Genomic DNA, 115,343 nt, shown 5'->3' with positions numbered 1-115,343 from the left:
GTTCCGGTTGTGGTGGAAGACGTGGAGGCAGAAGCCCGTCGCCGCCTGAAAGCACTTAAGGTCAATGAATGGCGCACCCGCGAGTTCATCTCGGGCCAGCCCATGCCAGAAGAAATTCGGCACCTCGCGCTGCAGATCGAGTTTGCGGCTGCCGCATTGGTCCGCTTGTCGCCGATCCCGGACGACTACGACGACGATCTCTACTGGCCACGCGTCTGGGATCGTTGATTGGGCCTGATTGGGGTTCGCAATCGCCTGCAACTGGCATAACCTTGCGGCATGTCACGTTGCAGGAAAGTCTAGATGTCCAAGCCAGTTACCGCGTTTGATGGTCACAATGATGCGTTGCTGCGCATGTATCTTGATACTTCTGGCGACCCCATAGCGTCCTTCATCAATGGCGGCGGGCGCGGGCATCTGGATTTGCCCAAGGCGCGGGCAGGGCATCTCGCTGGCGGCTTCTTTGCGGTGTTCGTACCGCCTGCCGAAAAGTTCGACTTCAGCCCGATGGGCAATGCGACATATGACATGCCGCTGCCACCCGAGCTTGAGTTGGATTATGCGCGTACCGTAACGCTCGGGCAGGTCTCCGTGCTGTTGCGGCTGGAAGCGGCTTCCAATGGCCAGATCGTCGTCTGCAGGACAGCCGGGGAAATCCGTGCGGCCACAGCGCGTGGCGCATTGGCGGCGCTCCTGCATATCGAGGGCGTCGAGGCCATCGACAAAGACCTCCACATGCTCGACGTGCTTTATGCGGCAGGTCTGCGCTCGCTTGGCCCTGTGTGGAGCCGCAACAATATCTTCGCCCACGGTGTGCCATTCCGCTTCCCTGGATCGCCTGATGTCGGGCCGGGGCTGACGGATGCAGGTCGTCGCCTTGTGGCGGCGTGCAATCGCCTGGGTGTGGTGGTCGATCTCTCTCATATGAACGAGCAGGGGTTCTGGGATGTGGCAAAACTGTCGACTGCGCCGCTGGTTGCGACGCACTCCAATGTCCACGCCCTGACCGAAACGCCTCGCAACCTGACCGCTCGCCAGCTTGACGCGATCCGCGATAGCGACGGTGTGGTTGGGCTAAACTTTTCGGTGAGTTTCCTCCGACCCGACGGGCGTAACAATCCGGATACTGGTTTCGACATCATGCTCGCCCATCTCGATGCCATGATCGAGCGGGTTGGTGAAACGCGCGTCGCCCTTGGTTCCGACTTCGATGGCGCCATGATTCCGCGCGAAATCGGCGATGCCTCCGGTCTGCCCAAGCTGTTCGATGCCATGCGGGCACACGGCTATGGCGACGAGTTGGTCGAGCGGATTGCCTATGGCAACTGGCTGTCTCTCCTGGAGCGCACCATCGGCTAGGCGATCCAGACAGCTGATTGGCGTGTAGCGGAGATGTGATAGGCTCGGTCGCCTGAAAGACGACTGTCCACGAGGCGACCATGAGCCCATTTCACCAAATTCTCGGCAACAACCTCGTCGCGAATGTCACCAACTACACAGTTTGGTTCGCTCTCACGTTCTGGATTTATATTGAGACGCAGTCGGTGTTTGCGACCGGAATGGTCGCAGGCATCTATCTTGTGTTCACCGCTGCCCTTGGCTTCTGGTTTGGCAGCATCGTCGATCACAATCCCAAAAAGCTGACCATGCAGGGGTCAAGCGTGGTGTCGCTGGCGTTCTTCAGTCTGTCCTTGGGAATGGTGTTTTTGGAGCCAGAAGGCGCATTCAAAGACCCCTATGGCCCCTATCTCTGGGGCTTTGTGTTCCTGGTTATGCTGGGTGTGATCGCGGGCAATATTCGCTCCATCGCGCTGCCAACGCTGGTGACCATCCTTATTCCCGAGCCAGAACGCGACAAGGCCAATGGCCTGGTTGGCATGGTCAGTGGCATCGGGTTTTTGACCACATCTGTCATCAGCGGTTTTCTCGTTGCCTGGGGCGGGATGGTCGCCGTGCTGGTGTTGGCGGTCGTTGTGTCGTTCCTTGTCTTCGTCCATTTGCACTGGGTGCATATCGATGAGCGGCGCGCTGTGGCCGAACCCGGCGTGCCCACGGAACCCAAGCGCGTGGATATAAGGGGCACAATCCGTACCATCGCCTCCGTGCCCGGACTGTTTGCTCTGATTTTCTTCGCCACGTTCAACAACTTCCTCGGCGGCGTGTTCATGGCGCTGTTGGATGCCTATGGGCTGTCACTCGTGTCGGTGCAGATGTGGGGCTTGCTGTTCGGCGTGTTGTCGACTGCCTTCATCGTGAGTGGCCTGATCATCTCCAAAACTGGGTTGGGTAAAAATCCCCTTCGCACACTGCTGATGGTCAATCTGGTGACCTGGGGCGTGTGCTGTGTGTTCACCATACAGCCCTCTATCTGGCTGCTGGCCGGCGGGTGCTTTATCTGGATGTTCCTTGGCCCTTATGCTGAAGCGGCAGAGCAGACGACGCTGCAAAAGGTTGTTCCGATGGAACGTCAGGGGCGCGTCTTCGGCTTTGCTCAGTCTATCGAACAGGCGGCGTCGCCGCTGACGGCATTTCTGATCGGACCGCTGACGCAGTTCATCGTCATTCCATTCATGACAGATGGAGCGGGCGCCCAGACGATAGGCGGCTGGTTCGGCACGGGACCAGCTCGAGGCATTGCGCTGGTCTTTACCGTGGCGGGCCTGCTGGGCGTGGTGCTGACCCTGGTGGCGATGAACTCGCGCTACTATCGGATGCTGTCTGCGGCCTATGCCAAGGAGCCGGACGACGATGACGGGCCAATGCCCGCGCCTAGCATGGCTTGAAGCAGAAAGGCCGCCTCGAAAGGGCGGCCTTGTTGCTTAGAAATATGCCATTGCGGCGCTGCTCTGGATTGGCGGGCAGGCGCCGTTCGGATCGAGTGGCTGTGTCGTCGGGTCGTTGCGGTTGAACACGTAGCGCTGTTCGCAGACGTCCCAGGCGGGTGGCACGCGCGTGTTTTCGAAGATGTCCGCGCCCTGCTTGAGGTTGGTCCAGAAGGCAATGTGGGGGCTCGATGCGTGCTTGGCCATGTTCGCGTCCGTCATGCGGAACGGGAACATCTGCACCTGAAAGTTGCGATTGCCACCGCTGAACGTCTCGCGAGCCAGCGCGTAGATCTCTTTGATCTGGCCATCGGTCATGGCGTAGCAGCCGACCGATTTGCAATCGCCATGCACCATCAGGTTCGATCCCGTGCGCCCAAGCGAGCGATCAAACTTGTTGGGAAAGCCCGTGTTGAACGACAGGTAATAGGCCGACTTCGGGTTCATCAGGCCGGGAGAGACATCATAAAAGCCCTCGGGCGACTGCATGTCACCTTCGCGGATTTTGGGTCCGAGCGCGCCCGACCAGGTGCAAATGGCATAGGTCTTGAACAGCGCATACTTGCCGGTGGTGGTCTGCTTCCAGACCTCAAGCTCCGAGCTTTCCTTGTAGATCCGGACCAGCATCGGCGCCTTGGGCGACGAGCCGATGGCTGCCAGCCGTTCCACTGCAGCCTTTGGCAGCGGCACCATATGCCTGTTGTCGCCGGTGAACTGGCTGCATCCTGCCAGCCACACAGCCATGATGGCCAAGCCGGCAAAACGGAGCCAACGGGTAGAAACGGGCGACATGCAAACACCTTGGTAAAGACACGGTTACCCTATTGGATCGGCGTTACCGATCTCTTGCTTGCGTGGATATTCCCCATCACGTCGACGCGAGGTCATCGCACTTGACCGTGGGGTCGGGGAGTGTTCGTTGAACGGATCGAACCGAAAGGAGTCGTCATGAAAATCAGTGCGCGCAACCGTCTCAAGGGCACGATCACTGAAGTCGTGAAAGGCGCGACGACAGCGCATGTTCGCATCGATGTGGGTGGGTCGATTGTGACCGCCTCGATTACCAATGATGCCGTGGACGAGCTGGGACTGGCTGTTGGGCAACAGGCTTATGCGATCGTGAAGGCCTCTGACGTCATGGTTGCTGTCGATTGACTGCGACTTTGGTGGTGCCAGACATCGCGGCCCTTCTGGTCGGCGAGTGGCGGCTGGATCGGACCGTTTCCGATGGCGGCGATATGGTGGGGCGCGCCAGTTTTACGCCAAGCCTTGAGGGTTTGCGGTACCGCGAAAGCGGACGGCTTCGGCTTGAGGACGGCAAGGGCTACGACTTCGAGCGGCGCTATCTCTATCGGATCAGCGGGCTGCGAATGGACGTCTTCTTCGACGAGACGCTACCGCGCCTGTTCCAGAGCGTCCGACTGGCGCAGATCAACGGCATATCGGTTGGCGAGGGGTTCCACGCGTGTCCGCCAGACATCTATCGGTCGCGCTACTGGCTCGAAGAGGGCGTGGTTCGGATCGAGCATGTCGTGTCCGGCCCACGCAAGGACTACACGATCAGTAGCACGCTGACGCGCATCGACGACTAGCCCGCGTCACCCACCTGAAAATCGCCAGCCTGCGCGGCGGCAAGGGGGCTGAACAGAGTGCGGTCGGGCTTGATGTCGAGCAGGGGTGTTCCATCGAGGCAATCGAGGCCGCGCACGAAAAGCGTGGCGCCTTCGACCCGCTCCAGTTTGACGATGGATGTGCCGATGGGATTGGGGCGCACGGGGGAACGGATGGAGAAGGTGCCGCGGGTGGTGCCATCCTTTGCCGGGCTTTGCAGCACCAAGTCGCGGCGCGATCGATCCAGCCAATAGAGCAATTCCAGCCGTTCATAGAGGTCGACGCCCGACAGGGCCGCCGCCCAGGGTTCGAAAATGTCGATGCGGCAGAGTGGGCCATCGTGACGACCCTGGCGGGGGCATTCGAACCGCGAGGTCCAGGGGGTGGAAATCCGGCCGATATAGATCAGTCCGGCATCCGTTACCTCGGGGACAGATACGGCGATTTCGCCGTCGCGAATTTCGTTCTCACGGACCATTGTGGATTTCCTTGTCGAAGGGTACGGGCGCGATGGTTGCCGCGGCACTGCCGGGCAGGCGGCCGATGACCACGTCCACTCCATAGAGCTGTTTGATGGCCGCAGCCGTCAGCACGTCGCCGGGGGCGCCAATGGCGATGATGCGACGCTCGTGGAACAGCGCAACGCGGTCGGCGCAGAGCAGAGCGTGCTCCGGATTGTGGGTGGACAGAACCACGCTAATGCCCTGGCTGGCCAGCGTGCGGACATGGGAGAGCACACGGAGCTGGTTGCCGTAATCGAGGCTGGCCGTTGGCTCGTCCATGATGAGGATGGATGGCTCCTGCGCAAGGGCGCGGGCAATCAGCGCGATCTGGCGCTCGCCCCCACTGATCTCGGTATAAGGCCGGTCGGCGAGGTGGCTGAGGCCGAGGCGGTCGAGGCAGGCGTCGGCGATGGCAATGTCGCTGCGGCTTGGCGCGGCGAAGGCGGGGACACGCGCCGCCCGTCCCATCAGCACGACGTCACGCACGGTGAAGGGGAACAGCACCGCGTGGGCCTGCGGGACATAGGCAACGGCACGGGCAAGGTCTTCACGCCGCCAATTGGTAAGCGGTTTTTCGTCGAGGGTGACGGTGCCATGGCTAGGCGTCAGCAGGCCCAGCATGGTCTTGAACAGCGTGGTTTTGCCGGCGCCGTTTGGGCCCAGCAGGCAAGTGACGCCGCCATTTATGGTGATGTCCACGGCTTCGCCGATGAGGCCGTGACCGTAGCCGAAACTTAGATTTGTGGCGGTGAGCTTCATTGCCAGCCTCGGCGACCGCTCGCGAGCAGCCAGATGAAGAAGGGGGCACCAAGCGCTGCTGTCAGGATGCCGAGCGGCACTTCGATCTGCGCGATGCTGCGCGCGAGAATGTCGACGATCAGCAGAAACGCCGCGCCGAGCACCATGGAGGTAGGGAGTAGGCGGCGGAAGTCGGGGCCGACCAGCATACGGGCGATGTGGGGGATGACGAGGCCAACCCAGCCGATGACGCCGGAGATGGAAACCGAGGCGGCGGTGATCAGCGTGGCCGATGCAATGAGGATCAGGCGGAGGCGGCGGGTGTCGATGCCCAGGGTTTTGGCTTCCTCATCGCCCAGGGTCATCAGGTTGATGCGCCAGCGGAACAGGAACAGCGGCACGAGGCCGATGGCAAGCGCGGGGAGGATCGAGAAGATGTCGCCCCGCGTGACTGAGGTGAGGCTGCCGAGCAGCCAATAGGTGATGGCGGGGAGCTGGTCATAGGGATCGGCTAGAATCTTGATGAGCGAAATACCTGCTCCGACGACGGCGCCGACCGCAACGCCCGCGAGAACCAGCGTCAGGACGGGGTCGCGATGGCGGATTGCGCTGCCGATGGCGTAGACGGCGCCAACCGCGAGCAGGCCGCCGACAAAGCTGGCTGCCTGAATGACGATGACGGGCAATGACAGGAAAATGCCGAGCACCGCACCTAAACTAGCGCCAGAAGAAACGCCCAGAATATCTGGTGAGACCAGTGGATTTCTAAACAGGCCCTGGAAGGTTGCACCGGCGGCGGCAAGGGAGGCGCCGATGCCGAGAGCCGCCAGAATGCGTGGGAAGCGAACGCTCCAGATCACCGTATTGACGGTTGCGTCGGTCGGCGATGCTCCCCAAATCCAGCCGAGGGTGGCGTGCAGCAGGTCCGTGGGCGCGACCGGGTATTTCCCGATCAACATGGACATGAGGGCCAGAGCCGCGAGCCCGATGGCATAAGGCCAAAGGGCACGCGGGCGTTTGGTGTCTGACGTCACTATTTTGCAGGCAGAGCGCCGGTCAGAAGCGTGGTGACCTGCTCATCGCTGAGGTCGACGCCGTAGAACAGCTTGTAAAATTCCTTGGTTTCTGCCGACAGGTCGTTCTTGATGGTGCCGGGGTAGAACAGGTTTTCCAGCCAACGCACACCGATCAGGCGGTTGACGCTTGGTGGGCTATCGAACCAGCCGAATGGCAGCGACGGTGCAACAAAGACCATGTGGGCTTTGACGGCGCTAAGGCTTGCCCAATCCGGGTTCGATGTGGCGGCGGCGGCGAAGGCAGGGTCGGCGGCGATGATGAAGTCTGGATCCCAGGCAAGGATTTGCTCGAGGGATACCTCTGTGAGCCCTCCCTTGCCAGCGACGGCGGCGGCATTGGTCGCGCCGACTTCGCCGAGCAATTCGACATTGATCGAGCCGGAGAGGCCGGTTTCGAGCCCCTCGGGACCGCGACCGTAATAAACGCTGGGACGGTCGCCTTCCGGGATCGTCGCGAGCTGGCCGGTCAGGTCGGTGAGCGTCGCATCGGCATAGTCTGCCAGAAGCTTTGCGCGGCCTTCCTCACCCAACAGGTCGCCCAACATGCGATAGGTGTCGCCGGTCTTGGCGAAGCTGCCGTCGATCAGGATGTAGGGGATGCCAGTCTGTTCCTGCACCTTGTCGGCGAGGGAGATGTAGGTGTCATTGACCGTGCCGACATCGATGATGATATCGGGCTTGGCCGCAAGGACCACCTCCATGTTGGCGTCACCGCTCTTGCCGGTGAGGCGGCCATAGGTCGGCAGGCCTTTGGCTTCTGGCGACAGGTAATTGAGTGCTGCGCCCTTTGGCTCGGTGACCCAGCCGGCCAGCTTTGCCGGAGAGAGGGTGTAGAGCAGCACGGCGGCTGGCGGGCCAGCGGGCAGGGCTTTTTCGATAACCTCGGGGATTTCCACCACGCGACCACCGGCATCGGTGAAGGGCCGTGCCTCGGCAATCGAGAGCGTCAGCAGAAGGCAGGTGCTTGCGAGTAAGGCGCGTCTCAGCATCAGAAAATCTCGGTCTCATCAAGGTTCTGAGTCGCACTATTGCATGCCGATATATCCATTGAAACATATCGCGACATCGTCCCGCGCGGACGCGGCGGCTATTGGGTAGGCGCGCGCGGGTATTTGCGCCGATTGCCCGAATAGGGGTATTCCGACAGGCTGCGGCAGAGGTCCGCGTCAGACGGAGATATGCAGTGAGCGTCGCTTTTACCAAGGAAGACAGTGCCGAAACCGCTTCGGAAACCCTGCTTCCCGACCGCCCGATTTCGGCTGAACCCAATCTCGTTACCGCCGAAGGCCTTAAGGCGCTGGAGGTTCAGGTGGCCGAAGCGCGCGTCGCCTATGATGCGGCCATGCTGATCGAAGACATCAACGAACGCCGCCGGCAGGCCGCCAATCCGCTGCGTGATCTGCGTTATTTTTCGGAGCGGCTGCGCACGGCGCAGCTTATCCCGGCACCGACCACGCGCGACATCGTAAGCTTCGGCAGCACCGTTACCTTTAACCGCGACGATGGCCGCAAGCAGACATATCGCATTGTCGGAGAAGACGAGGCCGACCCCAAAGGCGGCTCCATTTCCTATGTGTCTCCCATTGCGCGGGCGCTGATGGGCAAGGTTGAAGGCGATGTGGTGACCGTTGGCGAGCACGAGCTGGATATCATCGCGATCGCGTAGCGCCCCATAAAAACATACGCCCCGGCACGATGGCCGGGGCGTTGGTTGTTCTCGGCGGCGCAGAGCTTACGAGACGTAGAGCGAGACCGCGCCGTTGCCATTGTCGACGATGTCGACCACGGTGTTGATCTCAATCTTGTTTTCCTGGAGGATCTTGGCGGCAGCGGGATCAGCCTTGAGGGCTTCGCGCAGCTGGTTGATCGACTGGGCGTCGTCCGACAGTAGGCCGACGGCTTTATTGAGATCTTCGCCATCTGTCCATGCGCTGTCATAGTGGAGGACGGACACGGTCTTGGCGTTGACGAGTGCGGTCACGTCGTCCTTGTTGAACACGGCCAGCTGGCTCTTGAAGTCGGAGATCGACAGACCGTTGCCGGGTTCTGCGACGGAGAAGACTGGGGCGGCGAACGCTGCGCCGGTGCTTACAATGATGCTGGCAGCTGCAAAGGCTGTAACGGCGAACTTTGAAAATTTGCTCATGACTAAACCCATATTCCGGCGATTAAACCTCGATCCTGGAGCGCCGGGTAGGATCGAGAGACGCTGCGTCTGCAACAACACCGGTGTTCTAGCGTGCCCCCTTTGCGCTGACCCTTCGCGAACTTTACAATTTTGCAAAGTTCGGCGGCTCATTTGCCGCGCGGCAAGGTCACTGTAACGACAAGCCCCGGGGCATTGTCCGCGAGCGTTATCGTGCCGCGATGCCGGGTGACGATGGCCTGCACTAGCGCCAGTCCAAGTCCGGTCCCTTCGCTGCGCCGTTCGGCCTCGAGGCGGACAAAGGGGCGGAACACCGCCTCGCGCTGAGCGGCGGGGATGCCCGGTCCTGTGTCGCGAACAACGATCACTGCTCCGGCGGGCGTTTCTGCACAGGCCAATGCGATCTGTGCGCCTGCGCCAGCATAGCGATTGCTGTTCTCGATCAGGTTGACCACCAATTGCACGATCATGCGACGATCGCCGAACGCGGTGACTTCAGGCCCATCCACCAGCGTCAGGGACTGCTGCGCGTCTTCTGCCACGGGCTGATAAGTCTCGTAAAGTTCGGTCAGCAGTTCTCTTAGAGGAAAGGCGATGAAGGACGAGCGTTCACCGGAGGACTCGATCCGCGAGATCCGCAGGATGGTGTCCATCGTGTTTTGCAGCGCCAGTAGTTCCGCATCGGCCTGAAGAACCAGGTCAGAGCGATTGTCAGGCTCATCAACGGCCTGTTGCAGGAGCAGTGAGGCGCGATTGAGTGGCGTCTTGAGATCGTGCGCGATGGCAATGGCGGTTGAGCGCATCGTGTCCATCAATCGCGACAACCGCTCAAGGTGGACGTTGATCTGTTCGGCTAGGTGGTCGATCTGATCGTGTCCAGCGCCGACCGGTATGCGAGCACTAGCGTCGCCGCGGGAGACAGCTTCCAAGCCGTCCGCCAGAAGCTCAAGCTTTTGCGACACGCGTCGGCTAAGCGCATAGCCAATGGCAAGTCCCGCTGCCCCTACAACCAGGCCAGCCATCAAAAGGGCTCGCACGATCTCGGTAACGGTGAGCTCCACTGCTTCCGTACTACGTCCGAGAACGAGGGTATGATCTTGAAGTTGCTCGACAAACTCGAGGAATTCACGATCGTTGTGGACCCTTGTTGCCCAGCCAGTAAAGTCCGGTGCCTCGGTCAGATTGCCGATCAACGGCGTGCCATTGGTGGTGAACATGCCAACGACGTAGCGCGTGCTGGCTTGGGTAGCCCCCGCCGCCCGCACGAACTGGGCCAATCCGGCTTCGCCATTTGCGGCCTGCGCCTGCCGCACCAGTTCGAAGTCTTCAAGGATGCGCGCTTTGAGCTGGTCGACCAGTGCGGCACGGCTGGTGGTGAGGATAAGCCAGCCAGCGCCCGCCAGTACCGCCGCGGTCATGATCAGCACGAAGAGTGATGACCGAAAGGCCGACCCGGTGAGCGGGTTAGCGCGGGACATGGATGGAATAGCCGGAGTTACGCGTGGTGTGGATCAACTGGACGTCGAAGGGCTTGTCCACCTTGGCGCGCAGCCGGCTCATGTGGGTTTCGACCACCGTGGTTTTGGGGTCGAAATTGAAGTCCCAAACCTGTTCGAGCAGCATGGTCTTGGTGAGAATGCGGCCCGCATTGCGCATGAGGGCTTCCAGCAGGGCATATTCCTTGGATTGCAACTCGATCGTGACGCCCGCGCGCGTTGCGGTATGACTCAATAGATCAAGTGTCAGATCCTGCACCTGAAGTTGCGTCGCTATCGGCGCGTCTGTCGAACGTCTGGTCAGTGCAGTGATGCGGGCCAACAGCTCCGAAAAGTGGAACGGCTTGACCAGATAGTCGTCCCCACCCGCCAGCAATCCCTCGACCCGGTCTTCCACATCGCTCATTGCGGTCAGGAAGAGCACAGGCAATTGCTGGCCGGCGGAGCGCAGGCTTTTGACCACGCTCAGGCCGTCCATGCCGGGCAACATCCGATCGAGGATCAGCAGGTCGCAGGGATTGTAGAGGCAGAACGCCAATGCATCGCGTCCGTCAGCAACGCTCTCGACGCCATGGCCCTCCTGCAGAAGGCCCTTTCGCAAAAACTCAGAGGACTGACGATCGTCTTCAGCAATGAGTATCTTCATTCCAGCGCTCACAAGGACACGTGGGTGTATGTATGCACGATCATGTCATAGGCCGCAGACCAAATTGTCCAGCTAGTCCTCGCAGGGCGCGCTCGGGACCTGTGGGTCGAGGTCGCGCGCAATGTGCCGCCGGAATGGGGCCAAGACCATCAGCCGGCGCCGGTATGGAACGGCGAGAAGCGCCGCGAGTTCCAGGCCAAGTCCCAATAGTTGCGCACTGGCAAGTCGTCTGCGCTCCGCCTCCAACGATGAAGGCTGCTGGCGTGCAAATTTCTGCTCAAGCATGTGGACGGGATGCGCAGCCGCAATTGTTGGGGCACGCGTCTCACAAAGGGATGCCAACGGTAGACCTTTTCTACCTTACCGCTTCCTGCGCGTTTTCGATGGTTTTACGGAAGATCCGCGCAGGTGGCTTATGTCGGGCACTGCCGCAAGCAAGGCCTGCGTGTATTCGGCCTGTGGTTGCTCGAATACGGATTGAACCGGACCGCTTTCTACCAGAGTGCCATTCTGCATCACGCCGACCCAATCGGCCATCTGGCGGACGACGGCCAGATTATGGCTGATCAGCAGGTAGGTCAGGCCAAACTCGGCCTGCAACTCGGCCATCAGATCCAGCACCTGTGCCTGCACCGAAACGTCGAGCGACGATGTGGGTTCATCGCAGATGATGAATTCTGGCTGGCTGGAGAGGGCGCGGGCAATGGCGATGCGCTGACGCTGGCCGCCAGAAAACTGGTGGGGGTATTTGGCAAGCGACGCCGGGTCGAGCCGCACGCGCCGCAACAGCTCGGCGACCCGGTCTTCGATCTCGCTGGCATTGGTGGCGAGCCCGAGTGTGCGGATAGGCTCGGCAATGATGTCGCGCACACGCCAGCGTGGATTGAGGCTGGCATAGGGATCCTGAAAGATCATCTGAGTCTGGCCGCGCTGGCGACCGGACCTGCCGCGGGTGACCACAGTGCCGTTGATGCGGACCGTGCCGCCGGTGGATGGGAGCAGGCCGGCCAGCAGGCGGGCTGTGGTCGATTTGCCTGATCCGGACTCACCGACCAGACCGAATGACTGACCTCGGCCAATCGTGAACGACACGCCATCGACGGCCTTGATTGTCGGCGCGGCGCCGGTGCGCAGGCGATCAACAAGCGTGGAGGGCAGGGCAAAGCTGCAGGACAGGTTCTCCACCTCAACCAAGGGGGCTGATGGCAGCGCCTTAGGACGTTTTGTGGTGTCGCTGATGGAGGGAATGGCCTCAATCAAGCGCTGCGTATAGGCGCGCTGCGGGGTGCCTATAATGGCGCGGGCGGTTCCCGTTTCGACGATTTTACCAGTGTGCATCACCACGACGCGGTCAGCGATTTCGGCGATGACGCCCATGTCGTGGGTGATCAACAGAATGGCGACGCCGCGGCTGTCGGCGAGCTTGCGTAGCAGTTTGATGATCTGGGCCTGTACTGACACGTCGAGCGCCGAGGTGGGTTCGTCGGCGATGATCAATTCCGGATCGGCTGCGATGGCCAGGGCTATGACGATGCGCTGGCGCTGACCGCCGGAGAACTGGTGCGGATAGGCATCGAGGCGCCGCTCAGGATCGGGAATGCCGACTTCGTTCAACAGATCAATCGCGCGCTGCCGTGCCGCGATGGCGTCGAGGGAAAGGTGGGTGCGGATGGTCTCCGTCAGCTGGTGACCAATGGTGTAGAGCGGGTTGAGGCTGGTGAGCGGGTCCTGAAACACCGTACCAATACGCCGCCCGCGCAGGTTGGCGAGGTCCTTGGTCGAGAGGGTGTCGATGCGCGCGCCAGAAAGCCTGATTTCTCCGCTGGCGATGCGGCCAGGTGGATCGATCAGGCCGATCACAGCCGCGCCGGTCATGGACTTGCCCGCGCCGGACTCCCCGATTACGCCGAGCACTTCGCCGGGAGCGACCGAGAGCGAAATGCCATCGACGGCGACGAATTCGCCTTTGCGGAGGGCAAAGCTCACCGTCAGGTCACGAATGTCGAGAACGGGCTTGGCAGACGTTTCGATAGCCGGGTGGTCGAGTAGTTCGGGGACGAGCGACATCAGCGCAACCTTGGATTGAGGGCGTCACGCAGCCAGTCGCCCAGCAGGTTGACCGAGAGCGCGAGCGCAACGAGAGCGATTGCGGGGAAAGCCAGGATCCACCATTCGCCGGAGAACAGATATTGCTGGCCGATGCGGATGAGGGTGCCGAGCGAGGGTTGCGTGGGGGGCACACCGACGCCGAGATAGCTCAGCGTTGCCTCCTCGATGATGGTGAGCGCGAGGCCAATGGTGGCGATGACCAGAACCGGTCCGAGCACGTTGGGCAGAATGTGGCGCAAGAGGATCAGCAGGGGATGCACGCCGATCAACTGGGCGGCCGCCACGTAGTCCTTGCTCTTTTCGACCAGTACGGCACCGCGCACCGTGCGGGCGAAGGAGGGCCAATTGGAGAGGCCCAGTGCGAAGATCAGCACCCAGACCGCGCTGCCCTCCTGCTGGGATGGTGGGACAATGCCGCGGGCTATGCCGAAGATCAGTAGGGCGATGAGGATGGCGGGGAAGGTCAGCTGCACGTCGGTGACGCGCATGATGGCAGCGTCGACGATGCCGCCCACATAACCCGCAATGAGCCCGGAACCGACGCCGAGCAGCAGCGAAAAGCCGGTGGCTGCGAAGGCGACGAACAGCGATACGCGGCTGCCGTAGAGAATGGCCGAGAGCATGTCGCGGCCCTGATTGTCGGAGCCCAGTGCGAACCAATGTGGCGTGAACTGGCTGGTGGACCAGGGCGGCGTGAAGCCGTCCATCAGGTCGAGCGAGCCAGGGTCGAACGGGTCATAGGGCGCGATCCATGGGGCAAGCAACGCGGCCAGCACTAGAATGAGCGCGACCGTGGCGCCGATGATGGCGGCGGGGGAGCGCTTGAACGAGTGCAGCACATCGCTGGCGAAAAAGCGCGTTGCGGCATTTGGGGCGTCAATGTCGGTCATGTCAGGCTCCCGCAGGCCGCTGAGCGATGCGCAGGCGCGGATCCACGATGAAATAGAGGATGTCGACGACCAGATTGATGGCGACGAAAATGAAGGCGATGAACACGAGGTACGCGGCCATCACCGGCACATCGACCACCTGCACCGAGTTGATGAACAGCGAGCCGACGCCGGGCCACTGGAACACCGTCTCGGTAACAATGGCGAAAGCGATGATCGAGCCAAGCTGGAGGCCAGCAATAGTGATGACGGGCACCAGCGTGTTCTTCAGCGCGTGGCCGAAATTGATGGCGCGGGCCGAAAGGCCGCGAGCGCGGGCGAAGCGGATATAGTCTTGTCGCAGCACTTCGAGCATTTCAGCGCGCACCAGCCGCATAATCAGCGTCAGCTGGAACAATGACAATGTCAGCGCGGGCAGGATGAGTGAGCGCAGGCCGGAGGGCGTCAACAGCCCGGTGCGCCAGCCGCCGATCAGGACGGTCTCGCCGCGGCCAAAGGACGGCAGCCAGCCCAGTTCGACCGCAAAAAGCGAGATGAGGCCGATGCCGATGAGGAAGGTCGGCAGGGATACCCCGATCAGTGACAGGGCCATGATGACCGAGGTCCACCACGATTTACGGTAGAGCGCTGCGAGGACGCCCAGCACTACGCCGAGGCTGAGCGCGATGATGACAGAGGTGAGGGCCAGCTCCAGCGTTGCGGGCAGACGCTCGAGGATCAGGCGGGTGACTGGCTCCTGCAGGCGGAAAGACGTGCCGAAGTCGCCTTGCAGCGCACGACCGACAAATTGCGCGAACTGAACGGGGACGGGGGCATTGAGCCCGAGTTGCTCAGTCAGCACGTCGCGATCGGACAGGCGCGTGTCCTGATTGGTCAGGGCGGTCAGCGGATCGCCGACATAGCGGAAGACGATGAAGGACAGGAAGCCCACGATCAACATGACCACGAGCGATTGCAGCAGACGACGCAGGATGAAGGCCAGCATGGCGATGGCGGTCTCTTTGGTCGAGAAACAGGATGCCGCGCCCGGTTAAGGGCGCGGCAAGTGCGATGTGCCCCGGATCAGTCGAAGGTGACCGTGCCGAACTTAGGAGAATTGTCCGGCTGGATTTCGATGTTGATCCCATCGCGTACCGCCCAGGCCACAACCTGATTGTGGACGGGGAGGTAAAGGTGTTGGTCTTTCACCAGCTTCCAGAGGTCAGCAATGGTGGCGTCCCGCTTTGCAGGATCGACTTCCGAGCCCAAAGACTCGATCTTGGCGTCGACCTCGGCGTTGGAATAGCCGGTGGCGTTGTAATTGCCGTAGCTGCCGTCGCGGGTGTGGATGAGGTCGTTGAAGTTGTAGGCGCTGTCGAAGGTTGGCACGCCCCAGCCGAACAGGAAGAAATCGGTGGCCTGTTCGACGAGCAGGGGGGTGTGCTGCGTGAAGGGGCGGGCGACCAGTGTCACCTTGACGCCAATCTGGCCCAGGAAGCCGACAACGGCCTGTGCAATGCCTTCGTCATTAACGTAGCGATTGTTGGGCGTGTCGAGCGTGATGGTGAAGCCATCGGGGTAGCCAGCCTCTGCGAGCAGTGCCTTGGCCTTGGCGACGTCCTGCTTGGAATAGGTATCCAGCTCCGGGGTCCAGCCATGCACAAACGGTGGCACGATGATGCCGGTCGGGATGGCGTTGCCGCGCAGCACGATCTGTTTGATGGCATCGCGGTTGATTGCCAGATCAAAGGCTTCGCGAACGCGGAGATCGCTGAGCGGGTTCTTGTCCGTGATGTTGGAAGACTTCAGTGGCGCTTCGTCGAGGCGGTAACCGAAGAAGATGGAGCGGTTTTCCGGGCCGGTTTCGATCTTGATGCCATCGCTCGCCGCAAGACGCTCGATATCCTGCACCGGGACGTCCTGAACAAAGTCGACTTCCTTGGACAACAGGGCCGCAACGCGGGTGGCGGCATCAGCGATCGGGGTAAAGACGATCTCGGTGACCTGCGGTTTGACGCCGGACCAATGGTTTGCTGTCGGCTCCAGGACGGTGCGAACGCCCTCTTCGCGGGATTTGATGACGTATGGGCCCGTGCCGTTGGTGTGGCGCACGGCATAGCTGTCGCCATTGACTGTGGGGTCTGCGACCTCGGCTGTGTGGTTGGTTTCCGCCCAGCCCTTGTCGATGATGTAGGTGCCCGTGACGTTGTTTGGATAGATCAGGCTTGGGCCCTTGAGGGTCACTTCAACCGTATGGTCATCCACCGCTGCGACGCTCACGACATCGGCATGCAGCTGGCGCAGGGGGGAGGTTTCCGAGCGGGCGCGATCAATCGAGAAAGCAACATCTTCCGCCGTCAGATCGGCGCCATCGCTGAACTTGACCCCTTCGCGGATCTTGAACACCCAGACGTTTGGATTGCCCTCCTTGACGGCCCATTCTGTCGCCAGGCGCGGCTGGAGTGCGCCAGCGGCATCGCGCCAGATCAGCGTTTCATAGACCTGGTTGAGCAGGGTGCTGGTTACGCCATCGTTCTGGGCGTGCGGATCAAGGGTGAGCGCGTCGGAGCTGCGGGCCCAACGCAGGGTCTCGGCCTGGGCGGCACCAATCAACAGTGTCGTCGCGAGGAGGGCGGCAGTCAGTTTCGTTAGAGTCCCGGTCATAAATCCACTCATCTTGCTTGAGGTGTTCACGGCTTCGGCCGACGTGAACTCAGTATTGGATTATTAGTCGACTAAATCCATAGAGTTACGGGGAATGATTGCGCGGTTGGCGTCGCTGAGAGGGAAAAGGCTTTCGCTCAAAGGCTTGCGTGTTGGTACGTCGGGGGAAAGAGCGGGCTCCGGCAGGTTGCCGCGATGGCTTTGCGCGCCGGTGAACAATTGGAACCAAGCTTTGTCCGTTCGGGGGCAAGCACGCATCGGCATTCCTCGCTAGCGGCGAGGGGGCTTGATATTGTCGCGCCGCGAGCGGCTGCTTCGGTCCCGCTCGGATTTCGTCCGGAGACTCTGCATGTCCAAACTCACCCTGATCAGCTTCCCCACTTGCCCCTTCGTGCAGCGCGCCGTTATCGCGCTCAAGGAAAAGGGCGTGCCGTTTGACGTCGTCTATATTGACCTGGCCAATAAGCCGGACTGGTTCCTGGCGCTGTCGCCGCTGGGCAAGGTGCCGGTGTTGAAGGTTGAGCGGGATGGCAAAGAGCCGGCTATCGTTTTTGAAAGCGCCGTGATCCTCGAATATCTTGAAGAGACAACTCCGGGCGCCCGTCTGCATCCCGAGGACGCGCTGGACCGTGCTCAGCATCGCTCCTGGATCGAGTTCGGCTCGCAGTTGCTGGGCGATATCTGGCGTTACAGCGCCGCAAAGGATCAGGCCGAACTGGATGGCGCGCGAGAGGGTCTCCTCGCCAAGCTGACGCGGCTTGAAGCCACCATTGTCGGACCGTTTTTTGCTGGTGACACCTTCAGCCTCGTCGACGCCGTCTATGCTCCGGCTTTCCGCCAGCTCGACGCCATCGAAAGCGCCGTGCAAACGGGACTGACCGACAACCTACCCAAAATCTCCGCATGGCGTCGGGCTCTGGCGAGCCGTCCAAGCGTCAAGGATGCGGCGCCTGCTGACTTTGTCGATCTCTACCTGAACCGCCTCAGGGGCAATGACGCGCTGGTTCTCAAGGCAGCCGCATAGTCATGGCTGACGAAGACATTCTCGGCAATGTCACCAGTCCATTGAGCGCTTCGGCGCTCAATGGCGTGAATGACTTCGTCAGTGGCTTTCTGTCCTATGAACGCAAGGCCGCCAATGTGCTGGTGGCGGCGGACGTAGACCCCGAGGCTTTGCTGGCCAACATCTATGCCGGGTTCAGCTGGATGTTTCTCGAAGCGGCTGGCGCTGAGGCGCAGGCGCGCATCTATCTTGATCGCGCCCGCAAGGTTCAGTCGCGGGCCAATGCGCGTGAGGGGCTGCTGATCGAGCAGTTGTCCCACTGGGTCGCGGGCGACATTGGGCGCGTTCAGGCGATTGGCGAAACCATTGTCGACGCGTTTCCGCGCGATCTGGCCTCAGTAAAGCTGCATCAGTATTTCAGCTTCAATCGTGGCGACGCACCGGCAATGCTGTCCATTGCCGAAAAGGCCCGCGCGGCATCCCCGGACAATCCGCACCTGCTGGGCATGTTGGCCTTCGCCCATGAGCAGCTGCATGCTCTGGACACTGCCGAGGTCGAAGCGCGTAAGGCTCTAGCCATCAAAAGCAAGGAGCCGTGGGCCCAGCACGCGCTGGCTCATGTCATGCTGGCGACGGGGCGCGTGCAGGAAGGCGTGCAGTTTCTCGATGAGGCCCAGCGCGGCTGGGGCGACCTCAACTCCTTCATGTACACCCACAACTGGTGGCACAAGGCGCTTTTTCATATCAGCCTTGGTGACGAGGCCGCTGTTCTGGACGCCTATGACAACCACGTCTGGGGCATCGAGCCGGACTATTCGCAGGATCAGGTGGGCGCGGTCTCGCTGCTCGCGCGGATGGAAGTGGCCGGGATTGATGTGGGTGACCGCTGGGTGTCGGTGGTTGACAAGCTAGTGTCGCGGGCGAGCGATACGCTGCAGCCGTTCCTGACCATCCAGTATCTCTATGGCCTTGCGCGAGCAGAGCGCGCCGAGGCTAATCAATTGATGCTGGCGGTCGAAGACAAGGCGCTCACCGCCGAAGGTCTTGATCGCACAGTCTGGCAACAGGTGGCGCTACCGGCGTGCCGTGGTGTGCTCGCCCATGCGCGGCGGGACTATGCCAATGCTGTGCGCTGGCTAAGTGTCGCCAATCCGCGCATGCAGGAAATCGGTGGCAGCCACGCTCAGCGGGATCTCTTTGGCCAGTTGTTGCTCGATGCGCATTTCAAGCTCGGCAACTGGACCATCGCCCGGCAGATGCTGGAGATGCGTCGGACCTGGGATCCCGATGGGATGCCGGTGAACCGTATGCTGCGGCAGGTCAACCTGGAGCTGGAGAAACAGCCTCTAAAAGCTGCGGGGCGGAGCGCCTAACGCTCCACCCCGCTCCGCGCCCCCCGGCGGAACTCGGTGTTTCAGATATTGTGGCAGCGGACCATGTGGCTGGGTGCGACGGGCACAGGGCCAGGCATGACGTCCTTGCAGATGTTGATCGCCTTCGGGCAGCGGGACAGGAACGGGCACCCCCGGCTGGCAGGCGTCCAAAGCGGAATGTCTGCTGCCCGCCGCGTTCTGGTCTTGGAAATCTTGCGGTTGGGGTTGGGGACGGACTCGATCAACAGCTGCGTATAGGGGTGTCGTGGCTGATCGGTGATGGCTTCGCTGGGGCCTTGCTCCACAACGTGCCCGGCATACATCACTGCCGTATCCTCGGCGAAGTAGCGGGCCGTGGCGATGTCGTGAGTGATGTAGAGCGCCGCGAGCTGGCGTTGCTGCTTGAGGTCTTCGAGCAGGTTGAGAATGCCCAGCCGTACCGAGACGTCGAGCATAGATGTGGGCTCATCGGCCAAAAGCACTTCTGGCTGCACCGAGAGTGCCCGGGCGATGGCGACGCGCTGGCGCTGACCACCGGACAATTCATGGGGGCGGCGCTTGAGATAGTCGGCGGAGGGTCGCAGGCCGACGCTTTCGAGCAAGTTGAGCATTTCCTCCCGCACTTGCTTGCCGGTGATATCGGGGCGATGCAGGCGGATTGGGCGTTCGAGGTGATAGCCAATGCTCTGGGTGGGGTTGAGGGAGCCGAACGGGTCCTGAAACACCATCTGCACCTGTGAGCGATATTGCTGCAGGCGCGTGCCTCGAAACTTGGCAATGTCCTCGCCACGGTAGGTGATGCTGCCGCTGGTCGGGTCATAGGCCTTCGCGATCATGCGGGCGCAGGTGGATTTGCCCGAGCCGGACTCGCCGACGAGGGCAAGAGCGCGCCCACGCCGCAATTGTAGTGTGATACCCGAAAGTGCTCGCAGCACGGTCTGGTGCAGAAACGCCCCACCAAGGGAGAAGTCCTTGGTGACCTCGTTCATCTCGACAATGACGGGTGCGGCTTCGGTGGTGACCGAGCGATCGGCCTCTAGTTCAGCAAGTGACATGCGGCCTCGCTCTGGCTGGTGGGGTAAAAACGCAGTTCAGGGGCTTCCAGACGGCAGCGTTCCATGGCGTGCGGGCAGCGCGGGGCAAACCGGCAGCCTTCGGGCAGGCTCCGCAGATCGGGCGGCGTGCCGCTGATGCCTTCAAGGCGAACGCGGGCGCCGGTCAGGGGCGGAAAGCTGTTGCCCAAAGCACGCGTATAGGGGTGCTGCGGATCCGTCAGGATCGCCTCTGCTGGTGCGACTTCGACCAGCTCGCCCGAATACATGATGCCGATGCGATCACAGAATTCGATCATCAGGCCCAGATCATGGGTGATGAACAGCACCGAGAAGCCCAGTTCGGTCTTCAGTTCGACGATCTGCTCGATGATGTCGCGCTGCACCACAACGTCGAGCGCTGTCGTCGGCTCGTCCATGATGATGAGCTTGGGTTTCAATGCCAGTGCGATAGCAATGCAGATGCGCTGGCGCATGCCGCCGGAGAACTGATGCGGGTAGTCATCGAGGCGGGCCGGCGGAATGCCGACCAGCTCGAATAGCTCCACCGCGCGCGCGCGGGCGCCGTCGCTGCCCAGGCTTGGCTCGTGGGTCTCGATCACGTCCATGATCTGCTCGGCCACGCTGATGACCGGGTTCAGTGCATTCATGGCAGACTGGAAGACGAAGCTGACCTCGTTCCAGCGATAGGCCTTGAGGCGTGCCTTGTTGAACTTCAGCACGTCCTCGCCGTTGAGCCGTACCTGTCCGCCTGAAACGAGGCCCGGCAGGCGGGTCAGGCGGGCAAGTGCGAACGCGACGGTGGATTTGCCGCAACCGCTTTCGCCCGCAAGGCCAAAGGCCTCACCCTCCATGATATCGAAGTCGATGCCATGCACAGCGCGGACGACGGAATGCTCGCCGACATAATCGACGGTGAGGTTGCGGACCTCGATCAATGCGCGATCAGAACACATCGGCGCTTCTCCCCCGGCGTGACAGGAATTTGCGGATCCGGCCGATATTGCGCGAGGCCTTGAGCTGCGGATTGGTGATTTCGTCGACCGCGAAGTTGACCAGCACCAGCGCGGCGCCCGTCAGCATGATCGCCAGACATGGAGGGAAGACCTCCCACCATGCGCCGCTTTGCAGCGCCATGTTGCGCTGGGCCCAGAACAGCATCGTGCCCCAGGTGACGGCGTTTGGATCGCCCAGACCGATGAACTCCAGGGCGGCCTCGGCAAGGATTGCCGCAATCGTGCCGAGCACGAGACCGCCCATGACGAAGCTGAGCATGTTGGGGAAGATTTCGACGAGGATGATGCGCCACTTCTTTTCGCCCATCAGCTCGGCCGACAGGACAAATTCCCGGGTGCGCAGGGCAAGGGTCTGGGTGCGGATGGTGCGGGCCGCCCAGCCCCATCCGGTGAGGGCGAGCACGAGCCCGATCACCATGGGGCTGGCTTGCTCCACCATGGTGGCGATGACGATGATGAGCGGTAGACCCGGTAAGACGAGCACAACATTGACGAAGAAGGTGAGGATGTCGTCGACCTTGCCGCCGAAATAGCCCGACGAGATGCCGATGGCGAGGCCGATCATGGCGGCGAAAATACCGGCGCCGAACCCAACGGCGAGGCTGACGCGCGCTCCGTGGACGAGTTGGGTGAAGACGTCCTTGCCCATGCGCGTCGTGCCCAGCACGTGTTCATAGCTGGGCTGCACATGGGGTTTGCCAGCGCGGCGGCCGGGGTCATAGCTGCTCAGCAGCGGTGCAAAAACAGCGGTGAGGACCAGTGCCAGGAGGATGACGACGCCAGCCATGCCTTTGCCATTGGTGACAAAGGCCGCGACGCTGGGCGGGAGGCGGCTGGTCCAGCCGGGCTTGGGTTTGACCCCCAGTTCGCGCATAAGCTCCTGCTGAGTGGGCGCGCGCATGGTGTCGGTGGCTTTGTCGCCTCTGGAGGTGAGGGCAATGGACGGCGTGTGGGTGAGCTCGCTCATGGTTCTGGCCTCTCCTCAGGTGCGCAGGCGGGGGTCGAGAATGACATTGGCGATATCGGACAGCATGTTGGCCACCAGCACCGAGGCGGTCAGCAGCAGCAATTGTCCCTGAATGAAGGAATAGTCGCGGCTACCGATGGCGGTGAAGGTGAACTTGCCGAGGCCCGGATAGTTGAACACCTGCTCGGTCACGAGGGCACCGCCCAACAGGAACCCGATCGAGAGCGCCAATGCGGTGATCTGCGGCAGGATGGCGTTGCGCGCGACGTATCTGTAGCGCACGCGGCGGTCGCTCAGGCCCTTGGCCCGGGCGAGGATGACGAAGTCCTCGTTGAGGAGGTTGATCATCACGTTGCGCATGCCCAGATGCCAGCCGCCAAAACTGACGAGGAAAATCGACAGCACGGGTAGCGTGGCGTGATAGAGCACGTTGCCGATGAACAGGAAGGTGAAGCCCGGCATGATCTCGGTGCTGTGCGCGCGCCCCAGCGGGAACCACTGCAATTGCAGCGAGAACGCATAGAACAGCAGCAGCGCCACAATGGCGGGCGTGAAGGCGTTCATCATGACGTTGATGGGCGTGAAGAAGCTGTCGAAAAAGCCGCCACGGTTCCAGGCGGCATGAATGCCCATCATGCTGCCGATGATGAAGGCGAAGAACACGGCCAGCCCGACGAGAACTAGTGTCCAGGTGGCGCCGTAGAACAGCAGCGATGCGGTTGGCTCGGGGAACTGAACGGTCGAAATGCCGAAGTCGAGGCGGAAGACGCTGCCCATATAGGTCAGGTATTGCTCCCACAGGGACCCGGTGAGGCCATAGGACTGCCGGATGGCGTCGATCTGGGCCTCGTTGAGCCGGCCCTGAAAGGACGCGATGATGCGTGCCGAGGGGTCGCCGGGCATAAGCCGCGGAATGAAAAAGTTGAACGTGAGCGCGACAAAAAACGCCGCGACGTAAAAGGCAAACCGCCTAAGCAGATAGATCATCCCGCCACTTCCTCCCCGAAGTGTCGGGCGGGACCCCGCAAGGGAGCCCCGCCGCGATGCGGTGGAGTTACTCCACGGGTTTCAGGGACAGAGCGTGCAGCACGCGCTCGCGGGTGCCGTCATGCACCTGTGGGCGGTAACGCTGGTCATCCTTGGTCACCCAGCCGGTGAAGCGGCGAGTGGAGTATTCGTACCAGGTGGGGTTGGCGAACAGCGACACAACTGGAACGTTCTCAGCAACCAGCTTGTGCACATCGAGCAGCGCAGCGAGCTGCTTGTCGTGGTCGGCCGTGGCGCGGAACGCGTTGAGCGCGGTTTCTGCCGCTGGCAGCGGGAGCTGATGCAGGGCCTGGAAGTCGATGCGGCCCGGCACCATCTGGCGTGGGTTAAACATCGGCTGGTACTGCTGGTAAGGCGTTGGGCCACCGTTCGTCCACATCACGTAGACGTCGAAATTGCCCTGTGGCACCGCGTCAAACCACGCACCTTCGTCCATGGTCTTGAGGCTGGCGTTGATGCCCACGTCCTGCAGGTTTTCGGCTACGGTCTGGCCGGTGTTGACCCAGTCAGTCCAGCCCGACGGCATGGAGATGCCGAAGGCGATTGGCGTGCCATCTGGATTGTCGCGCCAGCCGTCACCGTCCTTGTCGACAAAGCCCGCTGCGTCGAGCAGTTCCTTGGCCTTCTCGGGATCATACTCCATCAGCCAACGATAGGGCTCGAGCGCCTCTGCGTTGTACCAGGTGTTGTACATTTCACCGGTGCCGATGGGGAACTTGGTGTGGGTGGTCAGGCCGAACGTCGAGATGTCCACCAAGGTGTCGCGGTCGACGGCGACCGAGATCGCCTTGCGGAACTCAAGGTTGTTGAACGGTGCCTTGGTGGTGTTGAGCTGCAGGTTCACGTCCGAACCGGCTGGAAGCCAGTAGTTGTTGTATTCGGACTGCGGCAGGAACGTTACGTCTGGATCGGTCAGGCCATCGCCCAGCCAATCGAGTTCGCCTGCCGACAGGGCTGCCACGGTCTGCTCGTTGCCGTTCATCTGTGGGAAGCGCAGGCAGTCGATGGCGTTTTCGCCGTTGAAGCGGCTCAGCTCATTGCGGCAGAGGTCAAAGCCGCTGCGTGAGAAGTTCTTCGCCACGGTCCATGGGCCGGTTGCCACAGGCTCGGTGTTGGCGAAGTTCTTGGGATCGTCGATGCCTTCCCAGATGTGCTTGGGCAGGGTGTAAACACCGGCCAGACCATAACGGGCGAGGGCATCTGGCTCGTTCAGGACGAACGTGACGGTGTGATCGTCGACCTTTTCGGCACTGACGACGTTACCGGTGCCGGCTTCAGCATTGTAGACGTCGATGCCCATTGGATAGTCGGGATGCGCCTTTGCGTAGTCAAAGGTGAAGACGACGTCGTCGGCAGTAAAGTCCTTGCCGTCGCTCCACTTTACGCCTTCGCGCAGGTGATAGGTGATGCTCTTGAGGTCTGGCGCGATGTCGAACGAGGTTGCCAGGGCTGGCACGTCCTGATCGGGATGCCAGATGTTGTCGATCCACAGCGGCTCGTAAGCGAAGTCGCGCATGCGCTGCTGCGGGCCGGTTGGGTTGTTCGGGTTGTAGTTCTCCACCATCGCATCGGTGTGATAGGGCAGCAGCCGCAGGATGACGTCATCCTTGGCCAGTACCGGGGCAGTCGCTGCCAGGGCTGCAAAGCCCACCGTGCAGAGCGCGAGTGTCCTCACCGTTTTCAAAGTCTTTCCCTCCACTTTTTTCCTCCTCGTGGATATTTGTGAGATCGATCCCATATTCCTCGATCTTTGCCGACAAAGCGTCTGCGCTGGCCGGCGCAGCCTAGAGCTGTAAGGCATCCTCCCTGTGAAGCGCTGGCGCGGCGACGCTGGACCGCACCACCAGTTCCGTATTGATCGTGGTTTGCAGCGGGCCTGATCCGGGCTCCGCCAGCAATTTGAGCAACAGGGTCGCCGCTTCCTCTCCCAGAGCGTCGACTGGCTGATGCATCGTGGTCAGCGGGGGCCACATGTGTTTGGCATGGAAGGCATCGTCGAACCCCATGACCGAAACATCTTCAGGCACCCGCAATCCGGCATGGCGCAGCGCGAGCAGAATGCCCGCCGCCATATCGTCATCGCCGCCAAAGATGGCGGTGAAGTCCTGGCCCTCGTTGATGAGCGCGGTGGTCGCGTCATAGCCGAAGTCCTGATGGAAAATGCCGTTGACGACGCGGATGTCGTCAAGGCTCATGCCGTAGTCGGCCAAGGCAGCCTCTATGCCCGCGATACGGGCCTTGGTGTCGCCGAAGTCGAGCTGTCCCGACAGATGCACGATCTTGCGGTGGCCCTGTTCGAGCAGGTGCTTCATGGCAGTGCGTGCGCCGTCGAAATTGTTGAGGATCACCTGGCCGCGCGCCAGCGGGCAGTGATTGTGGCCGATGGACACGATCGGAATGCGCGCATTGCGCAGAATCTCGACCACGTCGTCACGCATCGCTCGCTCCAGATAGAGGACGATGCCGTCGCAGGAGCGATCCACCAGCTCCATCACGGCGCGCGCTTCCTCGTCCTGATCGGCATAGCCCGACGACACCATCAGAGCTTTACCAGCGGCGCGGGTGGCGCGCTGTACGCCATAAATGAGGTTGGCGAAGTAGGGAGTGCCAACGTCGACGACGACGGCGCCGATCATGTTGGAGCGATTGGAGCGCAGCGCCTGCGCCAGCGTATTGGGCCGATAGCCCAACTCAGCGATGGCGGTGACGATGGCCTTCCGCTTGGCCTCGGATACATAGCCGTTTCCCGCGACCACCCGTGAAACGGTAGATCGCGACACACCCGCACGTTTTGAAACGTCCGTAATGGTGGCCATGCTGCCCCGAAACTCCTCCCCCAGTCGGTCTTTATGGGACCGATCCCACATACATGAAATCGATTGCAAGTTGAAGTCAAGGCGCTTTGGAAGTCGAGTATTCACGCTGTGGAGAGTTGGGCGAATAGTGTCGGTGGCAGAGGGGGATAGCTAGGCTTTTGCTATTGCGCGGGTTTTAGCTCTGGCTCGACCAGTTCGGCTGGAGCGTTGTTGCCAAATCGCTGCGCAAGGATGGCGCAGACGAAAAGCTGGAGCTGGTGGAACAACATCAGCGGCAAGACGATCAGTGCGACAGTGGGGCCCGCGAACAGAATTCCGGCCATGGGAATACCGGTCGCGAGGCTTTTCTTGGAGCCGCAGAACAGAATCGCAATGCGGTCGGCGCGGTCGAATTTGAGGAGGCGACCGAGAGCGGCCGTAATGCCCATGATCAGCGCCAGAAGCACCGCGCAGAACACCAGCATCCAGGCCAGTTCATCCAGGCTAACGGCTGACCAGATGCCTTCCACAGTGCCTTCGCTGAACGCGCCATAGACCACCAGAATGATGGTGCCGCGATCGACCAGCGATGTGAGTTTCTTGCGCGTTGCCAGCCAGTTGCCGATGAAGGGACGGGCAATTTGACCGAGGATGAACGGCAGCAGGATTTGCAGGCCAATGCTGACGATAGAGCTGGTATCAATGCCCACATTACCCTGGGAAATCAGCAGGCCAACCAGTACCGGCGTAATGAACACGCCGCTGAGATTGGACAAGGATGCACTGGTCAGTGCCGCCGCCACATTGCCTTTGGCAATCGAGGTGAAGGCAATCGAGGACTGCACGGTCGATGGCAGTACGCTGAGGAATACCAGGCCGGTAACGAGTTCGGGCGCGAGGACATTCCGCGCCGCGAATGCCACGCCCAGCCCGAGCAGTGGGAAAATCAGATAGGTCGACGCAAAGACCAGTCCCTGTAACCGCCAATGGGAAATGCCTTCCCAGACCACACGCGGCGAAAGTTTGGCACCGTAGAGGAAAAACAGCAGGGCGATTGCCAAATTGACCACAACCCCGAACACCTTGGCGCCCTCGCCAGACACCGGCAGCACAGCAGCCAGTGCCATGGTCGCCATCAGGATCAGCAAATAGGGGTCGATACGGAGTTTTTGCAGCAGTTTCATCACGTCACCAGTCAGTTGCCCCGTTGTGGCACATCACCAGTGATTTTGGGAGGTCGGTTTGTCCAGAAGTGCGGGTGACTAGACGCGCTTGACGGAGAGAACGTCAAAGGTCTTGTCGATGGTGGCGACGGCGCGGTCATAGTCAGAGAGGGCGAGGGCGGCGATCAGAGTGTCGATAACGGCAAGCTGGGCGATGCGGCTGGTCATGGCTTCGGTGCGAAACTGTGTCTCGCGCGCCAGGGTGTGCAGCACGATGTCTGTATGCGCCAAAAGGGGAGAGCGGCCAAAATTGGTCACGGCAATCGTCGTCGCGCCTGCTTCCTTGGCCAGTTTGGTGGCCGTCAGCGTTTCGATGGTCGAGCCGGAATGCGAGATCGTCAGCACGGCAACGTCCGGATCACAGAGCGACCCGGTGATCGCCATGATATGGCTATCGACGCTAACCCGCGCATTGATGCCGATCCGCAGCAGCCGATACATCGCATCCTCGGCGATTGGCGCGGCCGAGCCGACACCAAACACCTCAACCCGCTTCGCCTTGCGGATCGCCTCGACAGCGCGTCCCAGCTGCACCAGATCAAGCGCGTTTTGGGTGTCCTGCAGCGCTTGCAGCCCGCCGCCAAAGATCTTGGCCACGACTTCCGACAATCCGTCGGCAGGGTTCAAATCCTCATGAATGAACTGGACGGGCTGCACGAGGTCACGGGCCAGCGCGATCTTGATCTGCTGGAACCCGCGTGCGCCCAATTGCTGGCACAGCCCTACGACGCTGCCTTCGCTGGCCTTGGCGCGCTCGGCCACTTCCGTGACTGACATATGCACCACATCGGCGGCATATTCAGTGATGAAGTCGGCAATGCGACCGGCTGTCGGGGGCAGGTCCGCGCGGATGGCGGAGATGCGGTCGAGCACGTTCATGAGGCGCTCTTGGGCTTTAGGTTCGGACATTGAGCGTTCTGCTTCATCGTAAAATCGTTGAGTTACTAGAGCACGGGCGTGACGGTATCGCGAAGTAATTCAGGTAGTTGCCCCGGCACCACCTGCCAGAACGGCACGCCAAGCCCACCAGCGCCAGCGCCATCCGTGCGCGGATTATCGCCGATGACCACACACTGCTCGGGCGCCACGCCGATGCGGGTACACGCATGGCGAAACAGCTCCGGTTGTGGCTTGCCGATAACACGATGCGGCACCGGCCCAGTCACCGCAAATAGTGCAGCGGCCAGCGCCCCGGCCTCGGGCACGGGGTAGCCATCGGCACCGGGGTGGCTGAGATCGGGGCAGGCGACCAGCACTTCCGCTCCATCGCGCACCGCCCGCGCCGCCATAGCGAGCTTGGCATAGCTGAACTGGCGGTCGCGCGCGACGATCACGGTGTCCGCCCCGCGCTCGACCAGCTCAAATCCCATGTTCCGCGCCAGGCGTCTGAGGGCAGGGGAGCCCAACAACAGCAGTCTGCCGCTCGGATGGGTTTCCGCCGCAGCCTCTAGCGCTGCGACACCTGCGAGCACAATCCGCTCGGCGGGGATCGGCAGGCGCCATTCGCGAAATCGGCGCGCCAATTGCTCTGGTGTGTGCTCGCTATCATTGGAGACAATCGCGAACCGATCAGCTGTCGCTGCCAACAGGTCCCGCGCGCCCGGCAACAGGTGATGTCCCGAGGCCAATGTGCCGTCGAGATCAATGAGAAACCCCTGATGGGCGGCGAAGTTGAACGACACGAAACACTCTCCTTGAATGGTGAGAAAGTGAATTGAGATAGTCTCAATGTCAACAATACAAAAAATGAGATATGTTCATGTGGCTGTCACAGAGCGTGCTTATGGATGGGGTCAACACCAGCCAAAACGCTCGCTCCGAGGGACTGCGCCATGAAGATTGCCATCATCACCGATATCCATCACGGCCCCAAGTCGCACACCAAGGAGACCGGCTGGGACGGGCTTCCAGCCATGGAGGCGTTTGTCGATCACGCCAATGCCATCGGCGCTGACCTCGTGCTCGATCTGGGCGACCATATCTCTGACAGCGACCACGCCACCGACGTTCGTGCCGCCACCGAAGTGGCCAATGCGCTCGCCCGCTTCAATGGCCCGCGCTACCACGTCGTCGGCAACCACGATGTGGTCAACCTCTCGCTTGCCGATAACGAAGACATCTTCGGTCAGTCTATGGCCAGCCAGGTGTTCGATCTCGGCTCCGCCCGCCTGATCCTCTGGCAGCCAGACGTGGACATTGGCCGCCCCGGCGGATTTGCCCCCACCACTGATGCGCTGCCCTGGCTCGTCGAAACGCTGAAGGCCGATACCAAGCCCGCCATTATCGCCACCCACGTGCCGCTGTCCGGACACAGCCAGATTGGCAATTTCTACTTCCAGAATAACGCCCAGTTTTCGACGTATCCCGACCACGCCGAAGTGCGTCGCGCGGTCGAAGCCACCGGCAATGCTGCGATGTGGCTCTCCGGGCACGTGCACTGGAACACCGTGACGCCGATTGCCGGCATCCAGCACATCACCATCCAGTCGATGTCCGAGCGCTTCACCACCGCGCCCGCCGCCGCCAATGCCTTCGCTGTCCTTGAGATCGCCGATGGCCTTGCCGACCTGACCGTGCACGGTAACGACCCCTTCCACGCCAAGCTGACCTTCGGCCGCTCGGGCGATCGTCCATGGCTTTCGCCAATGGGCGTCTTCGGTTCGGACGAAGTCGCTGCCGAGCGCGAAAATGCTTGATCAACTAGCCCGCCGCACCCTGGGGGCGATTGCGACGCTCGGCGTCGTCATCGCCGCCGTGTTCTTCGCCACGCGCCTCTCGGGCAATGCGGCGGACTATCTGTTGCCGCCCGGCATCGACATGCAGACCAAGCAGTTGATGATCTCCCAGATGGGCCTCGATCAGCCGCTGCTCAATCAGTTCCTGCACTATCTGCAGGGGCTGTTCACCGGCGATATGGGCAACGGGCTATATGAACGCCGCCCCGTCATCGCTATCTATGCCGAGCGCCTGCCCAATACGCTGACCCTGTTTGCCTATGCGCTGACATTGGCGGTGGCATTGGGGCTGCCGCTGGGGCTGGCGGCGGCGCTCAATCGGGGCAATGCCTTCGGCGCTGCGATCATGAGCCTGGCCTTCGTCGGCTACGCCACGCCCAATTTCGTCCTGGCGATCATCATGATCCTGATCTTTTCGTTCAACCTGCACTGGCTGCCCAGTTCCGGCTCGATGACGCCCATTCACTTCCTGATGCCGGCCATCGTTCTCGCGGCGCCCATGCTGGCCGAGATCATCCGCTTCAGCCGCAATGCCCTGCTCGATGTGCTGGGGCAGGATTATCTGCGCACCGCCCGGGCCAAAGGCTTGCCCGAGCATCTGGTGGTCGGCAAACACGCCCTGCGCAATGCCGCGATCCCAGTTGTGACCATCCTCGGCTTGCAGGTCGCCGGCATGGTTGGACGCGTCGTCATCGTCGAAAGCGTCTTTGCCACCAAGGGGATTGGCGATCTCGTCGTCTACTCCGCCATCGGCCGCGATTATCCGGTGCTGCAGTTCGGCGTCATCCTGATCGCGCTCATCGTCGTCACCAGCTCGCTCATCGTCGATTATGCCTACGCCGCTCTCGATCCTCGCGTGAAAGTCGCTGCATCATGACTGAGCTCACCGTCGCTTTTGCTCCGCCCCGCGCGTCGACCCACAAGGGCAAGCCCAATCTCTTCAAGACCCTCTGGTCGCGGGCCAATCTCTTCACCCGCGCCAATCTGTGCCTCTTCGCACTGGTGTTGATCGTGGCCGCACTGGCCCAATGGATCGCCCCGTTCGATCCCGACGCGCAAAAGTTGCTGGCCCGCCTCAAGCCACCCGTTGGGTTCGGCGGCGCCAATCCAACCTATCTCTTGGGTACCGATCAGCTCGGTCGCGATATGCTGTCGCGCTCCTTGCATGGCCTGCGGCTGACCCTCGCCATCGCCCTGATCGGCAGCATGATCAGCCTCGTGCTCGGCACCACGCTCGGTATCATCGCGGGCTATGCTCGCGGCTGGTTTGGTGGGGTCATCATGGCGGTGGTCGATATCCAGCTCGCCATTCCCTTCACCCTGATCGCCCTGGTGGTGATCGCGGTGTTCGGCAATTCCTTGCCGGTGCTCATCGTCACCATCGGCCTTGCCGGGTGGGAAGTGTATGCCCGCGTCGTTCGTGCCCAGGTGCTGGCGGTGTCCCGCATGCCCTTCGTGGAAGCAGCCGTTGCGGCTGGCGCACCCCACGGCCGCATCCTAGTCAAACACATCCTGCCCAATATCGCTTCCCCGATCATTGTGGTGTGGACGATGACCTTCTCGGCGCTGATCCTGGCGGAATCCTCGCTGTCCTTTCTCGGTCTTGGCGTGCAGCCACCAACGGCCACGCTGGGCTCCATGGTCGGATTGGGCCGCGACTATCTGGCGTCCTCGCCGTGGATCGCCCTCGTTCCCGCCTGCGCCATCATGTTCGTTTCGCTCCAGGTTCTGCTGATTGGCGACTGGCTGCGCGACGCTCTCGACATCCGCCTCAAATAACCCTCCGGCGCCACGGCGCCGGACCAAGTTCTCTCCTCAGCCGATGTCTTCCCGACAGCGAACCCAAACGGCTGCCCGACTGCTAAAGGACACCACAATGCTCAAGACGCTTCTGACCACCTTCGCGCTCAGCACCATGCTGATCTCCGCCGCCACCGCCCAATCGATGACCGTTGGCGTACAGAACCTGCCGCCATGGCTCGATCCAGGTAAGGACTTCAGCAACAACGGTAGCCAGATCTATTACAACACCTTCGATCCGCTGATCCTGAAGGACTATTCGCAGGCTGGCGCTACCTTCAAGCCGGGCCTGGCCACGGCTTGGGAACAGCTGTCGCCCACCGAATTCCAGGTTACGCTGCGCGAAGGCGTCAAGTTCCAGAATGGCGATCTCATGACCGCCGAAGACGTGGTGTTCAGCTTCGAGCGTGTCTTGCAGGACATGACGCCTGAATATGCCGGCATCCACCGCCAGTTCTTTGACAACTTCGCCTCGGTCGAAAAGATCGACGACGCGACGGTCAAGTTCACCACGACCAAGCCTGAGCCGCTGTTCGAAGTGCTGCTGAACACCTCGGAAGCCTCCATTGTCCCCAAGAACTACATTGCTGGTCTCACCGGCGACAAAGCCACCATCGAGCCATCCGACTTTGACGCGTTCATGCTGGCGCCAGTCGGCACCGGTCCCTATGCCATCTCGTCCTTCCAGCCCGGCGAAAATCTCGTCTGGACCCGCTTTGACGGCTACTGGGGCGACAAGGCTGCGCTCGAAGAAGTCACGCTCCGCCGCATTCCAGAACTGGCCACCCGCGTCACCGCATTGGCTAATGGTGAAGTCGATCTCATCACCAATGTGCCGCCCGATCAGCTCGACACCATCGGCAGCAATCCGGCGCTCAAGGTCGTTGGCAATGTGACGCCGCTGTTCCACGTTATTTTCTTCAACACGCGTAACCCGGCAATGGCCAATCCCAAGCTGCGTCAGGCACTCGGCATGGGCATCGACCGTAACCTGCTGAACGAAGCGCTCTGGGGCAATCAGGCCAAGGTGCCGAACACCCATAGCTACGAGCAGTTTGGCGAGCTCTACGACACCACCGACCAGACCTTCGAGTACAACCCCGAGAAGGCCAAAGAATTGCTGGCTGAAGCCGGTTATGACGGCTCGGTCATCCGTTTCGATACGGACCCGGTTTATTACACCAATGGTCTGCTCGCTGCGCAGGCGATCCAGGAAATGTGGGCCGAGATCGGCGTCAAAGCCGAGATCAACGTGACCACCAAATGGACCGGCCCCGATGCCGATATGATGGTCCGTAACTGGTCCAACCCGATGTACTTCGCCGACCCGGCCGGTTCGTTCGGCGTGATGTGGTCGCCCAAGGGTTCGGGTTCCGAAATGGCTTGGACGCCCAACGAAGCCTACCCCGCGCTCTGGGACAAGTTCCGCTACTCGACCGATCTGGCTGTCCGCAAGGAAGCCTATTCGGAAATCATGGCCTACGTGAAGGAAGAGATGCCCTTCGTCGTCCTCTACCAGCCCTACGAGAGCTACGGCATGCGTCAGGACGTGACCTGGGCGCCGCTGCCCGGCCACATCCCCTACGTGCTCGATTTCCGCGCCGGTTCCGTCACCGTCAAGTAACCCGCGCGCAACGGGTCGGCGCACTCCCTGGCGCCGACCTGACCCTTGGCCTGAAAGGATCGATCATGACCGCATTGCTCCGCATCGAAAATCTCTCCATCAGCTTCGGCCGCGGCGGCAAAACCAGCCGCGTCGTGGAGGGGCTCGATTTTACCGTCCAACCCGGCGAATGCGTCGCAGTGGTCGGGGAGTCCGGTTCGGGCAAATCGGTCACCGCATTCTCGGTTCTGGGCCTAACCGCCTTCAACGGTGGCACTATCGAGACCGGAAGCATCAAGTTTACCCGCCGCGACGGCACTGTCGTCGATCTCGCCACCGCCGATGAGAAAACGCTCCGTTCTATTCGCGGCAACGAAATCGCCATGGTGTTTCAGGAGCCCATGACGGCGCTCAATCCGGTGTTCACCGTGGGGGAGCAAATCGCCGAAGTCTTGCGCCAGCATCGCAGCATGGATCGCGCCACAGCCGACGCCAAAGCCATCGAGCTGATCACCCGCGTCCAGATCACTGATCCCGCCCGCCGCTTCACCCAATATCCGCACGAGCTGTCCGGCGGCATGCGTCAGCGCATCGTCATCGCCATGGCGCTCGCCTGTTCGCCGCGCCTGTTGATTGCCGACGAACCCACCACAGCGCTTGATGTGACCATCCAGGCCCAGGTGCTCGACCTGATGCGTGATCTGGCGCGGGAGGAGGGGATGGCCCTGTTGTTTATCACCCACGACATGGGCGTCGTCGCCGAAATGGCCGATCGTGTCGTGGTCATGCGCAAGGGTCTGAAGGTCGAAGAACAACCCGTTGTCAGCCTGTTTGCGACCCCGCGCGAGGCCTACACCAAGGCCTTGCTTGAGGCGGTTCCCAAACTCGGCTCGATGGCCGGCACGGTCGGCCCACTGCCTTTCGGCGCCGATCCGAAATCTGCCAAGCCGGCACCCGCCATCGACACTCCATTGCTCGAGGTCAAAAACCTCTCCACCTGGTTCCCGATCCACAAAGGCGTGCCCAAGCGCCATGTCGGCGATGTCAAAGCGGTGGACGATGTCAGCTTCACCATCGGGCAGGGCGAAACGCTCTCACTGGTCGGCGAATCCGGCTCCGGTAAATCCACCACCGGCCGTTCCATCCTGCGCCTCGCCAATCCGCGTGCCGGTCAAGTGCTGCTCGAAGGTGAGGATATCCTCAAACTCGATCGCGAAGCCATGCGCGCTCGCCGTCGCGACATGCAGATAGTGTTTCAGGATCCCTACGCCGCCCTCGACCCGCGCCTTGATGCGTTCGAACAGATCGTTGAACCCCTCGTTATCCACGGTATCGACAAGGGCAGCGCGCTCCGTGATCGCGCCATCGCGCTGGTCCGCCGCGTCGGGCTCGATGAGGAACACCTCGACCGCTATCCGCACGAGTTCTCCGGTGGCCAGCGCCAGCGCCTCTGCATCGCCCGCGCCCTTAGCCTCTCGCCCAAGCTGATCGTCGCCGACGAAGCCGTCTCCGCACTCGACGTCTCGATCCAGGCGCAGGTGGTCAACCTGCTCATCGAACTGCAGCAGGAGCTGAACCTCTCCTATCTGTTCATCAGCCATGACATGGGCGTCGTCGAACGCATCAGCCATCGTGTCGCCGTCATGCAACACGGCAAGATCGTCGAGCAGGGCACGCGTAGCCAGATCTTCGAAGCCCCCCGCCAAGCCTACACCCGCGCCCTGATCGCAGCCGTTCCGATAGCCAACCCGATCCGCGAATTGAAGGGCTCCGTCACCAAACAGAACAGGGCTCTACAACCTGCCTGATGTTAGCGCCCTAGTAGCCCGCCTTGTTGATGGCTATCACGCCACGGCGGACATGTAGTCGTCCTGCCAGTCGCGGAGGGTTGGGAGAGTTTTGCCGCTGCTGTCGAAGATGTGGACGAATGCTTCGTCGGCGACGAAGCCGAGCTCGGTCCCGGGGCGGACGTCGAGAATGCCGCGCATGGTTGCCGTCAACGTCTCGCCGATACCGGTGCGGGCATGGATCACGGTTTCTGAGCCCAGGACTTCTGTGGCTTCCACTTTTGCGCGTAATCCGCCCTGGTCGACCGCGCGCAAATGCTCGGGACGGACGCCCAAAGTGCATGCCTCGTTGGTTCCGAGCCCACTTCCTCGCTGACTGAGGTCCAAAATCTGGCGTCCGCCATCGATCACGACAGCGAGTCTGTCATTGGAACGCGAGGCGACGGTGCCCGCGAAGAAGTTCATCTGCGGTGCGCCAATGAATCCGGCGACGAAACGATTGACTGGCCGTGCATAGAGCTCGATGGGCGTGCCTGCTTGCTCAACCAACCCGCCGCGTAGCACCACTATTCTATCTGCCATGGTCATGGCCTCAACCTGGTCATGGGTCACATAGATCATTGTGGTCTTCAGTCGGCGATGCAGTGCCACGATCTCGCTGCGCATCTTCACCCGCAGTTCCGCGTCGAGATTGCTCAAAGGTTCGTCAAATAGGAATGCCTTGGGTTCCTTGACGATGGCCCGACCGATGGCAACGCGTTGGCTCTGGCCGCCCGATAGCTGATATGGCCGCCTCTGCAGCAATGTTGTGATTTGAAGGATGTCGGCCGCATGTTGAATGCGTGGGGCAATTTGGTCCTTCGGGGTTTTGGCGTTCACCAACCCAAACTTCATGTTTTCGTAGACACTCATATGCGGGTAGAGCGCGTAGGACTGAAAGACCATTGCCATGCCACGAGCCGACGGTACCAGGTGGTCGCAGCGTTGGCCGTCGATGTGGACCTCTCCCGCGCTTAGTTCTTCCAACCCGGCAATCATCCTTAGCAAGGTGGATTTGCCACAGCCCGAAGGCCCCACAAACACAGTGAATGATCCGTCCTCGACGATGAGATCGATGCCGTGAATGACCTCGACTGCCTGATAGCTCTTGCGGACCTGCTTAAGTTCAAGTCTGGCCATTGTGAGCCTCCTGCTGCGGTGTGAGATGGTCACCATCGACGCTAAATGACAACGTGTCGCCAGCCTTCAACTGGTGGATCTGGGTGGCACGGAATGCCCTGCCATGGATGAGAAGCTGCTGGAGCGGCAAAGCCCCATAAATCACGCGTAATTGGGCTTCCGAATCCGTAACCAGAACGTCACCCCATGCGGCGCCAACTGACCAGAAAAACCGCCCGGTGCTCTTTGGAGCAAAACCAATCGAGCCCTTTGTCAGATCAAAGGTAAAGCCTGACCAGGCATTGACCAGCGCGTAGGCCGACATGGAACGTGCATAGTACGAACCGCACTCGAACTCGTTCCATGGATTGCGGCGAGAGCCGTCGTGCCGTGCGCGCGCGCCTGCAACTATGGACAATCCCTGCTTGGTGAGTCCGCGCTGGATCAGATGTGACGCCACGGCATACTCAATGCCCGTCCATACTTCCTCGGAGTAGGGCGCGGGGACTGCAGGCTTTTCAGTGCCCTCGGGCCACGTTGCGATGAGCAGGCCCGCATCGTCCTCAAGCGCATAGACGCGACAGGGGTTGAAATGATCGGTCAGCGTTGGCCGGAAGTTGTGCTCGAAGATCGCGGTCAGGGCCGCTTCGACCTTGTCGTGTTCGAGGAAGGGTTCGAGCCCGGCCAGGTCCGCGTGCCATTGCCCAAGAATCTGGTCGCTCGCGCAGCCGTCGCCGAATTGATACTTGATCTGTCCGTGTTCATCGGACCAGTAGGTCTCCATAAATCCATCGGAGATAACGCCAACTTTTCCGGCGGCCCCCGCAAATCTCTCGATCTGCGCCTTGTCACCCAGGTCTAGCTGCTGTCCGAAATAGCCGTTTTCGAAGAGCTGGTCGTTGATGTACCGGCCGCCGGCGGATCCCAGTCGGGTGCAGAGGGAGGCGAACTCCTCTTCCCTCAATGCTTCCGCCATTGCCGCCGCGGCCTTGAGCGCTGCCACGTACATGCTCGACAGCCACGAGTTGGGCCCAAACAGCTCCATGTCCAACGTATGGTGTTGTCGCCCCCACAACACTCCTGTCCGCTCAGGATCCCATTGGTCGGGGTTGTCCGGAGACCATGCGTATTCCATTGCTGACCGAATATTGGGCCAATAGCGCCTCAACCACTCGGTGTCGCCGGAGATCTTCCAGTCGCGATAGGTCTTGATGATGGCGCCAAAGTGCCCATCTGCGCAGGGATTGAGCGGAAAGTGCCCGGAGCCGAGTGGCAGAATCTGACGAAACGTTAGGCCGCCATCGGGGAGTTGGTTGAACCTGAATTCGGTTTCGCGCAAGGTGCGTTCAAGCGCGGGAAACAGGTAGGGTACGGCCTGCTGGTAGTTCCACACATGCGTACATGAGCCTTCGCAGGCGCCGCCATCGGTGAACTGTCCCTCCCATCCCCATAATTCGCCGTTATTCAGTCGGAGTACTGTGCCCGTCCGCAATACGGCCATGGTTCCCGCTGCCGCATCGATGATGTCGAGTGGCAAGTCCGAGCCAAACAGCGTATCGCGAAACGCAAAGGTTGCGTCTCGTAATTCATCCCAGCGATTGAATGCATCGGCGACAGAAGCGGCTGAGTTTTGCCATTCGCTGGCATAGTAATTCCGCCAGCCCACTTCTTGGCCTTGGGTGGCGTCCTGGTGCCAATAAACGCTGCCGTTTGGGAAGTGCCAACTGATTGCAAACCTGACTGTTCTGCGTTCGCCAGGGGAAAGTGAAAACCGAGCCGCCAAAGTGCCATGTTCAGGTTGGTCGAACATGTTTCTGTTGGTGCGGGGCTTGTCGTAGTGGCGTTGGGGGAGACGTCCCGGCTGAGAAAACTCTCGCCAAAACAAATTGAGATCGTCGAACCACTGGCCACGGAAGTGGTAGTCCATATGGTCCACATCATCCGCATCCGTCGCGATGGTCAGGTCGCCTTGCTGGTGAAGTGGTACGTCTTCTTCCGCCGACGTCAATGTGAGTGCACTCACACCTGTCGTAGCAGCGAAACTATGCCGGCCGTTCTGGCACCCGTGATTGCCCAATGTGCCGCCGAGTGAGTAGTCAACGAGCCCATCGGTATTATTGGTCACGCTGATCTCGAACATGGCGACGGGCATCGAGCTGTCGCGATCATTGGTAGGAATGAAGGGGCTGAACGCCGTCAATCCGACGGACCCCGGGAAGCGCTGGTCAGCAAATGCGATCTCGGCGACGGGAAATCGTCCCGTCATCACTGCTTCCGCAAAATGCGGCACGCCAGCGAGGGTATTGCGGTTGGCGCCCCAGCCAAAGCCGTCGAAGAAACGGCGCGTTCCGGGCGAACCGGTCGGGTCGCCTTCATAAGGGCCGTTGAGCACGCGCGCGTCGAGGACCTTGCCATTTTGCTCTGCCTTTATGGCGAAGTGGGTGTAGCCGTTGGAGGTCTGCAGACCTGGCCGGTTCCGGATGGACCAATCCACCAGACGCCCGCCGCCAGTGATCGACAGCCCCCCTGCGCCGATGCCACCAAGTGGAAAGGTCAGATGGCGGCCGCGATCTCCTGCATAGACGAAGCGTGCGTTGTTCAGGTTGTCTGTATTGGTCATGGACTAGCCTCTGATGCCGCTCATCGTGACGCCTTGGATGACCATTTTCTGGGCGACGAGAAACAGCAGGACGACAGGGAGGATGGCCATGCTCATGGCGGCCATAACGATCGAGATATTGCCTTGCCCCATATAGCCGCGCAGCAAATCCATGGCCAAAGGGAGGGTCATGGCGTTCTGCGATTCAATGAGGGCCCGTGGCTGGAAATAGGCGTTCCAAGACCCCGTAAAGGTGATGATGGCAAGTGCCGACAGGGCCGGCTTGAGCTGGGGCAGGGAGATCCGCCAGAAGATTTTCCAGTACCCAGCACCGTCCATGAGCGCGGCCTCTTCGAGCTCTTTGGGCTGCGATCGCATAAATTGGCGCAACATGAATACTCCAAAGCTGGATGTGAGCCCCATCAAAACCAGACCCAAAGGATTGTTGAGCAGGCCTACCTGCGCGTAGCCGAGGTAAATCGGCAGAATGGTCACCTGCGCCGGGAACATGAGGCCGAAAAGCATGATGAAGAACAGACCGTCCCGTCCCGGAAAGCGCAGCCTTGCATAGGCAAAGGCGGCGAGGGTGCAGGTAATCAACTGACCAATTGTGCTCAGCACGGCCACATAAATTGAGTTCCAGTAGATGCGGAGGAACGGAACGCTGGAGTCTAGCACGGCCTGATAATTGGCTGGATCGAGCGACGGCGGCAAGAAACTTGGTGGCATTTTGTAGGCCTCGGCTGCCGGGCGGAACGACATCGAGAACAACCACAGGAATGGCATCAGCATCATCACACCCATCACCACCAGCACGGCGATGATGGCGCGATCGACCCAGACGAGGCTTGATTTGTTGTCCATCGCGCCGACTCCTATTGGGTGACCCATCGGCGTGAGCCGAGGAGCTGGATAACGGTAATGATCAGGATCAGCACCATCATCACCACCGATACGGACGCGGCATAACCAAGCTCAAAGCCGCTGAACGCCTCGTCCACGAGATAGATCGAGAGCGAGCGCGTTGCGTCACCGGGCCCGCCGCTGGTGAGGATCACGATGGATTCAAACACCTGCAATGCGCCGATTGAGGCGAACACGATGCAGAAGAACAGTACAGGCGAAATGAAGGGCAATGTGATGCGGCTGAACCTGCGCCATGGTGAGGCGCCGTCCATGGTTGCCGCATCCAGAATGGGCTTTGGTACACCCTGCAGCGCGGCGATCAGAATGATCATGAAGAAGCCGGTATTCTTCCAGACATCCATGATGATGATCGAAGTCATGGCAAACTGGCTTGAATTCAGCCACGGCACCCGCGGTAGTCCAAGGGTCGACAGGTAGTAATTGATCACCCCAAAATCGAAGCTGTAAAAATAGCTCCACACCACAGAGACGAAGGCGGCTGCGATAATTACGGGTAGGAAGAACGCCAACCGGAAGAAATACAGCAATGGGGCGGGCATCGCGCGATTGAGTGCCAGCGCCAGGATCAACCCGACACCCACATTGAAACTCACCGCGAGAAAGGCAAAGCGCAGCGTGTTCCAGAAGATGGTGAGTGCCCTCGGTTCGCTGAAGAACCGTTCGTAGTTTTCCAGTCCGACCCAGAAGAAGCCGAAGCTGACGTCATAATAGGCAAAGCTAAGGATGATCGTGATGATCACCGGGGCGAGTACGAAAACAGCGTAGAGCAACACGGAAGGCAGCACGAAGAGATATCCCGCGCGCGCCTGTGCCGCCTTGAGGTCAGAACGTGGCAGTCTGGCCATTGAAATCCTCACCGGAGCCGGAAGGGCGGGGTAGACGGCCACGCCTTGGGGCACGGCCGCCTGGCAGGTCACTGTGTGATGCGCGCGATGCGCTGGAAGGACCGCTTCAGCTCCAGGTCCGCCTGGGCAATGCCCTCGTCAATGGTCACTTCCCCGGCCATCATGGCAGTGAAGTAGCGCATCACGATCTGGTCGACTTCCTGGAAATTGGCCGGTGAAGGCACCGCCAGCGTGTCTGGCAGGGTCTCGTAGTAAAGTTGTGCCGAGGGAGGGAACGCAAGGAATCCTGCGGTTTCAGCGGCAGACTTACGGCCAGGCACCGCCCCACCCAGTTCGCCTTCTGCTTGCTGGGTTTCTGGTGACAGCAATTCCAGAACAAGCGCTTCGGCTAGCTCGGCTTTGGTAGTTTTAGATGAAATGCCATAGGCGCCAAAACCAATAACCGTGTTGTGGTTGACCTTGGCTGGCTGTACCGCGACATCCATATCGAGCTTTGATGACACGGCGTTCTGAACGATCCAGTGGCCGCGAGAAATCATGGCGATCTGGCCAGCAAAAAACTGGTTCTCAATGCCTTCCTGCCCAGGAACTGGCGAGACCTTATACTCATGGATCAGGCTGTAGAGATATTCCAACGTCTCCTTGACCTTAGGATCGGTCATGTTGGATGCGGTCCAGTCAGCGGTGATTGGCGAAGTGTCGTTGGAGAAGAACCAGGGCATCAGCCCGAAGAAGAACGATGGCACTTCGTAGCCGAACTGGCTGACATTGCCATTGGCGTCGCGCACAGTCAGTTTTTGGGCAGCGTTGGCAAACTCTTCCCAGGTCCATTCCTTGGTAGGGAAGGGTACCTCCGCCGCTTCGAATAGCGCCCGGTTGTAGTTGACCATGATGTTGTTCCAAGTCGAAGGGATGAAGTAGCTCTTTCCCTTGTATGCCGTCAGTTCGAACAGGCGCTGATCGAAGTCGTCGAAGGTGTCGTGCGCCGCTATGAAATCATCGAGTGGCAGGAACATGTTGCGGGCCGCGAACGACTGCAGTGTCTCGGTTGCGGTATGGTAGATGTCGTACTGCTCGCCAGCGTTGTATTGTTGCAGAACGCGACTGACGAAGTCTCCCCATCCGCCGCCGACCGGGTCTATACCCACCTCCACCGCCACGTTGGGATACTTCTCGTTGAAGCGGGTGACGGCGTCTTGAGTGGCTTTGAGTTGTGCCTCGCCGCCAAATGTCATCAGGCGTAGTGTGTTTGTTTCGTCTGATTGCGCAAATGCGGGCACGCACGCCAGAGCGGCAACGCTGACACCGGCAAGCAGGGATAGCAGAGTTCTTCTGAGCATGTCTTTCCTCCTCAAGACAACCATCTCCCGCATACGGGACATGTTGCATCGCTCAGAGGTCGAGGTTCGTGGCTTTATCGCCTGCCCGATTCGTTATTGTTGGCCGGGGTAACGCTTGTTGGCGTCCGATACTCGTTTCTCTCCTCCGAGTTAGCGGGACAATAACTATAAAAAATCGGTTTGCAAATGCATTCACAAATCAATTTGCCAAATTCATAGCCCAGTGATAGCTGATGCGGCATGAGCACAATTTCCAAAGTTGCCGCACGAGCTGGCGTATCGCGCACCACTGTGTCGCATGTGCTCAATCACGCCGACCGGGTGTCACAACACTTGCGCGAAAAGGTCATGCTGGCGATTGATGAGCTTGGATATGTGCCAAATCCGCAGGCTCAAAGTCTGCGCACGGGGCGCACGAACATCGTCGCTATGCTGATCCCGGATATCCGCAATCCGTTCTATCCCGAGCTGGTCAAGACCGTGCAATCTGAACTCGAGGCTGATGGTCTCGACATGCTGATTTTTAACACCGACGTGCCAGGTGGGCATTCGCAGGAACACGGTCGCGAGTATCTGCGCCAGATCGGTCGCAAACGCGTGGATGGTCTGATCGTCGGTGACTTCGCTTTGCATGGCATGCACGACGAGATCGCCACGCTGGATTTGCCCACGGTCTTTATCGGGCACCTACCAAACCACGCGGTGGACAGCGTCAAGCTCAACGACTTTGACGGTGGCTACCAGATGGGGGCGTTTTTCGCTCGCAAGGGTCACAAGCGTGTTGCCCAGGTAACGGGGCCCGCTTCATTTGCCGAAGCGATGGCGCGCGCAGAAGGGTTCGAGCAGGGCTTGCGGGACAATGGCGTTGAGGTCCTGCGGGATCTGCGATTTGAGGGCACTTATCTTTCGCCCTCGGGCACGGAGTCAGTGCGATGGTTGCTAGACGCATCTGGCGGTGTGCTGCCAAGTGCAGTGTTCTATTCTAATTTCCTGATGGCCCAGGGCGCTCTGGCTGAGTTTTACGACCGCGGCATCAATGTACCAAATGACATTGCCCTTGCGGTGTTTGGCGATCAGCAGCAGCTTGAGTATGTGCGTCCTCGTTTAACCCGTGTTGGCACCAGTCCGGCAGCCCTGGCGAGGCGCGCAACCACGATGCTGCTTGAACGGCTTTCCGGCGTTGAGACGGGCGCGCCGCGTACTGAAGTGTTGCCCTGCATATTGCACGAACACGAGACGGCATAGGTTCCGACTGAGCATCGTCGGTTCTAAATGCAGGCGTGTAAATGCCCGCAAAGTCAGGCTTTCTCTCATTCTCCTTACCCGCCCAGCTGCATCAGACCAATTGCCTATAATCGATTTGCAAATTGATTTGCGAATGCATTTGCAAAAGGTTTTTTGCTTGTTACAGTGATGATGTCGTCGAAGAGATTGGCGGCATTGAACCGTGCTGACACGGCAAAAAGCTGGCTGCGCGGTGTTCATTTGGGAGAGAGACAATGCGCACAATCGAGAGCAGCGCATAGGCGCGCGCCGCGCTAAGGCATACATCATTATTGGGCTTGATCGACCTCTGGCTGTCGAGGGCTCCTTTATTCACAGCACTAGCTTGTTTCGGCGCGCATGGATCGCGAGGGGCACGCTATTGTTCGCTTGACGGAACATCACATGACCTCACCATTCTCTGGTCTCGACCTCAACCTGGGTAATCTGTATCGGCTCTCCAACGCCAAGACCCGCTCAATTTCACCGGAGAATTTTACCGGTGAAAAGGGCCGGGGCGGCATGGCGACCGAGGGCACCGGCGCGAGCTGTGCGCGGGGCCTTGGGCAGGGCTGGAAAATCTCGCCCTCGATCCGCATTGAGCCCGGCGAAACCCGTGTCTTGGCCGATATTACCGGGCCAGGCGCTATTCAGCAGATCTGGCTGACTACTGCCAATTTGCGCTGGCGCGATCTGATCCTGCGTATCTACTGGGATGACCAGGAGCACCCTTCGGTTGTGGCGCCTATCGGTGACTTTTTCTGTTCCGGTTGGAACAAGTTCTCACAGGTGACGTCGCTCGCCGTCTGTGTGAACCCGGGCAGGGCGTTCAACTGCTATTGGCAGATGCCTTTCCGGCAGCGCGCTCGCATCGAGATAGAGAACCGCGATCCGGACGACTTCGGTATCATCTACTATCAGGTCAACTACGCGCTGACCGACGTGCCTGAGGACGCCGCGTATTTTCACGCGCAGTTCCGCCGCACCAATCCTTTGCCATTCAAGGAAGACTACACGATCCTCGATGGTGTTACGGGGCGCGGGCAGTTCGTCGGGACTTACATGGCCTGGGGGACCAACAATGCGGGCTGGTGGGGCGAGGGCGAGATCAAGTTCTTCATGGACGGTGACCGGGATTTCCCCACCATTTGTGGCACCGGCACTGAGGACTACTTCTGCGGAGCCTACAATTTCGATGGAGGCGTCGTCGATGCCACCATGGACAGCCGCTACCGCGAGTTCACGACGCCTTACGCCGGCTTGCCGCAAGTCATTCGTCCTGATGGCGTATACGAGAGCCAGATGCGGTTCGGCATGTACCGCTGGCACATTCACGATCCCATTCGCTTCGACAACGACCTGCGTGTCACCATGCAGGCTCTGGGTTGGCGCACCGAGAAAAAGGACCGCCGTTACCTGCCCTTGCAGGACGACATCGCATCCGTTGCGTTTTGGTACCAAACCCTCCCGACCGCGCCATTCCCTGAATTGGCCGACCGCGACTATCTCGAGGTCATTTAGGTCTCATGGCACTTCTCCGCTACATCGCTGGGCGGCTCGTGGTCTATGTGCTGGTGATCATCTTTGCGCTCACTGTACTGTTCTTCGTACCGAGATTGGGTCCAACGGACCCCGTCGAAGCCATGCTGGCCAAGGTGGCCTCGCAAGGCGCCTATATGGACGCAGCGCAAGTTGATGCTTTGCGTCAGTCGCTGTCGGATACATTCGGACTCAACGGTTCGTTGCTCGAGCAGTATTGGGCGTTCATCAAGCGCATCGTTGTAACCGCTGATTTCGGACCTTCTCTGTCGATGTATCCGACGCCGGTGATGAGCCTAATTCTCAATGCCTTGCCGTGGACGTTCGGCCTGCTGCTGACCTCGACGCTGATCGCTTGGGTGCTCGGCAACTTTGTTGGACTGATGTCCGGCTGGAAGCCTGGGAGTACCACCAGCCGGATTATGGAGGGGGTGGCCATCTGCCTCTATCCCATCCCGTACTACATCCTGGCCTTGGTGCTTTCGATCCTCTTTTCCTATGTGTGGAAGATATTCCCTCTCACGACCACCATTCGTGGCGCGCCATGGAGTTGGGACCTGGTGACAAGCGTGGTGTGGAATTCGTTCCTACCGGCCATGTCCATCGTCATCGTGGTGTTCGGCTGGTGGGTCATCAGCGTCAAGGCACAGACGACGGCGCTCAAAGAGGAAGAGTTTGTCCGCTACGCTCGGTTAAAAGGCCTGAGCGATGGCAGGATTCTCTCGCGCTACGTTCTGCCCAACGCAATCCTGCCTCAGATCACCTTTTTGGCTTTGCAAATCGGGCTGATGTTCAACGGTTCCCTGATCACGGAAATCCTCTTCGATTATCCCGGTTTGGGTCTGCTCATCTACAGTGCCGTTCTGCAGGGCGACTTCAACCTCCTCATGGGCACGATCAGCCTGTCAGTGATCGCCGTCGCGACGGCGACCATGGTGATCGACCTGATCTACCCGCTCCTCGATCCCCGCATCCGGCACAGGTAACATCATGGCAAAGTTCTTCGCTGATGCACCATTCCGGCTCTATCTCGGTGTTGTGCTTGTCGTCATCTTCATCATTCTCGGCGGTATTCTGCCGTGGTTCGCTCCCGGTGATCCTCTGGTTTGGTACACCGCTCCGCGCAACCAGGCGCCAAGCGCTACCTATTGGCTAGGCACGACCAGTCTGGGTCAGGATGTCTTTTGGCTACTGACCTATGCCCTGCGCAACTCGCTCATCCTCGGCCTCATCGTTGCCGGGCTATCGACCGTCATCGGCGTGTTTCTGGGTCTTGCCGCTGGTTACGCTGGTGGCTGGTTGGATCGCGTGCTGTCCTTCTTCATGGATGCGCTACTGTGCATCCCATCCTTGCCCATTCTGATCCTGATGGCGGCTCTATTTGGCGGGCAACTGGCGCTTCCCTTTGTTGGCCTAGCGCTGGTGTTGTTCAACTGGCCTTACCCCGCTCGCCAAGTGCGTGCGGTAGCGCTGACCATGCGCGAACGCGAATTCATCAACGTCGCGTGGTTCTCGGGTGAATCCAGCGTACGCATTCTCGTCCGCCACATCTTTCCGTACATCGCCGGTTGGTCAGCGGCCAACTTCATCAACACCGTACTTGTTGGCATTTCGACCGAAAGCGCATTGGCGGTGATCGGCCTGTCGAGCGCCCAACAGGCCACACTCGGCACCATGATCTACTGGGCCATCAATTATCAGGCGCTGCTTGGCGGCAAATATGTCTGGATCGGATCTCCTGTACTGGCCATCGTGCTGCTGTTTATCGGGCTGTTCCTCGTATCCTCCGGCCTCTCTATGCGCTCGTCAGCCCGGAGGATGAGCATATGATTACGGTCGATAATGTCACTGTAGGTTATGGCACGGCGGGCTTCATCAAGGCCGTGGACCAGGTCAGCCTCACCATCAACGATAACGAAATCCTCGGCATTGCTGGGGAGTCCGGGTCTGGCAAGTCCACGCTGATGCGGGCGGTGTATGGCGATTTCTCGACTGGGCTGCGGATACTGAGCGGAACTGTCACAGGCCGCTTTGTCGACGCAACTTCGGGTCAGGTGATTGAAGCGCAGTCGAAGAATTTTGCGCCCCTTTGGTGGGATCAGCTGAGCTATATCCCACAAGGCTCGATGAGCGTGCTCAACCCTTTGATGAAGATCGAGCAACAGGTCGTTGATGGGCTGCCGGCGCGCGAGCGGAAGGGAGGGAGCCATGCCTTGCGACAGCGGATCGCTGGGTTCTTCTCAGGCTTCGGCCTGGAGGAGACTGTACTCGATGCTTACCCCCATCAATTGTCAGGCGGCATGCGTCAGCGCGTGCTCGTTGCCATCGCCGCGTTCGTCAATCCGCGCCTCATTCTGGCGGATGAACCGACCACCGCGCTCGACGTCGTGGTTCAGAAGAAGATTCTGCTGATGATGGTCGAAATCCAGCGTCGCCAACGCAATTCTCTGGTGCTCGTCTCTCATGACCTTGGCGTGCACTACCAGATCACGGACCGCCTCGTGATCATGTATCGCGGCCAGATTGTCGAGCAGGGACCAACGGCAGAGATCTTTGCCAACCCACAGCACGACTACACCAAAAATCTCATTGCCTCACTTCCGCGTCTGCATGGCAAGCGCGCTGTTGAAAGCATGGGAGTGTTGGCATGACCGACACTCCCATTCTCGAAATTAGCAACCTCACTCGCACATACCGCAAGGGCGGGCTGTTCGGCGGGACGTCATTTAACGCGGTCGACAATGTCACGTTTACGTTGCCCTCGACCCCGCAGGTGTTCTCAATCGTTGGTGAATCCGGATCGGGCAAGACCACCGTCGCCCGGATGATCCTACGTCTGGTTGAGCCCAGCGAAGGCTCCATCCGGCTGTTGGGTCGCCCGCTGTCAGGTAAGGCTCATGATCGCATCGATGATCACGAGTTCCGGCGTTTGGTGCAGCCGATATTCCAGAACCCCTTTGAGGCGTTCAGCGCTTATCTGCCCGTAGAAGCCTATCTTCGCCGAACAGCGCTAAACCTGCGCATCGCCAGCAATGATGCCCAGGCAGTCGAGGCCTCTGACGCTGCGTTGCGCTCGGTTGGGCTCAGCTACGAACGCATCGCAGGCAAATACATCCGCCAATTCTCGGGCGGGGAGCTGCAGCGCATCAGCGTCGCACGGGCGTTGATCCCCAAACCCAAACTCATTGTAGCCGATGAGCCGGTTTCGATGGTCGATGCTTCGCTGCGCATGTCTATCGTCAACTTGTTCCGCCAGATCGTTGAGGAGCAGGGCGTGTCTTTCATCTACATCACGCACGATCTCTCCACCGCGTACTACCTGTCCGATCAGGTCTCGATCATGAACACCGGACGGGTGGTTGAAAGTGGTGTCCCGACCGAAATTCTCGACAATCCTCAGCAGGCTTACACACGCGAACTCATGGCGGCCATTCCGACCGTAGGAGAGCGCTGGAGCGAGCTTGCCGAGATCGACAGCCAGTTCGGCTATGCCGATGCGCGCCACAGCAAAGTGTCGCCGCCCACAATCAACAACGACGCCTAATGCTACAGGAGGAGACTGTGACCAATACTGAATTCTCGAAACGGCGTGGCCGAAGCACGATAATGGCTTTTGCCTTGGCGATGACGCTGGGCGGCACCATGTTGAGCACGGCGACCATGCCGAGCTTTGCTCAACAGATGACGGATGTAGGCACCCCACGCAGCGAAACGCTGATCGTTGACATGCTCAACGCTCGGGTTGGCAATCCGACCAACATGAACATGTACCAGCAGGGCGTTACCACCAACCACGGCTACCACCAGATGGCCGGCGCGCTGCTTTACGATATCGACACGGCCAAGGGGATGCAGATCCCCGATCTTGCGGCCGCCATGCCCGAAGCCCTCAACGAAGACTACACCAAGTTCAAAGTGGCGCTGCGTTCCGGGATGACATGGAGTGATGGCGAGCCCTTCTCTGCGGACGACGTCATTTTCACCGACCAGATGCTGCGTAACACGCCTGCATTGGCCTATAGCGCGGCGTACATGGCCCAGATCGCGTCGATGACGAAAGTTGATGGGAACACCATCGAGATCACGACCACAAAACCAACGCCGCGCCTGTCGATCGTCTTGGGCTCCGTCATTTACGGCAACCCGTTTAACGTGGTCCCCAAGCACATTTGGGAAAAGGAAGACCCAGCGACGTTCACCAACTTCCCACCCGTCACGATCAGTGCTTACAAATATAAGGATCACGATCCCAACGGCACGTGGTTCCTGTGGGAAAAACGCGAAGACTGGCAGAACACTGATGTCGGACAGATCGTGGGTGAGCCGGCTGCTAAATATGTTCTGTTTCGGAGCTATGGCACCGAAGAGCGACGCGTTCTAGCGATGGCCGCCAACGACATCGATATCCTGACCGACATTTCACCTGAAAGCCTGGATATTCTGCGTAACCAGAACCCGAAGGTGCGGGCCTGGTTCAATGACTTCCCCTACGCCAACCTCGACGATCCATGCGAACGCGGCATTCACTTCAACACGTCCAAAGCACCTTATGATGATGCCAAGACGCGTTGGGCTTTGGCACTTGCGATCAATGCTGAACAGGCCAGCATAGCGACCTTCTCTGGCATGATGCGCGCATCGCCACTCGCCATTCCACCAACTACGGTGCTGATGGACACCTATCATCAGCCCATGGCCGAATGGCTCGGCGAGTTTGCTCTTGATGACGGTTACAAGCCTTTCGACCCCGACTATGCGATCAATCTTGGCGCGCGTTTGAAGTCCGAAGGGATCGAGGGCATTCCCGAGGATCCTGCTGCCCTTCGCGAGCTGCTCGGTGTGGGATGGTGGAAGCACGATCCGGCAGAGGCAACCAAGCTGCTTACGGAAGCCGGATTCACCAACAATGGTGGGCAATGGCTCAAGCCAGACGGCACGCCATTCACCATCAACATTCTGGCGCCTGCTGACTTCGAGGTTCAATCCCAGCGTCTAGCCTTTGCCGTTGCCAACGAATGGACCCAGTTCGGTATTCCGGCACAAGTTCAGCAAATGCAGGCTGGCGCCTTCTTCACCGCTGAAAATACCGGCGACTATGAAGTGGGTTCTTATTGGGGCGCGTCTTGTGCCATCACGCCAGATCTCTTTGTGCGCATGGAAGCCTGGCACAAGGATTACGTCCGGCCTAATGGCACCCCTGCCTCCTCAAATCAGGGGCGCTATGTCAACGATGATCTCAGTGCGCTGATAGATACCTTGCGTACCATTCCAGCCAACGATCCGCAGATAGTCCCACTGGGCACGGAGATCCTCAAGGAACTGGTCAAAGGCCTGCCGGCCATCGAAATGTTCGGAACGTCTAAGTTCGTCCCAGTGAACGAGACGTACTGGACGAACTATCCATCGGCCGACAACTACTACGAAGGCCCTTGGTGGTGGTGGAGTAACTTTAAGTTCATCGCTGCCAAGCTCGAACCGGTAGCCGGTCAATAAGACAGAGGGGGAGATCGGTGATCTCCCCCTTGTTCTTTTATTGCCCACGCAGGGTGTGGGCTGCGTGAACGAGGTTGGTGAGGGAGGCCTGCACTTCTGGCCAGCCGCGGGTTTTCAGGCCGCAGTCGGGATTGACCCAGAGTTGGTCAGCGGCGATGCCTTCGGCGGCCTTGTGCACCAGGGCCACCATGTCGGACTGGCTGGGAACGCGGGGGGAATGGATGTCCCACACGCCAGGTCCAATCTCGTTGGGATATTTGAAGTCACGGAAGGCTTCCAGCAGTTCCATGTCTGAGCGCGAGGTCTCGATGGAGATCACGTCCGCATCCATCTCGGCGATGGCGGGCATGATGTCGTTGAACTCGGCGTAGCACATATGCGTGTGGATCTGGGTGTCGTCAGCCACGCCGGATGCGGACAGGCGGAAGCAGTCCACGGCCCAGCGCAGATAGGCATCCCAATCGCTCTTGCGCAGCGGCAGGCCTTCGCGCAATGCGGGTTCATCGATCTGGATGATGCCAATGCCGGCGGCCTCGAGATCGAGAACCTCGTCGCGGATGGCAAGACCGATCTGGCGGCAGGTCTGCGAGCGCGGCTGGTCCACGCGTACGAAACTCCACTGCAGGATCGTGACCGGGCCGGTCAACATGCCCTTCATCGGCCGGTCGGTAAGGGAGGCCGCATAGGCTGACCACCGCACGGTCATGGCCGTGGGACGCGAGACATCGCCGTAGATCACGGGTGGCTTGACGCAACGGGAGCCATAGGACTGGACCCAGCCGTTTTTGGTGAAGGCAAAGCCATCAAGTTGCTCGCCGAAATACTCCACCATGTCATTGCGTTCGAACTCGCCATGCACCAGCACGTCGATGCCGATCTCTTCCTGGATCCGCACGGCCTTTTGGGTTTCAGCTTCAAGAAACGCGTCATAGCCAGCCTGATCGAGTGCGCCCTTTTTGAAGGCGGCACGGGCCTCGCGGACTTCCTGGGTTTGCGGGAAGGAGCCGATGGTTGTGGTTGGGTAGGCGGGCAGGTTGAAGCGAGCGCGCTGCTGGTCGCGGCGTGCGGGGAAGGGCGAGACGCGGTCGAGTGCAATGGTTTCGCCAGCGCGGGCTTTGACCCCAGGCTTGTGGATGCGGGGGGAGGCTTTGTGGGCGGCCACGGCTGCGGCACTGGCGTCGAACGCTGCTTTGGCTGCGGTTTTGCCGACTTGCAAGGCGATCGTCAGCGCGTTCACTTCGGCCAGTTTCTGCTTGCCGAAGGCAAGCCAGGACTTCAGCTCGCCATCGAGCGTGGTCTCGGCATCAAGGTCGACCGGGGTGTGCAGCAGTGAGCACGAGGGGGCGATTTCCAGGCGATCGGGCCCAACCTTGTCCCAGACGCGGCTGATAGTGCCGAAGGCTTTGTCCAGATCGCTGCGCCAGATATTGCGGCCATCCACCACGCCCAGAGACAACGTTTTGTCGGCGGGCAGGGCGGCCAGAACCGCATCGAGCTGCTCGGGAGCACGCACCAGATCGATGTGGAGGCCCGCGACGGGCAGGGTAGCGGCCAGCTCTGTGTTGTCGCGCAGGGCGCCGAAATATGTCGTCAGCAGCAGTTTGGGGCCAGCCTTGCCGAGCACATCATAGGCGCGGGCAAACGCGGCTTTCTGCTTGTCTGTCAGATCAAGCACCAGTACGGGCTCGTCGATCTGAACCCAGTCAGCGCCTTCGGCGGCGAGCTGGGCCAGCAGGTCGGCGTAAACCGGCAGCAAGGCATCAAGCAGGTCGAGTGTGTTCAGCCCCTCGTCCTTGGCTTTGGCAAGGCTGAGATAGGTGACGGGACCAACCAGAACCGGACGCGAGGCGATGCCCAGCGCCTTGGCTTCGCGGTAATGGGCCAGCGGTTTGTCGGCATTCAGCGTGAAGGTCTGGCCGCTGTGCAGCTCTGGAACGATGAAGTGGTAGTTGGTGTCAAACCACTTGGTCATCTCCATGGCGGGGGCCGTGTCGGTGCCGCGCGCCATGGCAAAATAGAGCTGATCGGCATTGGCGATATCAGCAAAGCGCGGCGGGATCGCGCCGACCAAAACGCTGGTATCGAGGATGTGGTCATAGAGGGAGAAGTCGTTGGACGGGATGACCTCGATGCCCGCATCGCGCTGGAGCAGCCAATGGCGGGCGCGCAGGTCGCGGGCGACCTGATGCAGGGCAGGGGCATCCGCAGTGCCCTTCCAGTAGGCTTCGAGGGCCTTCTTGAGTTCACGGTGCAGGCCAACGCGGGGGAAGCCCAAATTACTGGAGCGAGTCATGACTTTTCCGATGCAAAGAGACGCCGCAGCCGATGTTCGGCGCGTGCGAAAAGGGTTCTGAAAATGATGAGTTCAGGCGGCTGACAGTCAGCTGCGCATTCGGAAATGGAGACGAGGTGTCGTCATCTGTCTGGTCCTCTCGCCGATCCGCCCGATCAGCCCGAAGTGAAAGTCACTTCCATGGTAGGTCTCCTGGCTCGCGGATCGAACCGGGCGCTCGCCTTCCCAGCCTTTCGGCCAGTGGACTATTGAGCGCCCGTCTCCGCCTACAGTTGCGGGGGCAGTTCCGGACTAAAGCCAAGGCTCGCACCGGATTCCCTGTTATCCCCTCGCGGGGACCATGGACGTCAGCAAAATGGATCAGCCCGCCGCGCCTGTCAATAAAGACATAAAGATTTCTTTATATGAGGTGGCGGGCTGGCTGAAGCTCAGATGCCGCTCAGCATTTTGGCGATGCGGACGGCGTATCTGTCGGTCATGCCCGAGGTGAAGTCGGCCAGTGCGTGCAGGGCCTGTTCGGCATTGCCGACATTTCTCAGGTCCAGATCCAGCGCCCGGACGAGCTGCCGATTGTGGTCGGACAACAGCTGCTGATCCCACCTGGCCTTGCCCAGTTCATCGATCACCGGCAGCAGCCCGGACATGACATTGCCGATGACGCGGCGGCCGGACACCTCCAGCTCGGTCTTCCGGCGGCCGGTGAAGACCTGATCTCTGGACAGGGTTTTCATCTTCTCGAACACCGGCGCCATCGGCCCGGCTTCGATCAGCGATTGGGAAAACGCGCCAGACATGATCGCTGCGTAATTGGTCTTGAAGGCTTCGACGCAGCTGTCGATGGCGGCTCCGATGCTCAAGGCGCGCAGCAGAGCGATATGCTCGGCCTGGCTGAGCCCGTCCACATTGCGGTTCGAGTTGTTGGAGGCTTCGTGCAGCAGGCTCTTGACGGTGTCGAAGGGCAGCTCGCCGGTGGTGAAAGCGTCTTCGAGGTCCACGATATTGTAGCAGATATCGTCAGCGGCTTCGACGATGTGGACCAGAGGATGGCGCCGCCACCAGCTGCCGGCGGGCGTCACTTCCTCGGGCAGGCCAAGCGCGTCTGCAGCCTGTTTGAACAGGTCCAGTTCCGAGCGGAAAATGCCGAACTTCTTGAGGCCGACATAGCTGGGTGAACCGCTTGGGATCACGCTCTCGCGGGTGGCGGAGGTCACCGGGTATTTCGTGAAGGTGCCCAAGGTCGCCTTGGAGAGGCGCATACCGCCGTCGTTCCGATACATCTCCAGCCGGGTGACGATGCGGAAGCCCTGCGCATTGCCCTCAAATTTCGTGAACTCGGTGCGATCCTGGGCCTCGATCTCCGCCATCACGCCTTTGGGGCTGTCGAACTTTTCGGCGAACCAGTCGCCCATGGCGGCCTCACCCGAGTGCCCAAAGGGCGGGTTGCCGATGTCATGAGCGACGCAGGCGGCCTGAACGATGTTGGCGAGGCTATTGGCGTCACCGATGGGGATATGCTTTTCCTGCTCCAGCCAGCTGCCGATCCGCATGGCCAATGACCGGCCCACGCTGCTGACCTCCACGGAGTGGATCAGGCGGTGATGGACGTGGTCGTGCTCGTAGAGGGGCTGCACCTGGGTCTTGTTGGCCAGCCGCCGAAACGGCGCGGAAAAGACGATGCGGTCATGATCCTGCACGAAAATGGACCGGTTCGGTTTGGCTTCGTAGCTTTTGTCGCCAAGCCGCTCACTGCACAGCAGTTTTTCCCAATCCATTCGCGTCCCCAGGCTGTTCGTGTCGATAGCAATCTCTAGTGCTCATCAGACGCGACGCCAAGCGCAACGGTCACCGCAATGCACGAATACGCATCGTGATGCGATCCGCTAGACGGAATAGGGCAGGCCTGCTGGCCACCGGCGCGGTGATCTCTGACGCTAAGGCGCGGGGTCAGTCACTATGGGCATTATATCAATGCCGTCGCCGGGGAAGGTGGTGATGTGGGGATGGGTTTCGAAAATCCGGGCAGCATCCCCGATCGTCTCGGCCTCGACGACAAGATAGCCACAGAGCGTGTTGGTGGCGGGTGCAATCTCATCCCGGTTCACCCGCATGGTCTTGCCGACCATGCCGCCCTTGTCGAGGATCGACCCGGCATGGCGCTCTTCCCACGCCGCCCATTGCTGGACGCCGAGGGTATCCACCGCATCCTGCTCAGCCTTGGGCATGGCGCGGAAACGCTCAAAATCTTCGTGACGCATCGTGTAAACGGCAAGGAAGCGCGGCATGGCAGAAGCTCCTGGCGGTTGTTAGTCAGGAGAGACTAGTCCAGCACAAGGGCTTCGTCACGGGGGATGCAGGCAGCAATACGTACGGTGTCGCAATGCAGGTACCAAAATCCTGAGCCGACGTGGGGCTCAGGCTTACGCAGCAGTCCCGTGCGTTAGTTGTGACGAAATAAGGGTGTCTTTGCGTCGTTCGCGATCGAAGAATAGGGCCGAAATACTGAGTGCTCATCGTTTGTTAAGCACGAGTGGATTTGATAAAATATTCGCCTTAATGCAGCGCTCGTCCGTCGCTAACGATCCGCACCTACAACATTCCTGTGCGCGGAAAACTCAATGCGTCGATATATTCTGAAGACCGTCTTGTTTGCCATTATGGCTGGCCTCGGTGTCTCCGGGGGGACGTTTCACACCTACGCACAATCGACTCCGCCAGCGCAGCTGGGAGAAGGGCATGCTTATGAGATCTTCGGCAGTGAAGTGTGGGATGTGCCAGACCCAGTGTCCGGTCGAGGCTACCAAGTTTTTGTGGCCCTGCCGCCGTCGTATGCGGAGCAGCCGCAAAGGCACTACCCCGTGCTTTACGTCACAGATGCCGATTACGCTTTCCCTATAGTGCGGCAGATTGGTCGCCGCCTTAACGTCGAAGGACCGCAGATTGAGGAGTTTATTCTCGTTGGTCTGTCTTATGGCAAGGGCGAGGACGGTGCAGCCAGTCGCCGCCGAGACTACACCCCGACACCAAACGGGCCGAGTGGTTCGCCAGCTGGCACCATTCATGGTCAAGGTGCGGCCTACCAGAAATATTTGGCCGATCAGGTGAAGCCATTTGTCGCCAGCCATTATCGGGTTGACCCTGACCGGTCACTATTTCTGGGGCATTCTTACGGCGCGTTGCTGGGTGCGCAGATCCTTTTCAGCGAACCCGGTCTGTTCAGCGGCTATATCCTCGGTAGCCCATCTCTCTGGTTTGACAAGCGCTATGCACTCAAGATGGAAGCCGACTATGCGAGCCGCAATAGCGACCTGCCGGCAAAGATACTCCTCTACGTCGGTGAGTATGAAGCCAAGCGCAAAGGCGATTTGCGTTACAGCCAGACTGTGGACATGGTTGCCGACAATGCGGCGCTGGAAACGGTGTTGCGGAGCCGGGAGTACCCTAGTCTGCAGCTAAGTTCGGTTGTTCTGAACGACGAGGATCACCTTACCGTCGCGCCGCGTGGCTTCACTCATGGACTAAAATATCTTCTCACGCTCCGCTGACAAATGGAAAGCGGCCGAAAGGCGGTTTTCTCGCTCTGTCATCCCGATGGCTGTCGCCCCGCCATTTGAGCCGCCACTCCGATCCGCGGTATGCAGCACTTTTTGCGCTCAAAGGGGCTCTATAGGTTTAGCAAAATCAAAAGCCCCGGTTTCCCGGAGCTTTGTGTTTTGCGTATATCGTGCGGGCGTGCGCCGACTTCCGCCCTCAACTGCACCCAGTCGTCGTTCCACAGGTATCGCACTTCAGGCAGGTTCCATTCCGGACCATGGTGAAGTTGTGGCACTCGGTGCATTGGTCGCCGGTGTAGCCTTTCATCTGGGCTTCGGCGCGCAGAAGGGTTGCGTCCTTGCTGGGCGGCGGGCTTGGGATGGGGTTGAGTTCGGCGGCGGCGAAGGCGGAGGGGGACAGTTGCGTGTCCACCTTGAGGGCCGTGGCAGCGCGCAGCGCGGTCACGGTTGAGGTCTGGACCGCCTGCACGGGATTGAACTGGTGATCGCCCGAGACGATCATCAGCGACTTGTTGGCGACGCGGCCACGGGTCATGCCGCGGGAGACAAAGCGCTCGGCGGGCACCGGGGCAGGGCTGTTCGCAGCGTGCGACGGCGCCTGCTCCTCGGCAACGCCCTTGCCGAGCGAAGTCGGGCTGTCCGGGTTCACATGGGCCAGGTCGTCGCGGTCGAGATAGGAGACGGCGAGTTCGCGGAACACGTAGTCCAAGATCGAAGTTGCGTTCTTGATGCGATCATTGCCCATGACCATGCCGGCGGGCTCGAAGCGCGTGAAGGTGAAGGCCTCCACGAACTCGTCCAGTGGCACGCCATATTGCAGGCCAATCGAGATGGCGATGGCGAAGTTGTTCATCATCGCGCGGAAGGCGGCGCCTTCCTTGTGCATGTCGATGAAGATTTCGCCCAGGCGGCCATCGGCATATTCGCCGGTGTGGACATAGACCTTGTGGCCACCAACGACGGCCTTCTGAGTGTAACCCTTGCGGCGGTCTGGCATCTTTTCGCGGTCGCGACGGACGGTTTCAACGATCCGCTCGACGATCTTTTCGGCAATGACCGGCACGCGGGCTGCGGCGTTCATCGAGACCAGATCTTCCAGGGCGTCTTCGTCGTCCTCGTCGTCGGCAGCGGCCAGAACCGAGGAGTTCAGCGGCTGGCTGAGCTTACTGCCATCGCGATAGAGCGCGTTGGCCTTGAGGGCCAGGCGCCAGCTCATCATGTAGCTTTCCTTGGCGTCCTCAACGGTCGCGTCGTTTGGCATGTTGATCGTCTTGGAGATCGCGCCCGAGATGAACGGCTGAGCCGCTGCCATCATCAGGATGTGGCTTTCGATCGAAAGCGAGCGCTTGCCGATCTTGCCGCATGGTGCAGCGCAATCGAACACGGGCAGGTGCTCTGCCTTGAGGTGCGGAGCGCCTTCAAGGGTCATCGCGCCACAAACGTGGATATTGGCAGCTTCCACGTCCTTGCGCGAGAAGCCGAGGAACGGCAGCAGCTCGAAGCTGAAATCGTTCATCTGCTCTTCGGTCACGCCGAGGCCCTTGAGGAAGTCGAGGCCCAGCGTCCACTGGTTGAACACGAACTTGATGTCGAAAGCCGAAGCCATGCCCTTGTTGAGGGCTTCGATCTTGTCGTCGGTGAAGCCCTTGGCGCGCAGGGTCGATGGATTGACGCCCGGCGCCTGGTTCAGGTTGCCGTGGCCGACCGCATAGGCCTCCATCTCGGCAATCTGGGACTCGGAATAACCAAGGGTTCGCAGGGCAGGTGGCACAGCACGGTTGATGATCTTGAAGTAACCGCCACCGGCGAGTTTTTTGAATTTGACTAGGGCAAAGTCAGGTTCAATGCCTGTCGTGTCGCAATCCATCACCAGTCCGATCGTGCCGGTCGGGGCAATCACGGAGACCTGGGCATTGCGATAGCCATGCTGTTCGCCCAGCGCGAGCGCATTGTCCCAAGCCAGCTTGGCGCGTTCGCTGAGCGCCGCGTCAGACAGATTTGCGTGGTCCAATGGCACAGGCGTGATGGACAGGCCTTCATAGCCACCAGCATTGCCGTGGGCAGCGTTGCGGTGATTGCGGATGACGCGCAGCATGTGCTTGGCGTTGCGCTTGTAATCCTTGAATGGGCCGAGTTCCCTAGCCATTTCGGCCGAGGTCGCATAACTGACGCCGGTCATGATCGCGGTGACGGCACCAGCAATGGCGCGGCCTTCCACGGAGTCATAAGGAATGCCCGAGGTCATCAGGAAGCCACCGATATTGGCGTAGCCGATACCCAGCGTGCGGTACTCGTATGAACGCTCGGCGATGGCCTTGGACGGGAACTGCGCCATCATCACCGACACTTCGAGCACGATGGTCCAGAGGCGCACGGTGTGTTCATAGGCGGCGGTGTTGAAGGTGCCGTCGGTGTTGCGATACGGCAGCAGGTTCACCGACGCCAGATTGCAGGCGGTGTCGTCGAGGAACATGTACTCCGAGCAAGGGTTCGATGCATTGATCGGACCGGCTTCGGGCGAGGTGTGCCACTCGTTGATGGTGGTGTGATACTGAATGCCGGGATCAGCCGAAGCCCATGCCGCGTAACCAACCTGTTCCCAGAGGTCACGCGCCTTGAGGGTCTTGGTGACCTTGCCGGTGGCGCGAGCCGTCAGGTTCCAGTCGCCATCGGTTTCGACTGCGCGGAGGAAGTCGTCGGTGACGCGGACGGAATTGTTCGAGTTCTGGCCGGAAACGGTCAGATAGGCTTCGCTATCCCAGTCGGTGTCGTAAACCGGGAAATCGAGCTCGGTGTAGCCCTGCCTGGCGAACTGGATGACGCGATAGATGTAGTTCTCGGGAACCAGTGCCTTCTTGGCAGCGCGGACTTCGCGCTTGAGGGCAGGGTTCTTGGCCACGTCAAAGCAATCGTCGCCGGTGCCTTCACAGTTCACGGCGGCCTTCATGATGGCCTTGAGGTGCTTTGAGACAACCTTGGAGCCGGTCACAAGGGCAGCAACCTTCTGCTCTTCCTTGACCTTCCAGTTGATATATTCCTCGATATCGGGGTGATCGATGTCGATCACGACCATCTTGGCGGCGCGACGTGTGGTGCCGCCCGACTTGATGGCGCCCGCAGCGCGGTCGCCGATCTTGAGGAAGCTCATCAGGCCGCTCGACTTGCCGCCGCCGGACAGCTTTTCGCCACCGCCGCGCAGAGCCGAGAAATTGGTACCGGTGCCCGAGCCATACTTGAACAGGCGCGCTTCACGGACCCAGAGGTCCATAATGCCGTTTTCGTTGACCAGGTCATCATTGACCGACTGGATGAAGCAGGCGTGCGGCTGGGGATGCTCGTACGAGCTCTTGGACTGCACGAGCTTGTGGGTGAAGGGGTCCACATAGAAGTGGCCCTGGCCGGGACCGTCGATGCCATAGGCCCAGTGCAGGCCCGTGTTGAACCATTGTGGGCTGTTGGGGGCAACGCGCTGGGTGGCCAGCATGAATGCGAGTTCGTCGCGGAAGGCGAGGGCGTCGGCTTCGCTATCGAAGTAGCCGCCCTTCCAGCCCCAATAGGTCCAGGTGCCGGCCAAGCGGTCGAACACCTGACGGCTGTCCATTTCCGAACCATAGCGTTCGGCCTCCGGCAGCTTGGCGAGCGCAGCTTCGTCGGGGACGGAGCGCCATAGCCAGGACGGCACGGAGTTTTCCTCGACCTTCTTGAGGGCCTTTGCCACGCCGGCCTTGCGGAAATACTTCTGCGCAATGATGTCCGCTGCAACCTGGCTCCAGGTCGAAGGGATCGCGATGTCTTCGAGCTTGAACACGACCGAGCCATCGGGATTGCGGATCTCGCTCGTGGCCGAGCGGAATTCAATTGCGCTGTAGCGATCCTGATCTGCTGTCGTAAACCGGCGTTCGATACGCATTGTTGTCGTAATCCCCAATGTAACGGACACGTGCATCCGCAAGCCGTAACCTCGGCTTCAAACCCACATCTGTTGCTGACGCTTTACCAACGAGGCCCGGTGAACGAGCCCCAAAACTTGCCTGTGCCGCAGTGTGGCGTCGGTCTAATGCCGCGCTCTCACTTCGGACTTGTACGATACGAAATTCCATATCGGACCGTCGAAAACATTCTTCCGATTCAGAGCGCGCGTCAACGGAGCAAAATACAAGGTCTAGTGGCCTTGGTCGCCGCGGCGACAAGCGCTAGTAGGCATAATATGTGAATTGTGGGGACAAACTACAAGGCAAACGGGCGGCTCCTAGGCCTGTTTGAAGTGAAATGTAAGGTCCGCGGATAGCGCCAAAAACCGTCTCAGAAAGTGGCGCTAAGACAAGGTAACTCCACGATCTTCGAGTGCCGACACAGCCCGTTATGGGGGCCTTAACCACGCCCGTCGAAGGCAGAATCGATGGAGCCAAATGGTGTCAAGCGCAGAAATTTCGGCCCAATCGCGTTCACAAGGCTTCGACACAAGCGCTTGTGGTGCTCAGAGGCCAGCGCACCATCTGGTTGTGCCACGCCCGGCACAACGAGGTGTGTATGGATAAGATCGGAGGAAGCGCCATATTGGGTAGCGGCGGGACGTTACCCTGTGCGGATCAGAGCAAACGAGTCGGTTCGGCATTGCCAGAAGTGAGCTGATCGGCGCGCGCTTTTGGTCACTTCTTTCTAGGCGCTTGCGGCGCGTCATGATACATCGGGCGCAATCGCAGCTATCGACGGCGGAATCGACAATTGGCCAAATCCGGTACCAAGCAGTTCCTCACTGAAATCTTCTCCTGGTGGAGCGGCCAGACTTGGGGTACGCGCCTTTGGATTTGGCGCTTCGGCGACTACGTCGGCAGCGACGAATTCGGCAACAAGTACTATCAGGACAAAAAGGCCGATCGGCGCTACGTGACCTATAACGGTTACGCTGATGCCTCGACCATTGGCGACGGCTGGCACGGCTGGATGCACCACCGCACCGACATTGTGCCCACCCAATCCAACTATGTCGCTCGCGGCTGGCAGAAGCCACACGTCAAAAACCTCACCGGCTCGGGCGCAGCGTATCGCCCAGATGGCAGCTTGCTCAGCAAGGGCGAGCGTCCACGCGTGACCGGCGACTACGACGCCTGGTCGCCCGAATAGGCGCTGGCGACTTGCGCCACACGGATAACCTGATTTCAAAGCTCGTGAGAACGCTGGTGCCCGTTGCGGCGCTGGCATTTTCTGGCTTTGCCTTGCCCGTTGCGGCCCAGCCGATTGCCAATCCGGTAGCGACCTTTGCCGGCCTCGACAAGATCACCGGCCGCATCACCCGCTTTGATGTCTATATCGACGAGACGGTGCTGTTCGGTGCGCTCGAGATCACGCCGCGCGCCTGCTATAGTCGTCCATCCACCGAGACACAGCGCGTGTCCGCGTTTCTTGAGGTCGATCAGCGCAGCCTGACCGGCACCTCCAAGCGCATCTTCACCGGCTGGATGTTCGCCGATAGCCCTGCGCTCAATGCCGTCGATCACGCCGTCTACGATGTGTGGCTGATCGAGTGCCGCACCAGCACGGATGTGCCGCTGCCTGAGGGACGCTAGATACAGGCGGGCAATTGCCCACGCGTCGAAGTCGTCCGAGTTCATTCGTCGTCCAGCTACAGCCCGCAGCAATTGCATTCCAATGCCTATGGCTTGGTGATTGCGATCCCGTGTTTTGGGAGGCACTCTCAGGCGGGGCGGGCACAGAGGAGGACAGCATGCTCACAGAACCAAAAATCGTCGACCGCGCGCCGCAGCCCTATGCGGCCATCGTGCTCAAGCTCCGCCAACCCGAGATCGCCGGCACCGCCCCGCGGCTCATCGGCGAGGTGGTGCAGTGGGTTTTGGCGCAAGGCGGGCAACTCACCGGCGCGCCAATCTTCAATTATGTCGGCTTCTTCCCCGGTGGTGAAATGGAAATGCAGGTCGCCATGCCGACCGACCGGGTGCTGACACCTGACGATCGCGTCTCGACGGGCACCATTCCGGGCGGCCGCTTCGCCTCGCTCACGGCAACAGCCGATTACCCGGAGCTTTACGACGCCAACATGAAGCTGGACGATTGGGCCTGCAAACAGGGCTTCAAGCTGGATGGCGAGGCGCAGGGCGACAGCTATGTGAATGCCAATCGCATGGAGATCTACCACAAGGATCCCGGCGAAGACCCGTCGGGTCTGCCGGTCACCGAGATTGCGTTCCGCCTCAAGGACTAGCGTCGATCCCAGGCAGCCCAATCGCCGTCGACATGTAGCGCCTCGGCCAGTCGCTCTTCATAGTGTTCGCGCGGGATTTCGATGCCGCCAAGCGATTCCAGATGGTCGGTGATGAACTGGGTGTCGAGCAGCACGAAGCCGCCGGCATTCAGTCTCTCGACCAGATGGGCCATGGCCATCTTGCTGGCATTGGTGCGGCGATGAAACATCGACTCGCCAAAGAACGCGCCGCCGATGGCCAGCCCATAGAGCCCACCGACGAGCTCGTCTCCGTCCCAGACCTCAACTGTGTGCGCCACCCCGCGCCGGAACAGCTCACCATAGACATTGCGGATGGTGGAGTTGATCCAGGTCTGCTCGCGATCCTCGCCAACCGTGGCGCAGCCCTCGATGACAGCTTCGAAATCGGTATCGACCCGCACTTCGAACACTGATTTTCGGATCGCCTTGCGCAGGCTGGTCGAGAGGCGGAACCCGTCGAGTGGGAGAATGCCACGCATCTCCGGACTGACCCAGAAGATGTCCTCGTCTTCAGCGTCTTCCGACATTGGAAAGATGCCGGCGCGATAGGCCCGGACGATCAGTTCCGGGGTGATCTCGACATCGAAGGGGCTGGGTTTGGACATCGTCATACGGCCTAAAAGAAAAGGGGCGCACCGCGCCCCTTGATGTTTGTCAGACCTTGTTCTCGGCCAGGTATTTTTCAAGCCAGTGAATGTCGTAATTCCCGGCAAGAACATCCGGTTCGCGGATCAGGCGCTGGAACAGGGGCAGGGTGGTCTTGATACCGTCGATGACGAATTCGTCAATCGCGCGGCGCAGACGCTGCAGGCATTCCTCGCGGGTTCGGCCATATACGATCAGCTTGCCGATCAGCGAGTCGTAATAGGGCGGGATCTTGTAGCCCTGATAGACAGCCGAATCGACGCGCACGCCAACGCCACCAGCGGGGTGGTAGAACGTGATCGTGCCTGGCGACGGTGCGAAGGTCTGCGGATCTTCAGCGTTGATGCGCACTTCAATGGCATGGCCATAGAAGCTCACATCCGACTGGCGCATGGACAGCTGCTCGCCCGAGGCGACGCGGATCTGCTCGTACACGATGTCGATGCCGGTGATACGTTCCGTAACCGGATGCTCCACCTGCAGGCGGGTGTTCATTTCGATGAAATAGAACTCGCCGTTCTCGTACAGGAACTCGATGGTGCCTGCGCCCGAGTACTTCAGCTTGCGCATGGCGGCGGCGCAGATCTCGCCGATTTCGTCACGCTCTTCCGGCTTGATGGTAGGGCCACCGGCCTCTTCCCAAACCTTCTGGTGACGACGCTGCAGCGAGCAGTCACGCACGCCCAGGTGCACCGCATTGCCCTGGCCGTCGCCAAGCACCTGCACTTCGATGTGCCGTGGCTTGCCGAGGTACTTTTCCATGTAGACGGAATCGTTGCCAAAGGCGGCCTTGGCTTCGGTGCGGGCGGTTGACCACGCTTCCAGAACATCGGCTTCGGTCTTGGCAACCTTCATGCCGCGGCCACCGCCACCAGCGGTTGCCTTGATCAGCACGGGGTAACCGATTTCGCGGGCGGTGCGGATGGCTTCTTCGTCGCTCTCGACGGCGCCAGCGGAGCCGGGAACAACCGGAATGCCAAGCTCAACGGCGGTCTTTTTGGCCGTGATCTTGTCGCCCATGATCTCGATGTGATGCGCCGACGGACCGATGAAGGTCACGTTGTGCTCGGTCAGGATCTTGGCGAAGCGGGCGTTCTCGGAGAGAAAGCCGTAGCCCGGATGCACCGCATCGGCGCCGGTGATTTCACAGGCGGCCATAATGGCGGGAATGTTGAGATAGCTGTCCTTGGCCGATGGCGGGCCAATGCAGACGCTTTCGTCAGCAAGGCGCACATGCATGGCATTGGCGTCGGCAGTGGAGTGCACCGCTACCGTCTGGATACCCAATTCCTTGCAGGCACGCAGAATGCGCAGGGCGATTTCGCCGCGATTGGCGATCAGGACCTTCTGGAACATGAGGTCCCCCTTACTCGATGACGACGAGCGGCTCGCCGTATTCCACCGGCTGAGCATCCTGAACGAGAATGCGCGTGACGGTGCCGGAGCGATGCGCCGGGATCTGGTTCATGGTCTTCATTGCTTCGATGATAAGCAGGGTCTGGCCTTCGGTGACCTTGGTGCCAACTTCTGCGAAGGTTGGCTTGCCTGGCTCTGGCGAGCGGTAGGCTGTGCCGACCATTGGTGACGTCAGAGTGCCTGGGTTGGACGCGAGGTCCTCGGCAGCGGCTGGCGCGGCTGGGGCAACCGAACCGGCTGGCGCCAGTGGCTGCGGCGCGGCGGGTGCGAACTGCTGGGGCGCATACTGAGGCGCTGCGTAGGTCACCGACTCATTGGCGTAGGAGCGCGTCACGCGAACGCGGAAGTCTTCCTTCTCAATCTCGATTTCAGCGAGATTTTCCTTGTTGAGCAGTTCGGCAATCGCCCGGATCAGGTCCTGATCGTCTTGCGATGACTTGGTCATTCTTGTCGGTCTCCCGCGCTTTCCGCGTTGATCGTTATTTGAGTCTCTCAGCGAGGGCTGTCAGTGCCATCCTATACCCGGTCGCGCCAAAGCCGCAAATGACGCCAAAGGCGACGGCTGACACGTAGGAATGATGACGAAACGCTTCGCGCTGATGGATATTGCTGAGGTGAACTTCGGCCACAGGCAGGCCAGCCGCCTTGAGGGCGTCGTGGATCGCCACCGAAGTATGGGAATATGCCGCCGGATTGATGAGAATCGCATCGGCAGATTCACGGGCCTGCTGAATCCAGGTGACCAATTCACCTTCGTGATTGGATTGCCGGAAATCAACGCTCAGGCCGACTTCCGCGGCTGTCTCGGCGCAGAGCGCCTCAATATCCTTTAGCGTCAAGGCGCCATAGATATCGGGCTCGCGTACACCGAGCATGTTGAGGTTCGGGCCATTGAGGACGAGAACGCGCTTTACCATGATTTTTGCCTTGTGCACCGGCCCCTTGGACCGGCGCAAGTCCGGTTATACGAAATGCACCGAAAAGGCAAAAAACTCGGCAAAATTAGGGCCTAACCGCCGCAGGTTGTTTCGCCACAGTCGCGCATATTGGCGATACGTGTCCGCAGCTCGTTGATGCCGATGGCACCGGGAATGATTTCGTTACCGATGATGTAGGTCGGCGTGCCGGTGATGTTGAGCGCTTTGGCGATCTGGTAGGACGTCTGGATACGCTTGGAAACCGGCTCAGTGCCCATCTGCAGCTCAAGGCTCACCGGGCTCAGGCCGAGCTTGCCGGCAGCGTCCAACGCGGCCTTTTTGCCCACCTGACCACGGCTGGTGAACAGCTCTTCGTGGAAGCTCCAGTAATCCACGTCGGCTTCGCCAACCAGTACAGCGACGCGGGCGGCGTCGATGGATTCGTTGGAGAGAATCGGGAACTCCTTGAGCACCACGCGCAGGTTTGGATCTTCCGCGAGCAGGGTCGCCAGATCGGGTAGGGCAGTGCGGCAATAGCCGCAATTGTAGTCAAAGAACTCGACCAGCGTCACATCGCCATCCGGATTGCCGAGCACGACCTGACCGGGGTCGTTGAAAATCAGATCGCGCATGGCGGCGATAGCGGCGGTCGATTTGCCACGCTCTTCCGCGCGCAAGGTGGATTCAAGAGCCACCGACATGCGCTGCAAAACCTTGGGGTCGCTCATCAGGTACGCTTCGATCAGCGGATTGATCGTGTCAGCGCTGATAGCCGCGACGTCCTGCGTCGGCGCCGCTGCGGGCGCATCGGCGGCGCGCTTGGCGTCATATTGGGTAATCGCCTGATCGATCATGGCCTGCACGGCGACGCTATCGGTCTGGGGCGCTGGTTTGTTGAGCACGGAATAGCCGAGTGCGCCGGCCAGAATGCCCACGAGGGCGACGAGAGCGAGGGTGACGCGAGACATGAAGATGTGGGCTCCGGCTGTAGATCAGTGCATGGCTTCTAGCAGACATGCATTGGGATTAGCAGCCAGCAATGGACATCGGTTTGCCCTGAGGATCAATTGTTGTTGAGAGCCACCGCTTAAGGCGTTAGGCGAAGTGGCTCAGCAAGGAATTAGACGATGACCGAACTGCCCGCCGATGGCCTGATGCCGTTTCATGCCATGGAGATTCTCAAGCGCGCCAAGGCGATTGAAGCGAGCGGGCGCACCGTCTGTCATCTCGAAGTGGGCGAGCCCGGCTCCCCTCCTGCACCCAAGGTGATCGAGGCCGTCGCTCGGGCGTTGCCCAATGCGCAGGGCTACACCAATGCCAAAGGTCTGGCCGAGTTGCGCGACGGGTTGGTCGATTACTATGCGACCCAGCACCGTGTGACCGTCGACGCCGATGCCGTTCTTTGCACCATGGGGTCTTCGGCGGGCTTTATCATTGCCTTCCATACGGCTTTCCGCCCCGGTGCCCGCATCGCCATCACGCGCCCCGGCTATCCGGCCTATGTGAACACGCTGCTTGGCCTCGGCTTCGGCATTGCAGAGATTCCGCTGACCGCAGAGAACGACTGGAAGCTCACCGGCGCAGACATTGCCGTCGCTCATGCCGAAAACCCATTCGATGGCCTGTTGTTTGCCAGCCCGGCCAATCCCACCGGCGCTGCAGTTGATCGCGCTCAACTGGCTGACATCATCGCCACCTGCAAGCGCCTCGGTGTGCGGCTGATTTCCGATGAAATCTATCACGGGCTCGATTATCGTTGCCCCTCGGTGTCAGCGCTGGAGCTGACCGACGATGCCATCATCATCAACAGCTTCTCGAAGTACTATTGCATGACCGGCTGGCGCATCGGCTGGATGGTGCTGCCGCAGGATCTGGTGCGTCGTGCCGAAATCCTGCAGCAGAACCTCTTCATCTCCGCGCCAACGCTGAGCCAGATCGCCGCCACGGTGGCACTGGGCGAACGCGACTATTCTGAGGAGCAGAAGGCAGGCTACGCCGCCAATCGCACGCTCCTCAATGATGGGCTGCATGCGCTCGGCTTTGACATCGGCAATCCGTCCGATGGCGCTTTCTACGCCTATGCGGGCATTGCCAAATTCTCCAACGACGCCCTGCAGTTCTGCGAGACGCTACTCGATCAGGCGGGTGTCGCTGTCACCCCCGGCATCGATTTTGATCGTACCAGCGGCAACGGCTTCGTCCGCTTCTCCTACGCCGGCAAGCGCGAAGCGATCGAGATGGCTCTCGATCGCATGGGCGCGTTTTTGAAGTAGAGGATGAACAATGTCGCTTATTCCCACCCTGCGCACTGAGCGGCTGGTCCTGCGCCCGCCAGTGGTCTCGGACTTTCCGGAATATGCGGCACTGATGGCGTCCGAGCGCGCTGTTTTCATGGGTGGCCCGTTCGATGAACGGGCGGCCTGGGGCATGTTTGCCAGCGATATCGCCATGTGGCCGCTCTATGGCCATGGCGCATTGATGATCGATGTTGCCAGCACGGGGCAATGCGTTGGGCAGGCTGGCATCAATCACGGTCCGCTCTTTCCGGAGAAAGAGCTGGGATGGTTCCTTTATGACGGGCACGAAGGGCAGGGCTTCGCGACCGAAGCTGGCAAAGCCCTGCGGGACTGGGCATTCAGTACGCTCGGACTTAAAACACTGGTGAGCTATTTCGATCCACGGAATCTGCCGTCGATGGCAGTTTCCGCTCGTCTTGGCGGGATGAGGGATCATGGGGCAGCTGTGCCGGACGAGGGCGATATCGTCTATCGCTATCCAGCGCCGCCGCCTCCATAGTGCCACTGCGTTCAGCGTGGGTTGGCGGCAATGGCGAAGACGCGAAGGCGATGCCCGTCCGGGTCCTCGGCGGTGAAGGTGAAGCCGAAATCCATTTGGGTGGGTGTCTGCAGGATGCGCGCGCCCTTCGCGGACCAGTCCTCATAGGTGGCCGTCACGGCTGCATTGTTGTCTTCACTGAAGCCGATCTCGATGCCGCCGGCTGCGCGTGGTGCGGGATCGATCTCGCCCTTGATCCACAGGCCCAGCTTGATGCCATTGGGCAGCACGTAGAGCACGAAGGATGGACTGTTCTCGACGGGTTGGATGCCGAGCAGATTGCTGTAAAACGCGGCGCTGCGGACAGGGTCTGCGACGGCGAGCAGAAGGTAATTGAGGGTACGCATGGTGATCTCCTTTGATGGGGAGAGCATGCGCCCATGAGGTGTCAGTTTCCGGCAGTGGATGTCAGCTCGGCGGCGTAATGTTGTTGCGCGCCCGCCAGTCCTTGAGCATCACCGCACGGCGCTTGGGGTAGCGGATGTCGGTGGTTTCAAGCCGCGTGATGCGGTCGATGCGGAAATGGCGATAGTCCTGCCGCAACTCGCACCAGCCGCCGACAATCCGGGCCTGCTCAAAGAAGCCGATCAAAAACGGCCAGATGGTCCGCTGCGTCTCGTGCCCGTCGAGATCAGCATAGGTGATGATGAGCTTGCGCTCGTCGCGTATGGCGAGGCGGATCAGCCCTGCGTCGATGCTCGCAGGCGGCGGGCCGCCGCGTGCCACCAGTAGATTGGTGGCTTCAGCACGTTCACGCAGCTCTTTAGGCATGACGGCGGTGATCTTGCTCAGGGCCTGCTTGGCCGATTGGCTCAGCCGCGTGTCATCGGAGCGCGCTGCCACCCAGCGGGAGCCCAGCACGATGGCTTCGATCTCATCGGCGGAGAACATCAGTGGCGGCAGCGTGAAGCCGGGGCGCAGGACATAGCCGAGCCCGGGTTCGCCCTCCACGTCGGCACCCTGTGCCTGCAGCGTGGCGATGTCGCGGTAGAGTGTGCGGATCGAAATGCCGAGTTCGGCGGCCAGATCGGGGCCGGTGATGGGTGTGCTGCGGTTGCGCAGCAATTGCAGCAGATCGAGCAGGCGGGCGGTGCGGGACATTGGTCAGCCAAAATGGAAAGGGCGGCCCGAGGGCCGCCCTTGTTAGTTCTAGCCCAGACCGAGGCGGCGCTGCCACCAACCGGCCTTTTTCTTTTCAGGCTCAGCCGTGCCACTTTCGGCGGGCTTTTCGGCGCTCGAGGAAACCACGATGCCTTCGGCTGGCAGTTCCTTTTTCACGCGGCGCGACTTTGGCGCTTCGGCCTCAGCTTCAACCGCAGGAGCGGGGGCTGCAACTTCCGCGACCGGGGCGGGAGCCTCGGCAACTGGAGCGGCTGGCACTTCTGTAACCGACGCGGCTGGTGCGGCTTCTGCTGCCTCCACCGTTTCAGCCTTTGGCTTGCGGGCCCGTGGCTTGCGCTTTGGCTTTTCGTCGGCAGCAGCTTCGGCTGGTGCAGCCTCGGCAGGTGCGGCGGCCTCAACCGGAGCTGGCTCAGCCGAGTCAGCGGTTTCGACAACCTTCTTGCGACGGGTGCGCTTTGGCTTTTCTGCTGGAGCTTCCTCGGCTGCAACAGGAGCAGCTTCAGCAGCAACGTCTTCTACCGGAGCGGCTTCTGCCTGTGCCACTGGGGCCTCGGCAGTCTCGCTGGCGACGACTTCCGTCACACCGGCTTCATCGGAGCCCGAAGCTGGGCGCTCTGCACCCTCTTCGCCATCACGACGGTTGCGGCGGCCACCACGGCGACCGCGACGGCGGCGCTTGCGTGGCTCTTCATCACCGGTTGCTTCGCCAGCAGGACGGGCTGCGGTCTCGTCGCCTTCCTCGTCGTCGCCTTCGTCGGTCGATGCTTCCACATCGCCTTCGACGGCTGCTGGGTTGGCAGCGCGCTGCTGCTGTGGACGCTGACCGTTTTCGTCACCGCGCTCACCACCACGACGGCGGCGACGACGGCGGCGGCGGCCTTCGCCTTCACCGGCTTCAGCAGTGGCGGCTGGACGCTCTTCGCCGTCGGCTTCTGCCTCGTCCTCGATCTCTTCGATCTCGTCTTCGTCAGCATCTTCAATGATGGCGCTGTCGACGCGGACATGCTCGGTGGCACGCTGCTCGGCATAGGCGATGACGCGGGTTTCACCCTTTTCGATGGCGAACTGGTGGCCGGTCATCTTGCTGTCGGCCGAGATGGTGATCGACAGCTGATTGCGGATTTCCAGCGCAGTCAGGGTCTCGCGCTTGAAGTTCAGGATGTAGAGAGCGACGTCGACGGGCACGCGCACGTTGATCGACTGGCCCTGGCGGCGCAGCACGTGATCTTCGATGTGACGCATGATCATCAGCGCCAGCGACTCGACGGAACGGACCAGACCCGTGCCATCGCAGATTGGGCACTTATGGGTCGAGCTTTCGACAACGCCGAAGCGGATACGCTGGCGGCTCATCTCCATCAGACCGAAATGGCTGATGCGGCCAACCTGGATGCGCGCGCGGTCGTCCTTGAGGCAATCCTTGAGCTTGCGCTCGACGGCCCGGTTGGAGCGGTTTTCCATCATATCGATGAAGTCGATGACGATCAGGCCGGCCAGATCGCGCAGGCGAAGCTGGCGGCTGACTTCCTCAGCGGCTTCCAGATTGGTCTGGAGCGCGGTGTCCTCGATATTGTGCTCCTTGGTGGAGCGGCCCGAGTTCACGTCGATGGAGACGAGTGCTTCGGTTGGGTTGATGACGATGTAGCCACCGGAGGGCAGGGTGACCGTTGGCGAGAACATCGAATCAAGCTGGGCTTCGATGCCGTACTTGGAGAACAGCGGCTGATCTTCCTTATACAGAACCACGTTCTTGGCGTGGCTCGGCATGATCATGCGCATGAAGTCCTTGGCCTCGCGGAAGGCGTCATCACCAGCCACGAAGACTTCATCGATTTCTTTGTTGTACAGGTCGCGAATGGTCCGCTTGATCAGCGAGCCTTCCTCATAGACGAGGCACGGCGCCTGGCTCTTCAGAGTCAGTTCGCGCACGCTCTCCCAGAGGCGCATCAGGTATTCGAAGTCGCGCTTGACCTCGGCCTTGGTGCGCGAAGCACCAGCCGTGCGCAGGATGACGCCCATGCCCTGTGGCACTTCCAGGTCGGACGTGATTTCCTTGAGGCGCTTGCGGTCAGCAGCGTTGGTGATCTTGCGGGAGATGCCGCCACCGCGAGCGGTGTTTGGCATCAGAACCGAGTAGCGGCCAGCGAGCGACAGATAAGTGGTGAGAGCTGCGCCCTTATTGCCGCGCTCTTCCTTGACCACCTGAACCAGCATGACCTGGCGGCGCTTGATGACTTCCTGGATCTTGTAGTGACGGCGATTTGGGCTCTGGCGGCGACGCTCTGGTACTTCCTCAAGCGCATCCGCTCCGCCAATCGACTCGACTGGTTCGGAGTTGGCCGGAGCCTGTTCGATGTGGCTTTCGTCGTCGTGATCCTGCGGATCGGCTTCGGCGTCAGGCTCGGTTACGCCTGCAGGCAGCGAGATGTTCTCGTCGACTTCATCTGCATGATCGTCGTCATGCTCTTCGTCAGCCAGCAGCGCTTCCCGGTCAGCAACAGGGATCTGGTAGTAATCGGGGTGAATTTCCGAAAAGGCCAGGAAGCCGTGGCGATTGCCGCCGTATTCGATAAATGCCGCCTGAAGCGAAGGCTCAACGCGCGTGACCTTTGCGAGGTAGATATTGCCCCGCAGCTGGCGGCGGGTCGCCGATTCAAAGTCGAACTCTTCGAGCCTGTTACCCGATGTGACGACAATCCGTGTTTCTTCCGGGTGGATGGCATCCACCAGCATTCTCTTTGTAGCCATAGAAATGAACTCCGCGCTCTCGCGCGCCGACAAGAGGGCGCCGGCGAACCGGCATCCCTGCAATAGCGCTATGCGAGGCGAATGGTTTGAGAGGGGTGGCGCAGGGAACCTCTGCGTTCGACGCGCCGATATGAGTGGTCAGGGCCGGAAGATGCAGCGAAGCAAAGCGGCAATCGGTATGCTCGATCGCGTCGCGTTCTGTTCGCCTGCGGGCCATCTGACCTCTTCCTAGTGGGCCGCCTGCAACGAAATAATTGCCAGCAGCCGTCCGGTCCCATTGAGGACCGAAATTCTTATACGAGGCGCAGGATTGCCGCTTCTGAACTGGGGTCGGGGTATACTCTTCGTCCCTCTCCTCAGCCACTTCCTGCGCCACTATCGATGGCCTGGTGGCCACGTAAACCGGCTTTGCAGGAAGCTTACGCCTCACCCTTAGCGTGTAGGGATGTTGCGTTCGATTGGCAACAGGAAAGTCAAATTGCTCCCATCGCGCGGTTTTGTGTTGGCCATCCTTGGCCCGCCAGACAAATCGCTGCATAACTGCCTTCGCGCCGCAGAATCGCCCGATCTACATGGGATTGCGGCTCAGCAAGATTTAGGGGCCGGTCTGCGCTTGTTCAAATCCCTTCAACACAATGTGCTGCCCGTGCTCGGGTTGCTGGTCGCAATGCTTGGTGCGCCGCTGGCGCAGGAGGCGGCGCCAATTCCGCCTTTGCCCAACGTCATGGATGTCCGGATCTCGGATACGCCAGAGCGGGCGCGGCTCATCATCGATCTGGCGGCAAAGACCGAGTTTGCGCTCGTGTCGCTTGATGATCCCAATCGCCTGGCCATCGATGTGCGTGCTGCAACCTTCTCGGTCCCGGAACCTTCGGGCACGCCTGCAGGCGACGGCATTGTCTCTGCCTATGCGGTGGAGCAGGCAGCGCCCGACCGTGTCCGCACCGTGCTGACCCTGTCGCAGCCCGCCCAAGTGCAGCAGGCCTATGTGCTCGACCCGTTCGAGGGGCAGCCCGCACGATTGGTTGTGGATATCATTCCCGCCACCGCCGAAGAGTTTGCCACCAACGTCGAGACCGATCGCGTGGCTTCGGCCAGCGCGGCATCAGCACCGGTTGCCGCGACGCCAACCCCGGCAGGTGGTTCCGAGCTGCCCGTGGTCACCCGGCCCTTGGTCGTCATCGACCCCGGCCATGGCGGCATTGATAGTGGCGCCGAAGCCGCTGGCGGCATCAAGGAAAAGGACATTGTCCTGTCCTTTGCCCTCAAGCTGCAGGAATTGCTGGTGGCGTCGGATCGCTTCGATGTGGCACTGACCCGCGAGGACGACACTTTTCTGCGCCTTGAAGAGCGAGTGGCTCTGGCGCGCACCAACAAGGCTGATCTCTTCATCTCCATCCACGCCGATAGCTTCCAGCAGCCCGAAATCCGGGGTGCGAGCGTCTATACCCGCGACGAGAACGCCACGGATGTGCTCGACAAGGTTCTGGCCGAGGCCGAGAACAAGACGGACGTGATCGCTGGCTTTGCCATGCCGCAAATGGCGCCGGAGGTGGTTGACATCCTGCTCGATCTGATGCGTCGCGAGATGCGCCACCTGTCCTATATGGCTGCCCGGGCGATCGTGCATCAGCTTGAGCCCAGCGTGGAGCTGCGTCGCTTCCCGATACGGCAGGCCGACTTCTTCGTACTGCAGGCGCCCGATGTGCCGTCGGTTCTGGTGGAGCTGGGTTTCCTCTCCAACGCAACCGACATGGCAAATCTTTTGCGCAGCGACTGGCAGGATCGGACCGCCGATGCGCTGGCGCGGGGTATTTCCACGTATTTTGACGGGCTGAAGGCCCCGGAATGATGTGACATTTCCGTCACCGCCGCGCGCAAGTGGCGGGAACGGTGCGCTATATCTGGCTTGTGATAAACATCGAGCGCGCAGTCTGGTATGATTCCGCGCAAATCACGTCAGCTTCGGTGGAGCTGGCGCTAGCTGTTATTCGGCACCGGGCTTTGCGGACGGCGCTGCGGAGAGACTGACTATATGCTGCGTTTGCTCGGCTGGCTTTTTGGCTTCGGTATGTTCCTGGCCCTGGGTGCGGTCGCTGGTGGCGCGGTCTATTTGACAATGGTCTCGGCAGAACTGCCCGACTACACCGTCCTCAAGGACTACCAGCCGCCTGTTACCACCCGCGTTCACGCGGCCGACGGCACGTTGCTGGCTGAGTTCGCCCGCGAGCGCCGCCTGTTCCAGCCCATCGAGACCGTCCCGCCATTGCTGATCCACGCCTTCCTGTCAGCGGAAGACAAGGACTTCTACAATCATGGCGGCATCGCATTCGACGGTGTCATTCGAGCCGTGCGCGACAACGTGCTAGCCCGTGTCGATGGCAATTCATCCATTCAGGGTGGCGGCTCGTCCATCACTCAGCAGGTCGCCAAGAACTTCCTTTTGACCTCGGAACAGACCTGGGACCGCAAGATCCAGGAAGCGCTGCTCGCTATCCGCATCGAGTCGACCTTCTCCAAGGACCGCATTCTCGAGCTCTATCTCAACGAGATTTTCCTCGGGCTGAACTCCTATGGCGTTGCCGCCGCAGCGCTCAACTATTTCGACAAGGCTCTGTATCAGCTGACGCTCGGCGAGGCCGCCTACATTGCCGCGCTCCCAAAGGGGCCGAACAATTACCACCCCTTCCGTCGCCCGCAGGCCGCTATCGAGCGCCGTAACTGGGTGATCGACCGCATGGTCGAGAATGGCTACGCAACGGCGGCGGAAGCCGCCGAAGCCAAGCAGGAGCCTCTCAACGTCGTCAACCGCACCGGTGGCAGCCAGCTCTATCTGGCCGAGTATTTTACCGAGGAAGTGCGTCGCGAATTGGCCAAGCTCTATGGCGAAGACCAGCTTTACGGCGGCGGCCTGTCGGTGCGCACCACGCTGGAGCCAAAGCTTCAGGAATATGCCCGCCAGGCTTTGATGGACGGGCTGATTTCCTACGATCACGGCAAGGGTTTCCGTGGGCCGGTTGCCAGCATTGAGTTGGGGGAAGACTGGGGCGTCGATGTTTCCAAGATTTCTCCGCTCAGCGACGTACCGGAATGGCAGCTCGCCGTCGTGCTCGAAGTCGAGGGTAACCAGGCCCAGATCGGTCTTCGTCCTGACCGAATGGGTGACGGTGGCGTTGCCAGTGATCGTGTTATCGGAACTTTGGCTGGTCCCGATATCAAATGGGTTTCCAAGCCTGTCCGCGACATTCTTAAAGTAGGGGATGTGATCTATGTATCGCCGGTAACCGGCAAGACGGGCAATTACACCCTTGAGCAGGTGCCCGAGATCGAAGGCGCACTGGTCGCCATGGATCCGCGTACCGGCCGCGTTCTGGCCATGGTCGGCGGTTTTTCTTACGCGATGAGCGAGTTCAACCGCGCCACGCAGGCGCTGCGCCAGCCGGGCTCGTCCTTCAAGCCCATCGTCTACGCCGCCGCGCTCGACAACGGCTATACGCCAGCGTCCGTGGTGCTGGATGCACCCGTCGAAATCCGCAATGGCGACGGCTCGATCTGGCGCCCGGAAAACTACGCGCAACAGTTCTATGGCCCGCAGACGCTTCGTCGCGGCATTGAGCGCAGCCGAAACGTCATGACCGTGCGTCTCGCCAAGGATATCGGCATGCCGCTAGTGGCCGAATATGCCCGCCTGTTCGGCATTTACGACTCGATGCAGCCGGTGCTCGCCATGGCGCTTGGCGCCGGTGAAACCACTGACATGCGCATGACCGCCGCCTACGCCACCATCGCCAATGGCGGCCGCAAGATTGTGCCGACGCTGATCGACCGCGTGCAGGATCGCTATGGCGTCACCGTCTATCGCCATGATCAGCGTGTCTGCCAGGCCTGCGAGGCGACTGAATGGCACGGGCAGGGCGAACCAGCCATTATCGACAATCGCGAGCAGGTGCTCGATCCGATGACGGCCTACCAGATCACCTCGATGATGGAAGGCGTCGTCCAGCGAGGCACTGGCACCGCCGCCAAGGTCCTGAATCGTCCCGTGGCCGGCAAGACCGGCACCACCAATGACTACAAGGATGCCTGGTTCGTTGGCTTCACGCCTGAACTCGCCGTCGGTGTTTATGTCGGTTACGATAAGCCGCGCTCCATGGGCAGCTCGGTTACGGGCGGCTCCTTTGCCGTGCCCATCTTCACCGAATTCATGCAGAAGGCATTGGCCGGCAAGCCCGCTACTGCCTTCGCCGAACCACCCGGCATGACCGACGCCTGGATCAATCCGAATACTGGCGTGAAGGCCTTTGAAGGCGAAGCTTCCATCAAGGAAGCCTTCAAGCCGGGCTCGGGTCCAAACCTGATGACTTCAGTCATCGGCGTCGGCGATATCAATGCTTATGATGCGGCAGTGCGGCAGCAGCAAATGCAGCAACAGTATGAGGGTGGTTATGTCACCCAGCCGAGCGGAAACGGACAGTATCTCGATCCGAATCTGGGTCGTGGCGGCATGTTTTAGATGACGATATTTGTGCGCTATCCCGACGCGGCATTGGCCCAGAAAGCCACGCAGCGTCCGGTCGATGCGCCTATGGTCGAGGTGGGGAAGCGGCTGCTTGGCGCTGCTCAGGACGCTCAGGCCTATGGTTTGGCTGCAGCCCACATTGGCGCCATTGAACCCCTCGTGGTGATTAGCGTCGCGAGCGATACGGCAGAACGGGACTACAGGATATTTTTTAATCCTGAAGTGGTTCATGTCGCTCAAGAAAATTCGACAAGTCCGGAAGGTTCCGTGTCCGCACCAGGCCTGGAAGTGCCTGTTGAGCGTCCGGTTTGGGCCGAAATCGCCTATGATTCTGCCGACGGTGAGCGTCACTCCGAGCGCTTTACGGACTTCGTTGCCCGCGTGGCGTTGCATGAAATAGACCAGATGAACGGCGTGTTTTTTCTCAGCAGAGTGTCCCGCACACGTCGGGAAATGGCACTCAGGAAGCTCCAGAAAAGCGCGCGCTAATACTGTAAAGTGTTGTGGCTATCCGTAAATTTACGGATATTTATACATAGCGCTGCAAACTCCCCGCTAACTAATAAGCAAAGCGGGTTCAAACGTGGTTCAGTTCGTCAGTCGTCGTGAGGCATCCCAGATCGAGGCAGACAGGGCCACGCTGGCTGCGGTTAGTCGGTCGCAGGCCGTTATTGAATTTGCCCTCGACGGGACCATTTTGACGGCGAATGCAAATTTCCTCGCCGCCATGGGTTATGAGCTTTCCGAGATCGTCGGCAAGAACCACAGCATCTTCATGCCGTCGGAAGACCTTGGTAGCGACGGCTATCGGCTGTTCTGGGATCGTCTGCGTTCCGGGCAATACAACGCCGCCGAATACAAGCGCCTTGGCAAGGGTGGCCGCGAAGTCTGGATCCAGGCAAGCTACAATCCCGTCTACAACGGCAAGGGCGAGCTGTTCAAAGTCGTCAAGTTCGCCACGGACGTGACCGCTGCAAAGCTGAAGGCTGCCGATATCAGCGGTCAGCTTGCGGCGATCAGCAAGTCGCAGGCCGTCATCGAGTTCACGACGCAAGGCGAAGTGCTGACCGCCAACGCCAATTTCTGCGATGCTATGGGGTATTCCCTTGAAGAGATTGTGGGGCGACACCACCGCATGTTCGTGGCGCCGGAATTTGCCCGAAGCGAAGAGTATGCGCTGTTCTGGGAGAAGCTTTCCCGGGGGGAGTTCCAGGCCGCTGAGTACTTGCGCATAGGCAAGAGTGGGCGGCGGATCTGGATCCAGGCCACCTACAATCCGATCTTCGACATGAACGGCAAGCCGTTCAAAGTCGTCAAATACGCAACGGACATCACCGGCCGCAAGCTGGCCGTACAGCGGTTGAATGAGGGGCTGGGCTCGCTGGCAGCTGGCGACTTGACCAGCACTATCGACGAGAAATTCGTCGGTGAACTGGAAGAGGTTCGGGGCGCCTACAACACGACGATCGGCAAGTTTGCCGACATCGTCGGCAAAATCCGGGAAACTTCGGGATCTCTGCGGGCGGCAACATCGGAGATCCTCTCCGGTGCCAATGATCTGTCAGAGCGCACGACGCGTCAGGCAACGGCCATCGAAGAAACCTCGGCGACAATGCGGCAGTTGGCAATGACCGTTTCTGACAACGCCAAGCGCGCGGAGACCGCCAGCTCAAAGTCAGCCGTGGTCTCACGCACCGCTGAAGAGACCGGCGCCGTCATGGAAAACGCCAATCTGGCCATGGAGCGGATATCGACCTCGTCGTCGCGGATTTCCAACATCATTGGCTTGATCGACGACATCGCCTTCCAGACCAATCTGCTGGCGCTGAACGCCTCGGTGGAAGCGGCGCGGGCAGGGGATGCGGGCAAGGGATTTGGTGTGGTGGCCGTTGAGGTTCGCCGTCTCGCCCAGTCTGCCGCTGCAGCATCGTCCGAGGTCAAACTGCTGGTCGAGCAGTCGGCGAACGAGGTTCTTGGCGGCAGCCGGCTGGTGGCGGACGCCACATCCAAGCTCCAAACCATGCTCGAGGGCGTGAAAGAGAACGATTCCCTGGTGCAGGGCATTTCTCGCGCCAGCCAGGAGCAGGCGATTGCGATCCAGCAGGTTGGTGCAGCCATTCGGCAGATGGATGAAATGACCCAGCACAATGCCGCGCTGGTGGAAGAAACCAACGCCGCAGTCGAGCAGACCGATGCACAGGCGGTTGATCTGGACCGGACTGTCGAGGTCTTCCTGATCGATACCCCAGTTTCGGCAGCCAAGCGCGTTGAGACGCCACGGCGACGTTCGGAGTCCAGCTACGCCGCCGCCCGAACCTACCTTGTGGATGGTTCGGCGGCCCTCAAAACTGAATGGAACGACTTCTAGGCCATTGCCTTTGCCACTGGCGGGTTGATCCCGCCGGTGGGCTCGTCTACATGAGCCCCAAGCAATGGATGGATAGAAAATGCGTGCGGAAATCGAAAAGACCGTCGCCGAAATCGAGCAGGTTCTGACCCTGCTGAGGAGGCATCTTTGACTGGGATACTGCAGAACTTCGCCTCGACGCGCTAACCGCGCAGACTGAATCACCTGAATTCTGGAACGATCCGGAAAAGGCCCGCGTCACCATGCGCGAGCGCGACGAACTCGACGTGGCGGTCAAATCCGTGCGCGAGCTCGAAGCGGGCATCCGTGACAATGTCGAGTTGATCGAACTTGGCGAAGCCGAGGGCGATGCAGATATCGTCAAGGACGCTGAGGCTGCCCTGCTCGAACTCAAGCAGAATGCGCGTCGCCGCCAGATTGAAACGCTGCTGTCTGGCGAAGTTGACGCCAATGACTGCTACGTCGAAATCCACTCGGGCGCAGGTGGCACCGAGAGTCAGGACTGGGCCAACATGCTGTTGCGCATGTACACCCGCTGGGCCGAGCGTCGGAAGATGAAGGTCGAAGTGCTGGAAATGCACGACGGCGAAGAAGCTGGCATCAAGTCCGCGACCATTCTGGTCAAGGGTCACAATGCCTATGGTTGGCTGAAGACCGAGAGCGGCGTGCATCGTCTGGTGCGCATCAGTCCCTATGATTCGGCCGCGCGTCGCCACACAAGCTTTTCGAGCTGCTGGGTTTACCCGGTGGTCGATGACTCCATCGACATCGAAATCCGCGAAAGCGATCTGAAGGTCGACACCTATCGCGCGTCCGGCGCTGGTGGTCAGCACGTGAACACGACTGACTCGGCCATCCGCATCACCCACGTGCCATCAGGCATCATCGTGGCCTGCCAGCAGGAGCGTAGCCAGCACAAGAACCGCGCAACGGCTATGGCGATGTTGAAATCGCGTCTCTATGAGGCCGAATTGCAGAAGCGCGAAGAGGCGGCAAACGCCCAGGCGGCCAGCAAGACCGATATCGGTTGGGGCCACCAGATCCGCTCCTACGTGCTGCAGCCCTATCAGATGGTCAAGGACCTGCGCACGGGCGTTGAAAGCGGTCAGCCCTCTGTGGTGCTGGATGGTGACGTCGACGACTTCATGGAAGCTGCACTCGCACAACGCGTGGGCGTGGCAACTGACGTCGCTGCGGATTGACGACAGGAGCCTTTGGGATGCTTAGGCTCGTTGCTGCCACCGATGTTGATTTCGGTGCCATGGCGGCGGGCGAAGCGCCTGATGGCCTTAGTCTCCCTGCTGGTGGGCTGGAGGCTGTCGAGGTGATCGAGATGCTCCGTTTCTTGGCGCAGGTCACTCGATTGAAGATCGATCCAGCCGCTTGGATGATCGTATATGACGGTGAAGTGGTCGGGCTGTGCTCGATCACCAAGCCATTTTCAAAACCTGGTATGGTTGAGATCGGCTATGGTATTGCGCCGGAGCGCCGTGGTCGTGGCTTTGCCACCCAGGCTGTGCAAGCACTTATCGAGCTTCTGAGCTCGGACCGGCGTATTCACGTGGTTACTGCTGATACCGCTGTCGACAATTTGTCGTCGCAGGGTGTTCTGGAAAAGAACGGTTTTCTTCAAGTTGGTGGGCGGATCGATCCTGCAGACGGCGCTGTGATCAGCTGGCAGCTTGCTGTTCGCTAGCCCAACGCTGCCATCAAGCGCTTTCCAGCCGCAATAAACGCTTTTGGATCAATGGCGTTGTCAGCTTTGCGGACCTCAAAATGCAGGTGCGGGCCAGTTGAACGCCCCGTCGAGCCGACTTTGGCGATCGGGGTGCCAATGTTCACGGCCTGGCCGGTTTCGCTGAGGAAAGAGGACAGGTGCGCATAGCGCGACACCAGGCCGTTCGGATGGGTCACTTCCACCACATTGCCGTAGCCGGAGCGGGTGCCGACAAAGCTTACAATGCCTTTGCCCGCGCTCATCACGATAGAGCCGGTGGGGGCGGCGAAGTCGAGACCGGAGTGGAAGGCGCGTTTGCCGCTGAACGGGTCCATGCGGTTGCCGAAGCCCGAGCTCTGGCGGAAGTTGCCCGAGATGGGCATGTGGATCGGCGCGATTTCGAGACTTTCGCGGGCCGCCTTGTAGCGAACCAGCGCAGCCATCACCGCATTGGCGTCCTCGATCATCGGCGATGAGTCTGGCTCGTCGATTGCCGCCAGCAGCGGACCGCCAACGCCATCAAGTGCGCCGGGCAGCTCCACGCGAATGCCGAGGCCGGTGAGTTCAGACACAATGTTGTCCGTTCGGGCCGTGGCCGTTTCGGCAATGGCCGTCATCGCATATTGGGTTTCGCCCATCATCTGGGAGATGGCCGCAGCAGTCGCATCAATTTCGGCATTACCGCTGGCTATCGGGGCAAACATTGCCACGTCTTCGCCCGGGGGCGGGGTGATGGAGGCGGTGTCGATTCCGAGTGCGCCGGCCTTGTCGACCAACACCTTCACCAGCTGATGCTGTTCGCTCAGCACTTCCTGCTGCTGAGACAGTTCCTGCAGTTGCAGATTGATGTCGCCAGCCTGCGCATAGCTACGCGAGTGGAGGCGATCCACCTCGACGCGGAGCTGGGCGATGCGGTCCTCATAGGCCTGCACAACCTGTTCGTTTTGCCCGCTCATCAACCGCGCGATATCGGGTGAGAGCAGGAATGCGGTGCCAAGCAGACCATTGCCCGCCAGCAGAACCGAGAACATGCCGTAGAACAGAGCAGGGTGGATGCCGTGGCGCGTCCGTTTTCCGGCAGCGTTCAGTGACGGATCGGTCCGTCCAAAACTGGCTTGCTTACGCACGAGACATACCCCACGACGCCATCGATTATGGTGAGTGGAGTATGACGACCCATGGTTAATAAAGCCTATTTGGCTGGGTTATTGCCCACTTCAACCTCAAGCGCCTCAAGCATTTTCTGCGCGTGGCCGAGAATGCGGGTGGCCTTGATGATGCGCGCAATGCGGCCATCGGCGTCGATGATGAACGAGGTTCGGATCAGTCCCATGAACTCGCGGCCGTAGAGTTTTTTCAGCTTCCAGATGCCGAATGGCTCGATCGCCAGATGATCGGGATCGGCGGCCAGGGGCAGGGCGAGGCCATGCTTCGCGCGGAATTTCTGGTGCGTCTCGATGCTGTCGGGCGAAATGCCGACGAGTTTGGCGCCCAAAGCCTGAAACTGGCTCGCGCGCTCCGAGAATTCCCGGTTTTCGTCGGTGCAGCCGCCAGAATCGTCCTGCGGATAAAAGAACAACACCACCGGCTGCCCGCGATGGGCTGAGAGCTGGAAGGTCGTGCCATCGTCCAGCGGCAATGAAAAGTCTGGGGCGAGATCGCCTTCATTAAGGTCGGGCATGTTATGGCTTTCCCTAGGCTGTCGTGCATGACGCGAATAGTGGGTGTCGGTGCCATATTCCAGCCGGTATCATTGGGCAATAGACCGCAGTCTGCGGTTGATTCTGAGGAGCGCTCGAACATAGCGGCAAGGCCTCAATCAGGAAGTACGTGAGCGCATCAACCTTACCCGCGGACCCCACGGATGAGCCGAATGCGCCCCGCAAACGGCACCCCACCCGCCGCGCGGCCAAACTGGCCGTGTGGATTTTGGGCATTCCCTGTGTCCTGCTGGTTCTGCTCTATTTCGTGATGCTGATCACCCCCATTCGTCTGCCGTTTGGCAGCGAAATGGCCAGTGCCGTCGCCCGCTCCGCCTTACCGGAATCCAGTGATCTCGACCTGGGCAACATGGCCCTCGCGCTCGAAAACGGCGTCTGGCCCGTCATTCAGTTTTCTCCGGTCTCCCTGACAGATGCGAAGTCGGGCGCCAAGGTTGCCATAGATGCGCTGGAGGTTGGCTTTTCGCCTGCGCGCGCTCTGTTTGGCCAACCGGGCGCCACCGTCACCGTCGTCCGCCCGCACGTGCAGATCGTGCAGGATCTGTTCGGGCCGCGACCCACCAGCTTCGAAATGACCGAAGATGCCGAGGGCGGGCTGCCCACGCTCCGCGTTTTCGAGGGTGAGGATGCGTTTCCCGAAGTGCGCATCTCGGCCAATGGCGTGCAGATAGGCGATACCGGCCAACCGGTGCCCATGCGCTCGGACAATGACTGGCTGATCTTCAATCTGGAATCGGGCGAGCAGGGCATTGCCGATCTCGTCGATCAGGCAGCGCAGGGGCGCTTCTCCAAGCTCGTCGTGCGCGACGGAACCGTTGATATGAGCGACTCCGTCTACGGGCTCTATCGGCGCTTTGAAAAGATCAACGTCTCCATCGGCCCGTCGCCGGATCGACGCGACACCGATGGCACATTCTCGGCCACGCTGGGTGGCCGCACCATGACGGGTAGCCTTTCGCGCAAGATCGACGATGAGGGAGGCTCGCGGCTTCAGGCCGACGTGACCAATCTCGATTTTGCAGCGTTGCTGCCTTTTCTCGACGACCCCACCAGCACGGCCGCGGTGCGCGGCGCGGGGGCGCTGTCCATCGACGTTGGTTTCAGCGCCGGAGGCGGCAAGCTGTTGGGTGGGCGCTTCAAGATCGACCTCACCGGCCTCGATCTGAGGTTGGAAGATGCCTACTTCCCCATCGCCAGCTCGATCATGGACGTGGTGTGGACTCCCGAAAACGGCCAGTTCCGCCTGGAGGATTCCGCGATTCATATCGGGCAGACTTCCGCGCGCTTGTCCGGCATTTTCGCGCTTGGGCTCGATCCCAAGTTCGGCCCGACGATTGGGCTCAAGATCAACGCCAACAATGTATTCCTCCACCCCAACGACATGGCTGCGCCCGAGTTGCCGTTCGACAGCATGGAGTTCACCGGCTGGTCGGCGCCGCTTTATGGCGCCCTCGGCGTTGACCGTTTCGTTGCTCGCAAGGGTGATGCGACGGTTGAGGCAAAGGGCCGGGTGAACATGCTGCAGGCCGGTCTTGGTGTCGATCTGACGCTGATCGGGCAGGGTGTGGGCGCCGACGACGTCAAACGTCTCTGGCCCTATATGATGGGCACCGAGAGCCGCGACTGGTTCGTCGCCAATGTTACGGCGGGCACGGTCACCGACGCCCGGTTGCGGTTCAAATTCCCCGTTGGCTCCATGTCGCTTGGCGGCGAAGACAAGCCGATCCCGAATGGCGCGATGCAGATTGCCATGACTGGCACTGGCGTTGTGGTGAAGCCTACCGACAAGATGGCGCCCATCGCCATCGAGGGTGATACCAAGCTGGTGGTCAACGACACCACCGTTACCATTTCCGCTGGTGGCGGGCGCGTCGCGACCACGGCAGGTGACATCAAGGTGGCCAATCCGGCGCTGATCATCGACAATTCCGTGGTCAATGAAAGCATTGCCGAGCTTTCGGGCGATGTGTCGGGCTCCATTCCCGCCATGCTCGCCCTGGTCAAAGACCAACAGCCCGAGCTACTCGCTGGCACTAATCTGCCTGTCGATCTGACCGCGCTCACCGGTAGCGTCGAACTGGGCCTCGTTGCCACCCTCAAGCTGCCGGACGAGGAGCATGGCCGCGAGCTGCAGGTCGACTACGTGCTTAATGGCACGGTGAATGACTTTGCCAGCTCCAAGCCCATCCAGAACCGCAAGATCGGCAATGGCCAGCTGGCTTTCAGCGCTTCGCAGACCAGCTATCAGCTTGGCGGCACCGCCGAGATCGACGGCATGGCTGCCGAGGTCGAGATCACCGGTACACCCGAAACGGCTCCCGTGTTCAAGCTCGCTGCCACAGTCAGCGCCAGCGATCTGACGGCAATGGGTTTTGATGCCTCGCCCTATATGTCCGGCAAGGCGCGCTTTGTTGGCCAGCCGCTGTCCGATGGCTCCCTGCAGATTGCCATCGACCTCACGGATGCCAAGCTCACCATCAAGGATATCGGCGTCACCAAGGCCGCCGGTGTGCCAGGACGCCTGTCCGCGATCATCCGGCAAGCCGGGGACGAGACGGACCTGTCGAGCATCGATCTTGCCTTTGGTACTGTCCGAGCGGGCGGATCGGTCAAGTATCACACCAAGGATGGGTTGGTTGCTGCCAATTTCGATCGGTTTGGCCTGAGCGATGGGGACAATGCCCAACTGGCGCTCGCCCCGATCAATGGCGGCTTTGCCGTGCAGATTCGTGGCAGCCAGCTCGATCTCAAGCCGATGCTCGGTCGCTTCTTCAGCCTCGATGCCGGGGCCGGTGGGGTGCAGTCCTCGCTCAACCAGACGATCCAGCTCGATATCAAGCTGGATCGTGCTCTGGGCTACTACGCGACGACGGCCTTTAACTTCAATCTTGATCTGCTGCTGCGTGGCAGCGACATGCGGCGGGCGAACCTGACGGCGCAGTTCAGCGACGGCAATGCGGTCTCGGTGACCACCAATCCGTCCCCAACGGGGCGGACGCTCAGCGTCGCCTTCAATGATGCCGGCACCATCCTCCGCCTATTGGGCGTTTACTCACAACTCGCGGGCGGCACGGGTAGCCTCGTGCTCAACAGCAATACGGCCGCCAAGGTTGAGGCTGGCCAGCTGATCATGCGCAACTTCGCCATCGTTGATGAAGCCAATGTTGCGCAGGTGCTGGGCAATCACAAGGATTCCAGGGCCGCTATTGCCGCCCAGAACCGGCTGGATTTCGACATTGCCCAGGTGGATTTCATGAGGCGCTCGGATCGCGTGGAAGTCACCAACGCCATGGTCACCGGCGGCACCGTAGGTGGCACGCTGCGTGGCTTCATCTATACCGATCAGCGCCAGTACGACCTGACCGGCACCTATGTGCCGCTGTTTGGTCTCAACAGCGCCTTCCAGAAAATCCCGCTGCTCGGCCCGCTTCTTGGTGGCCGCGACGGCGAGGGCCTGGTCGGCGTCACCTTCGCCGTCACGGGCCCCCTGACCAAGCCCGATTTCAAGATCAACCCGCTGTCCGTGCTGCTGCCTGGTGCATTGCGCGAGCTGATGGAGTTCCGCGCCAAGGAACAGCCCCGGCCGAAGAGCTAAGGGCTGGGTATTTCGACCATCCGAGATCGTCACCTTCGCGCCTGATCCGAGGTTCTTGCAGCCATAGGGGAAACGCCCCCGGGTCAAGCCCGAGGGTGACGATCGGTGGGTTTGGCGCAAACTCCGCCCCACCACCAATGTCATCCCGGCGCAGGCCGGGATCCATGCTGAAGATCATCCTTGATCTGGATGTCTGCGTGGCACCACGGACTTGGATTCCGGCCTTCGCCGGAATGACGCGGTGGAAGTAACTGCACCCCAAACAAAAACGGCCCCCGGATCACTCCGGGGGCCGTCAATTTGCATATTTGCCAGTCTTATTCAGGCTTGATCAGCGCGTGGCGCTTCTTGCCGACTGACAGCTTGATAACGCCTTCGTCGAGCAGCGCGCTGTCTCCGATGGTGGCCTTGTCGTCATCCACAACCGTGTCGTTGACGCGCACGGCGCCGGACTGGATGTGACGGCGGGCTTCGCCATTGGAGGCCGCCAGGCCTGCGGTCACCAGCGCCGACAGAATGCCGATGCCGGCGTTGAGCTCGCCCGTGGTGACGGTCGCGGTTGGCAGCGACAGGTCGATCGAGCCGGCCTCAAACGTAGCCGAAGCGGTTGCCAGTGCCTGCTCGGCAGCGGCGCGGCCGTGCACGATGGCGGTGACTTCGGTCGCCAGCACCTTCTTGGCCTCATTGATCTCGTTGCCACCCAGCGCTTCCAGCTTGGCGATTTCGTCCAGCGGCAGGCGGGTGAAGATCTTGAGGAACTTGCCGACGTCGGCGTCTTCGGTGTTGCGGAAATACTGCCAGAAATCATAGGGGCTGAAGAGGTCGCCATTGAGCCAGACAGCGCCCGATGCGGACTTGCCCATCTTTTCGCCGGATGACTTGGTCAGCAAAGGCGTCGTCAGTGCATAGAGCTGCTCGCCGCCCATGCGGTGGTTGAGGTCCACACCATTGATGATGTTGCCCCACTGGTCCGACCCGCCCATTTGCAGAACCGTGCCATAGCGACGGTTCAGCTCGGTGAAGTCGTAGCCCTGCATGATCATGTAGTTGAATTCGAGGAAGCTCAGCGACTGCTCGCGGTCAAGGCGCAGTTTCACCGAATCGAAGCTCAGCATGCGGTTGACCGAGAAGTGGCGGCCTACGTCGCGCAGGAACTCGACATAGTTCAGCTTGAGCAGCCAATCGGCATTGTTGACCATGGTGGCTGGGTTGGAGCCGCCGTAGTTCAGGATGTTGCCGTAGACCTTCTTGATGCTCTCGATATTGGCGTCGATCTGCTCGACGGTCAGGAGCTTGCGCTGATCGTCGCGGAACGAGGGATCGCCGACCATGGAGGTGCCGCCGCCCATCAGGCTGATCGCCTTGTGGCCGGTTTCCTGCAGCCAGTAGAGCATGGTGACCGAGATCAGATTGCCGATATGGATGGACGTCGCTGTCGCGTCATAGCCGACATAGGCAGAGATCGGGCCCTTGAGGGCCAGGGCGTCGAGCCCCTCGGGGTCGGAAATCTGGTGGATGAAGCCGCGCTCATCGAGAACGCGCAGGAAGTCAGATTTGAATTTTGTCATTTCAAGACCAATGAGGCTGTTGAGACCGCATGGTGAGCTTGTCGAACCACGAGGTCGGTGCATGCGGGACCCCGTCCTTCGACAGGCTCAGGATGAGGTCCCTTCCAACGGATCGCGAAGCTGCGCTTGAAAACTAGCGCCCGCCGCCGGCGGCGATCTCGAGCCGGCGACGGTCGAGATATTCAGCGCAGGCGGTCGTCAGTTCATCGACCTTGCCTTCGTAGAAGTGGTTGGCGCCCTCGACGATCTGCTGCTCGATGGTGATACCCTTCTGGGTCTTGAGCTTGTCGACGAGCTTTTGCACCGACGCTGGCGGAGCCACGCGGTCTTTGTCGCCATGGATGATCAGGCCCGAGGACGGGCAGGGTGCCAGGAACGAAAAGTCATAGAGGTTTTCTGGTGGGGACACCGAGATGAAGCCTTCGACTTCGGGGCGGCGCATCAAGAGCTGCATGCCGATCCAGGCGCCGAACGAGAAGCCGGCGATCCAGCAGCCGCGCGATTCGCGGTTGATGACCTGCAGCCAATCGAGCGCGGCGGCCGCGTCGGAGAGTTCACCGATGCCGTGGTCGAACATGCCCTGGCTGCGGCCGACGCCGCGCGAGTTGAAGCGCAGCACAGCGAAGCCGCGCTCAGCGAACATGTAGAAGAGATTGTAGACGATCTGGTTGTTCATCGTCCCGCCAAACTGCGGGTGGGGATGCAATACGATGGCGATCGGAGCGTTTGGCTCCTTGCCTGGCTGGTAACGGCCTTCCAGACGGCCCTCGGGACCATTAAAAATCACTTCTGGCATGGGTCTGCTTTTCCGGCCACTTTTGGCTCTGTTGCGTGGTTTTCCCGGCCCGGTTGTGGCGGCGTTGCGGCTTGACTAAGCGCGCCTCGCTCCCTAAAACATGGGTCGAAATAACCAGTTTAGAATTATTCAAAACGGGTTTAGGCCGCGTAACGGCCTGCAAGTGCGCTCCTTGTAATGAAGTTGGGCGTCAAATTTCAAGAAGTGTTTGGTTCCAGGGACGCATCGGCGCCCAGAACTCGGCATGGAAGGTATGACCGGCACGCATGTGCCACATGGAAATACGATGACCAGAGCGGCGATCTATCTCGATCACAATGCCGCGTCCCCGCTTCTACCCGAAGCGCGGGCGGCGCTGGTGGCTGCGCTGGATCACGTCGGCAATCCTTCATCGGTGCATGGCCATGGCCGTGCATTGCGCAATCTCATCGATACTGCTCGCGGGCAGGTGGCGGCCCTGGCGGGCGCCGAACGCAAGCAGGTGGTCTTCACCGGGTCGGCTACCGAGGCGATCACCCAGGCGATCGTCGGCGGCGCAAAGGCCTTTGCGAGCAGTGCCATTGTTATCAGCGCCGGGGAACATGCAGCAGTTTCCAAGGCGGCTGAGGCGACTGGCTTGCCCATAGTGACTATCGGGCTTCTGCCCAATGGCTGCATTGATCTCGATCAACTGGCCAAGATAATTGCCGAGGCGGAGGGCAATCTGCTGGTTGCCCTGCATTGGGTGAACAATGAAACCGGCGTGGTGCAGCCCATCGGGCGCATCAACGCGCTTCTCGGGCCCACCCGTCACACCTTGTTCATGGATGCGGTGCAGGCGTTTGGCAAGCTGCCACTCGATTTTGCGGCCTCCGCACCCGATATGATGGCTGTGAGCGGCCACAAGATTGGCGCACCGGCCGGGATCGGCGCGCTGCTGGTCAAGGCTCACGCCGACACGGTTCGGCTCATACCCGGTGGTGGGCAGGAGCAGGGTAGGCGTGGCGGCACCGAGGCCGCGGCGTTGATTGCGGCGTTTGGCGCTGCTGCTGCGGCCATCGAAACGCGCTATGCCGAGGCCAATGTTGCTGGCCTCATCGCACGGCTCGAAGCGGCGCTATCGAGCGATGCTGTGGTGTTTGGCGAGAACCGGCTGGGCAATGTCACCAATTTTGCGGTGCCCGGCGTCAAGAATGCAACGGCGATGATGGGGCTGGACCTTTTGGGCCTCTCTGTGTCGTCGGGCTCGGCCTGCTCTTCGGGCAAGGTTGGGCCGAGCCACGTGCTGGCAGCCATGGGTGTATCGGCCGAGTTGGCCGAGTGTGCCCTGCGCGTCAGCCTGGGCTGGAATTCCACGGCGGCGGACGTTGATGCGTTCGTCGCTGGTTACCAATCGATCCTTGAGCGCCAGCGGGCGCGGCAAGGGCAGGCGGCTTAGGTCGCATTAGAGTTTTGACGGCTCGCGGCGACCTTGAATCGCCACCGGGCAAATAGGAGAAGCCGATCATGGCGGACTACGACGATATCCCGACGCTCAAGGAAAACATTGATCGCGCCACCGTGGACTCGGTGCGCTCGCTCGACGTGGACAAATACAAGTACGGTTTCGAGACCGATATCGAATCCGACATGGCTCCCAAGGGCCTGAGCGAAGATACCGTCCGGTTCATTTCCGCCAAGAAGAATGAGCCCCAGTGGATGCTGGACTGGCGCCTGGAAGCCTATGCGCGCTGGTTGACCATGACCGAGCCAAACTGGGCGAAGGTGCACTATCCCAAGATCGACCTTCAGGACATGTACTTCTACGCCGCGCCAAAATCGACGCCAGCGCCGACGAGCCTGGACGAAGTCGATCCTGAGCTGCTCAAGATGTATGATAAGCTCGGCATTCCGCTCAAGGAGCGCGAAATCCTGGCTGGCGTTGAGCGTCCCAAGGTTGCCGTCGACGCTGTGATGGACTCCGTGTCCGTGGTGACCACGTTCCGCGAGGAATTGTCCAAGGTCGGCATCATCTTCTGCTCGATCTCGGAAGCCATCCGCGAGTATCCCGAGCTGGTGCAGAAGTACCTGGCCTCGGTGGTGCCGGTTTCGGACAACTACTACGCAACGCTGAACTGCGCTGTCTTCACCGATGGCTCGTTCGTCTACATCCCCAAAGGCGTTCGCTGCCCGATGGAGCTGTCGACCTATTTCCGTATCAACGAGAAGAAGACCGGCCAGTTCGAGCGCACGCTCATCATCGCCGAAGCTGACTCATATGTGAGCTATCTCGAGGGCTGCACCGCCCCGATGCGCGACGAAAACCAGCTGCACGCGGCAGTGGTTGAGCTGGTTGCGCTCGAAAACGCCGAGATCAAGTACTCGACCGTCCAGAACTGGTATCCCGGCGACAAGGACGGCAAGGGCGGCATCTACAACTTTGTCACCAAGCGTGGCGATTGCCGTGGCGACAACTCCAAGATCTCCTGGACCCAGGTGGAAACCGGTTCGGCGATCACTTGGAAGTACCCGAGCTGCATCCTGCGTGGCGACGGCTCGCGCGGCGAGTTCTATTCCATCGCCATCTCGAACGGCTACCAGCAGGTCGATAGCGGCACCAAGATGATCCATCTGGGCAAGAACACGTCCAGCCGCATCATCGCCAAGGGCATCGCTGCCGGCTTCTCGGACAACACCTATCGCGGTCAGGTTTCTGCCCACGCCAAGGCCAAGAACGCCCGTAACTTCACCCAGTGCGACAGCCTGCTGATCGGTGACAAGTGCGGTGCCCACACCGTGCCTTACATCGAAAGCCGTAATGGTACGGCGGTGTTCGAGCACGAGGCCACCACGTCCAAGATCTCCGATGACCAGATGTTCTACTGCGCCCAGCGTGGTCTGGACGAGGAAGAGGCTGTGGCCCTGATCGTCAACGGCTTCGTCCGTGACGTGCTGCAGCACCTGCCGATGGAATTCATGGTCGAAACCCAGAAGCTGATCTCGATCAGCCTCGAAGGATCGGTCGGCTAGCCCGCATATCTGAGACCTCATGGTGAGCCTGTCGAACCACGAGGTCGGAACACACATCGAGCCACGACCACGTCCTTCGACACGCTCAGGATGAGGTCTACTGAAAGATCACCGCTCTGCTGGCGCTCAAAGCGACAAGAGCATCGAAATTGGAGACCGACTGATGACCACCCCAATCCTTGAAATCCGCAACCTGCACGCGCGCATTGAAGATCGTGAAATCCTCAAGGGCGTGAACCTGATCATTCCACCCGGCGAAGTGCACGCCGTGATGGGCCGTAACGGTTCGGGCAAGTCGACGCTGAGCTATGTGCTCGCCGGCAAGGAAGACTACGAAATCACAGACGGCGAAGTGCTGCTCGATGGCGAAAACCTGCTGGATATGGAGCCGCATGAGCGCGCTGCTGCTGGCCTGTTCCTGGCCTTCCAGTACCCGATCGAGATCCCCGGCGTTGCCACGATGACCTTCCTCAAGGCGGCCATCAATTCGCAGCGCAAGGCACGCGGCGAAGGTGAGCTGTCGACCCCGGATTTCATGCGCGCGGTCAAGACTGCTGGCACCGAGCTCAACATCGACACCGATATGCTCAAGCGTCCACTCAACGTCGGTTTCTCCGGCGGCGAGAAGAAGCGCGCCGAAGTGCTGCAGATGGCGCTGCTTCAGCCCAAGATGTGCATCCTCGATGAGACCGATTCAGGCCTCGATATCGATGCGCTGCAGGTCGTCTCCAAGGGCGTCAACGCTCTGCGCAATGGCAATCGCTCGATGCTCGTCATCACACACTATCAGCGCCTGCTGAACCACATCGTGCCCGACGTGGTGCATGTGTTCTCCGATGGCCGGATTGTTGAAAGCGGCGACAAGGACCTGGCACTTCAGCTCGAAGCCAAGGGCTATGCTGACTTCGACGGCGCGGCGGCCTGATCATGGCACTGACCGTTCCCGTCCGGCTCGGAACAGCCGAGAATACTCTGATCGAGCAGCTCAACTCTGTTGGCGCGGCGGCTGAAGCCGAGCGCATCACCGTTGCTGGCCTGCCCACCCGTCGCGTCGAGAGCTATCACTACACCGATCTCAAGATGCTGCTGAAGGCCATCCCTCCGCTGGCACAAGCCGCCAATGAAGCCAGCGCTCCGGCGCTGCGCATTGCTGGCGCGTATCAGCTGATGATCGCCAACGGCGTGGTTCAGGCCGCCTCGACGGCGCCTGCTGGCGTCATCGTCGGCAAGACCGCTGGTGGTGTGCTGTCGACCCGCGATGACGTGCTGGTGCATCTCAATGGTGCGCTCGCCAAGGAAAGCCTGACCCTGACGCTGGAAAACAGCGTTGACCCGGTGATCCAGATCGATCGCCGCATTGAAGGCGAAGCCGCTCACGCTGCTGACTCCGTCAAGATTTTCGTGGCCGATGGCGCTTCTGCCGTCATCCTTGAAACCTTCTCGGGTTCCGATGCGGCGCATGTCGGCAATCATGGCACCTATATGGCGCTCGGCAAGAATGCCGTTGTCACCCATGTCACCGTCGATCTGTCGTCGCGTTCGGCTGCGCACTTTGCCAGCAACGAGTACCATCTCGCCGATGGCGCAAAGCTGCGTACGCTGGTGATCCATGCCGGTGCCGGTCTCAGCCGCACGCAGGTGTTCCCGCGCTATGAAGGCGCCGGTGCTCATGGGGATATCACTGGCCTCAACCTCGTGTCCGATGGCCAGCACGCTGACATCACCATGGATGCCTTGCATGCTGTCCCCGGCACTACGTCCCAGCCGCTGTTCAAATCGATTGCCCGCGGTCGCGGTAAGTCGGTGGTGCAGGGCAAGCTGGTCGTGGCGCGCGATGCCCAGAAGACCGATGCCAAGTTCATGCATCAGGGCCTGATGCTGTCGGACGAAGCTGAAATCCTCAGCAAGCCCGAGCTCGAGATCTATGCCGATGACGTCGTTTGCGGTCATGGCTCGACCTGCGGCAAGCTCGATGAAGACAGCATGTTCTATCTGGAAAGCCGCGGCATTCCGACTGCCGAAGCCGAGACCATGCTGGTTCGTGGCTTCCTCGAGGAACTCGTCGACCCAATCGAAGACGAAGCCCTCGCCGAAGCCCTCCACGGCATAATCGACGGCTGGCTGCTGGCCGGGAAGTAATCTGGTGGGTGGGGCTACCCCACCCTCTATCCCTCCCCACAAGGGGGAGGGAAGTACGACTGCGAGAGCGGAGCCAGTGTCTAACGGCTCCTGCGTCTCCCTCCCCCTTGTGGGGAGGGATCAAGGGTGGGGGTTCTCTCCACAGGAACTGACCAATGACCTTCGACCTCGAAAAAGTCCGCGCTGATTTTCCGATCCTGTCCGAGCAGATCCATGGCCATCGCCTGGTTTATCTCGACAGCGGTGCCTCGGCGCAAAAGCCGGTGCAGGTGCTGGACCGGATGGATTATGCGTTCCGTCACGAATACGCCAACGTGCACCGGGGCCTGCATACGCTCGCCAATCGGGCGACCGAGGCCTACGAGGGGGGGCGCGAAGCGGCCCGCAAGTTCCTCAATGCCGGGCGCATCGAAGAGATCATCTTCACCAAATCCGCGACCGAGGCCATCAACCTCGTTGCGCAGTCGTTTGCCGGTCCACGCATCAGCGAGGGCGACGAAATCGTCACCACGATCATGGAGCATCACTCCAATATCGTGCCGTGGCACTTTCATCGCGAACGCAAGGGCGCGGTGATCAAGTGGGTCGACGTTCGCGACGACGGCAGCTTTGAACTCGACGCTTTCGAGGCCGCACTGACGGACCGCACGCGTATCGTTGCGGTTACGCATATGTCCAACGTTCTTGGCACTGTCACGCCGATCAAGCAGGTCATCGAGATCGCCCATGCGCGCGGCATTCCGGTGCTGATCGACGGCAGCCAGGGCGCCGTTCACACCAGCGTGGACGTGCAGGACCTGGACGCCGATTTCTACATCATGACCGGCCACAAGCTTTACGGCCCGACCGGCATTGGCGTCCTCTACGGCAAGTATGATCTGCTTGCCGAGATGCAGCCCTATCAGGGCGGCGGCGAGATGATCGACGTCGTCACCATGGACACCGTCACCTACAATCAGCCGCCGCATCGCTTTGAAGCGGGCACGCCGCCCATCGTTCAGGGTATCGGGCTGGGTGCGGCGCTCACCTATATGACCGAGCTCGGCCGCGACGCGATTGCCGCCCATGAACACGCCATTGCCGAATATGCGCAGGAACGCCTCAGCCGCATCAATTCGCTGCGCCTGATCGGCACGGCGCCGGGCAAGGGCGGGATTTTCTCGTTCGAGATCAAGGGCGCCCACGCCCACGACGTCTCGACCATTCTCGACCGCTACGGCATCGCCGTTCGTGCCGGGACACACTGCGCCATGCCGCTGCTTAAACGTTTCGGTGTCACCTCTACCTGCCGCGCCTCCTTCGCCCTATATAACGGCAAGGACGACGTGGACGCGCTGGTGGACGGCATCGAACGCGCCCAGAAATTTTTCGCGTAAGCGAGGACCACAATGACCGACGAATCCGAAATTGCCCCTGCGCCGACCATTCCAGAAAACCGCATCACGCCCACAGTGGGCGGCGGTCTTCCCGAGTCGGAAGTCGAGCGCATCACGAGCGACCTCATCGGCGCGCTCAAGACCGTCTATGACCCCGAAATCCCCGTCGATATCTATGAGCTTGGCCTGATCTACAAGGTTGACCTCGATGATGACCGGAACCTCGTCATCGACATGACGCTGACCGCGCCTGGTTGCCCTGTCGCCGGCGAAATGCCCGGCTGGGTCGAGAATGCGGCCCGCGCCGTCGAAGGCGTTCAGGACGTCACGGTCAATATGGTGTTCGATCCCCCTTGGGACGCGACCCGCATGAGCGAAGAAGCTCAAGTCGCGTTGAACTGGTGGTAAGTTCGGCTCCGACGCGCTATATATCGTGAAACGCCGATAGACGAGGATTGCCTCATGGCCTTCAAGATCATGTCTCTCACCGATGCCGCCGCTGAGCGGATCACCGAGATCATCGAAGACTCCGACAAGCCGGTGATCGGCCTGCGGGTCGGGATCAAGAATGCCGGTTGCGCGGGTGTCAGCTACACGATGGATTATGTGGCCGAAGCGCCGAAGGGCGACGACCACGTGACCGACAAGGGTGTCGACGTCTGGGTTGATCCCAAGGCGACGATGTATCTGCTCGGCACCGTGATGGATTTCGAACAGTCCAAGATGAGCTCGGGTTTCACCTTCAAGAACCCCAACCAGACCGGCGCCTGCGGTTGCGGCGAGAGCGTTACGCTCAAAGCCGCCGACCTGAAGGCCATCGCGGATGCCCGCGCTGTCGCGTAGCGCCTGAAGGTTTTACGAGTTTGATCCCCGCGAAAGCGGGGATTTTTGTTTGTGGGTAGCAAGAATACCCCCACCTAGCCTCCCCCTGAAAGGGGGAGGAACTGATCGCGCTTTGGGCAAGATATCTCCCCATCCACCAGACTGTTCCTCCCCCTTTCAGGGGGAGGCTAGGTGGGGGTACTCCGATGCCGCCACAACCCAGTTGCACCACTCGCCACCTTGGTGCATTGATCCGCCATCATGGCAAAATCGCTTCCTCCTGCGCTCGCAATCACTCCTCCCACTCATCCGCTGGTCGGCCGCGTTTCGCCGCCGGGCTCCAAGTCCATCACCAATCGCGCCCTGTTGCTGGCAGCGTTGGCCAAGGGCACGAGCCGCCTGACCGGCGCGCTCAAAAGCAAAGACACGGTCCTGATGGCCGCCGCGCTGCGCCAGATGGGCGTGACCGTCGAGGAACCGGACGCAACGAGCTTTGTTGTCACCAGTTCCGGCAGGCTTCAGCAGCCGACAGAGCCCCTGGTTCTCGGCAATGCCGGCACCGCAACGCGCTTCCTGACGGCAGCCGTGGCGACCGTGGATGGTGAAGTTATTGTCGATGGCGACGAGGATATGCGCCTGCGCCCGATTGGTCCGCTTGTGACGGCCCTGCGGTCCCTGGGCATTGATGCAACCAGCCCGACCGGTTGCCCGCCGGTTACCATTCGCGGCAATGGTTCGTTCGGCAAGGGGCGGGTCGAGATCGATGGCGGTCTCTCCAGCCAATATGTTTCCGCACTTCTGATGGCGGCGCCAATGGGCGAGGGCGCCATCGAGGTTGCGCTCACCGGCAGCGAGATCGGCGCGCGTGGTTATGTCGATTTGACGCTCGCCGCTATGCGCAGTTTCGGCGCGTCAGTCGAGCAGGTTGATGCAGGCACCTGGCAGATCGAGCCGACCGGCTACACCGCCACCGACTTCGTTATCGAGCCGGATGCGTCGGCTGCGACCTATCTGTGGGGCGCAGAGGCGCTCACTGGTGGCAATATTGACCTTGGCGTTGCTGCTGACGCGTTCACCCAGCCCGACGCCGCTGCGCAGGCCTTTATCGCGCAGTTCCCCAATATGCCCGCCGTCATCGATGGCTCGCAGATGCAGGATGCGGTGCCGACGCTGGCAGTACTGGCTGCGTTCAACAATCAGCCGGTGCGCTTCGTTGGCATTGCCAATCTGCGGGTCAAGGAAACCGACCGCATTCGTGCTGTCTGCAATGAGCTCAATCGTATCCTACCGGGCCTTGGCACCGAGGAGGGAGATGATCTGCTGGTCGCATCTGATCCAGATCTGGCGGCCAAGGTCGCGGTCTTGGGAAGCGTTGCCCGGATCGAGACCTACCACGACCACCGCATCGCCATGAGCTTTGCTCTGGCGGGTCTCAAGGTCCCCGGGATCGTCATTCTGGATCCCGCATGCGTGGGCAAGACCTATCCAGCTTACTGGGACATGCTGAAGGGGCTGGGCGTGGAGTTGACCGCGACAGAATAGGCCGCGTCAGCCAGCGGCACGCCGCAGCGAGCCTTCGAGGTCTTTTTCGCTGACCACGCGGTTGCGGCCAGCGTGCTTTGCCGCATAGAGGCACCGGTCCGCGCGTTCGATCAGGGAGGCGGGGGTATCCGAGGGCTGGAATGCCGCTACGCCGAACGAGGCGGTGATGCGGCCAAGCTTCTCATTGGTTGAGCGCTTGAGCAGTTCCTTGGCCTGAATGGCCTTGCGGATGTTCTCCGCCACGATCACTGCGCCTTCGACATCGGTGGAAGGCAGGATCGCCACGAGTTCCTCGCCGCCATAGCGCGCTGCCAGATCCTTGCCCTTTATGTTGGACTTCAACAGCATGGCGACCAGTCGCAACACCTGATCACCAGTCTGGTGACCGTAGGTGTCGTTGAAATTCTTGAAATGATCGATATCGAGCATCATCAGGCAGAGAGGATCGCCGGTTCGGCTGGCGTCGGCGATAGCCACGTCCATCCCCTCGTCAAAGCTCTTGCGGTTGGCGATCTTGGTCAGCGGATCGAGCATTGACTCGCGCCGCGCGTCATCAAGATCGCGTTGCAGCGCCGCGATATCATCGCGCGATGACTGCAACTGCTGTTCCAGCGCGCGATTGGTGTCCTGCATACGGCGCGTCTCATTCAGCAGACGACTGGCCAGCGCACGGAAGGATTCGGGCGAGAGCGCCTGTTCCAGATCGTCGGTGGCTGATTCCAGTGAGCCGGAATAGGCCGTCGCACTCGTCATCGCCGTATCGATCGCGTCGTGCACAGCGTCGATGCGGGCCGTCATCCGTTCGGAGACGTTGGTCAGCCTGTCGTCGACATCCGATTTGAGGAACTCTTCGTAGAGTGTCTCGGCGAGGTCAGACGATGGTGAGGTGCCGTTGCGGAAGATCGCGTTGATGCGGTTGTTCAGCGACGGATTTACGCCAGTGGCGTAGGTATAGAAGAGTTCGTAGAACTGGGGATAGGGCGGAATGCTGCTGCGCTTGAGCAGGTCAAATGCGGAATTGGCATAGCCAAGCGCACGGTTGAATTCCTGTTCGGACACCTGCTTCCCTCGCCCTCATTGCACAATCTCTTGCTATCGATTGTTTGTGCAATTTGTTCCCCCATTCATAAATACAACTTCAATGTTAAGGAAGTTGCAATCAGCGCCGCACGAATGCGGCGCTCTATTTAATGAATAGCGTCAGGACTTTAGCTAGGGATACGCGTTGGGCGCAGCAGGAAGGCCGGGATTGGGCCGTCATTGCCGAAGGGCGAGCCGTTGCTTGGAGCAGAATCAGTGTCCTGATCGGCCTCCGGGCGACGACGGTTGCGCTGTGGCTTGGCTTCGGTCTGCTCAGGGCGACGTTGACGCTCTGGCTGGGCCTCGGCGGCGCGTTCTGCCTTCGGCGCTGCGGGGCGCTGCTGACGTGGTGCGCGGGCCTCGGCCTTTGGTGCCTCTTCAGCTTCCACTGCGGATTCGGCTGCCGCTGGTGTTGCAGCAGCTGCCGCAGGCGGACGCGTACGCGCGCCACCACGACGCGAGCGGGCAGGGCGTGCGGGACGCTCTTCGCTCGTTTCGCCGGCCTCGGTTGCTGCAGGTGCAGCGCCGGTCTCAAGCCATTCGATCGGCTTCTGAATGAGCTTCAGAATCGCGTCGAGGTGCTTGGTGTCGGCAGGGGCCACGAAGGTATAGGCAACGCCCAGACGGCCAGCGCGACCAGTACGGCCGATGCGGTGCACGTAATCTTCAGCGTGCACAGGCACGTCGAAGTTGAACACGTGGCTCACGGCCGGAATGTCGAGGCCACGGGCCGCAACGTCGCTGGCAACGAGCAGGGTCAGGCGGTTGTTCTTGAACGCATCCAGGGTCTCGGTGCGGCTCTTCTGGTCCATGTCCCCGTGCAGGCCACCGGCGCTATAGCCATGACGCTCCAGCGAGCGGGCGAGGGTCGCCACATCGCGCTTGCGATTGCAGAAGATGATCGCATTGGTCAGGCCCGTTGCAGCGTCGATCTGCGCACGCAGAACAGCGCGCTTTTCTTCGGGCTTGGAGCCAACCTTGACCAGCTTCTGGTCAATGGTGTCCGCGGTCGATGCAGTGCGGGAAACCTGCACATGCACCGGGTCCTTGAGGAACTTCTTCGTCAGCTTCTCGATCTGGCCGTCCATCGTTGCCGAGAACAGCATGGTCTGGCGACGGGGTGGCAGGCGCGAGCAGATCTTTTCGATGTCGTCGATGAATCCCATGTCGAGCATGCGGTCGGCTTCGTCGATCACCAGGATCTCAACGCCGTTCAGCATGATCTTGCCGCGATCGATTTGGTCGAGCAGGCGGCCCGGCGTGGCGATGAGCACGTCAACGCCGCGATCGAGCTTCTTGTTCTGGTCTTCAAAGCTCACGCCGCCGATGATCAGCGCCATGGTGAGACGGTGGTTCTTGCCGTACTTCTCGAAGTTCTCGGAGACCTGCGCAGCGAGTTCGCGCGTTGGTTCAAGAATGAGCGTGCGGGGCATACGAGCGCGGGCGCGGCCGTTTTCCAGCAGCGTCAGCATGGGCAGCACGAAGCTGGCCGTCTTGCCGGTGCCGGTCTGTGCGATGCCAATAATGTCCTTCTTTTGAAGGACGTGGGGAATCGCCTGCGCCTGAATTTCGGTCGGCTTGTTGTACCCGGCAGCGAGCACCGCATCGGTTACTTTGGTTGAAAGGCCGAGCCCGGAAAAATCATCAGTCAAATTCGGTAAATCCACTCAGAGGTTTGCCCGAGGCCGGATCCGGTTCGAAACATTCGAAACGGTGCATCGGGATGGTGCCGCAACCGGGCATGTGCAGGGCACACGCTCTCTTGCGTCAGTTGCGGACCGGGAAAGGCAATTACTCGAAAGCGTCCACGACTGAGGCGGCCACCGGACGGGACTGCAGGAGCTGCAAATCGGCGGAGTGGCCCTGAGGCACGTTCGGCATCGGCGGACAAAGCAAGCCGTCAAGCCGGAAATGCTCCAGCGGCGCGGACCATAGCGCAAAGGCCTTTCAAGTCAACGGTCTTGCGATACTTAGCCTTAATTGGATCCGGACGAGCCTTTATACGTCCAGATCAACGACAAATGCGGCGTTCTCCTGAATGAAGTCGAAGCGCGCTTCGGGTTTGGTGCCCATCAGGCGATCAACACTGATCCGGGTCGCATCCAGATCATCGCGAACCTTCACCTGCAACAGCGTGCGGCTCTTGGGAGACATGGTCGTTTCACGCAGGTGCGCAAATGGCATTTCGCCCAGACCCTTGAATCGGGTGACGTCGACCTTGCCCTTGCCGGTGAACTCGGTCGCCATCAACTCGTCCTTGTGCGCGTCATCGCGGGCATAGAGCGTCTTGCCGCCCTGGCTGATGCGATAGAGCGGCGGCATGGCGAGGAACAGGTGACCGCCATCGATCAGGCGTGGCATTTCCTGGAAGAAGAACGTCATCAGCAGCGCCGCAATATGGGCACCGTCGACGTCGGCGTCGGTCATCAGGATGATCTTGTCATAGCGCAGATCGTCATCGCGATAGCGATCACGCGTGCCGCAGCCGACGGCCTGGATGATGTCCTGAATGATCTGGCTGGTCGCCAGCTTTTCGCGGCTTGCGCCGGCGACGTTGAGGATCTTGCCGCGCAGGGGCAGCACGGCCTGGCTGGCGCGGCTGCGGGCCTGCTTGGCAGAACCACCAGCCGAGTCACCTTCCACGATGAACAGTTCGGCTCCCTGCGCTGCAGTTTGTGTGCAGTCGGCAAGCTTGCCGGGCAGGCGTAGCTTGCGCGTCGCACTGGCGCGGTCGATCTCTTTTTCCTTGCGGCGGCGTAGGCGCTCTTCGGCGCGCTCCACAGCCCAGTCCAGCAGCTTGCCGGCCTGGTTGGGCGAGGCCGCCAGCCAGTGGTCGAACGCGTCGCGCAGGGCAGTGTCGACGATGCGGGTCGCTTCGCCCGAGGCGAGCTTGTCCTTGGTCTGCCCGACAAACTCGGGCTCGCGCACGAACACCGACAGCATGGCGCTGCAATGGGCGAACACGTCTTCGGCTGTCAGCTGCGCCGCGGCCTTGTTCTTGGTCAGCTCGGCATAGTTCTTCAGGCCGCGCAGAAGCGCACCACGCAGGCCCGCTTCGTGCGTGCCGCCATCTGGCGTTGGCACAGTGTTGCAGTATGAGGACACGCCGCCGTCGCCCAGCGTCCAGGCGATTGCCCATTCGGTGGCGCCATGCGTGCCGGGCTTGCCATTACTGCCCGAGAAAATCTCGTCGACGATGCGCGTCTCGCCCTCAATGCGCGCCGTCATGAAGTCCTTGAGGCCGTCCGGATAATGGAACACAGCCTTGGCTGGGGCGTCTTCGGGGACGAGGCTTTCGTCGCAGCTCCAACGTAGCTCGACACCGGCGAACAGGTACGCCTTTGCCCGCGTCATGCGGAACAGGCGCGCCGCCGAGAAGTGAGCGAGATCGCCGAAAATCTGTGGATCGGGGTGGAACCGTGTGGTGGTGCCGCGACGGTTGTTCACACGGCCAAGATGCTCGATCTCCCCCTGTGGCTTGCCGCGCGAGAAGCGCAGGCGGTGCAATTGCTGCTCGCGCGCAACTTCCACCACCATGTCGTCCGACAGCGCGTTGACCACGGAGACACCCACGCCGTGCAGGCCGCCGGAGGTCTCGTAGGCGCTGGAATCAAACTTGCCGCCCGCGTGCAGAACCGTGTGAACGATCTCGAGTGTCGAGCGGCCGGGATACTTCGGGTGGTTCTCAACTGGAATGCCGCGACCATTATCGGTCACGGTGATGTAGCCATCGGCCCCCAGATGCACCTCGATGCGCGTCGCATGACCAGCAATCGCCTCGTCCATCGAGTTGTCGATAACTTCGGCAAACAGGTGGTGCAGGGCGTTGGTATCGGTGCCGCCGATATACATGCCGGGGCGCCGACGAACTGGCTCAAGTCCTTCGAGAACCTCGATATCGGCAGCCGAATAGGAGCCCGCATCGCTGGCCGGCTTGGGCGCAGCCTTTGGCGCTTCTGGCTTTGGCGGCGTTGGCGCGGGCTGGGTTCCGGCGCCGAAAAGGTCTTCTACTTCAGACATTCAAGTTCCGTTTCTGCACCCCGAATCGGGCGATTCCGCCTTTTAGCATAAACCACGCGGTCGCTAGTCGGCCTGTCATCGCCCTGATTTGCCCACAAACCTGAACGGCAGATGAACGGCTGGTTGCAGTTGTGTTCAAGGGGTGGGGGATAGAGGTAAGGCAACTCGCGACAATAGCGTCGCAAATGCCATGGAGCCCTTAGATGATCCCGACCTTCAACTCGTTCAAGAGCGTTGCCCGTGCAGCAGTCCTCGCCGTAGCGATTGGCGGCTCGGCTCTCGCCGTTATGCCTGCCCAGGCGCAGGAAGGCCCCTCGGCTAGCTTCAGCATCCAGATACCCGGTAATGGTCCGGCTACCAATGGTCGAAGCGGCGCCAGCGCCACGGGCCGCTTTGCGGCTCCGGGCTGGGCTCCCGATTATGGGTACGACGATGGTTACGGTTACGACTATGGCTATCGTTGCCTGACCAACCGCGAAGTGCGCCAGGGCATTGCCGGGTACGGCTTCTCCAATGTCGATATCACCCGCGAACTCTACAACAACCGGGTGGACCTGCAGGCCGTCTATGGCAACTGGCTCTATACGATGCGCGTTGATAAGTGCACGGGTGAGGTCAATCGTGTTCGTCAGGCCCAGCGTGTGTATAACGGTGGCTACAACAACGGTGGCGGTTTTGGCTTTCAATTCGGCTTCGGGAACTAAGCGGCCGTACTGAGATAAGGTGGAGCATGAACAAGTTTGTGGGAAGTGCCGTCGTTGCGGCGATGCTGATGCTGGCTGTGCCCGCTCATGCCCAGAGCTTTGGCATGTTCTTTGGCGACGAAAGCTCCGAGAAACAGGCGTTCGGCTCGTCGGCTTCTGAACGCTGGGGTGAGCCGCTGTTCGTCAGTTGCCTGACAGATCGACAGATCCGCGACTTCATTGCGGCGCGCGGCTACACCGATATCGCGCTCAACGTCGCCAATGACCGCCATATCCAGGTGCGTGGCACCAAGGATGGTTGGGTTTATCTGATCGATTTCAACTTTTGCACGGCGCGGATCGCCGACGTGCAGCAGTTGCGCCCAGCCAAATAGGCGCTTCAACTCGATCCAACGCATTGTGATCGCATATCTATTTATGATGGCGTCAGCTCTCGTGACGCCATCATTTCCCGCATCCGGACAAAACCGTCCCACAATCGGGCGCTGAGTTTACGTTCCGTTTGCTTCTTGAAAGCACTTTCTTAAAGGCACGCTGCTAGAACAACAGTCATACGGTTTTTGTCTGGAGTTGCCGTATGCGAGCCGACCGGGATCATAGTTCTGCGTATCCGGTCTCGACCGGCTCAATAGTCTTCGGTGTTTGGCCGCAAGCCGGGTTTTCAGGTATTGCGTACCGGCTGGCCAATCTGCCTGTCCCGCGTATTGGGGCGCTGTTTTTCGTGTCTGTACTGTTCTATTTCGTCTGAGCCGGCAGTGAATTGATTTTCGCGGCCGGTTTGGTTATTGCTTCGGCTATGGCCAACACGAAACGATGGAGGGCCCGATGACGTTTCATTTCGAGCACCGTTCGCGTGGCCCCGTCTACGCCCTGTGGCAGCAGCTACAGGGCTGACCAGGTACTGGTACGGACGTTCTTCTCTGTCTTTCCCATTCTGGTTTGCCCTTTGTGGCGGTCTCTGGCGCATGCGCCGACCGCCTCCTGACGGCATTGGCGCGCACCTGAGGTGTCGCCGCACCAGCGAGTTCTAAAATGGGTTCTATCAGTCTCCGTAACGCCGGCCTTGTGGCCACCGATACTCTGTTTTCCAATCTCAATTTCGTCATCAGCGATGGTGATCGCGTTGGTCTTGTCGCCGGCAATGGCCGGGGTAAGACGACGCTGCTGCGCGCAATTGTAGGGCAGGGCGAACTCACGAGTGGTGATATCGTCCGCTCTCGCGGGCTCCAGGTTGGTTATGTCGAACAAGACATGCCGAAGGCGAGCATGGGGCTGACGCTGTATGAGGCGGTGCTGGAAGCCTTGCCCTCTGCCGATCGGGAGACCGATAGCTGGCGGGTCGATGTGGTGCTCGACGAGTTCGAGGCGCCAGAAGCCATGCGTCATCTTCCGCTCAACCAGCTCAGTGGGGGATGGCAGCGCATTGCGCTCATTGCCCGCTGCTGGGCGCTGCAACCCGACGCGCTGCTGCTCGACGAGCCGACCAATCACCTCGATCTCGGCAAGCTTTACCAGCTCGAAAACTGGATCAATCAGGCAGCGCGGAACATTCCCGTCATCATCGCCAGCCACGATCGCCAGTTTCTCGACGCCACCACCAATCGCACGCTGTTCCTGCGGCCCGACACCTCGCACTATTACGCCTTGCCTTACAGCAAGGCGCGGGCTGCCCTGGCGGAGGCCGATGAAGCGGCCGAGGCGAAGCGGGAGAAGGATCTCAAAGAAGTTAGTCGTCTCCGCAAGCAGGCGGCCAAGCTGACCAATATCGGCATCAATTCGGGTAGCGATCTGCTGACCGTCAAATCGAAATATCTGCGCGAACGCGCCGAAAAGATCGAGAATGCCGTTCTCTCACTGCACAAGGAGCGCAGCGGTGAGATCAAGCTCGGCAATAGCGGCGCAGCGGCCAAGGTCATGCTGGCCATGGAGAATGTGGACGTTACGACGCCCGCTGGCGACAAGTTGTTCCGCATTGAAAAGCTGCACATCTTTCAGGGCGATCGCATCGTCGTGCTGGGTCGCAACGGCACCGGCAAATCGCAGCTCATGGGGCTGATCCACCGCGCCATGACGGGCAGCGACACGCCCGGCGTGCGCGTCAGTCCACAGGTGGTACCGGGTTATGTTGACCAGGCCATGTCGTTCCTGCCCAGCAAGTCGTCGCCGCTCGACTACATCACCGGCCAGTTCGATCAGGGCGATCAGCGCAGCAAAAGCCTTTTGGCGGCAGCGGGTTTTCCTGTCGAAAAGCAGGAGCGGCCGATCTCAGAAATGTCCTTCGGGCAGCGGGCGCGGCTTGGCCTTTTGGCTCTTCGGTTACTACAGCCGAACTTCTATTTGCTCGATGAGCCGACAAACCATGTTGATATCCCAGGCCAAGAGAGTCTTGAGGATGAAATCCTCTCCCATGGCGCCACTTGTATTCTGGTGTCACATGATCGCAGCTTCGTAAGAGGTCTCGGCAGTCGATTTTTGTTGATTGATGGCAAGAAGTTGAAAGAGGTTGATGGGCCTGAGCATTTCTTTGTTGCCATGTCGGCGGAGACAAGCTGACGCTATACTTTGGTGGGTCCCTAGGCATCGGCAATAATACCGATGGGAAAGTCTTTAGGATTTTTATCTTATCTTTTCCGCAAATCTCTTGCGGGAGGAGGGGGCTATTCCAGAGTCGATGCAACAAGCCGCTGGGGCGGCAGGCGCGCGCGTCACGGAGGATGTTCGCTATATCGGTGAGTTAGCGGGCGTCTATGCCTTGTCCGAGCGCCGTGGCGACGATGGCGTGACCATCCCGGTCCATGCCTGTCGCGTCACGTCCATTTCCACGCATCAGGCAGTGCTGGTCGCGGCGGAAGTGCCGCGTGTGGGCGAGAAGGTTGCTACCCATTTCAAGGATTTTGGCCTTTTACGTGCCAATGTGGTGCGCAAGCTGCCGACGGGCTTCGTTATCGAGTTTGAGGTTGATGAAGCAGCGCGCACCAAGCTGGCCGCCAAGATCGTCTGGCTCAAAAAGCACGGTACCCAACAGGCGGCAGACAAGCGGGAATCGCCCCGCATTCTGCCGCGCAACCCACGTTCGGTGCTGACGCTCGATGATGGCACACTGATGCCGTGCTTCGTCATCGACGTTTCCCAGACGGGGGTGGCTGTGTCCGCGACCAAGTCGCCAGCCGTCGGTGCGGCCGTTGCGGTAGGCAGTCTGGTTGGGCACGTGGTGCGCAAGCTTGACGTCGGCTTTGCTGTTCAGTTCGTGGACAAGCAGGCTGCGGAAGGTCTGGAGAAGTTGCTGCAGATGCCGCCGCTACCGGGCAAGGTGGCTGAAGCCAAAAAGTAAGGGGCCCTTTCGGGCCCCTTTTCGTTTTCTTACCAGGCGATTAGGCCGAGTAGTACATTTCGTATTCGACCGGGTGAGGGGTCTGCTCGTACTTGATGACTTCGGTCATCTTGAGCTCGATATAGCTCGAGATCTGGTCCTTATCGAACACGCCGCCAGCCAGCAGGAACTCGTGATCGGCTTCCAGGGCGTTCAGCGCTTCGCGGAGCGAGCCGGCAACGTGTGGGATCTGCATCAGTTCCTGACGTGGCAGCTCGTACAGATCCTTGTCCATCGGGTCGCCGGGATGGATCTTGTTCTTGATGCCATCGAGGCCAGCCATCAGCATCGCAGCGAAGCTGAGGTATGGGTTGGCCAGCGGATCTGGGAAGCGGATTTCGACGCGCTTGGACTTCGGCGACTGGCCGAATGGAATACGGCACGAAGCCGAGCGGTTACGGGCCGAGTAGGCCAGCAACACGGGAGCTTCAAAACCTGGTACCAGACGCTTGTAGCTGTTGGTGGTTGGGTTGGTGAAGGCGTTGATGGCCTTGGCGTGCTTGATGATACCGCCGATGTAGTACAGCGCGTCCATCGACAGGCCGGCATACTGGTCGCCAGCGAACAGTGGCTTGCCGTCTTTCCAGATCGACTGGTGGCAGTGCATGCCCGAGCCGTTGTCGCCGAAGATTGGCTTTGGCATGAACGTGACGGTCTTGCCGTAAGCGTTTGCGACCTGGTGGATCACATACTTGTAGATCTGCACGTCGTCGGCAGCCTTGATCATCGGCGCAAACTTGATGCCGAGTTCGTGCTGGGCCGAAGCCACTTCGTGGTGGTGCTTTTCAACGACCACGCCCATGTCGGCCATGGCCGCGAGCATCTCGCCACGGATGTCCTGCGCGCTATCCAATGGGGGCACGGGGAAGTAGCCCTTCTTGAGACCGATATGGTGGCCGTTATTGCCGGCTTCATAGGCGGTGTCGTTGTTGGATGGCAGCTCTGGGTGGTCGACTTCAAAGCCAACCTTGAATGGGGTGTTGGAGTACTTCACGTCGTCGAACATGAAGAATTCTGGCTCAGCGCCAAACACCACCGTGTCACCGATACCTGTGGTCTTGAGATAGGCCTCGGCCTTCTTTGCCGTGGTGCGTGGATCGCGGCTGTAAGGCTGGTACGTCAGGGGCTCGAGAATGTCGCAGTTCACGACCATCGTCGACGCGCCAAAGAAGGGGTCCATGTAGACCGAGTTCGGATCGGGCATCAGAACCATGTCGGACTCGTTGATGGCCTTCCAGCCGCCAATCGAGGAACCGTCGAACATGGTGCCTTCTTCAAACAGGTCTTCGTCGACGATGGAAACGTCGAGCGTGACGTGCTGCAGCTTGCCGCGCGGGTCGGTAAAGCGCAGGTCGAGATACTTGATGTTCTCTTCTTTGATGCGCTTGAGGAGATCTGCTCCGGTGGTCATGGGTCTTCCCTTTGTAGAACGGAATGCGTGTTGGGGTTCGGGCGCGGCGCGGCTTTAGAGCGCGTCGTCGCCAAATTCGCCGGTACGAATGCGGATGGCCTGCTCGATCGAGTAAACGAAGATCTTGCCATCGCCGATGCGACCGGTTTGCGCTGCGTTGCGGATTGCCTCGATGGCTTTGTCGGCGAGTTCATCGGGGCAGACGACCTCGACCTTCACCTTAGGCAGGAAATCCACGACATATTCGGCGCCGCGATAGAGTTCGGTGTGGCCCTTTTGACGGCCAAAGCCCTTGGCTTCGGTCACCGTGATGCCCTGCAGACCGACTTCCTGCAGTGCCTCTTTGACTTCGTCCAGCTTGAACGGCTTTACGATAGCCTCGATTTTTTTCAATTGAGCCTCCACTTTCGTGACTTTGGGCGGATACCGCCAACCTGTATGCACGGGCTGTGCCAGTGCTGCCAACACGCAAAAAACTGTTATAGATGAAAGGGTTAAGGTTTCGGTGCTTGTCCAGCAGGATGCTGTTTGACGCAGTGTATGATGAAATAGTCGGCGGATTGCACAAAAATTAGCCAAGTGTGACGATCTCGCGCGGAGAAGGGTGAAGCAAATGACAAAAATGACGCCACTTGAGTGCGCCGAGCTGCAATTTGAGGCTTACAACAAGCGCGACCTGCCGCTTTTTCTCTCGGCCTTTGCCGAAGACGTCAGCAGCTTTCGGCTGCCCGATATGGTGCCGCTGCTCCAGGGCAAGGCCGCCTACGGCAAGTTTTACGCCGAAAATCGCTTCAATCACGAGGGTTTGCGGGCCGAACTCGTCAATCGTATCGTGTTGGGCAACACCGTTATCGACCATGAACTGATCCACGGTCTGGGCGATATACCTGTGGAAGTTGCTATCATGCTGGTGGTTGAAGACGGTCTTATCGCCAGAGTCTTCTCCATTCCGGCGAAAACGCCAAGCTAGGCTTTGACTGGCTTTCCTTCTTCATATAGATGCAACCCCAACCCGGCCAACGGGTCCTTTTTGCGGGTGTGGCGGAACTGGTAGACGCACTGGATTTAGGTTCCAGCGCCGCAAGGCGTGGAGGTTCGATTCCTCTCACCCGCACCACAGTCTGGACTTGGCCCAGAGATCAATGAATACGGGATTGAACCGAATGCAGGTTACTGAGACCCTCAACGAAGGCCTTAAGCGCAAGCTGAGCGTCACTATTCCGGCCGCCGACCTCAACACGCGCCTCAGCGCCAAGCTCGAAGAGCTTAAGGGTCAGGCCAACATCAAGGGCTTCCGTCCAGGCAAAGTGCCACTGGCGCACATCAAGAAGATGTTCGGCCGTTCGGCTATGTCCGAAGTGATGACCGACGCGATCAACTCGACCGTCTCGGACACTCTTGATGGCCGCAATGAGCGCGCTGCTGCTCAGCCAAAGGTTGATCTGCCAGACGATCAGGCTGTGATCAACGAAGTGCTCGACGGCAATGCCGACCTGTCTTTCGACGTTGAGTACGAAGTTCTGCCACCAGTCGAACTGATGGACCTCAAGGGCGTCAAGTTGAACAAGCCTGTCGTTGAGATCACCGACGAAGAACTCGACGCCGAAGTCAACCGCGTGTTCGCACAGAACCGTGGCTACACCGACAAGGGTGACGAGGGTGTTGTCGAGAATGGCGACCGTCTCGGTCTGTCGTTCGTTGGCAAGATCGACGGCAAGGCGTTCGATGGCGGCACGTCCGACCATGCTCACCTGACTGTTGGCTCGGGCGAATTCATCCCAGGCTTCGAAGAGCAGCTGATCGGCTTCAAGAAGGGCCAGACTGGCGAGATCGAAGTTACGTTCCCAGCTGACTACCAGAGCGACGAACTGGCTGGCAAAAAGGCAACCTTCGAGGTTACCGTTCTGCACGTCGACGGTCCAAACACCGGTGATCTGGATGACGAGTTCGCCCAGAAGCTCGGCGTTGAGAACGTTGAAGCCCTTCGCGCTGCAGTGAAGACGCAGATGGAAGCCGCACTGGCATCCATGAGCCGTCAGCACGTCAAGCGCCAGATCCTCGATGCACTCGATGATGGCCACAAGTTCGACGTCCCAGCTCAGCTGGTCGACGCGGAATTCGACACCATCTGGAACCGCGTTGTTCACGAGATCGAGCATCACGGCCGTAGCTTCGAAGACGAAGGCACGACCGAAGAAGCCGCCAAGGAACAGTACCGCAAGATCGCTGAGCGCCGCGTGCGCCTCGGTCTGGTTGTTGCCGAAATCGGCAACAAGAACGACGTGAACGTGACCGAAGAAGAGCACCAGCAGGCGCTCATCGCGGAAGTCCGTCGCTTCCCAGGCCAGGAACAGCAGGTTTACGACTACTACCGCAAGAACCCACAGGCGCTTGCAGGTCTGCGTGCCCCGGTGTTCGAGAACAAGGTCGTTGACTACGTTGCCGATCTCGGCGCTATCACCGACAAGAAGATGACCCGCGCGGAACTCGCAAAGCTCATCCAGGCTGACGAAGACGACGTTCCGGAAGAGCACCACCACTAAGGTGTTCCACCGCTGAATTTAGAGCCGCCCAGAAATGGGCGGCTTTTTTGTATTTCTGTGTGCCCTATGAGTTCACCTCATGGTGAGCTTGTCGAACCACGAGGTGAACGGGCACCGCGCCACGACCTCGTCCTTCGACAGGCTCAGGATGAGGTCTATTGAGAGTTGATCCATGACCATCGCCAATGCAGAAATCCTTCTCACCCCCACACAGATGGGCGAGGCCGACCGACTGGCGGTGCAGGGGGGAATCAGGTCGCTCAAGCTGATGGAGACCGCTGGCAAGGCTGTCGCGGAAGCCATCATGGAGCGGTATTATCAGCGCTCGGTGCTGGTGCTGTGTGGCCCCGGCAATAATGGTGGCGATGGCTTTGTCGTCGCCCAGATTCTCAAGCAGCGTGGCTGGCCCGTTCAGTTGCGTCTCGTAGGGGATCGCGAAGCCCTCAAGGGCGACGCTGCCGCAGTGGCTGCGCAATGGACTGCCAAGGTGACCGCGCCGACGGCCAGCGACGTTGAGGAGGCTGATCTCGTGGTCGATGCGCTGCTTGGGGCAGGGCTGGATCGTGACGTTGATGGCGCCATGGCCGAGATTATCGAGCTAATCAACACCAGCGCCCGCCCGGTGGTCAGCATCGACGTGCCAAGTGGCATTGATGGGGCAACCGGCGCCGTGCGTGGCTCCGCGATGATCGCCGATATGACCGTAACCTTCTTTCGACTCAAGCCCGGTCACCTTCTATTGCCCGCGCGCGATCTCTGCGGCGAGGTCGTTCTGGCCGATATCGGCATTCCCGATACGGTTCTCGACACCATCGACGCGGCCGCCTGGCAGAACACGCCAACGATTTGGTCGCTGCCAGCGGCTGATCCGGATGGCAACAAGTTCGATCGCGGCCATACGGTGGTCATCTCCGGCGGTCCGCTCCACACCGGGGCCTCGCGTTTGGCGGCGATGGGCGCGTTCCGCGTCGGCGCTGGCGTTGTGTCTTTGCTCGGCGCCGAGGACGCGCTGATGGTTCACGCTGCCCATGTCACCGCCATCATGCTCAAACCCGCGAGGGATGCCGCTGGCATCGCCGAACTGCTCGCCGACAAGCGCATGAATGCCGCCGTTATTGGTCCCGCTGCCGGTATAGGCGAGGCGACGCGTCAGAACGTTCTTGCAGTGCTCAATTCTGGCACTGCCACGGTCCTCGACGCCGATGGCCTCACCAGCTTCGTTGACGGCCCCGGCGCTCTCTTTGACGCCATCAATGCGCAGTCGCGCCCAGTCGTGCTGACGCCCCACGAGGGCGAATTTCAGCGCCTCTTTGGCGACGTCCCAGGTGCGCGTATCGATAAGGCGCGTGCCGCCGCCACCCATTCCGGCGCCATCATCGTCCTCAAGGGCAGCGATACCATCATCGCCAGTCCCGACGGACGCCTGGCCATCAACGCCAACGCGCCGGCGTGGCTCGGAACTGCGGGGTCAGGCGACGTGCTGGCCGGCATCATCGCCGGTCTCATGGGGCAGGGCATGGCCGGCTGGGAAGCCGCCTGCGCCGGCGTCTGGCTCCACGCCGAAGCCGCCAACCGCTTCGGCGGCCCCGGCTTGATCAGCGAAGACTTGCCCCTGCTGGTACCTGGGGTGTTGGCAAGTCTTTAGTCACTCCGGGATCCCGATAACTCAGTCGTCACCCTCGGGCTTGACCCGAGGGCTCTACACTTCGCGAAATGGCAAAAAGAACCCTCGGGTCAAGCCCGAGGGTGACGAGCCGTGGGGGTAATCTCGGTCACTCTCACTCCGGCAGCGGATAATCGCTCCCCACACATTGCCCAGCCTCGCCGTCCCAACTGCCGCCAAGGTTCAGACACTGTGCGTTCGGCGACAGCACATGCTGCAGGGCCAGCGAACCAAAGCCTGCGGCCACGAGCAGCACCACAAAGACCACCAGGCCCAAAAGAGCGCGTTTCATTCTACTTCCAACTCACCATCAGCTTTTCCAGCCCGTGGAAATGGTACACGTCATTGTACCGAGGCGCCTCGGCAATCCGCAACTTTGGCAGGCGGCGGAACAGTTCGCTGAACGCCACCTGCAGCTCGATGCGAGCCAGCGGCGCGCCGATGCAGAAGTGGATGCCGGCGCCGAAGCTGACATTGGCGCCATCGGTGCGGAACGGGTCGAATGCATTGGCATTGGCGAAGCGGGCAGGGTCGCGGTTGGCCGCGCCCAGCAGCAGTCCGATGACGTCGCCCTTGCGCATCTGGATGCCGTCAAATTCCAGGTCGCTCAGGGCATAGCGGGTGAACATGTGCAGCGGCGCGTCAAAGCGCAGGCATTCTTCCACGGTGGCGGCCGTCTGTTCTTCGCTTGAGAAAAGCGTAACCGGATCGATACCGCTTTCGAGGATGGATTTAACGCCATTGCCCGTGGTGTGAACCGTTGCCTCATGCCCGGCATTGAGCAGCAGGATGGCCGTCGACATCACCTCTTCATCGGTCAGCCGCTCGCCACCCTGATCGGAGGTCAGCATGTGGGTGAGCAGGTCCTCGCGCGGCTGTTTGCGGCGCTCGGCGATGATGGCGCGGAGATAATCCATGAAGTCGGCAGAAGCCTGATTGGCATCCAGCTCGGTCTCGTGGCTGACGCCATACATGTACATGGCCACCATGCGGTTGGACCACGCCAGCAATTGCGGTGCGCTCTCGGCGGGCAGGCCGATCATTTCGGCGATCACGATGGCCGGAATCGGCGCGGCGAACGCCTTGATGATGTCGACGCTGTCCTCGCCCTCAAAGCCATCGATCATTTCGTTGGCTAGCTTGACGATACGTGGGCGCAATTGCTCGACATGGCGCGACACAAACGCCCGATTGACCAGCATGCGCAGCCGCGTATGCCCGGGTGGCTCGAGGTTGAGCAGCGAGTATTTCTCGGTGAGGTCGAACGCCGCTGTATGCGGTTTGGGCTCGGGCATGCCGAGTTCTTCGCGCGTCGCCACATGCAGAATTTCGCGGCCAAAGCGCTTGTCGCGGAGCAGGGCGCTGACTTCCTTGAACCCGGCGCAGCACCAGTGGCCATATTCCTCCCAGAAGAACGTCGGCTTGTTGGCGTGGCGCGCATCGTAGAACGCATAGGGGTTCTGGAAGAAGGCCGGATCGCGCGGATTGGCACTGGCGCTGCTGGCTGCGGGAACGCCGGTGATCGGCTTGAGCTGAACGATGGCGGCCATAAAAATCACTACAAGAGGAACGAAAACCCGATCCTGACGGGCAGGCAAAGCCATTGCAAGGTGCGGTGATGCCTTGCTCCTGCCGAAAAAATCGCTAGTGCAGGGGTAATGGATTTTTTGGAGTGCGTATCGTGAGCGATCTGACGCTGGCCCAGGCCATCGACAACATCTACACCTCGATCAAGGGCAATAACGAAGACCTCGACCAGCACATTGCTGCTCTTAAGTCGACCATGGCGCGCGATGGCGTCAAGGAAGCCGTGTTCGAGCCATCAAAGCTCGCCCAGAACAACCGTCAGGGCCGCAAGATCATGCAGGCCTATTTCAAGAAAAAGGGCGTGGCCGTCGGCTTTGCGGCCTCGGCCGAATAGAGCGGACGGGGCGGGGCGCTTCACCTTGCCGACACTTGGCGTGTCAGTGCTATTGAAGCTGGCCCCAATGCCGCCTATCTGTGCCTTTACCGCACGTTAAGCGGCATCGTCTGCAATCGGCCAGTCGCGCTGATTCGAATTTCGACATGATCCCTGGGCCCTGGATGTCCGAGTGCGGGAATCGTGTTCCAACCGACTACAGCTAGCCCGGTCCGCGACCCGGCGCAGCAAAGGGGCATCACATGCGGGATCCGCACGATATCTACATGAATACGCTCGTTCCTATGGTGGTCGAGCAGTCCAACCGCGGCGAGCGCGCGTTTGACATCTATTCGCGCCTGCTGCGCGAACGCATCATCTTCGTGACCAGCGTGGTCGAGGACAACATGGCGTCGCTGATCGTGGCGCAGCTTCTGTTTCTCGAATCGGAAAATCCGAAGAAGGAAATCTCGCTGTACATCAACTCGCCTGGCGGCGTTGTGACCGCTGGCCTGTCGATCTACGACACCATGCAGTTCATCCGCGCGCCAGTGGCCACCATGGTCATGGGGCAGGCGGCTTCGATGGGTTCGCTTCTGCTTGCAGCTGGCGAAGCCGGCATGCGTACTGCGCTGCCAAATGCCCGCGTCATGGTCCACCAGCCTTCCGGCGGCTTCCAGGGTCAGGTCACTGACATCCTGATTCATGCCAAGGAAGTCGAGGGTTTGAAGCGCCGTCTTAATCAGATCTATGAGAAGCACACTGGCCGCACCTACGAGGAAATCGAGAACGCTCTTGAGCGCGATCGCTTCCTGTCGCCAGAAGAGGCCAAGGCCTTCGGTCTGATCGACACCGTGATCGAAAAGCGCGTTGTGCCGGATAGCGCGGTCTGATTGGCCGCCATTAAGCACATTGCTGATGCGCCGTGGACTGTGATCCATGCGCGATTGCACGTAGCCGGATCGGCCTTTAAGGTCGGTTCGGCTTATACTTTCTTTAGGCTCACGCGCTAGGGTCACCTATAGCGCATGATTTTGGGGGCACGCTGCTCCCGGGAGTGACAGGATGTCCAAAGACACGACGAACGGCGAATCCTCAAAGAACACGCTTTATTGCTCGTTCTGCGGGAAGTCCCAGCACGAGGTTCGCAAGCTGATCGCCGGCCCAACTGTGTTCATCTGCGATGAATGCGTTGAGCTGTGCATGGACATCATCCGCGAAGAGAACAAGACCTCGATGGTCAAGTCCTCCGATGGCGTGCCGACACCTGCAGAAATCTGCAAGGTGCTCGACGATTACGTTATCGGCCAGTACCGCGCCAAGCGCGTACTCTCCGTGGCCGTCCATAACCACTACAAGCGCCTGCACCACTCGTCCAAGAACCAGGATATCGAGCTTTCCAAGTCGAACATCCTGCTGATCGGTCCGACTGGTTCGGGTAAGACGCTGCTGGCTCAGACGCTGGCCCGTATTCTGGACGTGCCGTTC

Annotated in this window: 100 protein-coding genes, 1 tRNA gene and 1 riboswitch (2 of these 102 cut by a window edge); of the genes, 52 read left to right on the top strand and 49 right to left on the bottom strand. The window is 60.4% G+C overall.

Going from position 1 to position 115,343, the window contains the following annotated elements; all coding sequences use genetic code 11:
* From WH87_RS07810 to WH87_RS07800, 3 genes are all read left to right on the top strand, one after another.
* Positions 1-228, top strand: the 3' portion of a protein-coding gene (locus WH87_RS07810; protein WP_156458152.1) for a hypothetical protein. The gene continues 72 nt to the left of window position 1, outside the view; the window shows 228 of its 300 coding nt (coding positions 73-300); its start codon lies off the left edge, out of view; its stop codon occupies positions 226-228.
* A gap of 75 nt (positions 229-303) precedes the next feature.
* Positions 304-1,359 (top strand): dipeptidase, encoded by a 1,056-nt coding sequence (locus tag WH87_RS07805; protein ID WP_046140310.1) that lies wholly within the window; start codon positions 304-306, stop codon positions 1,357-1,359.
* 80 nt (positions 1,360-1,439) lie between these two features.
* Positions 1,440-2,783 (top strand): MFS transporter, encoded by a 1,344-nt coding sequence (locus WH87_RS07800; protein ID WP_046140309.1) that lies wholly within the window; start codon positions 1,440-1,442, stop codon positions 2,781-2,783.
* A 36-nt stretch (positions 2,784-2,819) separates the two neighbouring features.
* On the opposite strand, the gene WH87_RS07795 is transcribed toward WH87_RS07800, so the two are convergent.
* Positions 2,820-3,614: a L,D-transpeptidase family protein gene (locus tag WH87_RS07795; protein WP_245622323.1), complete on the bottom strand. Its 795-nt coding sequence runs from the start codon at positions 3,612-3,614 to the stop codon at positions 2,820-2,822.
* A gap of 156 nt (positions 3,615-3,770) precedes the next feature.
* Here WH87_RS07795 and WH87_RS07790 point away from each other — a divergent pair, with 156 nt between their 5' ends.
* Together WH87_RS07790 and WH87_RS07785 are read left to right on the top strand one after the other, a co-directional pair.
* A complete protein-coding gene (locus tag WH87_RS07790; protein ID WP_046140308.1) occupies positions 3,771-3,977 on the top strand; it encodes a TOBE domain-containing protein in 207 nt (68 codons plus the stop codon).
* Positions 3,974-4,414, top strand: a complete 441-nt coding sequence (locus WH87_RS07785; protein ID WP_046140307.1) for a DUF6314 family protein — start codon at positions 3,974-3,976, stop codon at positions 4,412-4,414. Before WH87_RS07790 ends, WH87_RS07785 begins: the two co-directional genes overlap by 4 nt.
* Here WH87_RS07785 and tsaA read toward each other — a convergent pair.
* From tsaA to WH87_RS07765, 4 genes are read right to left on the bottom strand one after another with little or no spacing between them, the layout of a single operon-like run.
* Positions 4,411-4,911, bottom strand: a complete 501-nt coding sequence (tsaA, locus tag WH87_RS07780) for a tRNA (N6-threonylcarbamoyladenosine(37)-N6)-methyltransferase TrmO (RefSeq protein ID WP_046140306.1) — start codon at positions 4,909-4,911, stop codon at positions 4,411-4,413. The genes WH87_RS07785 and tsaA overlap by 4 nt on opposite strands.
* A complete protein-coding gene (locus tag WH87_RS07775) occupies positions 4,901-5,695 on the bottom strand; it encodes an ABC transporter ATP-binding protein (protein ID WP_046140305.1) in 795 nt (264 codons plus the stop codon). The genes tsaA and WH87_RS07775 overlap by 11 nt, the downstream gene beginning before the upstream one ends.
* Positions 5,692-6,708 (bottom strand): FecCD family ABC transporter permease, encoded by a 1,017-nt coding sequence (locus WH87_RS07770; RefSeq protein WP_046140304.1) that lies wholly within the window; start codon positions 6,706-6,708, stop codon positions 5,692-5,694. The genes WH87_RS07775 and WH87_RS07770 overlap by 4 nt, the downstream gene beginning before the upstream one ends.
* Complete coding sequence (locus WH87_RS07765) at positions 6,708-7,739, bottom strand: iron ABC transporter substrate-binding protein (RefSeq protein WP_052726595.1); 1,032 nt, start codon at positions 7,737-7,739, stop codon at positions 6,708-6,710. The genes WH87_RS07770 and WH87_RS07765 overlap by 1 nt, the downstream gene beginning before the upstream one ends.
* A 194-nt stretch (positions 7,740-7,933) precedes the next feature.
* Between WH87_RS07765 and greA the strand changes: the two genes are divergently transcribed.
* Positions 7,934-8,416, top strand: coding sequence for a transcription elongation factor GreA (greA, locus tag WH87_RS07760; protein WP_046140302.1), 483 nt, complete (start codon positions 7,934-7,936; stop codon positions 8,414-8,416).
* A 66-nt stretch (positions 8,417-8,482) separates the two neighbouring features.
* Here the strand turns inward: greA and WH87_RS07755 are convergent, their stop codons facing one another.
* From WH87_RS07755 to WH87_RS07720, 7 genes are all read right to left on the bottom strand, one after another.
* Positions 8,483-8,896, bottom strand: coding sequence for a hypothetical protein (locus WH87_RS07755; protein ID WP_046140301.1), 414 nt, complete (start codon positions 8,894-8,896; stop codon positions 8,483-8,485).
* A gap of 149 nt (positions 8,897-9,045) precedes the next feature.
* Positions 9,046-10,374, bottom strand: coding sequence for a HAMP domain-containing sensor histidine kinase (locus WH87_RS07750; RefSeq protein ID WP_052952313.1), 1,329 nt, complete (start codon positions 10,372-10,374; stop codon positions 9,046-9,048).
* Complete coding sequence (locus WH87_RS07745; RefSeq protein WP_046140300.1) at positions 10,361-11,038, bottom strand: response regulator; 678 nt, start codon at positions 11,036-11,038, stop codon at positions 10,361-10,363. Before WH87_RS07745 ends, WH87_RS07750 begins: the two co-directional genes overlap by 14 nt.
* Before the next feature lie 360 nt (positions 11,039-11,398).
* Positions 11,399-13,105 carry an ABC transporter ATP-binding protein gene (locus WH87_RS07735; RefSeq protein WP_046140298.1) on the bottom strand — a complete coding sequence of 569 codons (1,707 nt, stop codon included), beginning with the start codon at positions 13,103-13,105 and terminating at the stop codon, positions 11,399-11,401.
* Complete coding sequence (locus WH87_RS07730) at positions 13,105-14,037, bottom strand: ABC transporter permease (RefSeq protein WP_046140297.1); 933 nt, start codon at positions 14,035-14,037, stop codon at positions 13,105-13,107. Before WH87_RS07730 ends, WH87_RS07735 begins: the two co-directional genes overlap by 1 nt.
* Before the next feature lies 1 nt (position 14,038).
* Positions 14,039-15,022 (bottom strand): ABC transporter permease, encoded by a 984-nt coding sequence (locus tag WH87_RS07725; RefSeq protein WP_046140296.1) that lies wholly within the window; start codon positions 15,020-15,022, stop codon positions 14,039-14,041.
* 77 nt (positions 15,023-15,099) lie between these two features.
* Complete coding sequence (locus WH87_RS07720; RefSeq protein WP_046140295.1) at positions 15,100-16,680, bottom strand: ABC transporter substrate-binding protein; 1,581 nt, start codon at positions 16,678-16,680, stop codon at positions 15,100-15,102.
* 349 nt (positions 16,681-17,029) lie between these two features.
* Between WH87_RS07720 and WH87_RS07715 the strand changes: the two genes are divergently transcribed.
* Entirely contained in the window at positions 17,030-17,704 is a 675-nt protein-coding gene (locus WH87_RS07715) for a glutathione S-transferase family protein (RefSeq protein ID WP_046140294.1), read from the top strand.
* A 2-nt stretch (positions 17,705-17,706) separates the two neighbouring features.
* A complete protein-coding gene (locus WH87_RS07710; RefSeq protein ID WP_046140293.1) occupies positions 17,707-19,056 on the top strand; it encodes a tetratricopeptide repeat protein in 1,350 nt (449 codons plus the stop codon).
* A 41-nt stretch (positions 19,057-19,097) separates the two neighbouring features.
* On the opposite strand, the gene WH87_RS07705 is transcribed toward WH87_RS07710, so the two are convergent.
* The 9 genes from WH87_RS07705 to WH87_RS07665 all read right to left on the bottom strand — a co-directional run bounded on the left by WH87_RS07705 (position 19,098) and on the right by WH87_RS07665 (position 28,838).
* On the bottom strand, positions 19,098-20,111 hold the full coding sequence (locus WH87_RS07705; RefSeq protein WP_046140412.1) for an ABC transporter ATP-binding protein: 1,014 nt from the start codon (positions 20,109-20,111) through the stop codon (positions 19,098-19,100).
* Entirely contained in the window at positions 20,093-21,064 is a 972-nt protein-coding gene (locus tag WH87_RS07700) for an ABC transporter ATP-binding protein (RefSeq protein WP_046140292.1), read from the bottom strand. The genes WH87_RS07705 and WH87_RS07700 overlap by 19 nt, the downstream gene beginning before the upstream one ends.
* Positions 21,054-22,091, bottom strand: a complete 1,038-nt coding sequence (locus WH87_RS07695; protein WP_407060028.1) for an ABC transporter permease — start codon at positions 22,089-22,091, stop codon at positions 21,054-21,056. The genes WH87_RS07700 and WH87_RS07695 overlap by 11 nt, the downstream gene beginning before the upstream one ends.
* Before the next feature lie 15 nt (positions 22,092-22,106).
* Entirely contained in the window at positions 22,107-23,078 is a 972-nt protein-coding gene (locus WH87_RS07690) for an ABC transporter permease (RefSeq protein ID WP_046140291.1), read from the bottom strand.
* A 67-nt stretch (positions 23,079-23,145) separates the two neighbouring features.
* Positions 23,146-24,813 (bottom strand): ABC transporter substrate-binding protein, encoded by a 1,668-nt coding sequence (locus tag WH87_RS07685; RefSeq protein ID WP_245622340.1) that lies wholly within the window; start codon positions 24,811-24,813, stop codon positions 23,146-23,148.
* Positions 24,814-24,922: 109 nt separating this feature from the next.
* Positions 24,923-25,954, bottom strand: coding sequence for a LacI family DNA-binding transcriptional regulator (locus tag WH87_RS07680; protein WP_046140289.1), 1,032 nt, complete (start codon positions 25,952-25,954; stop codon positions 24,923-24,925).
* 161 nt (positions 25,955-26,115) lie between these two features.
* A complete protein-coding gene (locus WH87_RS07675; protein ID WP_046140288.1) occupies positions 26,116-27,117 on the bottom strand; it encodes a bile acid:sodium symporter family protein in 1,002 nt (333 codons plus the stop codon).
* A 78-nt stretch (positions 27,118-27,195) separates the two neighbouring features.
* On the bottom strand, positions 27,196-28,065 hold the full coding sequence (locus WH87_RS07670; protein WP_046140287.1) for a MurR/RpiR family transcriptional regulator: 870 nt from the start codon (positions 28,063-28,065) through the stop codon (positions 27,196-27,198).
* 35 nt (positions 28,066-28,100) lie between these two features.
* A complete protein-coding gene (locus WH87_RS07665) occupies positions 28,101-28,838 on the bottom strand; it encodes an HAD-IIA family hydrolase (RefSeq protein WP_052726592.1) in 738 nt (245 codons plus the stop codon).
* Between the two features lie 150 nt (positions 28,839-28,988).
* Here WH87_RS07665 and WH87_RS07660 point away from each other — a divergent pair, with 150 nt between their 5' ends.
* The 5 genes from WH87_RS07660 (at position 28,989) to WH87_RS07640 (ending at position 35,102) form a co-directional block, all read left to right on the top strand.
* On the top strand, positions 28,989-29,852 hold the full coding sequence (locus tag WH87_RS07660; protein WP_046140285.1) for a metallophosphoesterase family protein: 864 nt from the start codon (positions 28,989-28,991) through the stop codon (positions 29,850-29,852).
* Entirely contained in the window at positions 29,845-30,768 is a 924-nt protein-coding gene (locus WH87_RS07655; RefSeq protein ID WP_046140284.1) for an ABC transporter permease, read from the top strand. The genes WH87_RS07660 and WH87_RS07655 overlap by 8 nt, the downstream gene beginning before the upstream one ends.
* Positions 30,765-31,670 carry an ABC transporter permease gene (locus tag WH87_RS07650; RefSeq protein WP_046140283.1) on the top strand — a complete coding sequence of 302 codons (906 nt, stop codon included), beginning with the start codon at positions 30,765-30,767 and terminating at the stop codon, positions 31,668-31,670. The genes WH87_RS07655 and WH87_RS07650 overlap by 4 nt, the downstream gene beginning before the upstream one ends.
* A 97-nt stretch (positions 31,671-31,767) precedes the next feature.
* On the top strand, positions 31,768-33,315 hold the full coding sequence (locus tag WH87_RS07645; protein ID WP_046140282.1) for an ABC transporter substrate-binding protein: 1,548 nt from the start codon (positions 31,768-31,770) through the stop codon (positions 33,313-33,315).
* Positions 33,316-33,380: 65 nt separating this feature from the next.
* Positions 33,381-35,102 carry an ABC transporter ATP-binding protein gene (locus tag WH87_RS07640; RefSeq protein ID WP_052726591.1) on the top strand — a complete coding sequence of 574 codons (1,722 nt, stop codon included), beginning with the start codon at positions 33,381-33,383 and terminating at the stop codon, positions 35,100-35,102.
* Positions 35,103-35,138: 36 nt separating this feature from the next.
* On the opposite strand, the gene WH87_RS07635 is transcribed toward WH87_RS07640, so the two are convergent.
* The 5 genes from WH87_RS07635 to WH87_RS07615 all read right to left on the bottom strand — a co-directional run bounded on the left by WH87_RS07635 (position 35,139) and on the right by WH87_RS07615 (position 41,950).
* Positions 35,139-36,260 (bottom strand): ABC transporter ATP-binding protein, encoded by a 1,122-nt coding sequence (locus WH87_RS07635; RefSeq protein WP_046140281.1) that lies wholly within the window; start codon positions 36,258-36,260, stop codon positions 35,139-35,141.
* Positions 36,247-38,859, bottom strand: a complete 2,613-nt coding sequence (locus WH87_RS07630; RefSeq protein ID WP_052726590.1) for a GH116 family glycosyl-hydrolase — start codon at positions 38,857-38,859, stop codon at positions 36,247-36,249. Before WH87_RS07630 ends, WH87_RS07635 begins: the two co-directional genes overlap by 14 nt.
* 3 nt (positions 38,860-38,862) lie before the next feature.
* Complete coding sequence (locus tag WH87_RS07625; RefSeq protein WP_046140280.1) at positions 38,863-39,702, bottom strand: carbohydrate ABC transporter permease; 840 nt, start codon at positions 39,700-39,702, stop codon at positions 38,863-38,865.
* 11 nt (positions 39,703-39,713) lie between these two features.
* Complete coding sequence (locus WH87_RS07620) at positions 39,714-40,610, bottom strand: carbohydrate ABC transporter permease (protein WP_046140279.1); 897 nt, start codon at positions 40,608-40,610, stop codon at positions 39,714-39,716.
* Between the two features lie 68 nt (positions 40,611-40,678).
* Positions 40,679-41,950 carry an ABC transporter substrate-binding protein gene (locus tag WH87_RS07615; protein WP_046140278.1) on the bottom strand — a complete coding sequence of 424 codons (1,272 nt, stop codon included), beginning with the start codon at positions 41,948-41,950 and terminating at the stop codon, positions 40,679-40,681.
* Between the two features lie 240 nt (positions 41,951-42,190).
* Between WH87_RS07615 and WH87_RS07610 the strand changes: the two genes are divergently transcribed.
* The 7 genes from WH87_RS07610 (at position 42,191) to WH87_RS07580 (ending at position 50,245) form a co-directional block, all read left to right on the top strand.
* Entirely contained in the window at positions 42,191-43,195 is a 1,005-nt protein-coding gene (locus WH87_RS07610) for a LacI family DNA-binding transcriptional regulator (RefSeq protein ID WP_046140277.1), read from the top strand.
* A 423-nt stretch (positions 43,196-43,618) separates the two neighbouring features.
* Positions 43,619-44,734 carry a glycoside hydrolase family 172 protein gene (locus WH87_RS07605; protein ID WP_046140408.1) on the top strand — a complete coding sequence of 372 codons (1,116 nt, stop codon included), beginning with the start codon at positions 43,619-43,621 and terminating at the stop codon, positions 44,732-44,734.
* Between the two features lie 5 nt (positions 44,735-44,739).
* Positions 44,740-45,738, top strand: coding sequence for an ABC transporter permease (locus WH87_RS07600; RefSeq protein WP_046140276.1), 999 nt, complete (start codon positions 44,740-44,742; stop codon positions 45,736-45,738).
* 4 nt (positions 45,739-45,742) lie between these two features.
* Positions 45,743-46,582 carry an ABC transporter permease gene (locus tag WH87_RS07595; RefSeq protein ID WP_046140275.1) on the top strand — a complete coding sequence of 280 codons (840 nt, stop codon included), beginning with the start codon at positions 45,743-45,745 and terminating at the stop codon, positions 46,580-46,582.
* A complete protein-coding gene (locus WH87_RS07590; RefSeq protein WP_046140274.1) occupies positions 46,579-47,403 on the top strand; it encodes an ABC transporter ATP-binding protein in 825 nt (274 codons plus the stop codon). Before WH87_RS07595 ends, WH87_RS07590 begins: the two co-directional genes overlap by 4 nt.
* A complete protein-coding gene (locus WH87_RS07585; RefSeq protein ID WP_082092552.1) occupies positions 47,400-48,296 on the top strand; it encodes an ABC transporter ATP-binding protein in 897 nt (298 codons plus the stop codon). The genes WH87_RS07590 and WH87_RS07585 overlap by 4 nt, the downstream gene beginning before the upstream one ends.
* Positions 48,297-48,358: 62 nt before the next feature.
* Entirely contained in the window at positions 48,359-50,245 is a 1,887-nt protein-coding gene (locus tag WH87_RS07580) for an ABC transporter substrate-binding protein (protein WP_046140273.1), read from the top strand.
* Between the two features lie 37 nt (positions 50,246-50,282).
* Here the strand turns inward: WH87_RS07580 and metE are convergent, their stop codons facing one another.
* The 3 genes from metE to WH87_RS07565 all read right to left on the bottom strand — a co-directional run bounded on the left by metE (position 50,283) and on the right by WH87_RS07565 (position 54,820).
* Complete coding sequence (gene metE, locus WH87_RS07575) at positions 50,283-52,538, bottom strand: 5-methyltetrahydropteroyltriglutamate--homocysteine S-methyltransferase (protein WP_046140272.1); 2,256 nt, start codon at positions 52,536-52,538, stop codon at positions 50,283-50,285.
* Positions 52,539-52,703: 165 nt separating this feature from the next.
* A riboswitch (cobalamin riboswitch) is annotated at positions 52,704-52,896 on the bottom strand.
* 70 nt (positions 52,897-52,966) lie between these two features.
* Entirely contained in the window at positions 52,967-54,310 is a 1,344-nt protein-coding gene (dgt, locus tag WH87_RS07570; protein WP_046140271.1) for a dGTP triphosphohydrolase, read from the bottom strand.
* Positions 54,311-54,469: 159 nt separating this feature from the next.
* A complete protein-coding gene (locus WH87_RS07565; protein ID WP_046140270.1) occupies positions 54,470-54,820 on the bottom strand; it encodes a hypothetical protein in 351 nt (116 codons plus the stop codon).
* Between the two features lie 333 nt (positions 54,821-55,153).
* Between WH87_RS07565 and WH87_RS07560 the strand changes: the two genes are divergently transcribed.
* Positions 55,154-56,080: an alpha/beta hydrolase gene (locus tag WH87_RS07560; RefSeq protein ID WP_082092551.1), complete on the top strand. Its 927-nt coding sequence runs from the start codon at positions 55,154-55,156 to the stop codon at positions 56,078-56,080.
* A 205-nt stretch (positions 56,081-56,285) separates the two neighbouring features.
* On the opposite strand, the gene WH87_RS07555 is transcribed toward WH87_RS07560, so the two are convergent.
* Positions 56,286-59,999 carry a vitamin B12-dependent ribonucleotide reductase gene (locus tag WH87_RS07555; RefSeq protein WP_046140269.1) on the bottom strand — a complete coding sequence of 1,238 codons (3,714 nt, stop codon included), beginning with the start codon at positions 59,997-59,999 and terminating at the stop codon, positions 56,286-56,288.
* Between the two features lie 815 nt (positions 60,000-60,814).
* Here WH87_RS07555 and WH87_RS07550 point away from each other — a divergent pair.
* The 3 genes from WH87_RS07550 to WH87_RS18935 all read left to right on the top strand — a co-directional run bounded on the left by WH87_RS07550 (position 60,815) and on the right by WH87_RS18935 (position 62,309).
* On the top strand, positions 60,815-61,213 hold the full coding sequence (locus WH87_RS07550; RefSeq protein ID WP_046140268.1) for an NADH:ubiquinone oxidoreductase subunit NDUFA12: 399 nt from the start codon (positions 60,815-60,817) through the stop codon (positions 61,211-61,213).
* 44 nt (positions 61,214-61,257) lie between these two features.
* Complete coding sequence (locus WH87_RS07545) at positions 61,258-61,656, top strand: DUF2155 domain-containing protein (RefSeq protein WP_046140267.1); 399 nt, start codon at positions 61,258-61,260, stop codon at positions 61,654-61,656.
* A gap of 158 nt (positions 61,657-61,814) precedes the next feature.
* Positions 61,815-62,309, top strand: a complete 495-nt coding sequence (locus tag WH87_RS18935; RefSeq protein WP_052726589.1) for a GyrI-like domain-containing protein — start codon at positions 61,815-61,817, stop codon at positions 62,307-62,309.
* Here WH87_RS18935 and aat read toward each other — a convergent pair.
* The 5 genes from aat to WH87_RS07515 form a co-directional block, all read right to left on the bottom strand.
* Positions 62,306-62,935, bottom strand: a complete 630-nt coding sequence (aat, locus tag WH87_RS07535; protein WP_046140404.1) for a leucyl/phenylalanyl-tRNA--protein transferase — start codon at positions 62,933-62,935, stop codon at positions 62,306-62,308. The genes WH87_RS18935 and aat overlap by 4 nt on opposite strands.
* Positions 62,936-62,984: 49 nt before the next feature.
* Positions 62,985-64,331 (bottom strand): acetyl-CoA carboxylase biotin carboxylase subunit, encoded by a 1,347-nt coding sequence (gene accC, locus WH87_RS07530; protein ID WP_046140266.1) that lies wholly within the window; start codon positions 64,329-64,331, stop codon positions 62,985-62,987.
* A gap of 10 nt (positions 64,332-64,341) precedes the next feature.
* Entirely contained in the window at positions 64,342-64,836 is a 495-nt protein-coding gene (accB, locus tag WH87_RS07525; RefSeq protein WP_046140265.1) for an acetyl-CoA carboxylase biotin carboxyl carrier protein, read from the bottom strand.
* A 34-nt stretch (positions 64,837-64,870) separates the two neighbouring features.
* Positions 64,871-65,308 (bottom strand): type II 3-dehydroquinate dehydratase, encoded by a 438-nt coding sequence (aroQ, locus tag WH87_RS07520; protein WP_046140403.1) that lies wholly within the window; start codon positions 65,306-65,308, stop codon positions 64,871-64,873.
* A gap of 92 nt (positions 65,309-65,400) precedes the next feature.
* Positions 65,401-66,276, bottom strand: coding sequence for a DsbA family protein (locus WH87_RS07515; protein WP_052726588.1), 876 nt, complete (start codon positions 66,274-66,276; stop codon positions 65,401-65,403).
* Positions 66,277-66,435: 159 nt separating this feature from the next.
* Between WH87_RS07515 and WH87_RS07510 the strand changes: the two genes are divergently transcribed.
* Both WH87_RS07510 and WH87_RS07505 read left to right on the top strand, forming a co-directional pair.
* A complete protein-coding gene (locus tag WH87_RS07510) occupies positions 66,436-67,581 on the top strand; it encodes a pyridoxal phosphate-dependent aminotransferase (protein WP_046140264.1) in 1,146 nt (381 codons plus the stop codon).
* Between the two features lie 10 nt (positions 67,582-67,591).
* A complete protein-coding gene (locus tag WH87_RS07505; RefSeq protein ID WP_046140263.1) occupies positions 67,592-68,104 on the top strand; it encodes a GNAT family N-acetyltransferase in 513 nt (170 codons plus the stop codon).
* Between the two features lie 11 nt (positions 68,105-68,115).
* Here WH87_RS07505 and WH87_RS07500 read toward each other — a convergent pair whose 3' ends face one another.
* From WH87_RS07500 to WH87_RS07490, 3 genes are all read right to left on the bottom strand, one after another.
* Entirely contained in the window at positions 68,116-68,490 is a 375-nt protein-coding gene (locus WH87_RS07500; RefSeq protein WP_046140401.1) for a VOC family protein, read from the bottom strand.
* A 61-nt stretch (positions 68,491-68,551) separates the two neighbouring features.
* A complete protein-coding gene (locus WH87_RS07495; protein WP_046140262.1) occupies positions 68,552-69,244 on the bottom strand; it encodes a helix-turn-helix transcriptional regulator in 693 nt (230 codons plus the stop codon).
* A 48-nt stretch (positions 69,245-69,292) separates the two neighbouring features.
* A complete protein-coding gene (locus WH87_RS07490; RefSeq protein ID WP_046140261.1) occupies positions 69,293-72,013 on the bottom strand; it encodes an Rne/Rng family ribonuclease in 2,721 nt (906 codons plus the stop codon).
* Between the two features lie 613 nt (positions 72,014-72,626).
* On the opposite strand from WH87_RS07490, the gene WH87_RS07485 reads away from it, so the two are divergent.
* The 6 genes from WH87_RS07485 (at position 72,627) to WH87_RS07460 (ending at position 80,596) form a co-directional block, all read left to right on the top strand.
* Positions 72,627-73,865 (top strand): N-acetylmuramoyl-L-alanine amidase, encoded by a 1,239-nt coding sequence (locus WH87_RS07485; RefSeq protein WP_197410747.1) that lies wholly within the window; start codon positions 72,627-72,629, stop codon positions 73,863-73,865.
* Between the two features lie 183 nt (positions 73,866-74,048).
* Positions 74,049-76,526, top strand: a complete 2,478-nt coding sequence (locus WH87_RS07480) for a penicillin-binding protein 1A (RefSeq protein WP_082092550.1) — start codon at positions 74,049-74,051, stop codon at positions 76,524-76,526.
* A complete protein-coding gene (locus tag WH87_RS07475) occupies positions 76,527-77,021 on the top strand; it encodes a peptide deformylase (protein WP_046140260.1) in 495 nt (164 codons plus the stop codon).
* A 94-nt stretch (positions 77,022-77,115) separates the two neighbouring features.
* On the top strand, positions 77,116-78,900 hold the full coding sequence (locus tag WH87_RS07470) for a methyl-accepting chemotaxis protein (RefSeq protein ID WP_052726586.1): 1,785 nt from the start codon (positions 77,116-77,118) through the stop codon (positions 78,898-78,900).
* A 79-nt stretch (positions 78,901-78,979) separates the two neighbouring features.
* A protein-coding gene (gene prfB / locus WH87_RS07465; RefSeq protein WP_156458150.1) for a peptide chain release factor 2 occupies positions 78,980-80,102 on the top strand; the annotation gives its coding sequence in 2 pieces (ribosomal slippage) (positions 78,980-79,048 and positions 79,050-80,102; 1,122 coding nt in all).
* A 17-nt stretch (positions 80,103-80,119) separates the two neighbouring features.
* Positions 80,120-80,596, top strand: a complete 477-nt coding sequence (locus tag WH87_RS07460; protein WP_046140258.1) for a GNAT family N-acetyltransferase — start codon at positions 80,120-80,122, stop codon at positions 80,594-80,596.
* On the opposite strand, the gene WH87_RS07455 is transcribed toward WH87_RS07460, so the two are convergent.
* Together WH87_RS07455 and WH87_RS07450 are read right to left on the bottom strand one after the other, a co-directional pair.
* Positions 80,593-81,744 carry a M23 family metallopeptidase gene (locus WH87_RS07455; RefSeq protein WP_156458149.1) on the bottom strand — a complete coding sequence of 384 codons (1,152 nt, stop codon included), beginning with the start codon at positions 81,742-81,744 and terminating at the stop codon, positions 80,593-80,595. The two genes, WH87_RS07460 and WH87_RS07455, sit on opposite strands and share 4 nt — an antisense overlap.
* A 65-nt stretch (positions 81,745-81,809) precedes the next feature.
* Complete coding sequence (locus WH87_RS07450; protein WP_046140257.1) at positions 81,810-82,298, bottom strand: peroxiredoxin; 489 nt, start codon at positions 82,296-82,298, stop codon at positions 81,810-81,812.
* 149 nt (positions 82,299-82,447) lie between these two features.
* Between WH87_RS07450 and WH87_RS07445 the strand changes: the two genes are divergently transcribed.
* The gene (locus WH87_RS07445; RefSeq protein ID WP_156458148.1) at positions 82,448-85,933 is read left to right on the top strand and encodes a DUF3971 domain-containing protein; all 3,486 of its coding nucleotides are present in this window, start codon (positions 82,448-82,450) and stop codon (positions 85,931-85,933) included.
* Positions 85,934-86,250: 317 nt separating this feature from the next.
* On the opposite strand, the gene tyrS is transcribed toward WH87_RS07445, so the two are convergent.
* A complete protein-coding gene (gene tyrS / locus WH87_RS07440) occupies positions 86,251-87,501 on the bottom strand; it encodes a tyrosine--tRNA ligase (protein WP_046140255.1) in 1,251 nt (416 codons plus the stop codon).
* 133 nt (positions 87,502-87,634) lie between these two features.
* Positions 87,635-88,297 carry an alpha/beta hydrolase gene (locus WH87_RS07435; protein WP_046140254.1) on the bottom strand — a complete coding sequence of 221 codons (663 nt, stop codon included), beginning with the start codon at positions 88,295-88,297 and terminating at the stop codon, positions 87,635-87,637.
* A gap of 286 nt (positions 88,298-88,583) precedes the next feature.
* On the opposite strand from WH87_RS07435, the gene WH87_RS07430 reads away from it, so the two are divergent.
* From WH87_RS07430 to aroA, 8 genes are all read left to right on the top strand, one after another.
* On the top strand, positions 88,584-89,714 hold the full coding sequence (locus WH87_RS07430; protein ID WP_046140396.1) for a cysteine desulfurase family protein: 1,131 nt from the start codon (positions 88,584-88,586) through the stop codon (positions 89,712-89,714).
* A gap of 68 nt (positions 89,715-89,782) precedes the next feature.
* Positions 89,783-91,285 (top strand): Fe-S cluster assembly protein SufB, encoded by a 1,503-nt coding sequence (sufB, locus tag WH87_RS07425; protein ID WP_156458147.1) that lies wholly within the window; start codon positions 89,783-89,785, stop codon positions 91,283-91,285.
* A gap of 175 nt (positions 91,286-91,460) precedes the next feature.
* A complete protein-coding gene (gene sufC / locus WH87_RS07420) occupies positions 91,461-92,210 on the top strand; it encodes a Fe-S cluster assembly ATPase SufC (protein ID WP_046140394.1) in 750 nt (249 codons plus the stop codon).
* A gap of 2 nt (positions 92,211-92,212) precedes the next feature.
* Complete coding sequence (gene sufD / locus WH87_RS07415; protein WP_046140253.1) at positions 92,213-93,424, top strand: Fe-S cluster assembly protein SufD; 1,212 nt, start codon at positions 92,213-92,215, stop codon at positions 93,422-93,424.
* A gap of 155 nt (positions 93,425-93,579) precedes the next feature.
* Positions 93,580-94,800 carry a cysteine desulfurase gene (locus WH87_RS07410; protein ID WP_046140252.1) on the top strand — a complete coding sequence of 407 codons (1,221 nt, stop codon included), beginning with the start codon at positions 93,580-93,582 and terminating at the stop codon, positions 94,798-94,800.
* 30 nt (positions 94,801-94,830) lie between these two features.
* Complete coding sequence (locus WH87_RS07405) at positions 94,831-95,208, top strand: SUF system Fe-S cluster assembly protein (RefSeq protein ID WP_046140393.1); 378 nt, start codon at positions 94,831-94,833, stop codon at positions 95,206-95,208.
* 54 nt (positions 95,209-95,262) lie between these two features.
* Entirely contained in the window at positions 95,263-95,643 is a 381-nt protein-coding gene (locus tag WH87_RS07400; protein WP_046140251.1) for a HesB/IscA family protein, read from the top strand.
* Between the two features lie 240 nt (positions 95,644-95,883).
* Positions 95,884-97,164, top strand: coding sequence for a 3-phosphoshikimate 1-carboxyvinyltransferase (gene aroA / locus WH87_RS07395; RefSeq protein WP_046140250.1), 1,281 nt, complete (start codon positions 95,884-95,886; stop codon positions 97,162-97,164).
* Between the two features lie 6 nt (positions 97,165-97,170).
* Here aroA and WH87_RS07390 read toward each other — a convergent pair whose 3' ends face one another.
* From WH87_RS07390 to parE, 3 genes are all read right to left on the bottom strand, one after another.
* On the bottom strand, positions 97,171-98,223 hold the full coding sequence (locus WH87_RS07390) for a GGDEF domain-containing protein (RefSeq protein WP_052726583.1): 1,053 nt from the start codon (positions 98,221-98,223) through the stop codon (positions 97,171-97,173).
* A gap of 149 nt (positions 98,224-98,372) precedes the next feature.
* Positions 98,373-99,896, bottom strand: coding sequence for a DEAD/DEAH box helicase (locus WH87_RS07385; protein ID WP_046140249.1), 1,524 nt, complete (start codon positions 99,894-99,896; stop codon positions 98,373-98,375).
* A gap of 346 nt (positions 99,897-100,242) precedes the next feature.
* Entirely contained in the window at positions 100,243-102,264 is a 2,022-nt protein-coding gene (gene parE / locus WH87_RS07380; RefSeq protein ID WP_046140248.1) for a DNA topoisomerase IV subunit B, read from the bottom strand.
* Between the two features lie 203 nt (positions 102,265-102,467).
* Here parE and WH87_RS07375 point away from each other — a divergent pair, with 203 nt between their 5' ends.
* From WH87_RS07375 to WH87_RS07360, 4 genes are all read left to right on the top strand, one after another.
* The gene (locus tag WH87_RS07375; protein ID WP_046140247.1) at positions 102,468-102,968 is read left to right on the top strand and encodes a hypothetical protein; all 501 of its coding nucleotides are present in this window, start codon (positions 102,468-102,470) and stop codon (positions 102,966-102,968) included.
* A 26-nt stretch (positions 102,969-102,994) separates the two neighbouring features.
* A complete protein-coding gene (locus tag WH87_RS07370; RefSeq protein WP_046140246.1) occupies positions 102,995-103,342 on the top strand; it encodes a hypothetical protein in 348 nt (115 codons plus the stop codon).
* Between the two features lie 658 nt (positions 103,343-104,000).
* On the top strand, positions 104,001-105,521 hold the full coding sequence (locus WH87_RS07365) for an ATP-binding cassette domain-containing protein (RefSeq protein WP_046140245.1): 1,521 nt from the start codon (positions 104,001-104,003) through the stop codon (positions 105,519-105,521).
* A gap of 118 nt (positions 105,522-105,639) precedes the next feature.
* On the top strand, positions 105,640-106,299 hold the full coding sequence (locus WH87_RS07360) for a PilZ domain-containing protein (RefSeq protein ID WP_052726582.1): 660 nt from the start codon (positions 105,640-105,642) through the stop codon (positions 106,297-106,299).
* 40 nt (positions 106,300-106,339) lie between these two features.
* On the opposite strand, the gene glnA is transcribed toward WH87_RS07360, so the two are convergent.
* Positions 106,340-107,749: a type I glutamate--ammonia ligase gene (glnA, locus tag WH87_RS07355; RefSeq protein WP_046140244.1), complete on the bottom strand. Its 1,410-nt coding sequence runs from the start codon at positions 107,747-107,749 to the stop codon at positions 106,340-106,342.
* A 54-nt stretch (positions 107,750-107,803) separates the two neighbouring features.
* On the bottom strand, positions 107,804-108,142 hold the full coding sequence (locus WH87_RS07350; RefSeq protein WP_046140243.1) for a P-II family nitrogen regulator: 339 nt from the start codon (positions 108,140-108,142) through the stop codon (positions 107,804-107,806).
* Positions 108,143-108,362: 220 nt separating this feature from the next.
* Between WH87_RS07350 and WH87_RS07345 the strand changes: the two genes are divergently transcribed.
* The 4 genes from WH87_RS07345 to WH87_RS07330 all read left to right on the top strand — a co-directional run bounded on the left by WH87_RS07345 (position 108,363) and on the right by WH87_RS07330 (position 111,937).
* Complete coding sequence (locus tag WH87_RS07345; protein WP_197410746.1) at positions 108,363-108,719, top strand: nuclear transport factor 2 family protein; 357 nt, start codon at positions 108,363-108,365, stop codon at positions 108,717-108,719.
* A gap of 62 nt (positions 108,720-108,781) precedes the next feature.
* Positions 108,782-108,866, top strand: a tRNA-Leu gene (locus WH87_RS07340).
* Positions 108,867-108,912: 46 nt separating this feature from the next.
* Positions 108,913-110,292, top strand: coding sequence for a trigger factor (gene tig, locus WH87_RS07335; RefSeq protein WP_046140241.1), 1,380 nt, complete (start codon positions 108,913-108,915; stop codon positions 110,290-110,292).
* A gap of 172 nt (positions 110,293-110,464) precedes the next feature.
* Positions 110,465-111,937 carry a bifunctional ADP-dependent NAD(P)H-hydrate dehydratase/NAD(P)H-hydrate epimerase gene (locus tag WH87_RS07330; protein ID WP_046140240.1) on the top strand — a complete coding sequence of 491 codons (1,473 nt, stop codon included), beginning with the start codon at positions 110,465-110,467 and terminating at the stop codon, positions 111,935-111,937.
* A 133-nt stretch (positions 111,938-112,070) separates the two neighbouring features.
* Here WH87_RS07330 and WH87_RS19570 read toward each other — a convergent pair whose 3' ends face one another.
* Both WH87_RS19570 and WH87_RS07325 read right to left on the bottom strand, forming a co-directional pair.
* Complete coding sequence (locus WH87_RS19570; protein ID WP_156458146.1) at positions 112,071-112,247, bottom strand: hypothetical protein; 177 nt, start codon at positions 112,245-112,247, stop codon at positions 112,071-112,073.
* A gap of 1 nt (position 112,248) precedes the next feature.
* Positions 112,249-113,505, bottom strand: coding sequence for a cytochrome P450 (locus WH87_RS07325; RefSeq protein ID WP_046140239.1), 1,257 nt, complete (start codon positions 113,503-113,505; stop codon positions 112,249-112,251).
* 131 nt (positions 113,506-113,636) lie between these two features.
* Between WH87_RS07325 and WH87_RS07320 the strand changes: the two genes are divergently transcribed.
* The 3 genes from WH87_RS07320 to clpX form a co-directional block, all read left to right on the top strand.
* Entirely contained in the window at positions 113,637-113,876 is a 240-nt protein-coding gene (locus tag WH87_RS07320; protein ID WP_046140390.1) for a hypothetical protein, read from the top strand.
* A gap of 242 nt (positions 113,877-114,118) precedes the next feature.
* The gene (locus WH87_RS07315) at positions 114,119-114,748 is read left to right on the top strand and encodes an ATP-dependent Clp protease proteolytic subunit (protein WP_046140238.1); all 630 of its coding nucleotides are present in this window, start codon (positions 114,119-114,121) and stop codon (positions 114,746-114,748) included.
* A gap of 172 nt (positions 114,749-114,920) precedes the next feature.
* Positions 114,921-115,343, top strand: partial view of an ATP-dependent Clp protease ATP-binding subunit ClpX gene (clpX, locus tag WH87_RS07310; protein ID WP_046140237.1) — the beginning only. The gene runs 855 nt beyond the window's last position; 423 of the gene's 1,278 nt are visible here — the first part of the coding sequence; its start codon is at positions 114,921-114,923; its stop codon lies beyond the right edge, outside the window.

The sequence above is a fragment of the Devosia epidermidihirudinis genome, from assembly GCF_000971295.1.
Classification (GTDB): domain Bacteria; phylum Pseudomonadota; class Alphaproteobacteria; order Rhizobiales; family Devosiaceae; genus Devosia; species Devosia epidermidihirudinis.
The sequence above is the reverse complement of the archived record's forward strand: the minus strand, read 5'-3'. Positions and strand labels throughout refer to the sequence as shown.

Coding starts and splice junctions, on each gene's coding strand:
- WH87_RS07755 (WP_046140301.1), bottom strand. CDS start 8,896: ATGAGCAAATTTTCAAAGTTCGCCGTTACAGCCTTTGCAGCTGCCAGC.
- WH87_RS07805 (WP_046140310.1), top strand. CDS start 304: ATGTCCAAGCCAGTTACCGCGTTTGATGGTCACAATGATGCGTTGCTG.
- WH87_RS07635 (WP_046140281.1), bottom strand. CDS start 36,260: ATGGCCAGACTTGAACTTAAGCAGGTCCGCAAGAGCTATCAGGCAGTC.
- accC (WP_046140266.1), bottom strand. CDS start 64,331: ATGTTCCAGAAGGTCCTGATCGCCAATCGCGGCGAAATCGCCCTGCGC.
- WH87_RS07510 (WP_046140264.1), top strand. CDS start 66,436: ATGACCGAACTGCCCGCCGATGGCCTGATGCCGTTTCATGCCATGGAG.
- WH87_RS18935 (WP_052726589.1), top strand. CDS start 61,815: ATGCTCACAGAACCAAAAATCGTCGACCGCGCGCCGCAGCCCTATGCG.
- WH87_RS07625 (WP_046140280.1), bottom strand. CDS start 39,702: ATGGACAACAAATCAAGCCTCGTCTGGGTCGATCGCGCCATCATCGCC.
- parE (WP_046140248.1), bottom strand. CDS start 102,264: ATGTCTGAAGTAGAAGACCTTTTCGGCGCCGGAACCCAGCCCGCGCCA.
- WH87_RS07430 (WP_046140396.1), top strand. CDS start 88,584: ATGACCAGAGCGGCGATCTATCTCGATCACAATGCCGCGTCCCCGCTT.
- aroQ (WP_046140403.1), bottom strand. CDS start 65,308: ATGGTAAAGCGCGTTCTCGTCCTCAATGGCCCGAACCTCAACATGCTC.
- WH87_RS07375 (WP_046140247.1), top strand. CDS start 102,468: ATGATCCCGACCTTCAACTCGTTCAAGAGCGTTGCCCGTGCAGCAGTC.
- WH87_RS07670 (WP_046140287.1), bottom strand. CDS start 28,065: ATGTCCGAACCTAAAGCCCAAGAGCGCCTCATGAACGTGCTCGACCGC.
- aat (WP_046140404.1), bottom strand. CDS start 62,935: ATGTCCAAACCCAGCCCCTTCGATGTCGAGATCACCCCGGAACTGATC.
- WH87_RS07735 (WP_046140298.1), bottom strand. CDS start 13,105: ATGTCGCTCGTCCCCGAACTACTCGACCACCCGGCTATCGAAACGTCT.
- WH87_RS07605 (WP_046140408.1), top strand. CDS start 43,619: ATGACCTCACCATTCTCTGGTCTCGACCTCAACCTGGGTAATCTGTAT.
- WH87_RS07610 (WP_046140277.1), top strand. CDS start 42,191: ATGAGCACAATTTCCAAAGTTGCCGCACGAGCTGGCGTATCGCGCACC.
- WH87_RS07500 (WP_046140401.1), bottom strand. CDS start 68,490: ATGCGTACCCTCAATTACCTTCTGCTCGCCGTCGCAGACCCTGTCCGC.
- WH87_RS07750 (WP_052952313.1), bottom strand. CDS start 10,374: ATGTCCCGCGCTAACCCGCTCACCGGGTCGGCCTTTCGGTCATCACTC.
- WH87_RS07360 (WP_052726582.1), top strand. CDS start 105,640: ATGCAACAAGCCGCTGGGGCGGCAGGCGCGCGCGTCACGGAGGATGTT.
- WH87_RS07580 (WP_046140273.1), top strand. CDS start 48,359: ATGGCTTTTGCCTTGGCGATGACGCTGGGCGGCACCATGTTGAGCACG.
- aroA (WP_046140250.1), top strand. CDS start 95,884: ATGGCAAAATCGCTTCCTCCTGCGCTCGCAATCACTCCTCCCACTCAT.
- WH87_RS07365 (WP_046140245.1), top strand. CDS start 104,001: ATGGGTTCTATCAGTCTCCGTAACGCCGGCCTTGTGGCCACCGATACT.
- WH87_RS07325 (WP_046140239.1), bottom strand. CDS start 113,505: ATGGCCGCCATCGTTCAGCTCAAGCCGATCACCGGCGTTCCCGCAGCC.
- WH87_RS07595 (WP_046140275.1), top strand. CDS start 45,743: ATGGCAAAGTTCTTCGCTGATGCACCATTCCGGCTCTATCTCGGTGTT.
- WH87_RS07555 (WP_046140269.1), bottom strand. CDS start 59,999: ATGCGTATCGAACGCCGGTTTACGACAGCAGATCAGGATCGCTACAGC.
- WH87_RS07330 (WP_046140240.1), top strand. CDS start 110,465: ATGACCATCGCCAATGCAGAAATCCTTCTCACCCCCACACAGATGGGC.
- WH87_RS07315 (WP_046140238.1), top strand. CDS start 114,119: ATGCGGGATCCGCACGATATCTACATGAATACGCTCGTTCCTATGGTG.
- WH87_RS07345 (WP_197410746.1), top strand. CDS start 108,363: ATGACAAAAATGACGCCACTTGAGTGCGCCGAGCTGCAATTTGAGGCT.
- WH87_RS07710 (WP_046140293.1), top strand. CDS start 17,707: ATGGCTGACGAAGACATTCTCGGCAATGTCACCAGTCCATTGAGCGCT.
- WH87_RS07705 (WP_046140412.1), bottom strand. CDS start 20,111: ATGTCACTTGCTGAACTAGAGGCCGATCGCTCGGTCACCACCGAAGCC.
- WH87_RS07675 (WP_046140288.1), bottom strand. CDS start 27,117: ATGAAACTGCTGCAAAAACTCCGTATCGACCCCTATTTGCTGATCCTG.
- WH87_RS07400 (WP_046140251.1), top strand. CDS start 95,263: ATGGCCTTCAAGATCATGTCTCTCACCGATGCCGCCGCTGAGCGGATC.
- WH87_RS07450 (WP_046140257.1), bottom strand. CDS start 82,298: ATGCCCGACCTTAATGAAGGCGATCTCGCCCCAGACTTTTCATTGCCG.
- WH87_RS07505 (WP_046140263.1), top strand. CDS start 67,592: ATGTCGCTTATTCCCACCCTGCGCACTGAGCGGCTGGTCCTGCGCCCG.
- WH87_RS07800 (WP_046140309.1), top strand. CDS start 1,440: ATGAGCCCATTTCACCAAATTCTCGGCAACAACCTCGTCGCGAATGTC.
- WH87_RS07655 (WP_046140284.1), top strand. CDS start 29,845: ATGCTTGATCAACTAGCCCGCCGCACCCTGGGGGCGATTGCGACGCTC.
- WH87_RS07515 (WP_052726588.1), bottom strand. CDS start 66,276: ATGTCTCGCGTCACCCTCGCTCTCGTCGCCCTCGTGGGCATTCTGGCC.
- WH87_RS07660 (WP_046140285.1), top strand. CDS start 28,989: ATGAAGATTGCCATCATCACCGATATCCATCACGGCCCCAAGTCGCAC.
- tig (WP_046140241.1), top strand. CDS start 108,913: ATGCAGGTTACTGAGACCCTCAACGAAGGCCTTAAGCGCAAGCTGAGC.
- WH87_RS07620 (WP_046140279.1), bottom strand. CDS start 40,610: ATGGCCAGACTGCCACGTTCTGACCTCAAGGCGGCACAGGCGCGCGCG.
- accB (WP_046140265.1), bottom strand. CDS start 64,836: ATGACCAAGTCATCGCAAGACGATCAGGACCTGATCCGGGCGATTGCC.
- WH87_RS07640 (WP_052726591.1), top strand. CDS start 33,381: ATGACCGCATTGCTCCGCATCGAAAATCTCTCCATCAGCTTCGGCCGC.
- WH87_RS07480 (WP_082092550.1), top strand. CDS start 74,049: ATGCTGCGTTTGCTCGGCTGGCTTTTTGGCTTCGGTATGTTCCTGGCC.
- WH87_RS07565 (WP_046140270.1), bottom strand. CDS start 54,820: ATGCCGCGCTTCCTTGCCGTTTACACGATGCGTCACGAAGATTTTGAG.
- WH87_RS07775 (WP_046140305.1), bottom strand. CDS start 5,695: ATGAAGCTCACCGCCACAAATCTAAGTTTCGGCTACGGTCACGGCCTC.
- WH87_RS07495 (WP_046140262.1), bottom strand. CDS start 69,244: ATGTCCCGCACCGCCCGCCTGCTCGATCTGCTGCAATTGCTGCGCAAC.
- WH87_RS07725 (WP_046140296.1), bottom strand. CDS start 15,022: ATGCTGGCCTTCATCCTGCGTCGTCTGCTGCAATCGCTCGTGGTCATG.
- WH87_RS07475 (WP_046140260.1), top strand. CDS start 76,527: ATGACGATATTTGTGCGCTATCCCGACGCGGCATTGGCCCAGAAAGCC.
- WH87_RS07790 (WP_046140308.1), top strand. CDS start 3,771: ATGAAAATCAGTGCGCGCAACCGTCTCAAGGGCACGATCACTGAAGTC.
- WH87_RS07630 (WP_052726590.1), bottom strand. CDS start 38,859: ATGACCAATACAGACAACCTGAACAACGCACGCTTCGTCTATGCAGGA.
- WH87_RS07690 (WP_046140291.1), bottom strand. CDS start 23,078: ATGATCTATCTGCTTAGGCGGTTTGCCTTTTACGTCGCGGCGTTTTTT.
- WH87_RS07585 (WP_082092552.1), top strand. CDS start 47,400: ATGACCGACACTCCCATTCTCGAAATTAGCAACCTCACTCGCACATAC.
- WH87_RS07715 (WP_046140294.1), top strand. CDS start 17,030: ATGTCCAAACTCACCCTGATCAGCTTCCCCACTTGCCCCTTCGTGCAG.
- sufD (WP_046140253.1), top strand. CDS start 92,213: ATGGCACTGACCGTTCCCGTCCGGCTCGGAACAGCCGAGAATACTCTG.
- WH87_RS07435 (WP_046140254.1), bottom strand. CDS start 88,297: ATGCCAGAAGTGATTTTTAATGGTCCCGAGGGCCGTCTGGAAGGCCGT.
- WH87_RS07615 (WP_046140278.1), bottom strand. CDS start 41,950: ATGCTCAGAAGAACTCTGCTATCCCTGCTTGCCGGTGTCAGCGTTGCC.
- tyrS (WP_046140255.1), bottom strand. CDS start 87,501: ATGACAAAATTCAAATCTGACTTCCTGCGCGTTCTCGATGAGCGCGGC.
- WH87_RS07795 (WP_245622323.1), bottom strand. CDS start 3,614: ATGTCGCCCGTTTCTACCCGTTGGCTCCGTTTTGCCGGCTTGGCCATC.
- WH87_RS07695 (WP_407060028.1), bottom strand. CDS start 22,091: ATGAGCGAGCTCACCCACACGCCGTCCATTGCCCTCACCTCCAGAGGC.
- WH87_RS07460 (WP_046140258.1), top strand. CDS start 80,120: ATGCTTAGGCTCGTTGCTGCCACCGATGTTGATTTCGGTGCCATGGCG.
- WH87_RS07490 (WP_046140261.1), bottom strand. CDS start 72,013: ATGGCTACAAAGAGAATGCTGGTGGATGCCATCCACCCGGAAGAAACA.
- WH87_RS07765 (WP_052726595.1), bottom strand. CDS start 7,739: ATGCTGAGACGCGCCTTACTCGCAAGCACCTGCCTTCTGCTGACGCTC.
- WH87_RS07680 (WP_046140289.1), bottom strand. CDS start 25,954: ATGGCCACCATTACGGACGTTTCAAAACGTGCGGGTGTGTCGCGATCT.
- WH87_RS07720 (WP_046140295.1), bottom strand. CDS start 16,680: ATGACCGGGACTCTAACGAAACTGACTGCCGCCCTCCTCGCGACGACA.
- WH87_RS07410 (WP_046140252.1), top strand. CDS start 93,580: ATGACCTTCGACCTCGAAAAAGTCCGCGCTGATTTTCCGATCCTGTCC.
- WH87_RS07645 (WP_046140282.1), top strand. CDS start 31,768: ATGCTCAAGACGCTTCTGACCACCTTCGCGCTCAGCACCATGCTGATC.
- sufB (WP_156458147.1), top strand. CDS start 89,783: ATGGCGGACTACGACGATATCCCGACGCTCAAGGAAAACATTGATCGC.
- WH87_RS19570 (WP_156458146.1), bottom strand. CDS start 112,247: ATGAAACGCGCTCTTTTGGGCCTGGTGGTCTTTGTGGTGCTGCTCGTG.
- WH87_RS07650 (WP_046140283.1), top strand. CDS start 30,765: ATGACTGAGCTCACCGTCGCTTTTGCTCCGCCCCGCGCGTCGACCCAC.
- dgt (WP_046140271.1), bottom strand. CDS start 54,310: ATGGATTGGGAAAAACTGCTGTGCAGTGAGCGGCTTGGCGACAAAAGC.
- tsaA (WP_046140306.1), bottom strand. CDS start 4,911: ATGGTCCGTGAGAACGAAATTCGCGACGGCGAAATCGCCGTATCTGTC.
- WH87_RS07730 (WP_046140297.1), bottom strand. CDS start 14,037: ATGACCGACATTGACGCCCCAAATGCCGCAACGCGCTTTTTCGCCAGC.
- WH87_RS07700 (WP_046140292.1), bottom strand. CDS start 21,064: ATGTGTTCTGATCGCGCATTGATCGAGGTCCGCAACCTCACCGTCGAT.
- metE (WP_046140272.1), bottom strand. CDS start 52,538: ATGACTCGCTCCAGTAATTTGGGCTTCCCCCGCGTTGGCCTGCACCGT.
- WH87_RS07370 (WP_046140246.1), top strand. CDS start 102,995: ATGAACAAGTTTGTGGGAAGTGCCGTCGTTGCGGCGATGCTGATGCTG.
- WH87_RS07590 (WP_046140274.1), top strand. CDS start 46,579: ATGATTACGGTCGATAATGTCACTGTAGGTTATGGCACGGCGGGCTTC.
- WH87_RS07745 (WP_046140300.1), bottom strand. CDS start 11,038: ATGAAGATACTCATTGCTGAAGACGATCGTCAGTCCTCTGAGTTTTTG.
- WH87_RS07560 (WP_082092551.1), top strand. CDS start 55,154: ATGCGTCGATATATTCTGAAGACCGTCTTGTTTGCCATTATGGCTGGC.
- glnA (WP_046140244.1), bottom strand. CDS start 107,749: ATGACCACCGGAGCAGATCTCCTCAAGCGCATCAAAGAAGAGAACATC.
- WH87_RS07600 (WP_046140276.1), top strand. CDS start 44,740: ATGGCACTTCTCCGCTACATCGCTGGGCGGCTCGTGGTCTATGTGCTG.